Origin of the sequence: Phyllobacterium sp. CCNWLW109 (genome assembly GCF_037203905.1) — a bacterium.
GTDB lineage: Bacteria > Pseudomonadota > Alphaproteobacteria > Rhizobiales > Rhizobiaceae > Phyllobacterium > Phyllobacterium ifriqiyense.
Genome location: NZ_JBBCBK010000004.1, coordinates 1 through 115343, shown reverse-complemented (window position 1 = coordinate 115343; position 115343 = coordinate 1). Strand labels below are relative to the sequence as shown.

Below are 115343 nucleotides of genomic sequence, written 5' to 3'. Positions count from 1 at the left end.
AACAATAGACGGCCATCCAGTTCATAAGTCCACTGATGATAGGGGCAAACAAGCTTCGCCGAGGTGCCCCGTTCAGAAGCACAAACGCGCGACCCGCGATGGCGGCATGAATTATGAAACGCGCGTATTTTCTTCTCGCGGTCCCGGACGATAACGACCGGATAATCGCCAATCTGCACGGTAAAATAATTGCCCGGTCGCGCCACTTCGCAATCATGACCGATAAACAGCCAGTCGCGGTAGAAGATATTTTCCATATCCAACCGGAAATACTCCGGATCATTGTAGAAAGCCTGCTCAAGGCCATAGCCAGGTTTCCGGTGTTTCAGGTTCCGGAGTAGTTCACTATGTGCGTCCATGTCGTGTCCTCGCCATCTCATTTGCGAAAGAACTGACTGGTGGTGACGGAGAAGACCGTCCGTATGGCTGCCCATACAAAACAATGCTCCTTGATCGCCCACCGCGATCAGTCGGTGTTATCGCTTGCGGCTGGTTTCCGGGCTCTGGAGTTGCTCTTGCGAGCCTCACGGCGCCTTCCCGGAACCATGCTCCAGTGGCTATTTTGCCGCGTTTCACTCCACTACCGTTGCGGGGGCAGCGCCGGAATCAAACCGGCTTCCCAATTCTCCACCTTCCCTAGAAAGCGGCACCTCAAGTAGCCTGATAAAAGCATCCGGATGATAAAAAGAATAGGTGCGGAAACGACATCGCATTTACACAAGACGACACGACCGAAAAAACAGAAAATGCCGCCACTCCGGCACGTCAGAATGGCGGCACAATACCCTTTCCATGTCAGCAATGAATATCACCAGAGACGGCGATGGTTCATTTACCGGGCGGAAAGGCTTTAAAGACCGTGATGCAAATACTGCTTGATCGATTCCGGTTTCATCTCAATTGAAAAGCCCGGCAGCGAGGGTGGCATATAGGCCGCATCCTGAATGTTGCAGGGATCAACAAAATGCTCGTGCAGATGATCGACATACTCGATAACCCTGCCCTCTTTCGTCCCTGAAACGGCGATATAATCAATCATTGACAGATGCTGGACATATTCACACAGACCAACACCGCCCGCATGCGGCCAGACTGGTAGCTCATACTTTGCGGCGATAAGCAGCACCGCCAGCACTTCGTTCAGTCCACCCATGCGGCAACTATCGATCTGCACGACATCGATAGCGCCTTCGGCGATGAACTGTTTGAACATGATGCGGTTCTGACACATCTCACCAGTCGCGACTTTCACCGGATGGATAGCCTGCCGAATTTTGCGATGGCCCGCAACGTCGTCGGGGCTCGTTGGCTCTTCAATGAAGAACGGCTTGACGAAGGCAAGCTTGTTCACCCAATCAATGGCTTCATTCACTTCCCAGACCTGATTGGCATCGATCATGAGAATGCGGTCAGGGCCGATCACTTCGCGCGCGATGGTAAGACGTCGGATATCATCTTCGAGATCGCGGCCGACTTTCATCTTAATGTGGTTGAAGCCCGCATCCACGGCCTCCTGACAAAGGCGACGGAGCTTTTCATCGGAATAGCCCAGCCAGCCTGCCGATGTCGTATAGCAGGGATACCCATCTGCTTTTAGCGTTTCAATACGTTCTTTCTTACCGACCTCTGCTCTACGCAGAATTTCCAGCGCCTCTTCAGGCGTCAGCACGTCCGTAAGATAGCGGAAGTCCACGATTTTGACGATCTCTTCCGGCGTCATTTCACCGACCAGTTGCCAGACAGGCTTCTTCGCTTCCTTGGCCAGCAAATCCCAAACGGCGTTCACTACCGCGCCCGTGGCCAGATGCATTGCACCCTTATCAGGGCCGATCCAGCGTAACTGGCTGTCACCGGTGATAAAATGCCAGAATCTGCCCGGGTTTTCCTTTATCCAATCAAGTTCAAGGCCGATAACAAGGTGTTTCATGGCCTCAATGGCAAGGCAGCAGATCTCATTGCCGCGCCCGATGGTAAAGGTAAGGCCGTGGCCGGAAAGCCCTGCATCCGTATCCAGCACCACATAGGCAGCCGAATAGTCCGGGTCAGGATTCATGGCATCCGATCCGTCCAGACTTTGCGAGGTCGGGAAACGGATATCGAAAACGCGAAGATCAGTGATGATGGTCATGGTCTTTCCTAAACTGTCCAGCCGCCATCAATATTGTAGGCCTGTCCCGTGGTGTAGGTAGCACCAGCAAGATAGACGGCAAGGTCAGCGATTTCTTCCGGGAGGCCCAGACGCCCCATGGGCTGGCGCGCGATAAATGCCGCCCGCGTGGCATCATAGTCGCCACCAGCGCGCATGCGTTGCTCAAGCGAAGGACTTTCCACCGTGCCGGGGCAGATCGCATTGCAGCGAATACCCTGCGTAATATAATCCGCGGCTACCGATTTGGTTATTCCCAATACGGCAGCCTTGGTCACGCCATAGGCAAAACGGTTCGGGACACCTTTCACGCTGCTGGCGACTGAAGACATATTGACGATAGCACCGTCCTTACGTTCGATCATACCCGGTAGTACCGCCCTGATCGTGCGAATCATGGCGCGGACATTGAGATCAAGTGCAAAATCCAGATCGGCGTCCGGCATATCGAGAATTGAACCGCCATGGACAAAACCAGCGCAATTAAACAGCACATCGATAGCGCCGATTTCGCCAATGACCTGCGTCACTTCTTCTGCCTTGAGCACGTCGAGCTTGCGCGGCTTGATATTGGCTTCCTTCGGCAAAGCATCGAGCAGTTGCTGATTGATATCGGTTGCATGCACGATTGCACCTTCGCGTGCGAAAGCCAGCACCGAAGCCCGACCAATGCCTTGTCCAGCTGCCGTGATAAGAACGCGTTTGCCTTCAAGCTTGCCTGTCATCTCATATCTCCATTGGGCATATTATAATGCCAGTCATGCACTTCAGCCCTGAACAGGGCAATCATTTCTCGTTAAGTCAGCCATCAAACGCGAATTTCAGTGGTGAACTCTTCCACGCTGCGCGCTTTGACGGCATCCCAGTCCCAGTCAATTCCGATACCTGGTTCCATCGGTGCCAAAGCATAGCCATTCTCGATCCGCATTTGAGTCTTGGTCAGATCATCAAGCTGGGGAATATACTCAACATATTTGCCGTTCTGAACCGCGCATGTCAGACTGACATGGAGTTCCATCAGGAAGTGTGGACATACGGGAATATTGAAGGCTTCTGCTGCGTGAGCCACTTTCAGCCAGGGAGTGATCCCGCCAATACGGCCAACATCGACCTGAACGATGGAGCAGGCTCCCTTTTGCATATATTCGCGGAAATGCCGGATCGAATAGAGCGATTCTCCAACCGCCACGGGCGTTTGTGTAGAAGCTGACAGGCGCACATGCCCATCAATATCATCCGCTGGCAGCGGCTCTTCCAGCCACGCCAGATCAATATCCCGCAACACGTGCGAGCGCCGAATGGCTTCATCAAGTGAAAAACCCTGATTTGCATCCGTCATGATCTCAAATCCGGAACCGACGGCAGCGCGAACGGCCGACAGGCGATCAAGATCTTCCGATCCATGCGGACGGCCGATCTTGACCTTGGCACCTTTAAAACCCTTTGCCTTGGCTTGCAGCGCGTCATCGACCAGAGCCTGCTTTTCAATATGCAGCCAGCCACCTTCAGTTGTATAAAGCGGGCAGCGATCCTTTGCGCCGCCAGCGAGTTTCCATAAAGGCAGATTCTGCTTCTTGGCCCGTAAATCCCACAGAGCGATGTCAATGGCTGCAAGCGCAATCGCAGTAATTGCGCCGATGGTGGTTGCATGTGTAGCAAATTCAAGATCATGCCAAATGGCTTCGATCTGGTCTGCATCCTTGCCAAGCAGTCTGGGTGCCAGATGATCGGAAAGAAGTCGCATTACCGACGATCCGCCCGTTCCGATCGTATAACTATAACCCGTGCCCACAGCGCCATCGCTATCGGTAATTGTAACGATTGGCGTTTCCTGGCTGACAAAACTCTGAATTGCATCCGTCCGCAGCACCTTTGGCGGCAGGTCAACCATCCGCAGTTCCACGCGCTGGATCTTAGCCAAATTATCCTCCCGTCGGGCTTTGTATATTGCCCTTATATATTATATACCCATATATGGGAACTTCATTCATATACAAACATTTGCGCCACATATCGTCAAGCGATGAAACCGCTTCCATCTGCTCATGTTCTTCGTATAAGCCTAGATGAGAGGAATTCCAGGAAAATGGGAACCGGTTTTCTATTCGGAATTGCGCTAAAATAAACAGTCAGGGCGCAGGCGATTCAAAGATTGCAGAAGCGCTCCAGGGGGTATTCGCATATGACTGATGAAGACGACAGTGACCGCTATCGCGCGCCCGCACTCGACAAAGGTCTTGATATATTGGAGCTGCTTGCCGGCATTGATGGTGGCGTAACACAGGCGGAGATAGCCAAGCGCCTTGGCCGCAGCCCCAACGAGTTTTACCGGATGCTGGATCGCTTGGTGCGCCGAGGCTATGTAACCAGGCTCGAAGGCGATCGCTATTCATTGACGCTCAAGCTTTTCGGCCTTGCACAGCTCCACGCCCCTGTTCGGCGGTTGGCGGCTTACGCAACGCCCTTGATGCGCGATCTTGCGGTTCAATCGAAGCAGGCAAATCATTTATGCGTGTTTGATCGCGGGGCAGTCGTGGTCGTTGCCCAGCAGGAAGCGCCTGAATATTGGGGAATCTCAATTCGGGTCGGCTCGCATATGAGTTTGCTCAATACCGGCTCCGGTCATGTATTGATGGCATTCCGTTCGCCTGAAGAGCGTAGCCTGATGATCGCCGAATATGAACGCCACGTTGATGATAATTCACAACCGGACGACTATCGTGATCGGCTGAATATGATACGCGAACGCGGCTACGAGGTCATGCCCAGTGCCCAGACGGGAGGGGTTTTCAACGTTTCTGCTCCAGTGCTCGGGCCGGATGGCCGTGCGATTGCTGCAATCACCTGCCCCTATATTCAGGTCCTTAATGTTCCTGAAGCACCTAGCGTTGATCAGGTCTGTCAGATGATAGTTGCGACAGCGAAAAAACTGTCGGAACTTTCCGGCGCCGACGTAGGTAAGGCCTGATTGGAGAAATCAAATAATGGCCAGTGAATTGATTGATACGCACCTGCACCTCATTGACCAATCCGTCTTGTCCTATCCTTGGCTATCCAGTGTGGAAGCGCTGAACCGTGATTTCCTCTACGAAGAATATGCCCAGCAAGCACTTCGCGTCGGCATTACCCGCGCATTGCATATGGAAGTTGACGTCGCAGCCTCTGATATTGAGCGCGAAACGACCAACGTCGCCAAATTATCCGCACGCGAAGGAAACTTGATTGCGGGGGCGATCTCTTCCTGCCGTCCGGAAGATGAGGGTTTTGCTGCCTTTCTTGAGCGGCAACTCGCAAATCCACTGGTCAAGGGCTTTCGACGCGTTCTCCACGTCATGCCCGACGAGCTTTCTGCGCAGCCATTATTTCGCGAGAATTTAAAGAAGCTTGGAGGCACGGGGCTATCTTTTGACCTGTGCGTTCTGCCCAAACAGATCGAAAAAGCGATCACCCTTGCCGACCTTGCCCCCGACGTTCAGTTCATTCTTGATCATTGCGGCGTACCCGATATCAAGGGCGGGGCATTCAAGCCATGGCAGGCAGGCATCACCGAAATCGCAAAGCGCGCCAATGTTACGGCGAAGATATCCGGCGTGGTTGCCTATGCCGATGCGCAGACCTGGAATGTTGAGACTTTGGCCCCTTATGTGAACCACGTCATTGCCAGTTTTGGTTTTGATCGCCTGGTTTGGGGAAGCGACTGGCCGGTATGTACGTTGGGTGGAGGCCTCGCCACATGGGTTGCTGCCACGCATGCGCTTGTTGCCGGCTGTAGCGAGGATGAGAAGGCAAAACTTTTCTCGCAAAACGCCAAGCGGATCTGGAAGCTGTAATCTTCAAATTATTGTAGAGGACATCTCGTCCATTTTAGCTTGCCTGCTGGGCACCACCGCTTTACCTGTGAAAATCAGAGCAATTGCGCATCGCAGGAGAGACAATGGCAGCGGAAGCAAGTGGCCCCGATCTATTAAGTGTTGTCGTCCTGCTGGGTGCAGGCGTGGTCGCTGTCCCCCTGTTCAAGAGGCTCGGGCTAGGATCGGTGCTTGGCTATCTTGCCGCCGGACTGGTCATTGGTCCCTTTGGTCTTGGCTTCTTTTCTGACCCTGAAACCATTTTGCATGTGGCTGAACTTGGCGTTGTCATGTTCCTGTTCATTATCGGACTGGAAATGCAGCCGACGAAACTTTGGGGCATGCGCAATGAGATTTTCGGCCTCGGTGCATTACAGGTCATCGTCTGTGCTCTGCTGCTGACTGGCGTTGGCATCGCAACCGGCTTTCCCGTTGCTGTGTCTTTCGTGTCAGGCGCAGGCTTTGTTCTGACCTCGACGGCCATCGTCATGCAATTGCTGGAAGAGCGCGGCGAAATTGCCTCGGCCAAAGGCCAGCGCATGGTATCGATCCTGCTTTTCGAAGACCTGGCAATCGTACCGCTGCTGGCGCTGGTCGCTTTTCTTGCACCCATCAGCACCACCGAGGCGGGCGGATTGCGTTGGCTTGATATTGGCATCGGGATTGGCGCTGTCGCGGGCCTTATCATTGCGGGGCGCTACCTGCTCAATCCCCTGTTCAGCCTGCTCGCCATGACGAGAGCCCGGGAGGTTATGACTGCTGCCGCTTTGCTGGTTGTGCTAGGGGCCGCGCTTGTCATGCAGGTCAGCGGCCTTTCCATGGCCATGGGCGCTTTCCTTGCAGGCGTACTCCTGTCTGAATCCACCTTCCGCCATCAGTTGGAGGCAGATGTCGAACCATTCCGCGGCATATTGCTTGGGCTTTTCTTCCTCGCAGTCGGCATGTCCCTTAATCTGGCTGTCGTTGCCGCCAACTGGCAGATGGTCGTCTTCTACGTCGCCGCCTTCATGATCGTCAAAGCAATCGCGATCTACATTGTGGCTCGCATGCTGAAATCATCCCATCGCGAATCGCTGGAACGCGCCATTGTAATGGCTCAGGGCGGCGAATTTGCCTTCGTGCTTTATTCCACGGCGACGGCAGTGGGCATTCTGGATGGCGAATCCAATGCGATCCTGACGGCAATCATCATTATCTCCATGGTTCTTACGCCTCTCGCCATTATCGGCATGCGATATATCTTGCCAGCCGAGACGCAGGCGCTGAAGGATGTTGATATAGCGGACGGATTGACCGGCAGGGTATTGGTTATCGGTTTTGGCCGTTTCGGCCAGATTTCCAGCCAACCGCTGCTGCTTCGCGATGTCGACGTATCGATCATTGATAATGATATAGAAATGATCCAGGCAGCCGCGCAGTTCGGCTTCAAGGTCTATTATGGCGATGGTACGCGTCTGGATATTCTGCACGCAGCCGGTGCTGGTCGCGCCCAGGCAGTGTTGATCTGCGTCGATAAGGCAGAAACAATTCTTTCAATCGCCCATCTCATCAAGGCCGAATTTCCGCTGGTGCAGATTTATGCGCGGTCATTTGATCGTGGCAATACGATTGAACTGATCAAGATCGGCGTCGAGTACCAACTCCGCGAAACCTTTGAATCCGCGCTCATGTTCGGGCAAACAACCTTGATCGGACTTGGCGTTGATCCCGAAGAAGCAGCCGAGATCATCCGCGACATCCGCCAGCGCGATGACGAGCGTCTCGATCTTCAACTGGCTGGCGGCATACATGCAGGCAATGATCTCATGAAGGGCAATATGCCGGTTCCCGGACCTTTGATCAAACCACGCCAGCCCGGACGCCCCTTGAGCGAAGAAACTGCAAGTGTCTTGCCCATTGCCGCATCTGCGGACGCAAACTGAGTGGGCCGGTCAGACTAAAGAGGATAGAATATGTCAAAGGAACAATCGTCGGTAATCAAGGAAGTCACTGACTTCTGGCGTGAGGCCGGACCGGAAAAATGGTTCAAGAAGGACGAAGCCTTCGACACTGTTTTTCACAAGACATTTCTTGACGAACATTTCGCCGCCGCAAGACGGGAATATGAAACTTGGGTCGACACGGCTGAGGGTGCGCTGGCACTCATGATCCTGCTCGATCAGTTTCCCCGCAATTGTTTCCGCAATACCGGTCATATGTACGCGACCGATGAACTGGCGCGCTATTACGCAAATCGGGCGCTGGAACAAGGCCATGACATTTCTGTCGCGCCGGAACTGCGCGCATTCTTCTATCTGCCATTCATGCATTCGGAAGATGTGGACGACCAGCGCCGTTGTGTAGAGCTTTGCAGTCACGGTTCTCCAGCAAATGTCGAATATGCCAATGACCACTATGACATTATTCAACGTTTCGGACGTTTTCCCCATCGCAACATAATATTGGGCCGCGATACCACCGAGGAAGAACGCGCATTCCTTGATGCAGGCGGGTTTGCCGGCTGAAATATCTATCGCGGTATCGGCTTTGTTATTGTCCGCCACTTGAACCAAAGCGGCGGGACTGCCATTATATGCGCATCTGGCACCGATACATTTCACAATTTCAGCCAGTGACACAGGGACTGACCGCGCGCATCAATGCCGGACGATCAATCTGAAGAGCCGGACTTGCGAAGCATGCTGACTCTGCACTCGCAGCGTCAGCACCGAAAACCCGCCATTCTCCCTTATCCTGAATTTGCCCGCTATGCTGGTGGATTTGTGCTGTTTTTGACAGCCGGTCCGCCCGCAAAGTCATGCTCTCATTTTATCCGCTAACAGGACCCGACTTCCAATGGATCTGACATTTCAATGGATTGCCGACCCCAATGCCTGGATCGGTCTTGCGACGCTCGTCGTTCTGGAGATCGTGCTTGGTATCGACAATCTTGTTTTCATTGCCATTCTTGCCGACAAACTCCCGCCGCACCAGCGTAATCGGGCACGACTTGTCGGCCTGTCGCTGGCATTGGTCATGCGGCTTGCCTTGCTCGCCTCTATCTCCTGGGTCGTTACCCTCACGGAACCGCTTTTCAGTGTTGCAGGATTTGCTTTCTCCGGCCGCGATCTCATTTTGATCGTGGGCGGCGTTTTCCTTCTGTTCAAGGGGACGATGGAGTTACATGAGCGGCTGGAGGGAAGTCTTGCAGCCAAGGAAAGCAATGCTGTCCACGCCGTATTTTGGCAGGTCATCGCGCAGATTGTCGTTCTGGATGCCGTGTTCTCATTGGATAGCGTGATCACTGCAGTTGGCATGGTCAAGCATCTTGAAGTGATGATGATTGCGGTCATTGTCGCCGTCGGCGTGATGATGCTCGCCGCAAAGCCATTGATGAGCTTCGTTAATCGTCATCCGACAGTGGTTATCCTCTGCCTCGGATTTCTGATGATGATAGGTTTCAGTCTCATTATCGAAGGTTTCGGCTTTCATATCCCAAAGGGCTATCTCTACGCGGCCATTGGCTTTTCGGTTCTCGTGGAAGCTGCAAATCAGTTTGGTCGCCACAATCGCGAAAAACGCATCACCACAATGGACTTGCGCGATCGCACGGCTGGTGCCGTTCTGCGCCTTCTCGGCGGTGGTCGCGGCAGCGATGCGCCTCACTCGGACACGCTGGATGCCATAGCAGAACATTCTGCTGCATCAGATGTTTTCCATCCGGAAGAAAAGGAAATGATCCGCGGCGTCCTCGATCTGGTCGAGCGGCCGGTGCGCTCGATCATGTCGCCACGCAACGAAGTGGAGTGGCTTGATCTGGATGAAACCAATGAGGAATTGCTCGCGGAAATCCGCACGCTCGCCCATAGCCGCGTTGTGCTTGCCCGAGGGCGCGTGGATGATTTTGTTGGTGTCGCGCTCACCAAGGATTTGCTGTTCGCAATTTTGGATGGCGGCAAGATCGATTGGGAAAAGGTGACACGCCAACCACTCATCTTGCATGAGAACGCCAATGTTCTGCGCGTGATGGAACAGCTTCGCGGTTCAACTGTTCAGATGGGCGTTATCCTCGACGAGCATGGTTCGTTTGAGGGTGTGGTGACGCCAACCGATATTCTCGAAGCGATTGCCGGTGATTTTCCTGAAGAGGGTGAAGAAAGTCCGATCCTCGAGCGGTCCGAAGATGGCAGTATGGTGGTGGATGCCTATATCGACATCCGCCGTTTGGGCAGCCTCATCGATCGGGATTTGGTCGATGACGGCGACCGTTACACCACGCTCGCCGGTTATATTCTGTGGAATCTCGGACACATCCCGACCACAGGCGAAAAACTGACCGTCGATGACTACGAGTATGAAATCGTAGAAATGGATGGCCGAAATATTGGCAAGGTGCGCATCAGTTCAACCTTGGCTTCGGCGCTTTTCATTTAGAGCATTTCCAGCAAAAGTGTGAAGCGGTTTTGCGTTGGATAATGCGTAAAAACAAAGAGATAGAGCATTACGGTGACTCCGTTTTTATTGGAAATGCTCTAGAAGCTTTTTCGCAATCGCAACTCATGACCTCTTCCGGGCACTGATGTCCTTCCCCCAAAAGGGAAGGACTATCGCAATTGAAGCTTTTTGTTTGAACAGGCTTTGCCCGCTCGTCTGAGACATCTAAACTCAGGAGTTTCGATGCCAGATTCTGCATGGTTCCCAAGCGCAATCTCATTTGCCGGCTCTCAGGAAGCCTGTCTCATCCAGCTTGGAAAGGGGTCCAGCAACGCCTCCCATTTATGTGGCGTGAATTCATCCGTATCCAAGAGACAGGCGTCGAGTTGCGCGCGGATTTCAGCTTCATCCATGGGATCGACACCGATGAAGACCAGTTCCTGGCGCCGATCACCCCAAATCGGATGAAGATATGGCTTCATGGCATTCAACCACTCCGGACTATCCGGCCAACGGCTTTTCGAAACCGATGACCACCAAAGACCGCGCTTTTCTGATCTGACCAATGCACCCGCCTGGCTAAGCTCGCCGACATGGTCCGGCCGTGTCGCAAGCCAGAAAAAGCCTTTGGCACGGATGACACCGGTCCAGTTTGAGTTGATGAAATCCTGGAACTTTTGCGGATCGAACGGGCGCCGTTCACGATAGACAAATGAGCGAACACCATATTCTTCCGTTTCAGGTATGTGATCGGCAAAATTGTTCAGTTCCTTGTACCAAAGCGGGTTTTCTTGCGCCTTGTCGAAATCGAAAAGGCCCGTGTCCAGAACGTCGGCAAGATTGACCTTGGCAAAATCCGTTTCGATTACCTTGGCATCTGGATTCAGGGCACGAATGATTTTTCGTGCAATATCGCGGTCATACATGGAGGCCGACGATATCTTGTTCAGGATGATGACATCGGCAAATTCGATTTGATCGACGAGAAGATCGACCAATGTGCGGTTATCCCCATCACCCAGTGACTCGCCACGATCCTTGAGAAAGTCGCTGGAGGCATAATCCTTCAAAAGATTTGCCGCATCAACGACAGTCACCATTGTGTCGAGGCATGAGATATCCGACAGGCTCATGCCGTTTTCATCACGAAAATCAAAGGTGGATGCCACCGGCAGCGGCTCTGATATGCCTGTCGACTCTATTAACAGATGGTCAAACCGGCCCTGACTTGCCAATTGCCGCACTTCTGCAAGAAGATCGTCGCGCAAGGTGCAGCAGATGCAACCATTGGTCATCTCAACCAATTGCTCTTCCGTCCGCGACAAGTTCGCACCGCCGTCGCGGATAAGCGCGGCATCAATATTAACCTCGCTCATATCGTTGACGATAACCGCGACACGGCGGCCCTCACGATTGTTAAGAATATGATTGAGGAGTGTGGTCTTGCCCGCTCCGAGAAAACCCGAAAGCACTGTCACGGGCAAGCGCTTGGCTGTTGCTGTGTTTTGCATGGCTTTAGCCTTTCCAAAAAGAAGCCCACGCGCTGTTCAGGCGCGCGGGCATAAGATTACTCGTGAACTTCGCCCGACCCGCCTATGGCCACAACATTGTAAGGAGTGCCTTCAACTGGAATATCGCGGGACTTTTCGAAACGGGCTGCGTCAATGACCTGCAACCGGCTTTTCAGAGGGTCGGTAAGTATGATGTCATCGCCTGCGACGGCAATTCGAGGCCGCGGCAGGTTCCAATGGCCGTCCATGCTGTAAGGCTCTGTAAGCTGTAGCGATTTTTCAATCTTGCCGGTGATGACGTCCAGCTGGTGCAGTTGACCATCCTCGGTAAAGATATAGGCAAAGCGCGGGCGCACAGAATCGACAGCAAAATGAACGCGGCGTGCGGGAAGCTCGATCAGACGGAATGCATCTTCAGCGGTTGGATCAATCAGAATCACCGCCTGCGGCCCGTAATTGCCCAGAAAATACTGTAGCCCCTTGCCACCAACCAAAGTTGAGGACTTGCCCTCTGGAAGCGATTTTGAATAATCAAGATGATTGATCTCCAGCTCGTCATTCGCCGATTTCACCAGAAGCAGACCCGATTTACAGGCTATGGCGACGATACTGCCTGAGGCCGCTTCGCCGTGGAGATCCGGGCAATCATACAATTCTCCCGAAACTTTATTATTCGCTCCGGCAATACGCACGCCGATGGGCAGCTCCTTGACTGGCTCTGTCGGGTGCGGTTCGGACACGAGAACCTTCTCACCGAAAGCGACCGCAACGCCATGATGCGGCGAGGCAACTTTCACTTCCCTTGCATCGGCCTTCTCGCCCAGAACGTCAGACTCTTTAACAATTTTGACCGCCCCGTCCCCATCAAAGAACAAGGCAATTTGCCCATGGTGGTCGACAAAGTGCGACGGTTTCTTTCCCGCAAAATTCAAATTGAGCAGCGTAGGCTTTTCAACTTTCAGATCCCCGTGATCTCCATGATCATCAACGGAAATGCCACTTGAAATGACTGAGAATTGGCCAGCATCACGCTCGTTGGCGAATACCAGGCGACCACTTTCGCTCCTCGAAAGGCTGGCTGGTGCTTTCATCTTGAACGTGTCCAGCACCTCGCCGGTCTTGGCATCCAGAGCGCGTATTACGGGATCGGCCTGATCGGCGACGAATAGCCGCCATGCCGTTTTTCCCTCTGCCAAGGCGGGGGTCATCAGCAAACCAGCTGTGATGGCGAGAGACGAGAACACAAGTAGGTGCCGTGTCATGGTTTTCTCCTAATGTAATAACATAACATTTCTGGGTAAAAGAAAAGCGGAGTCCTGCTCCGCTTTTCCGGCGTGCCGTATTAACTGCCGAGAATGGCTTTCTTGAATGTAGCGATATTGTGCTGCATCATTTCGACATAGGTCCCGGCACCATCCTCAGGCTTGGATAGAGCATCCGAGAACAGCGTGCCGCCGACGTTCAGTTTCGTTTCGCTGGCAATCTGTTCGATCAAACGCGGGTTGGTGATATTCTCGACAAAGATTGCCGAGGCCTTGTCTTCCTTGATCTGCTTGATCAGGGCAACAATATCGGCAGCAGAGGCTTCCGAATCCGTCGAGATGCCTTCTGGCGCCAAGAATTTCAGGCCATATTCATGTTCAAAATAGCCAAATGCATCGTGCGACGTGATGACGAGGCGCTTGCTTTCCGGAATTGACGCAATTGCGGCCTTCACATCTGCTTCCGTCGCGTCGAGCTTCTTGGTGTAGTCGGCAGCGTTGGTCTTGTAGGTATCGCAATTTGCAGCATCAGCTGTGCAGAAGGCGTCGGCGATATTCTTCACATAGATCTTTGCGTTGCTGATGGACTGAAAAGCATGCGGATCATAGGCACCGTGATCGTGTCCTTCATGGGTATGCGCTTCACCCTCATGCTTGTGCTCTTCGCCTTCATGCTTGTGCTCTTCTCCACTCGCATGATCATGCTCTTCTTCGCCGCTTTTCAACGGCTCAACGCCCTTGGTCAATTCAACGATTGGTGCCTTTGTGGCGCTTGCTTCTACAAGCCGCGGCAGAAATCCCTCGAAGTTCAAACCATTGACCAACACAACATCAGCTTTGGCAACAGCTGCGGCATCAGATGGCTTTGGCTCATAAACATGCGCGTCGCCATCCGGGCCAACCAGCGTCGTCAGATCGATCTTGTCGCCACCGACATTCTTGGCGAAGTCAGAGATGATCGAAAAACTCGAAACAACTTTCAGGTTTTCGGCAGAAGCAGAACTATAGGCTGCACTAAGTAATAGTATAACATTTAAAGCACTGGCAAGTTTGAGGGTTTTGATCATGGTCTCTTTCCTTGATTTTATGCGGTTCTGTGACGATGAGGGCGAAGGCGGCTTTGTAGAATTCCGCTCGAGCCCATTATGATGGAGCAAAGATAAACTGCACCGGCAGAGAGAATAATAGCCGGTCCTGATGGCACCGAAAAATGATAGGAGATCAACAGTCCCCCGACACATGAGGCAAAGCCGATTGCTATTGCCACGGCGCACATCGGTCCGACACGAGCAGTCCAGAAACGCGCAGCAGCAGCCGGAAGCATCATCAGCCCGACAGCAAGCAATGTGCCAAGCGCCTGAAAACCGCCGACGAGATTTATCACCACCAGGCCGAGAAATATGAAATGGACCGGCGTACCGATGCGGCTGACAGAGCGCAGAAATAACGGATCAAGACACTCCGCCACCAATCCCCGCCAGAAGATTGCCAGTGTCATGACACTGATTGCCGAGATAAGACCAATCAGGCCAAGCGCATCATTATTGAGCGCGAGGACGGTACCGAACAGCACATGCATGAGATCAACATTCGATCCGCGCAGCGAAACAATCAAAACACCCAGCGCCAGCGATATGAGATAGAAAGCCGCCATTGAAGCGTCCTCCTTCTGGATCGTAAAGCGGGAAACCGCCCCCGCCCCCAAGGCAACGATGACACCGGCAACCAGCCCGCCAATTGTCATCGGCACGATCTGCAAACCATAGAGAAGGAAACCGACCGCAGCGCCGGGCAGGATCGCATGCGCCATCGCATCGCCGGTCAGGCTCATGCGACGCAGCATCAAAAATACACCGACCGGACATGAGCCAAGTGCCAGAGCCAGCGAACCCAGCAATGCACGCTGCATGAAGCTATAATCAACGAAGGGAGCAATCAGAAAATCATACATGCTATGCAGCCCCCTTTTTCATATGGTCATGGGGTCCGCTGTGATTGTGGGCGTGCGTGTGATCGTGACCATGCAACTGGTCATCCTCGCACCATGCAGCGCCTTCTTCCCATGCTTCGTGGAACTGGCGGGCGTGGAGAAGATTTTCCGGCCGCAACGTATCGCGGGATGAACCCCAGGCAATTGGCTTGCGGGCCAGAAGCAGGGTTTCCGGGAAATGTTCCTTCACCAGTTCTAGATCATGCACGACAACCATGACGGTCCGGCTTTCGCCATGCCAGCGCTTGATGAGGCCGACGAGATCAGCAACGGTCTTGGCATCGATCGCATTGAAGGGTTCGTCCAGCAGAATTATGTCAGCGTCCTGCACAAGAACGCGCGCAAACAATGCCCGCTGCAATTGTCCGCCGGACAGGGTATCAATGCCGCGCTTTTCAAAGCCGCCAAGTCCCACAGCCATCAATGCCTGTGAAACGCTTGCCCGGTCTTCTTTGCTGAAACGGCCCAGTAATCCCCGCCTTGGCCACAGACCAAGTGATACGAGATCGACCACGCGTGCCGGGAAAGACCGGTCAAGCTCTGATTGCTGCGGCAGATAGGCGATCCGCATGCCCTTCTCGACTGTGCATGAGCCGGACATGGGCTTCAACACACCGACAATACCCTTCATCAGCGTGGACTTGCCTGAACCGTTCGATCCGACAACGGCTGTCAAAGATCCCCGCGCGACAACGCCGCTAAGGTGATGCACAGCTGGATGGCTGTGGTAACCCAACGTAAGATCACGAAATGTCAGACTTGGTTCAGTCATAAAGGTAAAACTCGCGGAAAAGCCGGATTTACTGAAAGCCTTCTCGGCAAATTCTTGACGTCTTCGTATGTGATGTTATTACATTAGTCAACAATGGCAAATTTGAGATCAGTGGAAAAGAGATGACGCACTGGCGGTTCGTGAAAAAATTTCTTATCTAGTAAGCAGATAAAAGGAACAAGCGAATATGGCGGCCACTCAGGAACTCACCAAGAACCAGTCACTGGTTTTCGACGCTTTGACCCGCGCCGACGGGCCGTTGAGCGCCTACACTATTTTGGACCAATTGCGTGAAGATGGTTTCCGCGCGCCCTTACAGGTCTATCGTGCGCTGGATAAACTTCTCGATTATGGGATGATCCACCGGCTTGAAAGCATAAATGCCTTTGTTGCTTGCTCCCATCCTCATGATCATAGCCATAACCATGGCATGATCGCCTTCGCGATCTGCGAGAAATGCGGCCAGGTTACCGAGTTTTCAGATGACGTTATCACTGCCCGTGTCCGTGAATGGACAAAGGGTAATGGGTTTAAACCTTCCAAAACGACCATCGAAATTCGCGGCATCTGCGCCAGCTGTGGCACTGCCTGAATATTCAGCGCTTGCCATAGGCTCTCAGAAACACATCGACACCCGCAGTAACCGTCTTGTTGATTTGTTCTTCCGTCGGTGCCTCATCCATGCAGCCAAACAGCCGGCGCTTGAAGAGGCCCGTCATCACAAGATCTGACAGTTGATAGGTGGCAAGTTCGGTATCTTCAATTTCCAGATCGCCCGCGGCGACATGCTTGTCCAGAAATGCCTTCATCATCGCCTGCCCCTTTTTCGGGCCCTGCTCGTAAAAGCTCCGGCTCATTGAGGGCATGCGTTCGGCCACACCGATAACAACACGCTGCGCACGAATGACCACATCGGACGTCACCTTGATCGAAAGCGCCTTACCGAATGCGATAAGTGCATCACGCAAATCATAGTCGCCCTCAAAGGCGGAATAAATACCGCTGAAAAGCCTTTCGCGATAACTGATGCAAAGTTCGAGAAAAAGCTCCTCCTTGCTATCGAAATAGACATAGATCGTGCCTTTGGAGACACCAGCCTCGCGCGTAATGTCATTCATGCTGGCTGCATCAAAGCCCATCGTGGAAAATACCCGGTCCGCACCCTCCAATATTTGCTGACGCTTTGCCGGATCTTGCCCGGCAGCTAAACGGCCCTGCCGCTCATCGCCCGATAGCGCTGCTTCCAGCGCGTTAGCGGTGGACAATGATGTCGAATAGGCCTTTTTAGATGACATTCTCGTTCTGTTTCCTCGTTTGTTGTTCTTTTTTCGAACCAAGCGGTTCGATCCCCTTGATATGCGCTCTCAATTGCGCTATGTCAACGATCGAACCGAATGGTTCAATCAGTTTTATGGCTGAACATCCGTAGAAAGAAACCCCAAATGCCTGCGTCCAAAGCAAAGAATGAGGCTGACATCCGTCAGTTCCCGGCTCCAGTTTCAAAATCCGAGATGCCCGCAACTACGGAAGCGCCGCAACATGACGTTGCCGCTGACGTAAAGAAAGCCGAGCCTCCCAAGCGCTCTCGCAAACGGCTGATCCTGACGACTATTTTGGTGGCGGCGCTCGCCGGTGGTGCATATTTCGGTTACGGATATTGGACGACGGGCCGTTTTATGGTTTCCACCGATGACGCCTATATCCAGGGCGATATTACTGCCATCGCTCCCAAGGTGACCGGCTATATCGATACGATCAATGTTGTTGCCAACCAGCGCGTCAAGGCGGGTGATCCATTGATCACGCTTGATAATGGCGATTACACGCTCGCTGAGGAACAGGCCGAAGCACAGATTGCCACGCAGAAGCTTTCGCTTGACCGTATCAAGGCGCAGACCGAGGCCGCAAGGGCTTCGCTGACCGAGGCGCAGGCTGGAAAATTGAGCGCACAGGCAGTGCTGACCAATGCGCAAGCCGGTTCGGTACGGGCCAATCAGTTGCATGCAACGCGGTTTGCTTCGCAGTCAACGCTTGATGATGCAACCGCTGCATTGGATCAGGCAAAGGCCAATCTTGCATCCGCTGATGCAAAGATCGCCAGCGCAGCCGCCAATGTCGGCGTTCTTGAGGCACAGTACAAGGAAGCTGAAGGCACCATTGCCTCGCTCGAATTGTCGAAAGACAAGGCAGCGCGCGATCTGAGCTTTACCGTCATCCGTGCACCAGTGGATGGCGTCATTGGCAATCTTGCCGCCAAGAAGGGCGACCTTGTCAGTCCCGGCCAGCGTTTGGCTGCACTCGTTCCTGTTAATGCGCTCTATATCGATGCAAATTACAAGGAAACGCAGCTTCGTGACATAAATGTGGGCCAGAAAGTCCACATTCGGGTCGATGCGCTGGATGGCGATACGTTTGAAGGCACGGTTGCTTCGATTGCACCGGCCTCCGGCGCCGTCTTCTCCCTTCTTCCTCCGGAAAATGCCACGGGTAACTTCACCAAGGTTGTGCAACGTGTTCCTGTTCGCATTGCCTTGCCGGGTGACGCCTTGGCCAGCGGCAAGTTGCAGGCGGGCCTCAGCGTCGTTGTCGATGTCGACACGCGGACGACTCCAGCCAAGTAAATCCGGTTCCGGAATCGGAAAGGGCGACGATTATGGCAAATGCAACAACGGCAGCCGGCGGTCCGGGCGCTCCAGCCATTCCGGAAGATAAAATCGATCCCAAAAAAGCCATCGCCTTTCTGGCGATGGTCTTTGGAATGTTCATGGCGATTCTGGACATTCAGATCGTCTCGGCATCCCTGGCCGAAATTCAGGCAGGCCTCAGCGCCAGCGCTGATGAGATTTCATGGGTCCAGACCTCTTACCTGATCGCCGAAGTTATCATGATCCCGCTGTCAGGTTTTCTGGGACGGCTGGTTTCAACGCGGATTCTTTTCTCGGTATCTGCCGCAGGTTTCACCGCCGCCAGCGTGCTTTGCGCCACTGCGACGAATATTGACCAGATGATCGTCTACCGCGCCATCCAGGGCTTTATCGGCGGTGGTATGATCCCAAGTGTGTTTGCGGCTGCCTTTACAATTTTCCCGCCCTCCAAGCGCTCCATTGTTTCCCCCATGATCGGCCTCGTGGCGACATTGGCCCCAACGATCGGGCCGACGGTCGGTGGTTATCTGAGCCATGCTTTTTCGTGGCATTGGCTCTTTCTTGTCAACGTCATCCCCGGTATCGCCGTTGCGATCGCTGCGTGGAACCTGATCGACTTCGACAAGGGCGACCGGTCCCTGTTGAGCAAATTCGACTGGTGGGGTCTCGCCGGTATGGCAGCATTCCTCGGTTCGCTCGAATATGTGCTTGAGGAAGGTCCACGCAATGATTGGTTGCAGGATCACGCCGTCTACTATTGCAGCATCGTCATGGTCATTGGTGGCATCATCTTCTTCTATCGGGCCTTTACCGCCGAACAGCCCATCGTAGATCTTTTCGCCTTCAAAAATCTGAACTTTGCCTTTGGATCAGCCTTCTCGTTCGTCCTCGGTATTGGCCTCTATGGCCTTACCTATATCTACCCGGTCTATTTGGGGCAGATTCGCGGCTATGACGCGTTGATGATCGGGGAAGCGCTGTTTGTCAGCGGGCTTGCCATGTTCATGACCGCGCCAATAGCCGGTTTCCTGTCCGGCAGGATGGACCCCCGTATTATGATCATGATCGGCTTTATCGGTTTTGGCGCGGGCACCTGGACCATGACGCACCTTACTGCGGACTGGGATTTCTACGAATTGCTTGTGCCGCAGATCCTGCGCGGCTGTTCGCTCATGCTGTGCATGGTGCCGATCAATAATCTTGCGCTTGGCACTTTGCCGCTGGCTCGCCTGAAAAACGCTTCCGGCTTGTTTAATCTGATGCGTAATCTTGGCGGCGCGGTCGGGCTGGCAGTGATTAACCAGATACTCACTGATCGCGGTGCGCTGCACTACGCCCAGCTTTCCGAAAATGTTCGCTGGGGCAATCCGGAAGCAGAAGATTTGATGAATTCCATGTCGAAGAATTTTGCTTCACATGGACTGGATGGAACCACGACCGCTCTGAGTAGAATCTCCGGCATGGTTCATCAGCAGGCCTCGCTGCTGTCCTTCATGGATGTCTTCTATATCCTGACAATGCTCTTTGTATCGCTGGCGGTTTTCGCAATCCTGATGCGCAAGCCAGGGGCACCGGCATCCGGAGGCGGCGGACATTAGAGTCGCCCCTTTCATCCGCACGGCATCCCCCTGCTCCGGCAAATGGGAAAATTAACTTAGTCTCCTAAGTTGTTTCGCCGGCTCTGGCGTTCAGTCCTGACGCTGCAGCTGTCATATTGTGGCCAATTCGCCCCTTTTCCCTGCCCGAATTGGCGTCTCCAACAATGTTTTTGTCGTTATTGAAGTAATTTTGAAACGATTGGGAATACTCCATAAATTTAGGCTTTCGCCGAATTGCTAAGCCGCCGAAAAAGTGGTTCACTTATCCTTACTGCTCAGGGAAAGTCTGTTCACCGGCACGTCACGGGTCTGTCATCCAACTGACATGAGAGACCTGTATCGGGTGCCGGACGTCGGATAAAGAGCCAATGACGTATCGCTCAAACAGGGGTCTAAAAATGGTAGGTTATACAAAACGCGCGGTAGCGCTGTCGACTGCTGTGCTATTTGCCAGCACGGCAGTTTCCTTTGCCGACGCACCGGCAGATTTGGTTGCGGCTGCAAAAAAGGAAGGCACGCTGACCACAATCGCCTTGCCGCATGACTGGTGCGCCTATGGCGATGTGATCGCTGGTTTCAAGGCCAAATATGGCATTGAAGTCAACGAACTGAATCCGGATGCAGGCTCGGGCGACGAGATCGAAGCCATCAAGGCCAACAAGGACAATAAGGGCCCGCAGGCTCCTGACGTCATCGATGTCGGCTTTGCTTTTGGTCCATCGGCAAAGAAAGACGGCCTAACCCAGCCTTATAAAGTCTCCACCTGGGACTCCATTCCTGACAATGTAAAAGATGCTGAAGGTCACTGGTATGGCGACTATTACGGCGTTCTTTCCTTCCAGGTAAACACCGACATCGTCAAGGAAGTCCCGAAAGATTGGGCTGACCTTTTGAAGCCTGAATATGCAAATGCCGTTGCTCTTGCTGGCGATCCGCGCGCTTCCAACCAGGCTATCCTTGCTGTAGGCGCCGCTGGCGTTTCCACAGGCGGCACTTATGGCGCTGCGGCAGGTGAAGCAGGTCTTAAGTATTTTGCTGACCTCAACAAGGCTGGCAACTTCGTTCCAGTTATCGGCAAGTCCGGTACATTGGCTCAGGGCGCAACACCGATCATCATCAACTGGGATTATAACGCGCTTTCCGGCCGCGACACTCTCAAGGGCAATCCGCCTGTAGAAGTTGTTGTTCCGGCTTCCGGCGTTGTTGCTGGTGTGTATGTTCAGGCCATCAGCGCTTACGCACCTCATCCAAATGCTGCCAAGCTCTGGATGGAATATCTCTATTCCGACGAAGGTCAGCTGACATGGCTCAAGGGCTATTGCCATCCGATCCGTTTCAACGATCTTGCCAAGAACAACAAGATCCCCAAGGACCTGCTCGACAAGCTGCCTCCTGCTGCCGCCTATGAAAAGGCAATTTTCCCGACTCTCGATGAACAGGCTGCCGCCAAGGAAGTCATCACCAAGGGATGGGACAAGATCGTAGGCGCCAACGTCAAGTAATACAGGATAAAAATCCCCGCGGGTCCGCCGCGGGGATTTTTCCATCATGTGAGGGCCAGCGTCGGCCCTGAATATCCGATGGGTCGGTATCCTGGCTGCCTTGCCTTTGCATTACTCTGGCGCGGCTGAATATTACTTTATCAAGTGGTCCCAAACACTCATGAGTGCAGTTTCAGAACAAGACGTTTCATCACCTGCTCCACCGGCGGCGCCAATAGCGAATGAGCGCAAACGCCTGTCGCTCGACTGGCTTGGGGTCATGCCCTTCATCATCTTTGCCGTGCTGTTTTTGATATGGCCGACAATCTATCTGATTGCCGGAGCCTTTCAGGACAGTCAGGGTAATCTGACACTCACAAACATTGTGAATCTATTCCAGCCATCCATCATGGATGCCTACTGGATATCCATAAAAATTTCCCTTGCTTCGGCAATTCTCGGTGCAGCCATAGGGTTTTGCGTCGCTGCCGCTGTCACACTTGGCGGTTTGCCGGCCTGGATACGCTCGCCGCTAATGACCTTTTCGGGCGTCGCTTCCAACTTTGCCGGCGTGCCGCTCGCCTTTGCTTTTTTGGCGACGCTGGGGCGAACAGGGCTTGTCACGACGTTCCTTTATAATGTTTTCGGCTTCAATCTTTATGGCCACGGCTTCAATCTGCTCAGTTTCTGGGGCCTGACGATCACCTATCTCTACTTTCAAATTCCGCTGATGATCCTCATCATTACGCCAGCTTTGGACGGGCTGAAGAAGGAATGGAAGGAAGCAGCGCTCATTCTTGGCGCAACCGGCCCGCAATATTGGCGCATGGTCGCATTTCCCATTCTCTGGCCTGCACTGCTGGGCACGATTCTCCTATTGTTTGCTAACTCGTTCGGCGCAATTGCGACCGCTTATGCACTCACCGGTTCATCGCTCAGCATTGTTCCTATCGTGCTCTTCGCGCAGATTCGCGGCGACGTCTTGCAAGACCCTCACCTCGGTTATGCGCTGGCATTCGGTATGATTGTTATCACCGGCGTTTCCAACGGTATTTATATCTGGATGCGCGCCCGCAGCGAACGGTGGCTTAAATGAAAACCAATCGTTTCTGGTCTTGGATCGCACTTGCTTTTGGCATCATATATTTCGTGGTGCCGCTTATCGGCACTCTGGAATTTTCGCTACGCATGCGCCGCGGCGTATATTCCTTCGATGCCTATTGGGTCATCCTCAGCGATCCACGCTTTCAGGCAACATTCGGCTACTCCATCGTTATGGCGCTGGTGACAATTATTGTCGGTATCGTGCTGGTTGTTCCCACTGCCTATTGGGTGCGCTTGCGGCTTCCCGGTTGGCGTCCATTCCTTGAATTCATCACGCTGCTGCCACTGGTCATTCCGGCGATTGTTGTCGTGTTCGGCTATATCCGCCTCTACAATACATCGTCATTTCTGCCCTTGACCGGCTCCGCCATGGGTACCAACCTACTGCTGGTCTTTGGTTATACGATGCTGGCATTGCCCTATATGTATCGCGCTGTGGATACGGGCCTTGGCGCTATCGATATCCGCACCATGACCGAAGCTGCGGAAAGTCTTGGTGCAAGCCGGTTAAAGATCATGTGGAGCGTCATTCTCCCCAATGTTCTGGTTGCCGTGCTTTCCGGCGCCTTCCTGACCTTCGCCATCGTCATCGGCGAATTTACCATGGCGGCGCTGCTCAACCGGCCCGCATTTGGACCATTCCTGCAGCTTATCGGTGCAAACCGCGCCTATGAGCCTGCGGCTCTGGCAGTCATTTCCTTTGCAATCACCTGGGTTTGCATGGGTCTTATTCAGGTTGTCACCCGTCTCAATAAATCCCTCGCTGCCACCAAGCGCTAAGACCGGATAGAAACAATGTCATTTCTCACAATCAGCCATTTGAAAAAGAGTTTCGGAGCGACCACTGTCGTTCATGACTTCAATCTGAATATCGAGAAGGGTGAGTTCGTTTCTTTTCTCGGACCCAGCGGCTGCGGCAAGACCACAGTGCTGCGTATGGTAGCCGGCTTTGAAACGCCCACATCCGGCAAGATCAGCATTGGCGGTCAGGACGTGGTGAACCTGAAACCGAACCAGCGCAATATCGGCATGGTGTTTCAGGCCTATGCGCTATTCCCCAACATGACCGTCGCTCAGAATGTCGCTTTCGGATTGAAGGTCGCAAAGAAACCGCAAGCGGAAATTAACGCAACCGTTCATGAAATGCTCTCATTGATCAAACTGGATCACTTGGCGGATCGTTATCCTTATCAGCTTTCAGGCGGCCAACAGCAGCGCGTGGCTCTAGCCCGCGCGCTGGCTACCAAGCCACAGGTTCTCCTGCTGGACGAACCGCTTTCAGCGCTCGACGCCAAGATTCGCGTTTCGCTGCGTGAGGAAATCCGCGCCATTCAGCGCAAGCTTGGCATCACCACCATCTTCGTGACACATGACCAGGAAGAAGCGCTATCGATCTCGGATCGTATAGTCGTCATGTATGAAGGCAAGGCTGAACAGGTTGGCGCGCCATTCGAGATTTACAATCAACCATCATCGCGTTTCGTCGCGTCCTTCGTTGGCACGTTGAACACGCTCGATGCGACAGTTCGCGATGCCGCTGCCGGTATTATTGCAATTGATGGCAAGGATGTGATGATCGGCCAGAAGATCACCAATCACAAGGTTGGTGATAAGATTTCTCTCGCGGTACGGCCGGAGGCTGTCAGTCTCGGTGAAGCAACCGACAAGCGCGAGACAACGCTGGATGGCAAGATCAACAGCGTGCACTTCCTTGGCTCGGTCATCCGCATTCGCGCTTCGCTCGGCGAAAATACCGTTTCCTTCGACACATTCAACAATCCAAGCGCACCTCCGCCCTCACCGGGAGAAAACGTGAAGGTCAGCCTGGCGGCAAAGGACATGTTGCTCTTGGGGCAATAGACAATATCGCATTGATCGGGATTGCAGACGATCCGGATCGTTATTAGCTGTTGCGACACAGCCTATCGGAAATTGCCGCTACTGTGGCAATTTCATCGCCAATAGGGTTCAGACGCAGACTAATCCGATAATTTTGCGCAATTCTCTTGGTCAGCAGTCTTATAGCGCAAATAATTGAATAGAGTCATCATGTCAAAAAAGATCGTCAACTGGACACCGAACGTCCATAGCGATGCTTGAATAGGCTTATCAGGTTGCCACAAAATAATTGTGAGCCAAGCCGACATGACGAGGCTCTCGACAAACCAAAATGTCAAAATCTCAGAAAATGACGATCCGACAAATTTCGAAGTCGGCATATTTCCTCTGCCTAAGCCAATTACCCAAACAGCCTAAATTATGGAAGCAAGGGTCCTGAGCAGAACAAGACTACCGGAATCACCGCTCTTAGAAAACCAAACTGCCATGGCCGCAGGCAAGCCCAGACAAAATGCAAAAAGGGCGCTGTCTCCAGCGCCCTTTTAAATTTGACTTTCAAAGCTCGCCTTTCGGCTATCCTTTGATCGCCTCGTTCAGCAGCTTGAGTGCTGCTTGTTTGGTCAGTTCGACGGGGTTGCCTCCCGCCGTTGGGTCGACGATTGCCATCTCGGCAATCAACTCCTTGCGCGCATCATCCATGTCCAGATCCTTGATCAAACCTGGCAAGGCATGCGGTACTTTCAGCTCGGTTCGCAAATCAAGAATTGCCTTGGCAAATCCATCAAATCCGCCCTTGATGCCGATATAATTGGCAAGCCTTACGATGCGCTCTTCAATAGCGCCGCGATTAAAGGCAAGCACATAGGGCATGAATACGGCGTTGGTCATGCCGTGATGCGTGTCATAAAGCGCGCCAATTGGATGAGATAGTGAATGGATCGCGCCGAGCCCCTTCTGGAAGGCGGTCGCCCCCATGGCCGCCGCGCTCATCATATGCGCGCGCGCTGTCAGATCATTGCCATTGGCATAGGCTTTGGGCAGGTTCTCGAAGACGAGCCGGATGCCTTCAACAGCAATACCATCAGCCATTGGGTGATAGCCCGGAGCGCAATAGGCTTCGAGGCAATGGGCGAGCGCATCCATGCCCGTGCCCGCAGTAATAAATGCTGGCATGCCCACAGATAGCTCAGGATCAGCGATAACGATTGCCGGCAGGAGCTTCGGGTGAAAAATCACCTTTTTAGTGTGGGTTGCTTCATTGGTGATAACGCCCGCGCGGCCAACTTCCGAGCCGGTTCCAGCAGTGGTTGGCACGGCAATAATCGGCGCGATCACCTCGCTATTGGCACGGGTCCACCAGTCACCAATATCTTCGAAATCCCAGATTGGCCGGGTCTGCCCTGCCTGAAACGCAATAAGCTTGCCAAGGTCCAGCGCCGAGCCGCCACCAAATGCGATGACGCCATCATGCTTGCCTTGTTTGAACACTGCAATGCCTGCGGTCAGATTTGAATCCACCGGGTTGGGCTTCACATCTGAAAATACGCCGTAGGGAATCTTGGCATCGTCCAGAATTTTCAGTGTGCTCGCAACCACTGGCAGTTTCGCCAAGCCGGGATCAGTAACGAAAAGCGGATTTTTGATTCCGGTCGCTTCCAGAACTTCCGGCAATTCCTTGATGCGTCCTGCGCCAAAACGCACCGTGGTTGGATAGTTCCATTTGGAAATAAGCTGGCTCATATCATGTCTCTACGTTTGGCATATCTGTTGTGCGTGGTTCGACAAGCTCACCATGAGGATGATGGATTGCTTGCAAAGATAGGCAACTCTGCCTTGTTCTATTGTAGCCCACTCACAACCCTCATGGTGAGCTTGTCGAACCACGCACAATTCCAATGCTTGTTAAATCTCTTCGCGCAGGTGGTAAGATTTTGGTCTTGTCAAATTGCCATATCCGATGGCTGACATGGCCGCACCCTTGCCCGTGTCTTTGACACCCGTCCAGACCAGCGCGGGATCGATATAATCGCAGCGGTTCATGAACACAGTGCCGGTTTCAATTTGGTCCCCGATCAAAGCCGCGTGATCGGTATCAGTGGTCCATAGCGAGGCAGTCAGGCCGTATGGGCTGTCATTCATCAAGGCCACGGCCTCCTCGTCATTGCGCACTTTCATGATGCCGACGATTGGCCCAAAGCTTTCTTCGCGCATGACGCTCATTTGATGATCGACATTGGTCAGCACTTCGGGAGCAAGATAGGGAGAACCAGCCTTGTCATTGGCAACATTCATGTTCACGTGAGCTTTCGCGCCCTTGCGCAGTGCTTCGGCCTTTTGTTCACGGATCAGTTCGGCAAAGCGGGTCTGCGCCATCGGGCCCATCGTGGTCGCCTCTTCCAGCGGGTTACCGACAACATATTGCTTGGTCAGGTCAACGAAGCCGTCGACAAAACGGTCATAAACCTTCTCATGCACATAAATGCGCTCAATACCGCAGCAACATTGACCGGAATTGAAAAATGCCCCGTCAACAAGATTGGCAACCGCATGATCGAGATTAACATCCGGCAACACATAGGCCGGGTCCTTGCCGCCAAGTTCCAGCCCCAAGGTCATGAATGTGCCTGCCGCCGCCTTTTCAATGGCGCGTCCGCCACCCACTGACCCCGTGAAATTCACGTGATCAATGCGGCCGGAGCCAAGCAACTTTTCTGTCTGGGCATGACCAAGCACGATGTTCTGAAATACGCCCTTAGGCAGACCTGCCTTTTCGAAAGCCTGCGCAAATCGTTCTCCGACCAGCAAGGTCTGGGCCGCATGTTTCAGAATGACGCTGTTGCCCGCCATCAGGGCAGGAATGATGGTATTGACCGCCGTAAGATAGGGATAATTCCATGGCGCAATGACCATGACGACGCCGAGCGGCACATGCTTGATGTAACGACGGAAACCCGGCCTGTCATTCTCCAAAATGGGCGCAAGCGCCTGTTCGGCAATTTTGACCATATAGCGCGTGCGTTCTTCAACGCCGCCTTTTTCACCACCGTAACGTACTGGCCGGCCCATCTGCCATGCAATTTCCGGCACGATTTCATCGTTCATGGCCAGTAATGCGTCAAGCGCGGCAAGACATAGACGACCGCGCTCTGCAATGCTGGTCTGTGCCCAATCCGCTTGCGCCTGTTTCGCGGATTCGACCGCTGTATCAATCGCCTTCTCGCTGGCAATTGGGCGTTCGGCATAAATAGTGCCATCAATGGGCGTAATCAGTTTGACCGTTTCGGCCATGTCAAAACCTCGTGCTTTCGTTTTTATAGCCCTCCCCACAAAGGCAGACTGCATCGCAGCAGGGAGGGGTATTTCTCTATTTTCAGTTCTTCAATACCGTTCGAAGCCGCGATGCAACTCCCAATCGGTCACACGGCGATCATATTCAAACTGTTCCCATTTGGCCGTGTGAACATAATGCTCGATGACATCCTCACCCAATGCTTCCTTGAGCATTTTCGAGCGGGCAAGCGTGTCAGTCGCCTCACGCAGGGTCTTTGGAATCTCCCGCAATTTTGCGCCGCCATAAGCATCCCCTTGAAACGGCTTGGCGAGTTCCAGCTTCTCATCAATGCCGGCAAGACCGGAAGCAATCAACCCTGCAAAAGCGAGATATGGGTTGAGGTCGGCCCCGCCAATGCGGCACTCTATACGGATAGCCTTGGAACCTTCGCCGCAAAGGCGAAAACCTGCCGTGCGGTTGTCAAGGCTCCAGACATTTTTCGTCGGCGCGAATGTACCGGCCTGAAACCGCTTATAGGAATTGATATAGGGCGCGAGGAAATAGGTGAAATCATCAGCATATTTAAGCTGACCGGCCACCCACTGTCGCATCAAAGGCGACATCGTATATTCCGCGTTCTTATCATAGAAGAGCGGGGTCTTGCCGTCTGCGCTCCACAATGAATTATGGACGTGGCTTGAACTGCCGGCAAGCGAATAATCATACTTCGCCATGAAGGTGATCGCCTTGCCCATCTGGGTGGCGATTTCCTTGCAGCCATTTTTCATAACCACATGGCGGTCGGCCATTTCCAGCGCTTCGGCATAGCGCACATTGATTTCTTCCTGACCCGGACCCCATTCGCCCTTGGAATTTTCAACCGGAATACCCGCATCAAACAGGCCATTGCGGATGGCGCGCATCACCGCATCTTCTTTGGTGGTCATCTGGATCACATAGTCCTGAATATAGGGCGATGCGGTTGTCATGCCCTTCCAGTGCTTGGCTCTCGCGCTCTCATAAGTCTCATCGAAAAGATAAAACTCAAGTTCCGAGGCGAAATAGGCCAGATAGCCGCGATCCTTCAGCCGGGCGAGCTGCCGTTTGAGAATAGCGCGCGGCGAATGCGAAAGGTCTTCGTGATGATGGTGATCGAGAATATCGCACAATACCAGCGCGCATTTTTCCAGCCAGGGAATATGGCGAATGGTCGTAAGGTCAGGCTTGATGACGAAATCGCCATAACCCTGTTTCCAGCTCGCCGCCTTATAGCCCGGAACCGGCTCCATATCGATATCATTGGCGAGCAGATAGTTGCAGCCATGCGTCTCGTCATGTGCGGATTCAACAAAGAAGCTCGCGTGGAATCGCTTGCCTATTAATCGGCCCTGCATATCGACGAAACAGGCCAGAATTGTATCGATTTCACCGCTGCTTACGCGGCTTTTCAGTTCGTCGAAACTCCAATGTCCGGGCATAGTCCATCCTCAAAAACGTCAACTGGGTCAAAGAAGAGGCGACCGGCTTGGTGCCGGTCGCCTCTTTGTTGAAATCAGGCTTTTTCGCCGACTGCGCGTTCAGCAGCTGCAATTTCCGCCGAGCGGCGCGCTACTTCGTCGCCAATTGGAGGGCCTCGGAAGCGGCGGCGTTCAAAGCCAAACCACACGATTGCCGTAACCACCAAAAAGCCAACCGTGATGTAAAGCGCCCATTCATTTGGCGGTTGGATGCCGAGCACGAAGATCAATGCCATTGCCAATATCGACAGCACAGCAAAGAACTTGAACTTGCCTTCGCCCATATCCCAAGGCCCCATCTTGTTCCATTTTGGCGTGCCCCAGGCCAACAAACCCAGCGCAATTGGAATAGCGAATGAGAAGAAGAGGAAGATGACCGTGCAGGATACCACGATTGTATAAACCGGCGTTTCGCCAATCGACACCAGCGAGGATCCCCAGACGAAGAGAACGGCAAGGGTTGAACCCGTCCAGATCGCGGAAACCGGCGTACGATATTTGGGGCTGACTTTGGAAAGTGCCTTTGATGCCGGAAGCCCCCGATCACGGGCAAAAGCGAAGATCATGCGCGAAACCGAGGTCACTGTCGCAAGTCCGCAAAGGAATTGGCAGATGAAGATCAGGAAGTAGAGGATGTCCTTTACCAGCGGATTGACTTGCTCGTTCATCGCCCAGAAGAAAACATTCCAGCCCTGCGCCGCAGCTGCATCCATGTTTGGAATCATCAATACGAATGAGCAGAGCATGATATAGCCGAAAACTGCCGACCAGAGCACGGATGAGATCATGCCCCGCGGAACAGAATGCGCCGCACGAACGGTTTCCTCCGATGTATGTGCCGAGGCATCATAGCCTGTGATCGTGTAAATGGGCAGCAACAGGCCGAGCAGAAAGACCCAAGCGCTTGACGTCGTTGGCCACACATTTCCACCAGCTTCGCCGGAATAGTTGGAGAATGTAAACAGACGGGCAAAATCATAGCCATCAGCGACGGCCAGACAAACGACTGAAAGAGCAATGGCCGTCACAAAGATCAGATAACCGGAAAAGTCCGTCAGTTTGGCAGTAAGACCAATACCCATATGGTTGATCAGCGCCTGCGCGCCGGTCAAAATTACCAGAAATACCACGCGGACAGTCGTCGAATCGGCAATACCAAGATATTCGCCGAATGCCCCGATAAAGAAATAATAAGTGCCGACATTGATGGCGCCGAGCACCGTGATGAGACCCAGCAGATTGAACCAGGCGGTGAGCCAGCCCGTGCCGCGATTACCGAGGATTGAGCCCCAGTGATAAAGCCCGCCAGCCGTCGGATATGCGGAGCTGATCTGCGCCATGGCAATGGCAAACACTGCTGAGACAAGGCAGCCGAGGGGCCAGCCAATGCCGATTGCAGCGCCACCCGCACCGGAGGTTGCCTGCGCCAGCGAATTGATACCGCCGGATAGAATACAGATAATCGAGAAAGAAATTGCAAAGTTCGAGAAACGGCTCATTCGCCGTTCCAGCTCCTGGGCATAGCCCATGCCGTGAAGAACTTTTACGTCCTCCAGCTTGTCTGTGTCTGTGTAGTCCTGGTGTGTCATCACGTTCCCCTGTTATTATTGAAAGAGTTGCAACGTCGATAGCAGCGTCAGTTTCTAGAATTCCTTGTTTGTCGTCCCCGCAATGCCCATCAAAGGCCTTTTGTTATATTATTCAAAAGAGCTGAAAGCAGTTCCCCCCAGCCCTCCTCCTCTTGAGCTGTCGTCACAAGATCGTTGCGAATCTCGATCATTACAGCCGGCATTCCATGGGCAGAAGCGTGTCGCTCCAGCGTATAATAAACGCGATCTGCCGGTGAATAAGGTTCGTTGATCCCAACATTGTAACGCCCCAGCGCCTGCAAGCCTGCAATAAGCGGCGCAGCAACGCGCTCGTCCGCGTCATGAATAACGCCGATATGCCAAGGCCGCTCGACACCGCGATAGACCGGCGTATAGGAATGGATTGCGACAAATACCGGCTCAGGCTTGCCCGCCGCCTTTCGCTTCTCGACGAGCGCTTCAATGGCGGCATGATATGGCCTGTGCGAAAGTTTGATACGTTCCTGTCGCGCTGCCTCGCTCAGATTTTCATTGGCTGGGATTACCGTCACTTCGCTCAGCGAAGGCACAAGATCAGGCGCATTCAGCGGACGATTGCAATCAATGATCAGGCGCGACACGCAGGACTCGACCAGCGGCGCGTCAAGCAACCTGCTCATGACGGCGCTCACGCCTAATGCACCGGGGTCCCAGGCGATATGTTTTTGAAGATCGCTATCCTTCAGGCCGAGCGTGCCAAAACCGTCCGGTACAAAATTGGAGGCGTGATCACAAAGAATGATGCATGGTCCCGCGCCATCCGGATTTGTTATCCGAACGGGAGCCCATTCTTTTGTCACTACCTGCGGCGCACCGCTCGCTATGGTCCGGCCCATTTTTGCCCTTTTCGGCAAACTGTACTTTACGTTACATTTTATGTTTTTATTTCCACTCTCGTATGATTTGATACATAACAATCAAAATTGTCAAATCCGAAATTTACGTTTCAAAATTCGGACCGGGGGAGACAGCCAAATGAGCACAAGCATTTCCGAGCTGATCGCAGAAAAGATAGACGCGATGCCTGCCTCGGAACGCAGGGCGGCTCAAACGCTTATCGCAAATTACCCGCTGATCGGCCTGAGAACGGTTGCTGAATTTTCCGGTCAGGCAGGTGTATCCTCGCCGACCATCTTGCGCTTCGTCTCCCGTCTCGGCTTCCAAAGCTATCCGGAGTTCCAAAGCGCCCTGCAGGAGGAACTCGCCGCACAGGTACAGTCGCCATGGAATCGTGCTGCAACCATCCAGCGGCCAAAGGACGGGGCCACCTTCCCGCTCATGGAAGCCGCCATTGAGAATATCCGCGAAACATTCCAGCACCTTTCAGCGCAGCAGCTTGGAGACGTAACGGATGCGCTGAGCCGCAATCGTGCCCGTCTCTATCTCCTCGGCGGACGCTTCACCGATCCCATAGCAACCTATATGGCCGCGCATCTCAAGATTGTACGCTCCGGCGTCACCCATCTGGCAGGGCAGGAAAGCCATTGGCGTGACCAGCTGATCGATATGGGCAAAAAGGATGTGCTGCTGGTTTTCGATATACGCCGCTATCAGGATAGCCTGTTGCGGTTTGCAGAAAAGGCGCAGGCCCGCGGCGTTGAAATCGTGCTTGTCACCGACCAATGGCTCTCTCCCATCGCGCGTTTCGCCCGCCATGTCATCGCTGGCCGAACCGCCGTTCCCTCCCCTTGGGATTCGTCTGCCGCACTCTTTCTCATTGCGGAAACACTGATTGCCGAAGTCACGCGCAAGCTTGAACAAAGCAGTGCCGATCGCATCCGTGATCTAGAGCAATTGCGGGATAATTAGATTTTCTCCCGGCCATGCCATTGCCGCCAACGCTCATTAATATACTAATGCTGTCCCGGACTCGAAAAAGGCTCGGTGCCATTCATCCGGATGAAATTATCGCATTATGCCCCTATTGAATGTGTAAGGACCAAAATCATGCAGCAAGCTGACATCGGATTGATCGGCCTCGGCGTCATGGGTGCCAATCTGGCGCTGAACATCGCTGAGAACGGTTATCGCGTTGCGGTTTTCAACAGAACCGTTGCCAAGACAAATGAATTTTACGCCGAAGCAGGTGCGCTGCAGGACAAGATCATCGCGTGCGAGACGCTTGAGGATCTGGCCAAAAACATCCGCGCGCCGCGTCCTATCATTCTCATGGTGAAGGCCGGCGAGGCCGTCGACGAGCAGATTGCCGCGCTCAAACCATTCCTTGCCAAGGACGACATCATCATCGACGCTGGCAATGCGAATTTTCACGATACGGTGCGCCGCCTAGCGGAACTGGGGGCGAATGATCCGACATTTGTCGGCATGGGCGTTTCCGGTGGGGAAGAAGGCGCGCGCCATGGCCCTTCGATCATGGTTGGCGGCACGCCCGAATCCTATGCCCGTATCGAGCCTGTGCTGACAGCAATTTCCGCCAAGTACGAAGGCGAATCCTGTTCAGCCCTGCTTGGGCCTGACGGAGCAGGTCATTTCGTCAAGACGATCCATAATGGCATCGAATATGCCGATATGCAGATGATTGCCGAAGTTTACGGCGTGTTGCGTGATGGTCTTGGCCTCACCTCCGAAGCCATTGGCAGGATTTTCCAAAAATGGAATGAAGGCCCGCTGAATTCCTATCTCATAGAAATCACCGCCAAGGTTCTGCTTGCCAGTGACAAGAAGACTGGCAAGCCTGCCGTCGATGTCATTCTCGACAGCGCAGGCCAGAAAGGCACTGGCCGCTGGGCCGCTATCGAAGCGCAGATGCTCGGTATTCCTGCGACCGGCATCGAGGCTGCTGTTGCTGCCCGTTCGATCTCGTCCATGGTCAAGCAGCGCAGCGAAGCGGCAAAGGCCTATGGCGATCTTGGCACCGCCAAACTCTCCGATGGCAGCCAGGCATTTATCGACGCGCTCGAACAGGGTCTGCTTGCGGGTAAGATTGCGGCCTATGCGCAAGGCTTTGACGTCATGGCAGGCGCATCGAAGGAGCGCGGCTGGAACATCCCCCTTGCAACGACCGCCCGTATCTGGCGCGCCGGCTGCATCATTCGCTCGCAGTTCCTCGATCAGATTGCAGCGGCATTTGAAGGTAGCGAAGGCACAAATCTCCTTCTTGTACCGGCCTTTGTCGAGCGCATGCAGTCAGGCTCGAAATCCTTGCGCAGGATCGTTGCCGAAGCCTCGCTAGCAGGTCTGCCAGTTCCGGCACTCTCTGCCGCTCTCAACTATTTTGATGGATTCCGCCAGGCTCGCGGCACAGCAAATCTCATTCAGGCGCAGCGTGATTTCTTTGGCGCTCATGGATTTAAACGCCTTGGCGAAGAGGGTGATTTCCACGGGCCTTGGTCTGATGCTTAATCAAGCTCGATACAACGACGTGTGCTAACTTGATTGCATTGGCGTTGTACGTGGTTCGACAAGCTCACCATGGGGAAGATTTGTGTATTGCGGGGAGCTATTTCTGCAAGGCCAGAAGATAATCTTGCAAACCACTACCTTCCTCATGGTGAGCCTCGTCGAACCACGCACTAACCATGCTGCAAGCGTAAATAAGCGCCATCACGGCAATCTTGCACTGCTGGGCGGAGCGGCATGGATTCTCCCCCATGCCCGGCGCAATTGCCTTGCCGATGCAAACCCTGCGCGATCCGCCACCCCTTCCATATCCAACCGCGTATTGCTCAATATCTCCCGCGCCAATGCAATCCGCAGGCGGTTGAGATAGTCGGGAATGCTCATTCCCGTATGCTCGTTGAAAAGGCGTGAGAGGTGGCGTGGACTTGTGGCTGCAATGTCAGACAGCGACTGCAAGGTCCAATTCTGCGCCGGATCAGAGGCAAGCCTGTCCTGAACACGGTGAATTGCAGGATGGATGTGATTGCGCCCGTCAAGCCAGGGCGACCATTGCGGATCAGAGCCACTGCGCCGCAGATAAACCACCAGATATCGTGCAACAGCCACAGCACATGCCGGCCCTGCAATCTGGCTGACAAGATGGAGCATCAGATCAATGCCCGCCGTAATCCCAGCACTTGAGTAACGATTGCCATCTTCGACATAAAGCCGGTTGTCAAAAATCCGTGCCGTCGGCACATTTTCACGCAATTCTTCGATCGAACCGAAATGGGTGGTGCAGGCATATCCATCAAGCAGGCCCGCGCGTCCCGCCAGCAAGGAACCTGAGCAGATCGACACCAGTTTCTGTGTCTCGCCGACATGGGTCCGAAGCCAGTCGATAATCGCCGTGTCACCATGGCCCTGCGCTTCCGCATGGGCTGAAGCCGGTGTATCCAACAGCTCTGTCGCGTCTCCCGAAATTATAATCATGGCATCCGCCGGGACATTGCCGGGCAATGGCTCTATGCCGCTGATCGTCAATCCGATGGATGTAGTTACATTTGCCAGCGGGCCGACATAGCGCACATTAAAGCGCACCACGTCCTGCTCGAAATTTGCCTTGCGCAACACTTCCACCGGCCCGGCAATGTCCAGCAGCAGTGCCCTTGCGGGCACCACCACCAGAACATCGATATTTCTCGGTTCCATTACACTCATGCGGCCATCGCGCGTTCGACTCCGCTCAATGCTTCGTCAACCGTCACAATTCGCGCAAAGCGCCCGGCGAGCACGAGTTCGGTACGGGCCTTGATCTCATCGGCGCTGAATGTACGGCCATCAGCATGTGTCATGGCAAAGGTCAGCGTTGCTTCGGAGACAAACTCCACCTCATAACCCAAATCTGACGCATGGCGCGTTGTCGTTTCACAGCATTGCTCGGTACGGATTCCGGATACCAACACTTTGCGGATGCCGTTTTCGGTCAACCAGACGTCAAGCCCGCTACCGACTAGCGCGCTGTGCCGGGATTTGTTGAAAACGGCATCGGCGCTGAACGAGACTGGAGCGAGAGGCTTGATAAAGCCCGACTCCATGGCAAATGGACCATCCCCATCCACATGGAAAATCCGCACCACGGGCAGGCCTTTGGCTTTAGCACCATCAATCAATCGCTGGATGTTTGCGATAAAGGGTTGTGCTTCTGCTTCATTCCAATAGCCACGCTGGCGAAATGATTCTTGTACGTCAATAACGATGAGCGCTGTGTCTGCGGACATTTTTGAACTCTCCTATGTGTTAATATTAGGAGATTATCGCCAGATATGACAGCGCGATACGCATGTGCCGGACGAAAAGCGGACAATAAAAGCCAATACCTGACAAATGTGGCGCACTGTCTTCAAATAGTAGACAATCCATCCAATAGCCGGGCCTTCTTTTCCTTGGCCAAGCACCCATATTGGGGCAATAAAAGTCATCAAACGATCCGGACAGCAGAAGGGCCGGACGGAAAGGCCACAATGTCAGCCGACAACTATCAAAATCGCACGCATCTTGCCGCAATGCAGGGTCAGCCGCTGCTGTTCGTTTTTCATGGCACCGGCGGCGATGAAAATCAGTTTTTCGATTTCGGTCGGCAATTGCTGCCCGATGCCGGCATTATTTCACCACGCGGCAATGTATCGGAACATGGCGCATTGCGGTTTTTCCGCCGAACCGGCGAAGGCGTTTATGACATGGAAGATCTTGGCGTGCGCACGGATGCCATGGCGGACTTCATCCGTGCCCGCAAAATCGAAGCACGGCCGTCCAGGACCATTGGTCTTGGCTATTCCAACGGCGCGAATATTCTTGCCTCCGTCATGCTGAAACATCCGGGCCTGTTCAACGAAGCTGTGCTGATGCACCCGCTTATCCCTTGGCAACCAGACGCTCAACCCGGCCTTGCCGGCAAGCGTGTACTGATCACCGCAGGCCAGCGTGACCCTATCTGCCCACCCTCATTGACGCAGGATTTTGCCGATTATCTGATTGGGCAAGGTGTAGAAACTGATCTTGCCTGGCACACGGGCGGCCATGAAATCCAGCAGAGCGAGATCGCCGCGATTCAGCGGTTTTTTGGATCGTAAATCCCGCTGGCATTGTCATTTGTGCGTGGTTCGCCCTTCGACTAGCTCAGGAGGGCGAACCACGCAGGATTGTGCTGCAAATGTAAAAAACCCCGCTTATTCCACCAAGTGAAGATAAGCGGGATTGGTGTTTACCTTGAAAACCGCATAGCCACCGGCAATATCCTGATAGCCGATGAGCGCTTGCCCTTGGCCGTCAACAGGCCATGCGCACCGTCCAGATGTCCGGCCTTTAGCTCCAGCGCCAAAAAGCGATGGCGCTCAACGGGGCCCGGCATTGCAAGACCGGCTGTCTTCGTGCCGTCAAATCCGAAACGTGCATAATATTCCGGATCGCCGACCAGAAGAATCGCGCCATGACCAAGGCGTGCGGCTTCTGCTGTCGCGTGACGCATCAATGCAGCGCCGATACCGTGTCCCTTCAGCGTCGGCTCGACAGCCAATGGCCCCAGCAACAAGGCGCGCACAGACTTTCTTGATGCATCGTGTCCGGACTGAATGTCCCAAAGCCGCACCGTTCCCAGCAAGGCGCCATCATTGCCGCGTGCAACAAAGGCCAGCCCTTGCGCAGGCAAGCGCCCGCGCCGCAGTTTTTCAGAAGACTTGCGGCGGCGTCCCTCACCCATGGCACGGTCGAGCAGGGCCTCACGGGCTTGTTCATCCTGTGCGGTTTCATTGCGGATAGTGAAAGCCTGCAATCCATCCGGATGCAAATTTTGTTCGATATATTCTACTGCGTTCATTGTCTTGACCAATCGATCATAAGGGTGCGTCAGCGCCGTCCGGCCTTGAAGCCGGACAGCAGTCCATCACCGGGCAACAGCCCTTAAATTACGTATGATCGGAGTGGTTCAAAGCCATTGAAAGCAACTGCCGAGTAGGTCGTGGTATAAGCGCCAGTTCCCTCGATCAGCACTTCGTCGCCAATAGTCAGCGAGATCGGTAGCGGATAGGGGTTCTTTTCATACATCACATCGGCACTGTCGCAGGTTGGGCCAGCAAGAACGCATGGCTCGGAAACATCGCCATCGCGCGGCGTTGTAATCTGATAGCGGATTGCCTCGTCCATCGTCTCGGCCAGACCGCCGAACTTGCCGATATCGAGGTAAACCCAGCGTACATTGTCGTTGGCGGCCTTCTTGGACACGAGCACGACCTCGGCCTTGATGACGCCTGCATTGCCAACCATGCCACGACCGGGCTCAATGATTGTCTCTGGCAAACGATTGCCGAAATGCTTGCTCAGCGCCTGGAAAATAGCCTGACCATAGGCCTGTGCAGTTGGCACATCCTTGAGGTAACGGGTTGGGAAACCACCGCCCATATTGACCATTTTCAGCGTAATGCCTTCCTTGGCAAGCGCGTCGAATACCTGCTTTGCATCGCCGAGCGCACGATCCCATGCAGCAAGATCTGTCTGCTGGGAACCCACATGGAAAGACACGCCATAGCTGTCGAGGCCAAGCTGCTGGGCGGAGCGAAGCACGTCAACCGCCATGGCAGGAACACAGCCAAACTTGCGCGACAGGGGCCATTCGGCGCCAGCACCGTCAGTGAGGACACGGCAGAACACGCGTGCGCCAGGCGCAGCACGGGCGACTTTCTCAACTTCTTCGACGCAATCAACGGCAAAGAGGCGAATACCGAGTTCGAAGGCGCGGGCAATATCGCGCTCTTTCTTGATCGTGTTGCCAAAGGAAATACGATCCGCAGTTGCCCCCGCATCAAGCGCCATCTCGACTTCGGCAACGGATGCCGTATCGAAGCTGGAACCAAGCGAAGCGAGCAGGCGCAGAATTTCCGGCGCAGGATTTGCCTTCACCGCATAGAAAATCTTCGACTCTGGCAAGGCCATTTCGAAATTGTGGAAGTTTTCACGCACGACATCAAGATCGAGCACCATGCAAGGGCCGTTCGGGCGTCGGGTATTGATGAAGTCGATAATGCGCTGCGTAGCCATGTTATGCTCCAATTCCATAGCGGCTGGTATGGCCGCTCAAGCAGTGCAATTTCTCGGGCCGCGCCCATCGAAACTGCTGAGGACAAAGTGCATGAATCCATCCCCCGCGAAGCCAGCCTTTGGAGATGCTGAAAACACGGACAAGTTCATGCGGCGGTGGACCTGCGCCAACTGGCGTCGATCCGCTTTGTCTGCCTTGGTTTGGATGTTCCCATCCGCACTACCGGCAATGAAGGTGTGCCTCTTCAGTAATTCTCGGCTTTTGGACAGCCGAAAGAGACCGACTAGGCCCGCACCGTCGTTGCTTCAGATGTCCTCAACTTTGGCAGTTGGCTGCTAAGCTGACTGGAGGGGTTAGTTCCAGGTACCATACCGTTTCCTCACCATAATGAAGATCGGCGGACACCCATGGGCACGTGCGACTTTGGGCAAGGGCGATATAAGGCGGAATATGTGTCCAATCAATGACAAATATCGATTGTGACAAAGTTTTTTATTCATTGAACAAACAGAGCAAAATCACGTAGAATCTTTGAACGATGACCATATCAAAGCCCCTTAACGCTCTTTTGGATTTACCGTCTGTTAACCTTGTCTCGGGCGATGGTCCCTTGAGTGGTGAAACTTTGGCGGTCAAGGACATATTTGACGTGGCCGGCCTGCCCACTGGTTGCGGAAATAGGCAAAAACAGGCCGAATCACCCAATGCCATAACCACCGCGCCAGCTGTGCAGAAATTGCTCGATGCAGGAGCGACATTTATCGGCAAGACCCAGACCGATGAACTGGCCTTTTCGCTCATGGGCCAGAATGCCCATTATCCTCACCCGATAAACCCGAATGCGCCCGATCGCGTCACAGGCGGCTCATCATCAGGATCAGCGTCAGCTGTTGCAGGCGGATTGGCCAGCATCGCAACCGGAACGGATACGGGCGGCTCCATCCGTGCCCCTGCCAGTTTTTGCGGTCTGGTAGGCTTGCGCATCAGCCATGGGCGCATCTCTCTGGAGGGCACGATGCCATTGGCGCCCTCCCTCGATACGTTTGGCTGGTTTGCCCGTGATATCGAGCTTTACGAGAAAGTCGGCAATGTCCTGCTTGGTCAGGACATAAGCGACTTCAAGCTGAAGCGCCCGCTGTTCATTCCGCTGCTGGAACATCTTCTGGTCGGCGAAGCGGAGGATGCCGCCTACCGGCAAATGTATAAATTGGTCGCAGGCCATCTCGGTCATGCCCGTTCCGCCCGCCAATCAACAGCATCCATGGATGATCTTTATCTCTGCTTCCGCCAGATTCAGGGCTTTGAGGCTTGGGCGGCGCACGGAGCATGGCTTTCCGAGAAGAATCGCGGACTCGGCCCCGGCGTTAAAGAGCGGTTCGAATATGCCGCCGCCATTGATCTGGACACCTATCAGGCTCAGGTAAAGCGCAGGGCGCTTTTCACCCGCGAGCTTGCAGATTTACTTCAGGATGATGGTGTTTTGGTTATGCCGACCGTACCCGGTGCAGCCCCACTGGCTGCAACGCCTTTTGGGGATATTCAGGCATATCGCGAACAGGCGCTCCGCCTGTTGATGATATCTGGCCTTTCGGGCTTTCCGCAGATCACCTTGCCGCTTGGTCAGGTTCACGGCGCGCCATTTGGCTTTTCGCTGCTTGGACCGAAAGGCAGTGACATGGCGCTCATCCGCCTTGGCCGCACCATTTTACAATCAAAGGCACACTGATGGACACACTCACCCGCATGCGCGCCTATATTGATGTCGTGGAAGCGGAGGGGTTCTCGGCGGCGGCCCGCAAGATCGGGCGTTCCAAGGCACTCTTGTCCAAATATGTACGCGAACTTGAAGACGAGCTTGGTGCTTTGCTTCTCAATCGCACCACGCGGCAATTTTCCCTGACGGAAGCCGGCCACACCTATTACCAGCGCGCTAGCGAAATTCTGCGCGATGTCGAAAACCTGAAGGAAACGGTTCGCGACACCAGCAGCGATATCAAGGGGCGGATCAAGATTTCGGCACCGCGCACCTTTGCCGACGCCGATATTGGCCAATGTCTCATCGATTTTTGCGCCGATCAGCCTGAAATCACTCTCGATGTTCGGCTTGACGATCGCTTTGTTGATCTGGTTGAGGAAGGATTCGACCTGGCCATCCGTATTACCCGCATGCAGGACTCATCGCTGATCGCCAAGCGCATTGCTCCTTTCCGTGTCGTCGCCTGTGCCTCGCCTGCATTGATCGAACAGACGGGCGTTCCGCAGCGCCCCGAACAGCTGAGTGCCCTGCCCTGCATCGTCGATACCAATAATCGCTCGCGCAATAGCTGGCAGTTTCATAATCAAAGCGGACCGATCATTTCCGTTCAGGTGTCCGGCCCCCTGGAGATCAATAGCCCGCTTGCCGCGCGCCGCGCCGCTCTTTCAGGGCTGGGCTTTGCCATGCTTCCGGATTTTATCGCAGCGCCGGATGTTGCAAGCGGCAGGCTGGTGCCTGTACTTGACGAGTTCGTCATGCGGGATGCCGGTATTTATGCAGTCTATCCGCATCGGCGCTATCTGCCCGCCAAGGTGCGCGTGCTTGTCGATTACCTGACTAAATGGTTCAAGGACCAAAAGGACAATCGCAAAGCCTAAAATGATGGGCTGTTAATGTTATATCGTCCCAATTTTGCCAAGTTCGGGATGTCCTGTACCACAACTATAAAGGGCAATTCATGCAGCAGAAACTCGCGGTCTTCATGGCAACTCTGGCTTTGGGCATGACCCTCGCCACCCCCGCCTATGTCCATCCGCACGTCTTTGCCGAAGCGCGCCTCGATATCACGATCAATCCTGATGGAACTGTTCAAAAGCTTGGCCATGTCTGGCGTTTTGACGATATCTTTTCCAGCACCGTTCTGGTGGAGTTCGACAAGAATGGTGATCTGAAGCTGGATGAAGCGGAATTGGCTGCTCTGGCTGAAACGATCAATGCCTCGATTTCCGAGTTCGACTATTTTCAATCTGTCCAGCTCAATGACAAGAAGATCGTCATGGCAGCGCCAAAGCATTTGATTGCCGATTTCCAGAACAATCAGTTGATGATCATCTTTGAGAGCACCCCTAAACATCCGCTGAAGCTTGGCACAAAGACCAGTTTCGGCGTCTATGATCCAACCTTCTACACGGCCATCGATTACGTCAACGACGCGGATGTGCATGTGACGGGACTGCCGCCAGCCTGTAAGCAGAAGGTGGTGCGCCCCAACCCCGATGAGGCCATTGCGCAAAATCAGGGAACGCTGACCGATGCTTTTTTCAATGATCCCACTGGCACTGACATGACTAAAATCTTTGCCACCAGGCTCGAAATAGAATGCCCCTCCCAAGGGTAGAAGGATAAATGATGCGGAAATCGATCTGGCTTTGCGCACTGCTCGCGCTCGCGCTCCTTGGCGGACATGCTCTAGCGCAAACCTCTTCGCTTGGCATCGGCATGAATGAAGTTGCGATGAAGCCATCCGGTCCGTTTGCCGAATTCATCTTATGGATCAATATGCAACAGCGCGCCTTTTATCTGGCCATGACGAAAGCCCTCAAGGCCATGCGCGAGGATCCGTGGCAAGCTTCGATCCTCGTTGGCCTGTCCTTTCTCTACGGCATATTGCACGCTGTTGGTCCCGGCCATGGCAAGGCTGTCATTTCATCCTATATGGTTGCCAATGAAACGACCCTGAAGCGCGGCGTCTTCCTGTCCTTCGCCTCGTCCATGTTGCAGGCTCTCACAGCCGTTTTCATCATTGGCCTGACTTTTCTTGTGCTTCGCGGCACCACTGTGTCCATGGACGATGCGACGCATATCATGGAAGTGGCAAGTTTCGCGCTGATCGTGGCCTTCGGCCTGTCATTGCTCTGGCGCAAGGTGCCACGGCTTTTCACGGCAAATGCCGCTCATGCCCATGCGGGCCACATACATCATGATCATGATCATGACCATGCTCACCACAGTCACGAGCATCACGACCACACGCACCATGATCACCATGCGCATAGTCATGGTCATTCCCATGCTGCAGGTCATGTCTGCGAGACATGCGGCCATAGCCATGCCCCGGATCCGGCCATGATTTCCGGCGATTTCAACTGGAAAACCGCTTGGGCGGCCATCATTGCTGTTGGTTTGCGCCCCTGTTCCGGCGCACTGATCGTTCTGACGTTCTCGCTATTGAACGGCTTGGTGCTTGGGGGAATTTTGTCCGTTTTCGCCATGGCCTTGGGCACATTCATAACGGTCGCAATACTCGCAACCTTGGCCGTCACCGCCAAGAATGTGGCCTTGCGCATATCCGGCGAAACGGCGCTTTCGGGCCGGGTTCAGAATTTTATCGAGATCGGCGGGGCGCTGTTCATCGTTTTGACCGGCGGCCTGCTTCTGACGGCTTCACTGTCCTATTGATTATTATTGCGGCGCTGGCTTCTGGCCCGAAGCCAGAACACGACGAAAAAGCCCAGAACAAAGATAACACCGAAAATACCAGCGGCTAGCGGCGACTTGTCGCCAATTGCCAGCATCAGGCTTGGCATCAGATAGGCGACAATGCCAAAGCCGAGCATGATACAACCGGCCGCTATGGCCGCATTCCGGGTTTTGGGGTCCATCAACTTCACCACTCAGTTCGATATAAGTGGCGTTGTAGCCCTATCCGGTCGCAAAGCAAGTATTCCGGCAAATCTTTATATGCGTGGTTCGACGGGGCTCACTATCTTGCAGCAAGCCGAAGCTCTTCCAGCCGCTTGATCTGCTGCCCCTCAGCATCAAAATTATCCGGTGAAAGCCAAGCCTGATAGGCTGCTTTGAGCGCTGGCCATTCCTGATCGGTCACTGAATACCAGGCCGTATCCCGGTTCTGGCCCTTCTGCACCATATGCTGGCGAAAAATTCCTTCGAATGTGAAACCAAACCGTTCTGCGGCACGCTTTGACGGCTCATTGCTATTGTTGCATTTCCATTCGTAGCGCCGGTAGCCCAGCACATCGAAAGCATATGCCATGAAAAGATATTGCGCTTCCGTGGCTGCTGGCTTGCGCGCGATCAGCGGCCCCCAGTAAATATTGCCGATTTCGATGGAGCCATGGGCAGCGTCTATGCGCATCAACGCCTGACGTCCCGCAACCTTGCCGCTGGCTTTGTCGATGACCGCGTAAAACAGCGGGTCTTTGCTCGCTTCGACTTTTTCCAGCCATGGCGTCATGGCGTTGCGACTCTCAGGCACGTCCTCGAAAAGATAGCGGAACCGGCCATCTGCATCAGCAACCGTCGAGGCCTCATAGAGTCCATCGCCATGCTTTGCCGCATTGATCGGCTCAAGACGGACATAGCGTCCTTCAAGCGGCTCAGGGGCAGGAAATGGTCGTGGTGTCCAGTCTTTCAAATCGGTCATGTAATTCGGCCCATTTTTATCAAAGCACGTTTGACTTGTTACGCTAGTCCCCGCACAAAGCAGAAGTTGAAAATTGTATGTGAGACAAGAAAATGCTGCGTACCATTTCGGGCTTCGACCGTATCGGCGAAGAAAATGCCTTTGCTGTTCTGGCTCGCGCGACAGCCCTCAGCGCCCAAGGCAAGGACATCATCAATCTTGGCATCGGCCAACCGGACTTTAAAACACCGGCGCATATTGTTGAAGCGGCCATCAAGGCGCTTAAAGACGGTCATCATGGCTACACGCCAGCCAATGGGTTGCTGGCGACACGCGAGGCCGTTGCACGACGCACGCTGACCATGACGGGCGTCGAAGTCTCGCCGGAGAACATTATCATCGTGCCGGGCGGCAAGGTCACAATGTTTGCCGCGATCATGATTTTCGGCGAACCCGGCGCGGAAATCCTCTATCCCGATCCCGGTTTTCCCATTTATCGCTCAATGATCGAGTTTACGGGTGCCAAACCCGTTCCGGTGCCAATTCGTGAGGAGAATGGCTTCGCTTTTTCTGCGGAGGAAACGCTATCGCTGATTACGCCGAATACGCGGCTTCTTATTCTCAACTCACCTGCCAACCCGACTGGTGGCGTCACGCCAAAGTCAGAAATCGAAAAACTGGTAAAAGGTCTGGAAGACCATCCCCATGTCGCCATCATGTCAGATGAGATTTACGATGTGATGACCTATGATGGCGAAGAACATTGCTCGCTTCTTACCTTCCCGCAAATCCGTGACCGCCTGATCGTGCTGAATGGCTGGTCGAAGACCTGGGCAATGACAGGTTGGCGCATGGGCTGGTCCATCTGGCCCGATCAACTCTATGACAAGGTGCGCAAACTCGCGGTCAATTGCTGGTCCTGCGTCAACGCGCCAAGCCAATATGCCGGTATAGCTGCCATTGACGGTCCGCAGGATGATGTGGAGAAAATGTGCAAGGCATTCGACAATCGCCGTAAAATTGTTGTCGATGGACTGAACAGCCTGCCGGGCATTAGCTGCGCCACGCCCAAGGGAGCCTTCTATGCCTTCCCAAACGTCAAGGAAACCGGCTGGCCCGCCAAAAAACTTGCTTCTGCCCTGCTCGATGATGCTGGCGTGGCTTTGATCGGCGGTCCGGATTTCGGCATTCTCGGCGAAGGTTATATCCGCCTCTCCTATGCCAATTCCGAAGAAAATATCATCCGCGCCATCGAACGCATCGAGAAATTTCTGGCAAAATAAGCGGGCGTTGCCGCCCGCCTCCATGTAGCGCGTAGTTTGCGAAAGGCAAACCACGCACTAGATATGCCATCAGCTTAGGCGGGCGAAGCGACCTTCGCCTGACTTACCGTTGCCTCAATATGATCGATGAGGCTATCCGGCAGCTTGAGACGACCGGCGAGCAGATCGAGATAACCGCGTTCGCCGCGTGTCTTTGGATCAATGGCGAGACGGGAAGCTGTATAAAGCTCAACCTTCTGCTCGTCGGTAACGGCGGCTGCAACGAGCGCATCCACATCAACGGGAGCGCTGAGTTCTGCATTCAAGAATTCCTGTGTGTCGCTATTCATGCCGGAGAGCGATAGCTTTTCCAAAATACGCGCGCGCTCTGCATCATCGACCATGCCGTCGGAGCGGGCAGCAGCAATCATCGCACGCACCAGCACAAGGGCAAATTCGTGCTCACCTTGCGGCGCCGTCTGCGGATCGAAACCTGAATCGCTCGGCGGTGGCAGCAATTCGCCATTTGCCGGAGCCTGCGCGGTTTCTGCGGGAGCCTTGCCCGATTGATAATTTTGATAGGCCTTGTAGGCCAATCCTGCCACTGCGGCGAGACCGCCAAGCTTCAAAGCGCCGCCGGCAACTTCACGGCCTGTACCCGTACCAAGCAAAATCGCTGCCAGCGCACCTGCCGCCAGAGGGTTGTCCTTGGCCATTTGCGTCGCCTTTCCGGCTGTGTCGCGTACCGAGGTTCCCACGCCGGGGATATTGCTTCCCAGGAAATCGTTCAAAATCTTCTTCGGATCGAGCATGCATTTCTCCCTCTTGGTCGCATGAATTCGCTGGTCTTAGTTAGGAACAGCTTCATGGCATTGCAATGACAGGGAAGGATTTGTGGGCTCGCAATCACGACATACGTGGTTCATCCCTCGGCAAGCTCAAGACCCGATATGCTCTTTCAACCCACGTTCACGCGCCAGCCGCACCTGTTTTTGCCGTTCCGCGAAGCGGGCGCGGTCTTCATCAGTGCGCTCATGATAACAATTGGGACAGGAAATTCCCTCTGCAAACAAAGGCGACAGCTTGTCTTCGGGCGCGATAGGATTACGGCAGGCGTGGCAAAGTTCTGCCTCGCCTTCAATCAACCCATGGCCGACGGAAACGCGCTCATCAAATACAAAGCACTCGCCTTCCCAGCGGCTTTCCTCAGCGGGCACATCTTCCAGATATTTAAGAATTCCACCCTTGAGATGAAATACATCATCAAAGCCGAGACCTTTGACAAAGGCCGTAGCCTTTTCGCAACGAATACCGCCAGTGCAGAACATGGCAATCTTCTTGCCTTCAAGTTCCTCGCGATGGTTTTCCACCCATTGCGGAAACTCACGAAATGTTTTCGTCTGCGGGTCAAGCGCGCCCGTAAATGTGCCGATGGCGGTCTCATAATCATTGCGCGTATCAATGATTACCGTATCGGGGTCCGAAATCAGCGCGTTCCAGTCTTGCGCAGCGACATAGGTCCCGACACTTTGCAGCGGGTCGATATCCTCAACGCCCATGGTGACGATTTCCTTTTTCAAGCGCACTTTCATACGCTTGAACGGCATTTCGCTGGCATGGGAATATTTCAGTTCCATTCCTGCAATTGCAGGTTCTGCTTCAAGAAAATCGACAAGGGTTTTGATCGCGGCAGCGGAGCCCGCAACCGTGCCGTTAATGCCTTCGGCCGCCAGCAGCAGCGTGCCCTTTATGCCTTGCGCGCAACACAGTTTCGCCAGCGGCTCCTGCAATGACTGGTAGTGATCCAGCCGGGCAAACCGATATAGTGCAGCCACTGTAAAGGGCAGATTGGAAGAATGATCTGTCATGATGGCATTCAACTACTGTGCCACAACGTCAATTTCAAGATATTTGCGACAAGCGGTGCTTTGGCCGCATTTCTTGCATGATGCTGGACTTGAATCATTGGACAAAAAGGTTCAGCAACACTAAATCGATTAGAGTTCAAAAAGACGGAGATTGTCATGACCCAGAAGACCGATTTATTGCTACCTGTCCTCAAGGGCCAGCCGGTCATTCCGGTCCTCCTCATTCAAAATGTTGCCGATGCGGTGCCCTTGGCGCGCGCGCTTGCTGCTGGTGGCCTGCCCGCCATCGAAATTACATTGCGCACCGCCGCCGCGCTCGACGCCATCCGCGCGGTTGCCAATGAGGTTCCTGAAGCAATCGTAGGCGCCGGCACCATTCTCAACGCGCGCCAGTATGAAGAGGCGGCCAATGCCGGCTCGCGCTTCATCGTCAGCCCCGGTGTAACACCGCAATTGCTTGAGGCTGCCCGCTCCAGCAAGGTGCCATTGCTTCCCGGTGCGATCACCCCCGGCGAGATCATGGCGCTGCGGGAAGAAGGCTATACAATGCTGAAATTCTTCCCGGCCGAACAGGCTGGCGGCGCAGCTTTCCTCAAATCGCTTTCCTCGCCGCTGGCCGGAACGATGTTCTGCCCAACCGGCGGTATCGGCATTGCCAATGCAAAAACCTATCTTTCCCTGCCAAATGTTGTCTGCGTCGGCGGCTCGTGGGTCGCGCCGGAAAATCTGGTCAAGGAAGGCAAGTGGGACGAAATCACCAAGCTGGCAGCCGAAGCCGTCAAGTTGGCCGCTTGACACGATTTGATAAATTATGAGGTGGATGTTGCGATAATCTCGATTGCAGCGCCGCCTCAATTTCCTGATATACGGCCTCTTCCGAAGAAATCACGTCATTATTGTCAAATCGTAGTATCTGAAAACCTTGCCCGCGCAAGAATATATCGCGGGCTTCGTCATGTTTGACGCCAGAGTCCGTCTCATGCGTGTCCCCATCTACTTCAATGAGAATTTTTGCTGATAGCCAAGCAAAATCAGCGATGTATGGACCAATGGGGGTTTCGCGGCGGAACCGTGCACCTCGATTACGAAAGCTTCGCAACATATCCCACATTCGCCATTCCGCCTTGGTCAGTTCCCGGCGAAGAGTTTGAGCACGTTGCCTTGCTTTTGGCGGGATATTGCTGTGTGGCATTAAACGCTCGCCCCTCCCTGACGCTACGCGTCCTCCCTCCCCACAAGGGGGAGGGTAACGGCGCCAATTTCTGAAATTTCTACAACGGTAGCCTATTACGCCGCAGCCTTACCCTCCCCCTTGTGGGGAGGGAAGCTGCGAAGCAGCAGGGAGGGGTCTTGTTTTACGAGCCGTGGCTGGGATTGAACTTTGCGATCTGCATGAAGGTCACAGCCTTGCCGGTAAACTTGTTGGCGTCGGCAACCGGCAACTTCTGCTGGAATCCGGCGACATAGACTGTCGTCGGGGCCATGCGCATTGTTTCATTGCGCAGTACTGCAGGGGTAACTGCCGGTGCTGTGTCGGCGACCTGCTCATTCGAAAGTGCCCGCTCCGGCACATCGGACGCGACCTGCATCGCCTTCGGCGCCTCCTGCACTGCCTGACGGCGTGGCTTGGATGCCTTGGCCGTAGTCACCACACCGCTGTCGAGCATGGCAACCGGATCACCGCCCTTGGCTTCAAGCATGGTCTTGCGCAATGAAGGCTGGGGAGCGGCAGATGCAACTTGAGCAGCATCATTGCCGGTAACCTTCTTCACCCGTCCACCTGTCTTGCCGACAGTGGTTGGCAGTTCCGGCGAAGGATCGGACGCCGCCACAACAGTGCTGTGTTCGGGATCAGACTGCTTGATGATCGCTTCAAGATCATCGTCTGGAACCGGAATGACGTCGTTATCCGCTGTCTGAACGGAAGCTGGTATATTCGCCGGACGTTGCGTTGGAACAATGGAGGCGACCATCATGTCGTTTTGCTTTGGCGCTGTGCGCGGCTTTTCGAACGGTACAGGCACAAGCGCATTCACCATTTGCGGCTGCGCCACATTTGCTGGCGCGGGTTCCGGCGCCGGATTGGCTGCGATCATCTGAGCAATCGCTGCAGCACTATCCTGCGTTGAATTATCCGCTGCAAGCGCATTAAGCGTTGAGGGCTCCGGCGTTGCTACAGCTGGCGCATAATCCGGACGGCGCAGCGGCACAGGCACAGCAAAAGCAAGAGCCTGATTGTCTTCCGGCGTCAGCTCAACCGGCGTTTCAGGACGCGGTGCAGCCACTGGCGCAGGCGCATTACGGTTTGGCAATGCAGGTTCCATCACGCCCGGAAGATTACCGGCTGTGGTTGCTGGCGCGGCTCCTGAATCCTCGTCGGATTCAGCGGCAGCGGCGGGTGCTTGCCGTGTGGTGCCCCGGGCCGGTGTCGGCGCCGAAGCAACCGCTACTGAGCTTTCGCCTGAATCCTCTTCTTCATCCGCGCCACCGCCAAACAATACGCCAAACAGAGTCTTGCCACCGCGACGCGAAGAGCTTGAACTTGCAACCTGGATCGAACCTCCACTGCGCTTACGGGATTCGTAAGCTGCGACCGCCTGTTCATAACCGGGTAATGGCTTACCATCGGTCGGAATGTGCATGGTCTTGCCGTCCGGGAACACCGCCAGCAATTCCTTGCGGCTCATGCGCGGCCAATGGCGGACATTACCAACGTCAGTATGAATGAAGGGCGATCCGGAACGCGGATAATAGCCAACGCCACCAGCTTCAAATTTCAGCGCTGCATTGCGCAAGGTTGCAAGTTTTACACCTGGCAAATACCAGTCCATTGCTTTGCCAAGCATATGCTGGCTTGTCTTTGCCACACCGCGCGAACGGGAGCGAAGCATCGAATTGGTAGTAGGGGAACGATAGGCCGAAACCACATTGATATAGTCTCGCCCGCCAACCTTCTGATAGGTCGACCAGACCAGATCGAAAAGGCGTGGGTCCATCTTGGTCGGTTCATTGCGGCGCCAATCGCGCAAAAACTTGTTCAGCTTGTTCAGGCCATCCTGCTGATAGCGTCCATTCTTCTTGAACGTGATTTCAGCGCGTTCTTTCGTGTGAATGAAATAAAGCTTGAGAGTTCTCGTCTCGGCTTGAGCCTGAGCGGATACAAAAAGCATCGACGCGAAGACCATGAGGAACGCAAACCAACCGGCACGCATGTTAAAACCTGCCGTCAATTTACCGCTCTGTGCATGCACCATGTTTGACAATGTCGTCCCAACCTTGATCGTTTTCTCAAGTCCCCGAATAGCTGGATTATCCAATTTAATGGTTAATGGTCACTTATTGAACATCAAATACGTTGAGAGCATGGCAAAAACCTGAATGAAATCCACTGTTATGTGACATGGTCAACAGTTGGTTAACGACAGGAATAAGGCGTTTTGACGAAAGAATCCACCCCGTCCGCGCCTAAATATCGCCTCTAAGCGGTCAAAATCTCATTTGCCTATGCAACTTGGCTTTGTCAGCATGTTTGCGCCATTGGCGTCAAATCGTTGCACAGCCGTCTCTTTGCACTAAGTTTAGTGTTCCGATTTCCACTGGTCTGATTCGACCGGACCTCCTACGCCCAGCCATTTTATGGCGCAATAATGAGTTTTGAGATGAACAGACACAACATATTGCAGGCCACTGTTTTTTCCCCAAAATCCGGCGCCGCCGCCGTAAAGGAGGAACAGGCTGCACTTGGCATATTGCCGGAATGGAACCTGGCTGATCTGTATCCTTCCCCCGAAAGCAGTGAACTTACGGCTGATCTGCAAAAGGCCGGTGAACTTTCCATCGCCTTTGAAGAACGATGGAAAGGCACCCTCGCCGCCGAAATAGCAAAACCGCAGGGCGGCGATTTTGCTCAGTCCATTGCAGAGTATGAAGCGCTCGATGATCTGATGGGCAAAATCGGCTCCTACGCCGGACTGGTCTATGCCAGCGATACTTCCAATCCGAAAAATGCCAAGCTCTATGGCGATATCCAGCAAAAGCTCACCGATGCCAGCACCCATCTGATCTTTTACGGCCTCGAACTGAACCGTATTGAAGATGCACTGATCGAAAAGGCCATGGATGACAATTCAGCCATCGGCCATTACCGCCCATGGCTGGTCGATCTGCGCAAGGACAAGCCATACCAGCTCGATGACAAGCTGGAACAACTCTTTCACGAGAAGTCTATTACAGGCCGTGGCGCCTGGAACCGGCTTTTTGATGAAACAATGACGTCGCTGCGTTTCGAGGTGAATGGCGAGGAATTGCCGATTGAACCAACCCTCAACCTTCTGCAGGATTCGAGTGCGGAAGTGCGCAAGACCGCTTCCGATGCGCTAGCCAAGACTTTCAAGGAAAACCTGCGCATCTTCACGCTCATCACCAATACTTTGGCGAAAGACAAGGAAATTTCCGACCGCTGGCGCGGCTTCGAGGATATCGCCGATAGCCGTCATCTGGCCAATCGTGTTGAGCGTGAAGTTGTCGACGCGTTGGCGGAAGCGGTGCAGGCCGCCTATCCGCGTCTCTCTCATCGTTATTACAAGTTGAAAGCCAAGTGGCTCGGCCTCGATTATCTTAATAGCTGGGACCGCAACGCGCCTCTTCCGGAAACACCGCAAGCGGTCATTCCATGGGCCGAAGCGCGCGAAACCGTGCTTTCAGCCTATAATGGCTTTGCCCCCGAAATGGCCGAGATTGCCAAGCGCTTTTTTGACCGGAATTGGATTGATGCGCCGACGCGTCCGGGCAAGTCGCCCGGCGCTTTTGCCCATCCGACTGTTCCTTCTGCCCATCCTTATGTTCTGCTCAATTACATGGGCAAGCCACGCGACGTGATGACCCTGGCGCATGAGCTTGGTCATGGCGTGCATCAGGTACTGGCCGGGGATCAGGGCGCGCTCATGGCGTCAACACCCCTGACCCTTGCCGAAACCGCCTCGGTTTTCGGTGAAATGCTGACATTCCGTTCATTGCTGGAAAAGACCAGGGATAAGCGCGAACGCAAGGCGATGCTGGCGCAAAAGGCGGAGGACATGATCAATACGGTCGTGCGGCAGATTGCGTTCTATCAGTTCGAACGTCGCGTTCACACCGAGCGGTCCAATGGTGAGCTGACGTCAGATCGGATCGGCGAGATTTGGCTGGACATTCAGAAGGAAAGCCTGGGCGATGCGGTGCATTTCGGCCCGGGCTACGAGAATTTCTGGACCTATATTCCGCATTTTATCCACTCGCCTTTCTATGTTTACGCCTATGCTTTCGGCGATTGTCTGGTGAATTCGCTTTACGCCGTTTATCAGAATGCGGAATCGGGCTTTCAGCAGAAATACTTTGACATGTTAAAGGCTGGTGGCACCAAGCATCATTCCGAACTGCTTGCTCCTTTCGGCCTTGATGCAACAGATCCAGCCTTCTGGCAAAAAGGCCTGTCGGTTATTGAAGGCATTATCGACGAGCTGGAGGCCATGGATCAGGACTAGGGTCAGGACACCATCGCCATGAATAAAGCGCCTGTCCATACGCCCTATGATGGATCGAGCCAGCCTTTCACGATCGGGCTGCAACAGCTGGATTTAAAAGACTGGATAGAGGTAGACGAGAATCTTCTCGCCTATCTTGCAGAAAAGAGGCGGCTCTTTGGTCTGCATGCTGAGCGGATTTTCGTCGAGGAACCGGGGACGCAAGCCGCGCAAGCAGAAGTTCTTGAGCTGCTCGCTGCTCATCTGATTGACAGATATCCGCAACTTTACGCCCGCAATGGTGACGAGATTACCGTTTCCGGTTGGCCCGATAAAATTGAGCTGGGCTCGGCACAAACGCCTTTGCTGCTCCGTGCTGCAAATCTTGTTCAGGAAGATCTGGTTCTCATGCGCAAAGACGAGAAACGCGGCTGGCATCTTGCCGCTGCGTCATCGTCTTTTCCCTCATCATGGACATTGCTGGAAAAATTCGGGCGGTCCATGGACGATATTCATGCGCCCGTTCCTGACTTTAATGCAGGCACCCGCAATGCCGATTTGATAACCCGCATGTTTGACAATCTGCGCCCTGATCGATCCGTCTATCGCATGAATTGGTCTTTGCAGCCAGGTGATGAGATGTATCACCCGCTCGCCAGCCATCAGAAAGGGGCACTTTACACCGATGATGATCTGGCAACCCATTGCCATATTCGAGTCGAGCGGCAGACCTTGCGTAAATTACCCATGTCCGGGGATATTCTTTTCACGATCCGTATTTATCTCGACCCCGTAAATGCATTGAAGAAACATCCGCAATGCCGCGCTGTCGCAGAAGCTTTTTGCCGCCAATTGGAGGCGCTTAATCCTGCCCAATCCAATTATAAAGGTATTATGACAATCCGCGAGCGGCTGATTGACACTCTAAATCGTCTGTAATCCTGTTTTAATTAACATTAGGGCAAAAATTCACCTCAAAGCAGCCAGCGGTTGTTTGCTCTTGAGCATGACTATGCTCTATGGTTGCTTTTGAAGCGGTATATCAACCCGCTGCCCTCAATGATGGAGATCAAAATTAGGAGCAACGAAAAAATGGCGAAGGCTAAATGGCCTATACATGGAGAAATTACTGGTCCGATCGTGATGATCGGTTTCGGGTCCATCGGACGGGGTACCCTGCCCCTCATCGAACGCCACTTCAAATTTGACAAGTCCCGCTTGGTCGTTATTGACCCGAGCGATGCAAACAAGAAATTGCTGGATGAGCGCGGCATTCGCTATATTCAGGAAGCAGTCACCCAGGAAAATTACAAGACACTGCTCAAGCCACTTCTTACCGAAGGCGGCGGACAGGGGTTTTGCGTCAATCTTTCGGTAGATACCTCATCCGTCGATATCATGCATCTTTGCCGCAAGCTCGGCGCGCTTTATATCGATACGGTCATCGAGCCATGGGCTGGCTTCTACTATGCAAGCGGCATCGACAATGCCGAGCGCACCAATTATGCGCTGCGCCAGACGCTGCTTGCCGAGAAGAAGAAAAACCCGGGCGGTCCGACCGCGGTTTCATGCTGCGGGGCAAATCCCGGCATGGTTTCATGGTTCGTCAAACGTGCTTTGCTTGATCTGGCCAAAGACCTCAATATTGAACATACCGAGCCTGAACGCTCTGATCGCCATGGCTGGGCCAAGTTGATGAAACAGGTTGGCGTCAAAGGCATCCACATTGCCGAGCGCGATACGCAGCGTGCCGTTGATCCAAAGCCTTTCGGCGTCTTCTGGAACACTTGGTCCGTTGAAGGTTTCATCTCAGAAGGCTTGCAGCCTGCTGAGCTTGGTTGGGGCACCCATGAAAAATGGATGCCAAAAAATGCCCGTAAGCAGAAGAAGGGCAACAAGGCCGCCATTTTTCTCGAGCAGCCTGGCGCTGACACCCGCATTCGCACCTGGTGCCCGACAGAGGGCGCGCAGTTCGGCCTTTTGGTCACACATAATGAGTCGATCTCGATTGCCGATTTCTTCACTGTTTTCGACAAGAAGGGCAAGGCAACCTACCGGCCGACATGCCACTACGCCTATCATCCATCCAATGTGGCAACCCTGTCGCTTGATGAAATGTTTGGTGCTGCTGGCCAGCCGCAAACCAAGCTGCATGTGCTGGACGAGTCCGAGATTGTGGACGGCGCCGACGAGTTGGGCGTTTTGCTCTATGGCCACGACAAGAACGCCTATTGGTATGGTTCGCAGCTGACAATTGAGGAAGCCCGCAAGCTTGCTCCCTATCAGAACGCGACCGGCCTTCAGGTGTCTTCCGCTGTTCTAGCTGGCATGGTTTGGGCTCTCGAAAACCCGCAAGCGGGTATCGTGGAAACGGACGAGATTGATTTCCGTCGTTGCCTCGAAGTTCAGACGCCATATCTCGGCCCGCTAAAAGGTCACTATACCGATTGGACACCGCTGGAAAACCGGCCGGGCCTGTTCAAGGAAGACATTGATAAAAGCGATCCTTGGCAGTTCCGCAATATTCTCGTCCATTGATATTGCTCTGGACCATACTGAAATGGCAAACGGCACCCTCACAGGTGCCGTTTCTTTTGCGGGCTTCTTTCGTAATAGACGTCCCATTCATCTTCACCGGTCGTGGTAAATCCGTTCCGGCTGTAAAACCGACCGGCATCGCTCTTCTGTAATACGCTCAAGCGCACAGCCAAGCCGCGTTCATCCGATTCCATCAAAAGCGTCTGAAGGACAGCCGTTCCCAAGCCGGTATTCTGCAATGCCGGGGAAATGTAGAAGTGCTCTAGCAGCAATCCATCATCAGACGGGCCAAGCGCCACGCAACCGCCGAGCGAACCATCCGAAAGCACAATCAGTCGCGTATATTCAGCTCGAAATGACTTGCGGAACCGCTCAAATGCCCGCCTCTCATCGAAACGCCCGATCCGCTCAAGGCTTTCACGCATGGTGAGAAGCCGCAACTCGAACAATCTTTGAAAATCCTGTTCAGATGCCTGCTCCAGCCGGAAAGAATGATCCTTCATTTTTCCTGATCGTCAATCTTCGCATCATAGCAAACGAAGGCGAGCTTATTGCCATCCGGATCGCGGACATAGGCCGCATAAAATCCCGGCCCATATTGCGGGCGCAAACCTGGCTCGCCCTCGCTGCTACCGCCATTCTTAAGAGCCAATGCGTAGAGCCTGTCGACAAGACCAGCTTGTTCGCTCCGAAACGCGGTCATGTTGCCATTGCCGACACTTGCCACCTCTCCGTCAAAAGGCAGGCCCACCATGAAGCGGGGAACATCGTCATCGGTTTTTCTGCCCCACGAAAACATAACCTCATCGCTAAAGCAGCGCTCCAGGCCAAGCTCGACCATGAGCGGGTCATAGAATGCTTCCGCCTTGCGCAGATCATTCGTGCCGACCATCGTATATCCTATCATACCCACCCTCTTTGCTGTACGAATCTGAGCTTGCCGCAGATTATCAATAAACTTAAGTCTTGTTATTGCTTAATTTTAGCGTCATTTATGGGCCACACCCATGGGAGATTGTTTGGATGAAACGTTTATCACTTGGCCTCGGTTCAGCCGCATTGACCATTGTCCTCGCCGGTTGCATGAGTGGGCCGCAATCAGATGGCGGGCCTGTACAGACCGCACGCCCCACTGACGCCGTTCAGGGCCAATGGTTTGATACATCCGGTGTTGCATTCTCGAACTTCAATGGCGGTGTTTTCGAAACCCGTGCCAATGATACCAAGGAAAAACTTGCCGAGGGCAATTACCGCTTCGTATCTGCAAATCTTGTCGAGATCGATCTTCGCTCGCTTGCTCGCGGTACGCAGTCCAAGGTCAATTGTGCGCTCGTGAGTGGCGGCCAGTTGAACTGCACGTCCTCCTCGGGCCAGCAGTTTTCTTTGACGCGCCGCTCCGCTTAAGATCGCGGTTCGACTTCGTCCGCCATTTTGCAGATGTCCACGGAGGGTCCCGTGGACATCTTTCGGCAAAGCGATCCTCTAGTTCTTCGCCAGTTCCGTTGCTGCTTCATCAATCAACGATGCAACTTCCACCTGCTGTGACGCCAGCGAGGCATGGCTGGCGTCAAGAGATATGATTTTCCGCGCACCAAGACGTGACGACATGCGTTTCTGGTTTTCCGGCGCGATCATCCGGTCGTCAGTGGAAATCTGATACCAGGACGGTTTTGTCTTCCAGGCGGGCGCAGTGATTGTATCGCCAAAAGTGCTCGCCAAAGGTGCCTTCTGGGTAATCCCCATGACAAGCCCTTCCTCCTCGGTCAAATCCTGACAGAAGCTTTCATGGAAGAGTTCCGGCTTGACCCAAAGATAGCCGTCGCTGTCCAGTGCGAGATTTGCCGCTGCAAGTGGCACGTGCTCCTGCGTGATAGCACCAGGGCTTTCCCCTGCATCCGGAGCAAAAGCTGCAATATAGACCAGACCGGCCACATTGGGCGCATTGCCCGCCTCTGTAATGACGGCACCACCATAGGAGTGTCCCACCAAAAGAACCGGGCCGCTTTGTTGCGCCACCATTTTGCGCGTGCGTTCGGCGTCATCGCCGAGTGAGGTCAAGGGCAGTTCGACGGCGTGGATATTGGTATGCCCCATGCGCGTGAGTTCAATAATTACTTTGTTCCAATGGGCCGCACCGCCCCAGAATCCGTGCACCAAAATAACCGTGGGCTTGTCACTCATGTTTTAAACTCCTTGTTGTAATGAACAGGTAATTTTCCGAACTAAATATTGCCTTGGCGTGTTTACACAGGCTTGTTTTCCTCTCTTGCATCGTGTGCAAAGTGATGAAACCATGGCTTTGTCACAAGCACATCAAGGTGCTGATGTATTACCACATCGAATTGAACGGAGCAGGTCATGTCCAGAATTCTCGGCAAGCTTTTTCTAGCTGCCTCCGCCCTCGGCATCAGCGCGGGAAGCGCCATGGCCGACTATACGCTCAATATTCTGCACATTAACGACCTGCATTCCCGCATCGAAGCCATCAACAAATATGATTCCACCTGTTCGCCCGAAGAGACGACCAAGAATGAGTGTTTCGGCGGCATTGCGCGCGTAAAAGCCAAGATCGATGAACGCCGCGCGGCACTTTCCAAGGACGGCGGCAATGTCATTGTGCTCAACGCTGGCGATGAATTCCAGGGCTCCTTGTTTTACACAACCTATAAGGGCGATGACACCGCCGAGTTTCTGAATGCAATTGGCTATGATGCCATGGCGCTGGGCAATCATGAATTTGACGGTGGCCCGTCAGTGTTGGGTAAATTCCTCGATAAGGTCAAAATCCCCATCATTTCCAGCAATACCCAGGCTGATTCAGAACCGCTGATCGCGGGTAAGTTCAAACCCTATCTGATCAAGGAAATCGGCGGCCAGAAAATCGGAATCATATCCGCCCTGACGACCGATACGGCTGAAATCTCTACACCCGGACCCACTGTCAAATTCGCGGATGAGATCGAGACCCTGACAAAGCTCGTTGGCACATTAAAAGCTGAGGGCGTCAACAAGATCATCGCGCTCAACCATACCGGCTATTTTGAGGATGAAGAGATTGCGGCCAAGGTCGACGGTATTGATGTGATCGTCGGCGGTCATAGCCATACTCTGCTTTCCAGTACTGATCCTGACTCTGGCGGCCCCTACCCCACCCTCGTCAAAAATCCCGCAGGACGTGAGGTTCCAATCGTTCAGGCCAAGGCCTATTCCAAATATCTGGGCGAGCTCAAAGTCACCTTTGATGATGACGGCAATGTCACGGCAAGCTCCGGCGCGCCGATCCTGCTCGACTCTTCAGTCACGCCGGATGCAGCCCTTGTTGCCCGCGTGGCCGAACTTGCCAAGCCGATAGAAGAACTGAAGGCCCGCAAAGTCGCCGATACTGCAGGCGAGATCGACGGCTCTCGTGAAGTCTGCCGCATCGGCGAATGCAGCATGGGCAATCTTGTCGCCGACGCAATGCTTGATCGCGTCAAGGCGCAAGGTGTGACTATTGCCATCATCAATGGCGGCGGCTTGCGCGCCTCAATTGATGCCGGTGAAGTGACCATGGGCGAGGTTCTGACTGTTCTACCCTTCCAGAACACCCTTGCGACATTCCAGTTGCGCGGCTCGGATGTCGTTGCGGCGCTGGAGAATGGAGCGAGCCAGATTGAAAAAATCGCGGGCCGCTTTTCGCAGGTCGCTGGTTTGAAATATACATTCGACATTTCCAAGCCTGTCGGCAGCCGTATTTCCGATGTTCAGGTTATGCAGGGCGAAAGCTGGAAGCCAATCGATCCTGCTGCAACCTATGGCGTGGTGTCCAACAATTACATGCGCGCCGGCGGCGATGGCTACAAGGTCTTTGCCACCAATGGGATCAATGCCTACGATTATGGTCCCGGCCTTGAAGAAGTCCTTGCCGACTATCTCGTTAAAAACAACCCATACAAGCCTGTGATGGACGGCCGCATTACATCCGCAAGTCCGATTGCAGTGCCCGTTCCCTCCGAAACAACGACGCCCGCAGCACCGGCAGCAGACGCTGCCAAACCTGCCGATGCCGCCAAACCTGCTGATTCCGTAGCTCTTGCGACAACCCCGACTTCCTACGTGATCAAGGCTGGCGATAATTTCTGGGATATTGCCGAACAGCTCTACGGCGATGGTTTTTCCTGGAAGAAGCTATCTGAAGCAAATCCCGATATGAAAGTTATGAAACTGCCTGTTGGTGCCGAGATGAAAGTGCCTGCCAAGTAATACACAAGCTGCAATGGCGTGGTTGGCCCTTCGACAGGCTCAGGAGGGCGAACCACGCACAGCCTAGATGCAGCAGCCTATCCCCTTACGGTGAGCCATATACACACCTCACCGTCCCATTACCCCCCCTTGGAGGGGGAGATAATGGGCATGCACCGCTTCAACTTCACGCTTTCGCTCCCAGAGCCGCAGCAGCAACCCGCTCATTGCGCATCAGCAGATAGTGCACACCACCACCTATGACTGCTCCGAGCAGCCAGCCCCAATCGCCACCATTACGGATATATTGCGTGGCCCCAAGCACCGACAATCCGATAGACATAACACTGGCTATCGCCAATGCCAGCAGCGCACGGCTATTCCATCCCCGCTCGAAATAGAGCGATCCTTCCGGGGACATCGTATAGAGGTCTTCGAGTACAACATTCTGCTTCTTCACCAGATAGTAGTCGGCGATCATGATGCCAAAAATCGGACCAAGAACGGCGCCGAATATGCTGACGAAAATGGTGATCGCCTGAGGACTTGAGACAAAAAGCCAAGGGCAGACGAGGACCGAAAGAATGGAGGTGATCAATCCGCCCATACGGAAATTGATCTTCTCAGGAAAGAGATTGGCAATATCATAGGCCGGAGAGACAAAGTTTGCGACGATGTTGATACCCATGGTTGCGACGATGAAGGTAATCGAACCAAGAACGACGATCCAAGAATTATTGATACGCTCGACAATGGCAACCGGGTCAAGAATGGCCTCGCCAAAGACCTGAACCGTACCGGCAGTCACGATCACAACGATGATGGAAAAGACGATGAAATTGACCGGCAGCCCCAGAAAGTTGCCGATCTTCATGGCTTTCTCGTCTCGCGAGAAACGCGAGAAATCACCAAAATTAAGCAGCAGCGCTGCAAAATAGGCAACGATCAGCATGGAGGCATTCGCCATATGCGACAGGGAAGAACCCTCCGCCGGTGGCGCAAGCTGCAGCGATAGGCTGGAAAAGCCGGTTTGCGATAATATCCAGATGGCAAGCGCGAACATCACCACATAGACCACAGGCCCGCAAAAATCGATGAACTTGCGGATGGATTCCATGCCGCGCAAGAAAATCAGCAATTGGAAAACCCACATGAAAAGAAAGCTGAGCCAGCCGAGCGTCGACAGCCCGAATATGTCGTTTCGAGTCAGTTCAACAGTGCTCGGCACAAGGGTAATTGCCAGCGCCTGAACTGCCTTGGAGGCGAAATAGGTTTGCACGCCGTACCAGACAATACCGACAATGCCGCGCAGAACGGCAGCAAGATTGGCACCCATGACACCAAAAGACATGCGGGCCACAACGGGAAACGGCACACCATATTTCAGCGATGGCTTGCCGATCAGGTTCATCAGGAAATAGACAGCCGTTATGCCAACGATCATGGCGATCAAAACTTCCCATCCTGTCAGGCCCAGAAAGAACAGGCTCGCGGCAAATGTATAGCCGCCAACAGAATGGACATCGGACATCCACATGGCAAAAAGGCTGAATGCGCCCCAGGTTCGTCCCTCAGGAGCGGTGGGGGCTAGATCGGCGCTGTAGAGCTGAGGATGTGCGCCGGTAACAAGAAGAACGGGAGGCGTTGCATGCTGGTGGCTGGACATGACAGTCATTTCCTTTGAGTGACGAACGCAGACAACCGATTAAACGCAAGTTCCATGCCAAATGGAAGCCTGCGACGAAAAACTTAGGGGGCTAATGTCCAAGCATACTGCGTGGTTCGGCCACAAATCCCGAAACTTCTTGAATCGGCTTAATCCTGATCTGTGCACTCAACATGCGGCCTTTGGTGCCCTTGCAATAATACCGGCGGACACTAGTTTCTGGCGGCAGAAGCGGAGTACGACAATGAAAATTTCTGACGAGCCGATGGCGACGGTTAAAAAACCCCAGGACCATCCGCATATTGAGACGTCGAAAATCGGCGTTCTGCTCGTCAATCTGGGCACTCCGGATGGCACTGATAAAACCTCGATGCGCCGTTATCTCAAGGAGTTTCTTTCTGACAAGCGCGTCATTGAATGGCCCCGCGCTATCTGGCTTCCCGTGCTTTACGGCATTGTGCTGAACACACGTCCGAAAAAATCCGGCGCGCTCTATGACAAGATCTGGAACCGCGAGCGCAACGAATCGCCGTTGCGCACCTATACCCGCGCTCAAGGCGAAAAACTTGGGGTAGCTCTGGCCGAGCACCCGGAAATCGTTGTCGATTGGGGTATGCGTTATGGCCAGCCCTCAATCGAGCAGGCGCTGGAGCGATTGGATAAAGCAGGCTGCAAGCGCATTCTCATGTTCCCGCTCTATCCGCAATATTCGGCAACGACGACCGCAACTGTCAACGACAAATTTTTCGAAGCGCTGATCAAGATGCGCTTCATGCCGGCGACGCGCATCGTCCCCTCCTACCAGGACGAGGCCGTCTATATTGATGCATTGGCGACATCGATCGAGAAGCATTATGCCACGCTTGATTTTGAACCTGAGCTTTTGATCGCTTCCTATCACGGCATACCGCAGAGCTATTTCAAGCGCGGCGATCCCTATCCCTGCCATTGCTGGAAAACCACCCGGCTCCTGCGTGAAAGACTGGGCTGGGCCGAAGACAAACTGATAACATGCTTCCAGTCACGTTTTGGCCCCGAAGAATGGATGCAACCCTACACGGACAAGACCCTGGAAAAACTTGCCAAAGAGGGTGTGAAATCCGTTGCTGTCTTCAACCCCGGCTTTGTATCCGATTGCCTTGAAACGCTTGAGGAAATCGCCGGTGAAGGCGAGGAAATCTTCCACGAGCACGGCGGCGTAAACTTCACTCACGTGCCTTGCCTCAATGATAGCGATGAAGGCATGCGGGTCATCGAACAGCTCGTCCGCCGCGAACTACAGGGTTGGGTGTAGAATCGCTGCTTTTTGATGTTGCCACTATGGTCTATCGTGTGCTGACCCGCTAAACGGGATAGTGTGAGTTTCGGGCCTCAGGGCCGACCAAGGGGGCGATACAATGAGCGGTTTTGATTTCACGATACCAGTGCTTGCCATTCTCGTACTGGCAATTCTGTTTGCGGGCGTAAAAACCGTGCCTCAAGGTTATAATTACACCATTGAACGTTTCGGCAAATATACCCGCACGCTATCGCCGGGCTTGAGCCTCATTGTCCCATTCTTCGATCGCATCGGCGCCAAGCTCAACATGATGGAACAGGTGCTTGCCGTTCCTACGCAAGAAGTCATCACCAAGGACAATGCCAATATTGCCGTGGATGGCATCGCCTTCTACCAGATCCTCAATGCACCACAGGCGGCGTATCAGGTCAGCGGATTGGAAAACGCCATTTTGAACCTGACCATGACCAATATCCGTACCGTCATGGGCTCCATGGTTCTCGACGAGCTGCTTTCCAACCGTGACACGATCAATGATCGGCTGCTGCGCGTTGTCGACGAGGCCGCGCATTCATGGGGTATTAAAATGACCCGCGTGGAGATCAAAGACATTAATCCACCGAAGGATTTGCTCGATTCCATGGGCCGTCAGATGAAGGCCGAACGTGACAAGCGCGCCATTATTCTGGAAGCTGAAGGCACCCGTCAGGCGCAGATTTTGCGCGCTGAGGGTTTGAAGCAATCGCAAATTCTCGAAGCAGAAGGCAAGCGCGAAGCCTCTTATCGCGAAGCTGAAGGCCGCGAGCGTCTTGCGGAAGCTGAAGCAAAGGCAACCGAAATGGTGTCAGCCGCCATCACCAGCGGCAATGTTCAGGCGCTTAATTATTTCGTCGCGCAAAAATACACCGAAGCCTTCGGCAAGTTTGCTTCCAGCCCCAACCAGAAAATCATCATGATGCCAATGGAAGCCTCCGCCCTTGTCGGTTCGCTTGGCGGCATTGGCGCAATTGCTCGCGAAGTTTTCGGCGATAATGCGCCTGCATCGCCGCCTGCTGCACCAGCCCGCGGACGCACCGTTCCAGGTACCAGCGGAACGAATTCATAATTCGGGTGAGGCTTTGAAATGCTGGAACGTCTCTTTGCGGAACTTGGCCCCTGGAACTGGATCGTACTTGGCCTTTTGCTGATGATCCTGGAAGTGACCGCGCCGGGAATATTCTTCCTCTGGTTCGGCATCGCCGCGCTCATTGTCGGCGGCTTTGTCATCCTGCTTGGCGAAGCTTTCCCATTCGGCTGGCAGGTGCAGGTCATCCTGTTTCTGGTGCTTTCGCTGATCGCCGTTTTCATCGGGCGCAAACTCGTCGGCGCAACCGATGCGGAGTCAGACGAACCCTTGCTCAACCGGCGCGGTGAACAGCTCATTGGCCAGATTGTTACTCTTGAAGAAGCGACCGTAAATGGCCGGGGCCGCGCGCGTGTCGGTGATAGTCTCTGGCGTGTCACAGGTCCGGACCTTGCCGCCGGAACGCCAGTGAAAATCGTCGGGATCGATCAGGGAACATTGCGGGTCGAAGCGCTCTAGCAAAAAACGCTTCAGCTCATTGCACAACAAAATGCGTGGTTCGACAAGCTCACCATGAGGAAGGGCAGTGGGCTGCGGGTTAATTCGCCAGCGCTGCAGGAGTGTTTCCCTGCAATCAACCCACCTTTCCTCATGGTGAGCCCCCGTCGAACCACGCACAATCGAATTACAACGCTCTTATGCAGCGCCGATGCGCAACAGATCATGGAAATGCACGATCCCGACCGGGTAATTGTCTTCAGTCACGATCAGCGCACCAATATTGTGATCATTGAGTAAAGCCAGTGCGGCGCTTGCCAGCATAGTCGGCGGTACAGTCTTCGGGTTCCGCGTCATGACCTCTTCGACGGTCATTGTCACCAGACTGCGGTGCAGATTACGCGAAAGATCGCCGTCGGTGATAATGCCAGCCAGCGTGCCATCGGCATTCTCGACCGCAATACAACCGAAACGTTTTTCGGACAGAACCTTCATCGCGTCGGGAATCAGCGTCCCAAGCGGCACAAGGGGGATCTGGTCGTCGCGATGCATGATCTCGCGCACATGAGTGAGGCTGGCACCGAGCGAACCGCCCGGATGGAATGTCTTGAAGTCACCGGGGGTAAAGCCGCGTGCCTCAAGCAGCGCCACGGCAATCGCATCGCCCATCGCCAGTTGCATCAGCGTAGATGTCGTCGGCGCAAGGCCATGCGGACAGGCTTCCGCCACGCGCGGCATCAGGATCACCACATCGGCAGCCATTGCCAGTGCTGATTTTTCACCCGCCGTCACCGCAATCAACGGAATGCGGAACCGCCGCGAATAGCTGACTATTCCTTTCAGTTCCGCCGTATCGCCAGACCATGACAGCGCAAGAATGGCGTCATCGGCGGCGATCATGCCAAGGTCGCCATGATTGGCTTCCGAAGGATGTACGAAAAAGGCCGGTGTGCCTGTCGAGGCAAATGTCGCAGCGATCTTGGCGCCGACATGGCCGCTCTTGCCAACGCCGGTAACAATGATGCGCCCTTTGATTGCAGCGATTTTCTCAATCGCGCGGCAGAACGCATCGGCCATCGAACCTTCCAGCGCTGCGCCTAGCGCAACTAGCCCGTCTTGTTCGGTTGCAATTGTCCGTTTTGCGGAGTCAACCGCTGCGGACCTGTCCAGTTTGGTGTCATTTATAGCCTGCATGGGCAAACCGTTAGCGCTTCCGCTGGCTCATGTCCAATTTTTGTTCATTGCCGCTTCGCAAATCCGCATGAGCACCGCGCAAAACCGGCGGTCTTATCAAGTCATTAACCATGCTTCTTTACCATCGTTGAAGGTTCGAACCCTTTGGCAAATCTATTGACTCATTCGTCCAAACCACGCGCAAAAGCGAGTTATCGCTTCAAAGCTTCAAGCAATCTTTGCGTCATCGCAATCTTGCTTGGCAGCACTGTGTCTATGGTTTGCGGCCCTGCTCTGGCTCAGCAAACTGTTCTGCCAGACAACTCTCAGTTGCGCGGGTCTATTCAGGGAAACACCCTGCAGACGCAAACTACACGTCCCGCTGATTCGCGCGCAGCTACAACCGATTCCGGCATTCCCTCCCGCGCCTATGAGCCTGTCAGCCCCGGCGCCCTGCCCGCCGAGGATGATAGTTCCAATCTGGGATTGTTGGGTGTACCTCAAAACGACGGCAGCCCTCCGAGCGGTCCAGCCGATGATAGCGGTGGACTGAACCCGCCGCCCTCGCCGGAGGATCAGATGACGCCAGTTCCGACGGCATCAGTGCCAACACCGGAACCACGGCCAGGAGCGCCACGCCCCACAGCCGCGGCCGGAGACGAGAATAACACTGACCGAGATCCGGAAAATCCTTATGACACCGGCGCAATCGAACAGAGTCAGGAAGCCAATCCGGCGGAAAATCGCGCTGAAAAGGACAATATGCCTGTTTCGGCGATTGAGCGCCGTATACCGCGTCCCGATCCTGAACCCTTCGCGCCGCTCGGCATACGGGCCGGAACAGTAACTTTGCGCCCCTCCCTCAGTCAGGGCCTGCGGGCAACAACCAATGCCGATAATAGTTCGGATGGCAAATCCGCCATCCTGTCGGAAACCCGGCTGCGTGCCCGTGCCACGACAGATTGGTCACGCCATTCCGCATGGCTGGATTTTGATGGGACCTATGACAAGACCCTTTCCGGTGAGGAATATTCAGCGCCCAATATTGGGCTGCGTGCTGGCTTTCAACTGGATCTCGGCGCACGCACAACTGTAAAAGGTGAAGCGGGCTATCGCTATCGGCAGGAAGATCCAAGCGCGCCAACAACGCTTCAAGGCACATCAAACCGTCCTGGCGTGCAAGAGCTTGATGGAACGCTTGGCCTGCGCCACGAGTTCGGCAAATTTTTCGGCGATGTCAAAGGCAAGGTCAACCGAACCACCTACGGCAATGCCGAATTCGGCAATATCGCTGTCAGCCAGAAAGATCGCGACAACACCTTCGCCAGCATCGCCTTGCGTGGCGGCTTTGAAATGTCGCCTGCCATCAAGCCCTTTGTCGAGGTCGAGTTTGGTAAACTCATTTATGATGAGAAAGTCGATTTTAGCGGCTATCGCCGTTCCGGTGTGCGTTCAGGGCTTCGCGGCGGCGTCGAGATTGATTTCGGGGAGAAAATGTCAGGCGAGTTCGCACTTGGCTATTTACGCCAAGGTATTGACGATGATCGTTTGCAAGCTGTCGAAGGCCTCAGTGCGGATGCGGCGATCAAATGGTCTCCGCAGCGCGGAACCGATGTCGATATCGGTCTTTTGACCCGCGTCGAAGGCGCAACCGCCCCCGGAGAAAGCGGTTCGGTCTATTATGAAGGAACGGTTGGCATCAAACGTCAGGTCCGGGCCAACCTGGACTTTAACGCCAAACTGATCGCTTCTTTGCGCGACAATAAAGATGATACGGGACTGGATAAGGGTTTCGGTGCCGAGATCGGTGCAACCTACTGGTTTAATCGTTTTGTCGGGCTGGATGTCAGCGCCCGCCACCAGCTTGTCCGTAGCGACGTTGAATCACGCAATACCGATGAGACGAGTGTGTATGTCGGCGTGACATTGCAGCGGTAATACTAAGTTATTGTATTGAACTAATGCGTGGTTCGACGGGCTCACCATGAGGAAGGTCGGTTGATTGCATGGTCCTGCCTCACAACTCCGAGGGCTGCATGATGATTTTCAACTTTGCAGGATTTCGATTCCCTGCAATCAACTCACTTTCCTCGTGGTGAGCCTCGTCGAACCACGCACAATGGAGATGCGATTACCCATTTTCTGAGCTTATCGAAGGGCGAATCACGCAAAACATTGGGAGCAGCCAAGGCCGCTCCCAACTAAAATAGATCACTGCCCCTTTGGCTTGATCGTCTTCAGCATATTGCCAATATTGTCGAACACACCATTGCGGATGTCCTCGCGCCACAGTGCGAAGGCCACATTGGCCTCAACGAAGCCCTCTTTGGAGCCGGTATCATAGGTACGGCCCTTGAAATGATAACCGAAGAAATCCTGTTCTTTGGTCAGTTTGAGCATGGCATCCGTCAGCTGGATTTCATTGCCCGCACCGCGTTCCTGATTTTCCAAAATGTTGAAAATCTCCGGCTGGAGAATATAGCGGCCATTAATGTAAAGATTTGAAGGCGCAGTGCCTTTGGCGGGCTTTTCTACCATTTCCGTCAGCTCAAACCCATTGCCGACCGGCTTGCCTTGCCCGACAATACCATATTTGTGTGTTTCAGCCGGGTCGCATTCCTGCACCGCAACGATATTGCCACCCGATTGATTGTATAGCTCCACCATATCGGCCAGACAGCCATTCTTTTCCGGCTGCATGATCATGTCAGGCAAAAGCAGCGCAAATGGCTCATTGCCGACGATATCGCGTGCGCACCAGACGGCGTGGCCAAGCCCCATCGGCACCTGCTGACGGGTAAAGCTGGTTGTGCCCGGCCTTGGCTGAATGCTCTGCAATTCTTCCAGCAAGGCTGTTTTACCGCGCTCCGTCAGCGATGAATATAACTCGTACTGCGCGTCGAAATAATCTTCGATAACAGCCTTGTTGCGGCCCGTAACGAAAATAAAATGTTCAATACCAGCTTCGCGCGCTTCATCGACCACATACTGAATGACTGGCTTGTCGACGACTGTCAGCATTTCCTTCGGAATGGATTTTGTTGCTGGAAGAACGCGGGTTCCAAAACCCGCAACGGGAAAGACGGCCTTGCGAATTTTCTTCAGTGTCGTCATCGGTACCTCGTTGGTGTTGCATGCGATTTCTTCGTTAAAGCATCTATTGTCGTCGTGAACTCACAAAAGCCGCAGTAACAATTCAAATTTTGATATAATTCCCAAATACCGATTCTGGTTTTTGGTTAGATCCTGGACAATCTGGCCTCAAAGAACGAAAATGCACAGGCCTGTAAAATAAATATTCTTTGCCGATGTTAATGTGGGCACTGAGGAAGGCATGGTAAACTAATTCCTAACTTTGACATGCTAATATTATCGTCTGAACCTGTGGGAACACATTTCGAGGGCATAACATGATTGAAGCTTCGTCGGCATTGTCTAAACGTTTTTGCATGATTGCAGCTGCGGCGGGTCTTATCCTGTCACTCAACGTCAATAATGCCTCCGCCGATGCAAAGTTCCAGGCTTGGATCGCCGATTTCAGGGCAACGGCGATGGCCAGCGGCATTTCTGCGGCAACCTATAAGCGCGCCTTTGCCGGCGTCACGGAGATCGATCCGGAAGTCTTGGAGAAGGCGAAATTCCAGCCGGAATTCACTGCGCCTGTCTGGGATTATATTGATAACCGCGTCAATGAAAACTCGGTGGCAACAGGCCGCGAAATGGCCAAGAAGTACAGCCGTTGGCTGGGTGCCATTGAGAAATCATTCGGCGTTGATCGCAATATTCTTCTCGCAATCTGGTCGATGGAAACCAACTACGGCGAGATCATGAAACGCGATGATGTGATGCGCGATGCTGTGCGCTCGCTCGCCACTCTTGCCTATGCTGATCCGCGCCGGGGCAAATTCGGCCGCACGCAATTGATTGCCGCCATGAAAATTCTTCAGTCCGGCGATATTGACCGCAGTCACCTTACCGGTTCATGGGCAGGCGCGCTCGGCCATACGCAGTTCATTCCGACAAGTTATATCGCCTATGCCGTGGATATGGATGGCAATGGCAAACGCGACATCTGGAACTCCGTGCCTGATGCCTTGGCGACAGCCGCCAATCTTCTTCGCAAGAATGGATGGCAGAGCGGCCAGACATGGGGTTATGAGGTTGTGCTGCCTGCCGGGCGCAAATTCCCCGCCGGTTCAAAGTCCATCGCAGAGTGGCAACAACTCGGGGTCGTCCGTGCCAATGGCAAGGCTTTCCCCAATGGCAGCGTAAAAGCGACGTTGAAAGTGCCGGATGGACGCCAAGGCCCGTCATTCCTCATGACCAAGAATTTTTTCGTGCTGAAAAACTACAATAATGCCGATAAGTATGCATTGGGCGTTGGCCTTTTGGCCGATCAGATTGCCGGTTCAACGGGCCTGCGTCAGGACTGGAATCGGCCGTTTACGCCCATCACAATGAAAGAACGCGAAGAACTTCAACATCATTTGACCGAACTCGGCTATTATGACGGCAAGGTAGATGGCAAGATCGGCAGTGGTTCGCGCAATGCCATTCAGGCATTCCAGACCCGCATGGGCCTGGACCCTGATGGTCACCCCAGCAAGGAAGTGCTGACGATCCTGCGCAAGAAGTAGGGGAGAGTCTGTCGCACCGCGCGAACGTGTAGCGTGGTTCGACAAGCTCACCGTGAGGAATGTGGTTTGACGGCAGAAACTAAAGAAACTCAGAGGTTGCCACTTTCTTTGCAACCCACGAAGCTTCCTCGTGGTGAGCTTCCTGAGCGCTTGTCGAAAGTCGAACCACGCACTGCGCCCGAGCAAAGAATTATACGGCTGGCAGGTTTTGCTATGGCGCTCGGACTTTCTGGGATACTCGTTTTCACCGAAACCGCAGCTGCCCGAACCCTGCTCGATATGCTGATGGGACGTCGTGAAATTTATCGCGAAGATACCGACCGCCTGATCGATGATGGCCGGAGGGTCCGCCCTCGGCCTAAAAATCGCGCAACCAAACCCGCGCGCCCGAAAGCAGTTCCGGCAGGACCGCAATCGGGACCCGCGCCATCGGTAGCGGTTGAACCAGCCATTCCTGACAAATTGCCTGATGCCAAGACAGTTCTTGTCGTTGGCGACTTCATGGCCAGCGGTCTGGCGGAGGGTCTTGAGGCAGCTTTTATCGATAGCCCCGGCGTGCGCGTCATTGATAAGGCCGATGGCTCATCCGGGTTCGTGCGCGACGACCATCGCAATTGGCCTATGACCATAGGTGGATTGATTGAAACGGAAAAACCTTCAGTCGTCGTGGTGATGGCGGGAGCCAATGACCGGCAGCAATTTACCGGTGTTCAGTCTGAGGCCAAGGGAAAACCATTCCTGAGTGAAGAATGGTCGAAGGAGTATCAGGCTCGGCTCGGTGCATTTCTAGATGCGGTCGAGAAAACCGGCAAACCGGTCGTCTGGGTCGGGCAACCGGCTTTCAAAACCAAGAGCATGACCAATGACGTGCTGGCCTTTAACGAACTCTATCGCAATGCCGCTGAAAAAGCCGAAGGCACGTTCGTCGATGTGTGGGATGGCTTCGTTGATCAAAGTGGCTCGTTTACGCTTACCGGCTTCGATATGTCGGGGCAAACGGCGCGCCTGCGTAACAATGACGGAATCGGCCTGACCCCTGCCGGCAAGCGTAAACTCGCTTTCTATGTCGAAAAGCCATTGCGCCAAATGCTGGGTACAGCCACCGCGCCCGATATTGCCGCCATCAAACCGGGTGCTCCTGTGCAGGCATTGCCGGAAACGCCATCCGGTCCTGTCAGAGTTGACAGGCTTGCGCCAATCAGCCTGAATGATCCCGAACTGGACGGCGGCACCGATCTACTTGGCGCCTCCACGCGCTCCGTCCCCGCTGCCGAAAAATCGGACCGCGATCTGCTCATCAAACAGGGTGTGACACCAGCAAGCCAGCCCGGACGCACAAATGATTTTTCTTGGCCAAAACCGGCCAAATAGGACCGACATTGGTACTCGCGCGCCACGTGCATGAGATTGTCATCGGGATTTCCGCAAAAATAATCCGACAAGTTGCGAACTCAAATCAAAATTTCCGGAACTGATACAAAAACAACGAAAACTCTCTGGGAATTGCCGAAGAATCGTCGATTTTTGCCGAATAATTGTAACTACCGCGTGCAATTTGGTTGCGCGCGGTAGAAATACCTATCGAGGGAGCACCGAACTTCCCATTAAAGCCTCATCTATTGAAGCTGCTGCCTGACGACCTTCCCGGATCGCCCAGACCACCAGAGACTGTCCCCGCCTGACATCGCCAGCGGTGAAAAGCTTGTCGACACTGGTACGATAATCGACATCATCCGCTACAACCGAGCGGTTGCCACGACGGTCGGCTTTCATTTCCAGCGAACCGGAAAGCTCTTTGACAATCCCGTCTTCGAACGGACCGGAAAAGCCGATTGCGATGAAGGCAAGATCGGCCTTGATGAAGAATTCCGTTCCGGCAATAGGCTTGCGTGCCTCATCCACTTCACAGCATTTTACATGGGTCAGCTCGCCGTTTTCTCCAATGAATTCAAGCGTTGCCACCTGAAATTCACGGGCAGCACCCTCGGCTTGCGATGAAGAAGTACGCATTTTCGTTGCCCAGTAAGGCCATACGCTCAGCTTGTCTTCTTTTTCTGGAGGCTGCGGGCGGATGTCGAGCTGGGTCACTTTTACCGCGCCTTGACGGAATGCCGTGCCCACGCAGTCAGACGCCGTATCACCACCGCCAACAACCACAACGTGCTTTCCGGACGCGACAATCGAGTCGCTTTTCCAGGCAACGGATTCAATGTTTTCACGGCCTACACGACGATTTTGCTGAACCAGATAGTGCATCGCATCGTGGACACCTTCAAATTCAGCGCCGGGAATGCCTGCAGGGCGCGGCGTTTCGGCGCCGCCGCAATATAAAACGGCATCGTAGCTATCGATAAGCTCCTGAATTGGCTTATCAATTCCCACATTGACGCCGCAGAAGAAAGTGACGCCCTCACCTTCCATCTGACTCACCCGCCGGTCGATGAAATGCTTTTCCATCTTGAAATCCGGAATGCCATATCGCAGCAATCCACCTGGCTTGCTCTCGCGTTCGTAAACATGAACTTCATGTCCTGCGCGGCCAAGTTGTTGCGCCGCCGCCATCCCTGCCGGACCCGAACCGATGATCGCAACATTCTTGCCGGTCTTGGAAGCGGCTGGTTGAGGAATGATAAAACCGGTTTCATAGGCCTTGTCAGCGATGGCCTGCTCGACCGTCTTGATCGATACCGGCACATCTTCAAGGTTCAGCGTACAGGCTTCTTCGCAAGGCGCAGGGCAAATTCTGCCTGTAAATTCAGGGAAATTATTGGTGGAATGCAGGTTCCGGATCGCCTCATCCCAATTGTCATTGTAGACAAGGTCATTCCAGTCAGGGATCTGGTTGTGAACCGGGCAACCCGTAGGGCCATGACAAAACGGAATGCCGCAATCCATGCAGCGTGCCGCCTGCTTTTTGACCTCGCCATCGGTCATGGGAATGGTGAATTCCCTAAAATGGCGGATGCGGTCCGATGCCGGTTGATACTTGCCAACCTGCCTGTCTATCTCAAGAAAACCTGTAACCTTACCCATAAAACTGCTCCCCTCGCCTCTCGGAGGACCACCCATATCGATTTAAATCAACGGGCAGCATTGGACCTTTGCCGAGCATCGCAACAGCGACGCTCGAAGCTAAGGCATTGAAACTATTCGGCTGCGACACCCATCCGCATACGCTCCATATCCTCGAGCGCGCGTCGGTATTCCACCGGCATAACTTTCACGAATTTCGGCCTGAAATTCTCCCAATTATCGAGAATTTCTTTGGCACGGCCAGAACCCGTATAGTGCATATGGTTCGAAATCAGTTGAACCAGACGTTCTTCATCATGCCTTGTCATATTGGCCGAAACATCAACACGCCCCTTATGTGCCAGATCACCGCCATGATGATGAAGCTTCTCAAGGATGTCATCTTCTTCCGGAACCGGCTCCAGCTCAACCATGGCCATGTTGCAACGCTGGGCAAAATCGCCAGCTTCATCAAGGACATAGGCGACGCCGCCGGACATGCCGGCTGCGAAGTTCCGGCCCGTTTGGCCAATGACGACGACAACGCCGCCGGTCATATATTCGCAACCATGATCGCCGGTGCCTTCGACAACGGCAATTGCTCCGGAATTACGAACAGCAAACCGTTCGCCCGCGACCCCACGGAAATAAGCCTCGCCTTCAATTGCTCCGTACAGCACGGTATTGCCAACGATGATTGAATCTTCCGGCACGATTTTCGTATTTTCAGGCGGGCGAATGACAATGCGGCCACCGCAAAGTCCCTTGCCTACATAATCATTGCCGTCGCCAATCAACTCGAAGGAGATGCCTCTGGCCAAAAATGCAGCAAAAGATTGCCCGGCCGTACCTGTGAATCTCACCGAGATTGTATCTTCTTTTAGTCCCTTGTGCCGATAACGCTTGGCAACTTCACCAGAAAGCATTGCACCTACAGAGCGATCCACATTCTTGATGCCCATTTCGATCTTGACCGGTTGCTTGCTTTCGAGGGCGGGCAGCGCCTGCTCAATAAGCTTGCGGTCGAGAATATCGAAGATTGGATGGTTTTGTCGTTCTGTCCAACGTGTCTTTTCCTCGGGCGCTTCCGGCTTGTGGAATATGCGAGAGAAATCGAGCCCTTTGGCTTTCCAATGATCAATCGCCTCGCGCTTTTCGAGAAGTTCGGCTTTGCCGACGATCTCTTCGAACCGCGTGTAACCCATCTCAGCCAGGAACTGACGAACTTCTTCCGCCATATAGAAGAAGAAGTTGATCACATGCTCAGGCGTGCCCTTGAAGCGCTTGCGCAAGACCGGATCCTGCGTTGCAACGCCAACGGGACAGGTGTTCAAGTGGCACTTGCGCATCATGATGCACCCTGCCGCTATCAATGGAGCGGTAGAGAAGCCAAACTCGTCCGCTCCCAAAAGTGCGCCGACAATGACGTCACGACCGGTTCGCAGGCCACCATCGACCTGCAAGGCTATGCGCGAGCGAAGCCCGTTAAGCACCAGCGTTTGCTGGGTTTCAGCGAGGCCCATTTCCCATGGGCTACCGGCATGCTTGAGCGACGTCAGCGGCGATGCACCTGTGCCGCCATCATAACCGGAAATGGTAATATGATCAGCGCGCGCCTTGGCCACACCGGCAGCAACTGTGCCCACCCCAACTTCCGAAACAAGCTTAACCGACACATCCGCTTCGGGATTGACGTTCTTCAAATCGTAGATCAGCTGGGCCAGATCTTCGATGGAATAGATGTCATGATGCGGCGGCGGCGAAATCAGGCCAACACCGGGCGTCGAGTGACGGGTCTTGGCAACTGTCGCATCGACCTTATGTCCGGGAAGCTGACCACCCTCACCGGGCTTTGCGCCCTGAGCAACCTTGATCTGCATCATGTCAGAATTGACGAGATACTCTGTTGTTACACCGAAGCGTCCAGATGCCACCTGCTTGATCGCGGAACGTTCCGGATTTGGCTTGCCATCGGGCAGTGGGTAGAAGCGATCGGGCTCCTCGCCGCCTTCACCGGTATTCGATTTACCACCAATACGGTTCATCGCTACAGCCAATGTTGTATGGGCTTCGCGGCTGATCGAGCCGAACGACATGGCACCCGTGGAAAACCGCTTTACGATTTCCTTGGCAGGCTCGACATCATCAATCGAAACTGGCTTGCGGCCGGTATCGGCAGCCATTTTGATATTGAACAGGCCACGAATGGTCTTGGCCCTCGCCGATTGGCTGTTCACCATATCGGAATATTCTTTAAACGTGCTGGCCGAGTCCGTACGCACGGCATGCTGCAGCTTTGCTACCGCGTCCGGCGACCACAAATGTGCTTCACCGCGCATGCGATAGGCATACTCGCCGCCAACATCGAGTGTAGTGGACAAAACAGGATCATTGCCAAAGGCGTCACGATGGCGGCGCACTGTTTCTTCCGCTATTTCCTCAAGTCCTACGCCTTCGATCATCGTCGCCGTACCAAAGAAGAAGCGATCAACAAATTCCGACTTCAACCCGACAGCGTCAAAAATCTGAGCACCGCAATAGGACTGATAGGTCGAAATGCCCATCTTCGACATGACCTTGAGGATGCCCTTGCCGATGGACTTGATGTAGCGCGATACAACCTCCCTCGAATCCACTTCCGGCGGAAATTCACCCCGCTTGTGCATATCGAGCAATGTATCAAAAGCCAGATACGGATTAATTGCTTCCGCACCATAACCTGCAAGGCAGCAGAAGTGATGCACTTCACGCGGCTCGCCCGACTCAACCACGAGACCAACCGACGTACGCAGCCCTTTGCGGATCAGATGATGGTGAACGGCCGCGGTTGCGAGAAGCGCCGGGATTGGAATCCGGTCCGGACCAACTTGGCGATCGGAAAGAATGATGATGTTGTAGCCGCCGTGAACCGCCGCTTCAGCGCGATCACAAAGCCGCTCCACGGCACCGGCCATTCCAGCAGCGCCTTCTTCAACATTATAGGCCGTATCGAGCGTCTTGGTGTCAAAACGATCTTCCGTATGGCCGATGGAGCGAATTTTCTCCAGATCTCCATTGGTCAGGATGGGCTGGCGTACTTCCAGCCGCTTGCGGCGCGATGTTCCAACCAGATCGAAAAGATTTGGGCGTGGACCGATGAATGAAACAAGACTCATCACCAGCTCTTCGCGGATCGGATCAATCGGCGGATTGGTGACCTGCGCGAAGTTCTGCTTGAAATAGGTATAAAGCATCTTCGACTTGTCAGACATTGCCGAGATCGGCGTGTCAGTACCCATCGAACCAATGGCTTCCTGACCTGTCGTCGCCATGGGCGACATCAGGATTCTTGTGTCTTCCTGCGTGTAGCCGAATGCCTGCTGGCGATCGAGAAGGCTGACATCCTTGCGCAAGGCGCGCGGCTCAACCGGGCTCAATTCTTCCAGGATCAACTGGGTGTTCTTGAGCCACTGCTTGTATGGATGGCGATTAGCTATTTCGGATTTGATCGTGTCATCAGAAACAATCTCACCCTTTTCCATATCGATCAGCAGCATGCGACCGGGCTGCAACCGCCACTTCTTGACGATCTTTTCTTCCGGCACAGGAAGCACACCCGCCTCCGAGGCCATGACCACGAAATCATCATCAGTCACGAGATAGCGCGCTGGACGTAGACCATTGCGGTCCAAGGTCGCGCCAATTTGACGGCCATCCGTGAACGCGACAGCAGCTGGTCCATCCCACGGCTCCATCAGCGCAGCATGATATTCGTAAAATGCTTTTCGATCATCCGCGATCAGCTTGTTACCGGACCATGCCTCGGGGATCAGCATCATCATTGCATGGGCAAGCGAATACCCGCCCTGAAACAGGAACTCCAAAGCATTATCAAAGCACGCCGTATCCGACTGGCCTTCATAAGAAATTGGCCAGAGCTTTGAGATGTCGTTGCCAAAAAACTCGGAATCAACCGAAGCCTGTCTCGCAGCCATCCAGTTGACGTTGCCGCGCAACGTGTTGATTTCGCCGTTATGCGCAACCATACGGTAGGGATGCGCCAGCTTCCAGGAAGGGAACGTGTTTGTCGAAAACCGCTGATGCACAAGCGCGACAGCGCTGACAAAGCGTGGGTCCTTCAGATCCTTATAATAGGCACCCACCTGATAGGCGAGAAACATGCCCTTATAGACAATCGTACGGGCAGACATTGAGACAACGTAAAAGTCGCTCTCCTTGCCACCGTTCTCTTGATAGATACGGTTTGAAATCACCTTGCGCAGGACAAACAGGCGACCTTCGAAGTCTTCATTGGATTCAATATTCGGGTTGCGTCCAATGAAGACCTGACGATGAAACGGCTCGGTGGCAGCAATATGCGGAGCCTTTGACAAAGACGAATTATCAACGGGCACGTCACGGAAACCGATAAGTGTTTGGCCTTCCGAAGCAATAACTTCCGCTACGACTTGCTCGATATGTGCACGCTCTTCCGGGTCCTGCGGCATGAAGAAATAGCCAACGGCATATTGATTGACCGGAGGAAGCTCGACACCCTTTTCTGCCCATTCCGCGCGAAAAAACGCGTCCGGAATCTGGACAAGCATGCCAGCACCGTCGCCCATCAATGGATCGGCACCAACAGCGCCGCGATGGGTCAGGTTTTCGAGCATGAAAAGCCCGTCTTCGATGATCTTACGGGACTTCACACCCTTCATATGGGCAACGAAGCCCACACCACATGCGTCATGTTCATTACGGGGATCGTAAAGGCCTTGGGCTTTGGGGAAACCTGACAATTTATTGGTTTTGACCGCACGATTCTGTACGGCCTGAGCGAGTTCAGTCGTTACAGATGGCGTCAAATCCGACATCGTCAATTCCTCCATTGAAGCCCTCACAGGGCGGTCTTAGTCATATGGGACGGAATAGCATAATTCCTGCCCCGCTTCATGCGGCATATCTTCCGATTGTAGATTGCGGGCACCTTAAGAAGGACGAAAGCACTTGACTGCCGTCCTCAATTATCAGTCTCCGCAAATAGGACAGCAATGCTGTCGTATCAGCGTATGCCAGAATTATTCCAAACAAACAAGATGGAAAAGCAAAAAATAACATCATTCCACGAAAGAAGATTGCGTCAAATTGTCAATTTGCTCGCATTAGTTACGAGAGCAGGTGTTTCCGCTAAAAATAGAATGCTGAATAGTTACTTCCTCCATTATTAACAGTTACGGCTGCTTTCCACTATGCTTCTAAAGGCGTAAGCCTCTGCTCATCCATCCTGAAGAGAGGTTTGCTTCATGCACTTTGCGTCCGATAACTGGGCTGGCGCCCACCCCAAAATTGCCGCGAATTTAAACCGGCATTCCGATGGCTTTGCCTCGGCTTACGGCACCAGCACGCTCGACCGCGCAATAGATGAAACATTCAACACAATCTTTGAACGGGAGGTCGCCGTTTTCTTCGTCGGAACTGGCACTGCCGCCAACTCGCTTGCCCAAGCTGCCATCGGCAGGCCAGGCGGCGTAACCTTCGCTCATCGTGAGGCCCATCTGATTGAGGACGAGGGCGGAGCACCAGGCTTTCTCTCAGCTGGAGGCCGTTTTCAGCCGGTAGACGGTCCAACCGGGCGTATTGATACTAATAATCTTAAAACAGCTATTCGGGGATTCGCCCCCGGGAATGTGCACGCCGGACAGCCCATGGGTGTCTCAATTACCCAATCCACAGAAATCGGCACCATCTATGAGCTCGGCGAAATTTCAGCGATTTCAGCACTGTGCAAGGATAATAGCCTGCCACTCCATATGGATGGCGCTCGCTTTGCCAATGCGCTCATTACCCTTGGCTGCAGCCCTGCGGATATGACGTGGAAACAGGGTGTCGACATTTTGTCGTTCGGAGGAACCAAGAACGGCTGCTGGTGTGCAGAAGCATTGATATTCATGAACCCCGATCAGGCAAAGGACGTGCCCTTTATCCGAAAGAGATCCGCGCAGCTCTTTTCAAAGTCGCGTTTCGTTGCAGCGCAATTCGAAGCCTATTTTGCTGGCGGATTATGGCTGGAGCTCGCGACCCACGCCAATACGATGGCGCGCTTTCTTGCAGAACAAATTGCTGGTTCGAAGAAGATGAGACTTGCCTGGCAACCCCAGGCAAACGAAGTCTTTGCGATTGCCCCCAAGGGTGTTGTGGCGAGCCTACAGGCAAGCGGAGCCATTTTTTATGAGTGGAAGCCGCCCCACAACGAAGAAAACCTGCTTGCAAATGACGAAACAATGATCCGCCTCGTAACCAGCTTTGCTACGACGCAAGAAGAAGTCCGCCAATTTGGCGATCTGATCGCATAAAAAGCGGCGCATCGCTGCGCCGCTCTCCACTCATCGCAGTAGCCGCTTAGTTAGTGGCTTTTGCTTCTATCTGCTTGGCTTCGTTATCGGACAAAGCCGTAACCGCAATCTTGCGCGGCTTCATCTCTTCCGGAATTTCGCGCTTGAGATCAATGTGCAGCAAGCCGTTTTTCAGGCTGGCCCCATTTACCTCGACGAAATCGGCAAGATGGAAACGGCGCTCAAATGCGCGAGACGCAATACCGCGATACAAAGTTTCGGAATCTTCCGACTTTTCAGCAGTCTTTTCGCCCGTCACCTTGAGCTGGTTGCGGTGGGCTTCAATCTGGATTTCATCCTCAGAGAACCCGGCAACGGCCATTGTGATGCGATAGGTGTTCTCGCCTGTCCGCTCAATATTATAGGGCGGATAAGTTTGGGCACCTTCCGGCTGAGCCAAACTGTCGAGAATCGTGAAAAGCCGGTCGAAACCGACGGTTGAACGGTAGAGTGGTGAAAAATCAACGTGACGCATGGGTAAGCCCTCCTTTAGAGCGACAATGTTTGCGTTTTTTGATTCACGTCAGAATCCCCGATGTGGCAAATTCTGTTGAACCAGCAACCCCGATATGGCGGCTGCAAACCATATTTGGTAAGCGCAATTCCTGGTTTCAAGTCTATTTGTATGAAACTGCGACGTTCAATGAACGCAAAATGAACATCATCTTCGGAATACGTTCAGCTCGATGATTTTATAACTACACCCAAGGTCGGATACGGTCCGGCATATAAAGGATAGGACAATGAAAAGACCCCTTATCGCTCTTACTGCAGCCGCCGTTTTGATCACAGGCTTCGCCTCCTCGGCATTTGCTCAGGAACGTTATTATCGCGATAACTCACCTGCCATCTATCTGGAGCAGGACGAATCGGATGGCTATCTCATTCAGGATCGTGGCCGTTACGATCGCGACCGTTCGGACTGGCGCGATGACCGCCGTGAACGCTTTGGGCCACGCGATGTTGCCCGCATGCTGGAGCGTCGCGGTTACCGGGTTCGCGATATCGATTTCGAACGTGGCCGTTATTTTGTAAGAGCTTCTCGCCGCGGCAATCCGGTGATTGTCGTCGTATCCCGCAGAGGCGAAATTCTTGAAACCCGCCGCGTCGGACGTGACCGTGATCGCCGCTCCGGCTTCAGCATCGAGATCAATCCGGCCTACTGATAAAAAAGCCGAAATCATTGCAGATGTAACGTCCCTTCCATCTGCAATGTACTGACCGGAAGCTCTCAGGCAGAGTTTCCGGTCGATCTTTATTTTTAGCTTTGCCGTTTCAGGCATTGTTTGACGTTCTGTCGGAGCGGCTTTATCACGGAGGCAACTTGCTCTTTGAGGCACCCGACCGCACATGATCCGATCACTCGTCGAAATTGCGTCCAACCCTATTCCCGCGGGTACCCGTGTCGATAGCTTTGATCTGCCGGATCACAAGCAACTGCGTTATGCAATCATCCCCGCCAGCACATCCCAGATCCGCGGAACTGTCATTATTTTGCACGGTCGTAGCGAATGTATCGAAAAATATTTCGAAACCGCCAGGGATATTGCGGCGCGCGGTTTTACAGTGGCCACATTTGACTGGCGTGGCCAAGGCGCCTCAAGCCGTCTTTTACGCGATGCGGCGCGAGGCCATATAAAAAGCTTTGAACATTATGTTGCCGACTTCGAAAGGTTTTTTGAAACCGTGCTTCTGCCCGATTGCAAGGGCCCGTTCTATGTTCTGGCTCACTCCACCGGTGCCCTCATAGCACTGCTTGCAGCGCCCTCCATGTCCAACCGAATCCATCGCATGGTCCTGACATCACCCCTGCTTGATATTCCCATGACGCGCTTACAAAGAATGACGGCAAGGATCGTCGCAAACTCGCTGCGCTCCATTGGGCTTGGCAGAACCTACATGCTCAGCGGCCCATACAAGGCCAGGCCTTTTGAAAACAACCCGGTGACATCGGATGCCAGCCGTTACAAGCGCCAATGCGATGTACTCGAACAAGCGCCGGAACTCGCTCTTGGTGGCCCGACAGCAAGCTGGATTGTCGCTGCCGCAAAAGCGATTAACAGGGTCAATCGCCCTGAATTTATCGAGAAAATACGCATTCCATTACTGATTATCGCAGCTGGCGCGGACACCATTGTCTCAACCCCGGCGATAGAGCGTTATGCTGTGCAACTGCGCAACACCACTCTTCTCACAATTGATGGTGCAAAGCATGAGATTCTGCAGGAGGCTGATTTCTATCGCGAACAGTTTTTTGCAGCATTTGATGCCTTCATTCCGGGAACAGGCAACGAACCAACGCAATTATCGGACGAGACAGAGCTTACTGATTGAGCAAGGCCAGCGCTTTGGCGTGCAGTTCCGGTGTAGCCGCCGCAACAATGTCGCCTGCTTTTTCCGCCGCGCCACCATCCCAGGTTGTGATAACACCACCGGCCTTTTCGATGATAGGAATCAACGCCACGATATCATATGGGTGAAGTCCGGTTTCGATCACCAAGTCGACAAATCCTGATGCTAACATTGCGTAAGCGTAGCAATCTGTCCCGTAACGCGCGAGGCGCGCCGTCGACTCGATCCTGTCATAGGCTTCCCGCTGCGCACCCTTGAAGAGCGCTGGCGTAGTCGTAAACAATGTTGCCTCGGCCAGTTCGGTGGTCTTGCGCGTTTGCAAACGCCGAACCCCGTCAGGTCCTTCGTACCAAGAGGCATCGCCATCGCACATGAAAAGCTCGCGCGTGAATGGCTGAGACATTACCCCCGCCACCGCATCGCCATTGATTGTTAGTCCAGCCAGCGTTCCCCATACCGGCAGGCCGGAGATGAAGGCCCGCGTCCCATCAATAGGATCAATGACCCAAATGTTTGGCTGCGCTAAATTCTCTCCACCAAATTCCTCGCCTAAAATTCCATGTTCGGGGAAAGTTGCATTTATCAAGCTACGTATGGCTCGCTCGGCTTCCCTGTCAGCTTCGGTAACCGGATCAAACCCTGTCTGATATTTATTATCGACCAGCGCTACTGTGCGAAAACGCGGCAGTGTCTGCTGGGCTGCAACCTCGGCGATTTGCTTCAAAAAGGTAAGATCGATGACCAAAATAGCTCCTGATGACTTTATTATTCTCTTTTGTGATCAAACCGCGCAATTTATGCGCGTTTTTTAGGCATGATATAAGAATGCTAAAAAATCACTCAAATACCTTGACATTTGTGCGACGCAGCATAAACTAGAAAATGGACGGGGTGACCTGTCTATGCCCTCCTTGGGCGTTTCCTCCCTAGACTTAGGCCGCGCTCACGCGCGGTCTTTTTTATTGAGATATGGTGTGGATCCCTATTCTGCCGCCAAGGGCGTATCGAGAAAATAAAAATCCGGCAGGGAAACCAGGTCCGCAAGGAACAGTCCGATATCCCGTTGGAGCTGCTCAAATCCGGGTTTTTTTTCGTAGGTATTCTCATTCAGATAAAGGCCGCGATTAACCTCGATCTGCAATGCGTGCATATGCTTCAGGGGACGGCCATAATGTTCAGTAATGTAGCCGCCGGCATAAGGCTTGTTGTGTGCAACCACATAACCCATTTCGCGCAACAATTGTATGGCGGCGCTGGCTAATTCGGGCGCGCAACTCGTGCCAAATCGGTCGCCTATGATGAAATCCGGGCGCATTCCGCTTTCTGGAAAGCGGATACTGGCAGGCATTGAATGGCAATCGACCAGTACGCCATAGCCAAAACGGGCACATGTCGTCGCAAGCACATTTCCGAGCATTAAATGATAGGGCTTGTAGATACTATCGATGCGTCCGAGCGCTTCCGAAATATGAAATTTTTGCGCGTAGATTTCCTGCCCTTCCCCAACAAGCCGCGGAATCGTGCCGAGGCCCCCTGCCACCCTGGCAGAATGTCCATTCGCAAACGAAGGCAGTGGCTCCAAAAACATTTTGGGGTCAAGTTCATAGGGCTCGCGATTGACGTCAAGATAAGCACGCGGGAAATGCGCCAGCATTAACGGTGCGCCCAGCATTACGGCTGATGCGAAGAGCTGATCCACAAAGCAATCTTCCGAGCGGCGGATGGTATGCGCATCAAGCTGTGATTGCAGGATGAATGTCGGTGGATAGAAACGGCCGCTATGGGGTGAGTTAAAAACAAATGGAATGCGCTGATCGGATGGCTGCCGCAATTCAAATGGAGAGCTATCGGGGAAATCGCGGTTGACGGTCATCATTCACTTCAAATGTTATTGCTGAACCTGCGGGCAATGCCTGAATACTCTAGATCAAGTTTGCCTGTAATGGAATTGATCGTGCAAGCAACATTCGCTGATCTTTCTTAAGATGATCTATCCGCGCCGGACCACCTCGACATTTCGCGCGTTCAGCCTTATTTCTAGCAAATCATTCACGTGATCTTTACCAAAAAAGCGCTTTGTAGATTTTACAGAACGCTGGTCTGGGGATGATCGGCGCTAGATAATTCGGACGGACCGATGAAAAGAATACTTCTTGCAGAAGACGACAATGATATGCGGCGCTTCCTGGTGAAGGCGCTGGAGAAAGCTGGCTATCACGTCACGCATTTCGACAATGGAGCCAGCGCCTATGATCGTCTCCGTGAAGAGCCATTTTCCTTGTTGCTGACGGATATTGTCATGCCGGAAATGGACGGGATCGAATTGGCTCGCCGGGCATCTGAAATCGATCCGGACCTGAAGATTATGTTTATCACTGGTTTTGCTGCCGTGGCTTTAAATGCCGATTCGCAGGCACCAAAAGATGCCAAGGTTCTATCCAAGCCATTTCACTTGCGCGATCTCGTCAATGAAATCGAAAAAATGCTCGTCGCAGCCTGATTGCGCCGAGCTAATCCGATATTCCTGCAAGAAAGCCCGATAAGTTCCTTTAACAGCTATTGACGGACACAATTCAATATGGTGTATGCGCCCGGCAGATGGGCGTGTAGCTCAGCGGGAGAGCACTACGTTGACATCGTAGGGGTCACAGGTTCAATCCCTGTCACGCCCACCATCTGACCTTCCTCTCTATTATTGATACTTAAGGCGAATGCCGTAATGCGCGTGTTTGCCCTGCACTGCGCCTTTCCTTGTAACATCAGCAAGGAAGACTCTGAATAGTCAGCGTTTGGTCAGCTACGCTCCCTCGCATGTCCCTCGAACTACTCTTATCTATCAGTAGGAATGAAAGAATTTCCGCGATTACTTTGAGTTCTGAAATATACAAACGCCCTTGCGTTTGATTATCACAGCGTTGAATATTGCCCCCGCGCACTCCTCTCAAGAGATTAGGCGCTTTATAATCGGGTGCCAGAACAATGATGATCACGACTACCGCTGACATAGATTATGCGTTCCGTTTGATTTTGGGTCGAACAATGAACGAAGTTGAAAAATCTCACTACACTTATGTAGGTCAGCCGCTTGAAAGCATTGTTCGCATGTATCTCAACTCACTTGAGTTTCAGAGCCGCCGCTTACTTGACCCAGCATCTGATCGGCAGATCGAAAAGGTCTTTCTCAATGACGCATGGATTTATGCGGATCGAAATGATCCGGATGTCGGGATCAATGTCATCGGTGGTGCCTATGAACCAAATGTGACGAGGGTATTCGAACAATACGTCAAGCCGGGAATGCACGTCATAGATATCGGGGCGAATATTGGTTACTTCACCATGCTCTGTGCGAAACTGGTCGGAAGCCAGGGACGCGTTCTAGCGGTAGAGCCGAATGTCGAAAACGGTCGTTTGCTTGTGGCAAGTCGCGACGCGAATTCCTTCAGCCACGTTAATGTTCTTTTGAGCGCGGTCGGTGATAAAACCGATGTACTCGCCCTGAATGGATCCGGTTCCAACGGCGTCAGCGCTACGCTTCAATCGGGACAGTCACTCGAAATCAAACGCTTAATCCCTTGCGTACGGCTCGATGATGTCTTGCATGACTGGAATCGGGTTGATTTCGTCAAGATCGACATTGAGGGTGCAGAATACCGCGCCTTTACCGGCATGATAAATACATTGAGAAAATTTCGCCCCATTATTGTCAGCGAATTCAGCCCAAATCTAATCGGCTGGATATCCAGCGTCACGCCCGAGACCTATTTGAAATTCCTTATAGACCTTGGCTATCAAATTTCCATTATCACTGCAGAGGGCACATTACTTGACCGGGGACAGGATGTTCCGGCGATAATGAACGATGTGCACACAGCGGACAGCGATCACATCGATATTGTTGCGCTGCCGATCTGATAAAAGCGGACGAATCCAAGCCACCGGCTTTTACTCGTTTTTCTCAATCCGGCGCCCCAAATATGCCGTTCCTTTCGCCATGATGGCGAGCAGATAATGCTGGCCGGGGAACTGATGACCAATCCATTTTTGAATCGCCGTGATCTTCTGACTGTGGCTTTAAGCAGCGTATTTTTACCTAAGATAGCTGAGGCAAAAGAACAGCCACGGGAAGATCATCCTATTTGGTCTGTATTTGGCAACCCGAAAGGCAGCGTGACAATCGTCGAATTCTTCGAATATCAATGCCCCAATTGCAAAAAGCTTCATCCTCAACTGGAAGAACTGCTGAAAGACAATAAGTCGATACGGCTGATTATGAGAGATTGGCCCATATTCGGAGATACTTCAGTTTACGCTTCAAGAATGGCTTTGGCCGCTGGGTATAGCGGTCAACACGAACAAGCATTCGGCGCTCTCATGAAGGTGCCGGGCAGGCTCACGCTGAAACGGGTAGATGAAACCTTACGAGCAGCTGGCATCCACACTGACCGGGTCAGGGATGCCTTGGAACAAAATTTCGATACCATACAAGAGCGGTTGGGTCATAACGCTGCGCAGGCAAAATCACTAGGGCTAGCCGGCACACCCGCCTTCATCGTGGGCCGGGAGCTCTATCCGCGAGTGACTGACATTGACACGCTTCGCGCCGCCGTTGATAAATCAGGAAGCAGATAGCCTGCCGTCCGGTAACATAGCGACCTGGCCCGTAATGCCATCCTTCAAGGATATTTTTCAACCTTCCCCCGGAGATTTAGAAATGCAACTCGGTATGATTGGATTGGGCCGTATGGGTAACAATATGACCCAACGGCTGATGCAGCACGGACACGAATGCGTTGTTTATGACGCGCGCGCTGAAAGCATGGCTGCATTGGAAGCGCTGGGGGCTACGGCAAGTGCGTCTCTGCAGGATTTCGTTTCCAAACTGTCCAAACCACGGGTTGTTTGGCTTATGCTTCCCGCTGCTGTTGTCGACAAAGTTCTGGATCAACTCGTACCATTGCTGGATAAGGACGATATCCTGATCGACGGTGGCAATTCCTATTATCATGATGACATCAGGCGCAGCGGAGCCTTGCGGTCAAAAGGTCTCCACTATGTTGATGTGGGAACCAGCGGCGGCATATTCGGCCTGGAGCGCGGCTATTGTCTCATGATCGGCGGCGAAAAACCCACCGTTGAGCATCTCTCTCCCATTTTTGCCGCTCTCGCACCTGGCAAAGGTGACTTGCCGATCACTGAAAGCCGCCCGAAAGACATTGCCAGTACAGCAGATCAGGGGTTTCTGCATTGTGGACCACACGGTGCCGGACACTTCGTCAAAATGGTCCATAATGGCATCGAGTATGGATTGATGGCCGCTTACGCCGAAGGTCTGAATATTCTGCGAAATGCGGACATCGGCATGCGTGAGCATGTAGTTGACGCGGAAACCACGCCATTGCAAAATCCAGAACATTATCAATACAAGCTTGATTTGCCAGAGATCGCCGAAGTGTGGCGTCGTGGCAGTGTTATCAGTTCATGGTTGCTCGATTTGACTGCTGATGCCCTTTATGGTGATCCCGGCCTGGAGAGCTATGAAGGCCATGTTTCCGATTCCGGTGAAGGACGCTGGACCGTCATCGCTGCCATAGATGAAGCTGTGCCAACGCCCGTCCTCAGCGCTGCTTTGCAGGAACGGTTCTCATCGCGCGGCAATGCTGACTTTGCCAACAAGATTCTCTCCGCCATGCGCAGCGAGTTCGGCGGGCATAAAGAAAAGCCCGCGAACAAAACCGCAGGCTAATCTGTGTCTATTTAGATAGGGCTGACAGACCGGCCCTATCTATCTAACCATGTGCGCTGACTTCACTATCGAGATGCGCCATCTGTGCAGCGGCATAACGGGCGCCCGCTGCCGAGCCTTTTGGCACAGCTTTTTCGATCGCTTCCAAGTCCTCACCGGTGAGTGCAACGTCAAGGGAACCCAAGGATTCAGTCAATCTGTCACGACGCCTAGCGCCCACAATCGGAATGATATCCTTACCCTGCGCAGCAACCCATGCGATGGCGATCTGTGCGACAGAAGCGCCCTTCTTGTCAGCAATCGCTTTGAGCGCCTCGACAAGCGCCAAATTCTTGTCGACATTTTCGCCCTGGAACCGGGGACTATACGCACGGAAATCGGTAGGTGCCGCTGCATCCTTCTGCCAATGCCCACTGATCAGTCCGCGCGAAAGCACGCCATAGGCAGTGATACTGATGCCAAGCTCGCGGCAAGTTTGCAAAATGCCGTCCTCAATGCCGCGTGAGATCAACGAGTACTCAATCTGGAGATCAACAATCGGGTGAACGGCAGCCGCACGCCGTATCGTTGCCGAACCAACCTCGGACAGGCCAATATGTTTGACATAACCTGCCTTTACCATATCGGCGATTGCACCGATTGTGTCTTCAATTGGCACATCAGGATCAAGCCGGGCTGGCCGGTAAACATCGATATAATCAACATTCAGCCGTTGAAGCGTATAGGCGAGCGAAGACTTGACCGCCGCGGGTCTTCCATCAAATCCGATCCATCCGGCACTCGGATCGCGAAGCGCTCCGAATTTAACGCTTATCAGCGCATCTTCACGCTTTCTGCCCTTCAATGCCTCAGCTATCAGCATTTCATTGTGGCCCATACCGTAAAAATCGCCCGTATCCAGCAAGTTGATACCGGCATCCAAAGCGGCATGAACTGTAGCAATGCTCTCGGCACGATCGGAGGGTCCGTACATGCCTGACATGCCCATGCAACCGAGTCCAATTTCAGAAACCTTCGGGCCAGTTGCACCAAGTTGATGATATTGCATTCTAAAACTCCGTATTTTCCTGTTTACGAGCTGTCGAATGCAACTATAAAAGATTTCAATTTGTGCGATAATCCGCTTTATCATGCACGGGTTGTTCGGAAAAGCGTACAATGAATGAACCAGACCTTTCTGATTTGAGCGCGTTGGTCGCGATCACGGAAACCCGCAGCTTTCGGGCTGCAGCAAAAGTTCGCGGCGTTTCCGCATCATCACTCAGCGATGCAATACGCCGCCTTGAAGAGCGGCTTAATGTCCGCCTTTTGAACAGGACCACACGAAGCGTCACACCAACGGACGCCTGTACGCAATTGCTGGAGCGTTTAAAGCCCGCAATGGGCGAGATCGCTGGCGCGCTGGATGCCTTAAACAGCTTCCGCGACAGCCCCACTGGAACACTCAAGTTAAATGTGCCGATTATCGTCGCCCGTAGTATCCTGCCACCTATCGTCAACAGGTTCCTTCTTAGTCATCCAGGGATCAGTCTCGACATCCTCGCAAGCGATACATTCATTGATATCCTCGCCGCGGGCTTTGATGCCGGTATTCGCTATGATGAGAGTATTGAACGCGACATGATCGCAATTCCAATCGGGCCGCGCACGCAGCGGTTTGTTCTGGCCGCAGCACCTGATTACCTTGACACTCACGGCACGCCAGAGCACCCGCGCGATCTCATCAACCATGCCTGCATTCGCCATCGCTTTGCGAGCGGCGTCTCCTTTGCATGGGAGTTTGAAAAGAATGGGAAAACTGTGAAAGTTACTCCCAAGGGTCCTTTGCTCGCATCTTCTATCGAAGTTGAGCTCGGAGCGGCGATTGCTGGCCTTGGCTTGATATACACTTTCGAAGAAACGATTACGCCTGCATTCCAAAGCGGTGAACTTGTGCCTGTAATGCAATCCTGGTGGCTCAGTTTTACCGGCCCTCGGCTCTATTATCCCAGCCGCAATCATATGCCTGCGCCGTTACGCGCTCTCGTTGATTTCATAAAGAGCGATCACAAGCTGTCCCTTGCATAGCGCGCAATGGTGTGCGATGACGCGCCTCCCAAATCGAAAGCGCATTGAGCGCGCAAAAAATAGCAAAATATAACAGCACAAGGAGCGCGGCCATGGCTCAGGCGCTGGGTTTTGACTTTGGCACAACCAATTCCGTCATGGCATTGGCAGATGGAGCCACCACACGGTCAATGACATTCACTAGTCGGGCTGGCGAAGCCGATAGCATGCGGACGGCACTGTCTTTCATGAAGGATCCCCTGGCGGGTGCTGCCTCTTTGAAGGTTGAGGCCGGGCACGCGGCGATACGGCAATTCATTGATCATCCCGGCGAATGCCGTTTTCTCCAATCCATAAAGACATTTGCGGCAAGTGCCCTCTTTCAAGGCACATTGATCTTTGCGAAACGGCAAACTTTTGAAGACCTCATGGAGGTTTTCATAAAGCGGTTGCGGGTATATGCGGACGATAATTGGCCGTCCGAGGTCAGCCGGATCGTAACCGGTCGCCCCGTCCATTTCGCGGGAGCCAATCCCAAACCGGAACTGGCAATGCAGCGCTATAGCGAGGCGCTCACGCGTTTTGGTTTTCCTGAAATGCACTTCGTTTATGAGCCCGTCGCTGCTGCCTTTTATTTCGCTCAACATTTAAAATCAGATGCGACAGTCTTGGTAGCTGACTTCGGTGGCGGCACGACTGACTATTCGATCATTCGGTTTGAAAGCTTCGCAGGCAAATTGAAGGCGACACCAGTCGGTCATTCTGGCGTCGGCGTTGCGGGCGACCATTTCGACTATCGCATGATAGACCAGATCGTTGCGCCACAGATTGGCAAGGGAACATATTTCAAGAGTTTTGACAAAAGGCTGGAAGTTCCTTCGTCTTGGTATGCAAATTTTGGACGCTGGAACCAGCTTTCTATCTTCAAAACCTCACGTGAATTCGTCGAGTTAAAGAAGCTTGTCCGCAGTAGTTTTGATCCGGAAAAACTTGAGACTTTTGTTGATCTCGTCGAACATGACGAAGGATACCCGCTCTATCAGGCAGTGTCCGCAACGAAGATGGCACTATCATCGGCGGAAGAAGCCGAGTTCAATTTTGCCCCTCTCGGGTCCGGCGGCAAAAAGACGATCAAACGTTCAGATTTTGAAAGCTGGATAACAGAAGATCTGGATAGGATTGAAGGCGCGCTGGATGAAGTCCTGACAAAAACAAACACGTCGCCGGCCTCAATCGATAAAGTGTTCTTGACGGGAGGAACATCCTTTGTCCCTGCTGTTCGAAGCATTTTCACCAAACGCTTTGACGAGGGCCGGATCGAGAGCGGGGGTGAACTCCTCTCTATTGCGCACGGACTGGCACTGATCGGTGAACGCGACGATATTGCTCAATGGACAGTTCAGGGATGACAATCGGGGCGGAACCGACTATCGAAACAAACCACATTCTGCATATGTTTGGAAAGTCGATATTATGAAAGAAGCGATAACGCTCAAACAATTGAAAGCAGCGGTCGGGACTGAAATCGGTTGCTCCGAATGGCGTACCGTCACGCAGGAAATGATCAATCTTTTTGCCGACGCTACCGACGATCATCAATTCATTCACGTCGACCCGGAGCGTGCTGCAAAAGAAACTCCGTTTGGCGGCACAATCGCCCATGGCTTCCTGACGATTTCATTGCTTTCCACCCTGGCCTATGAAGCACTACCGATGATTGAAGGTGCCACAATGGGTATCAATTACGGTTTTGACAAAGTGCGCTTCATGTCTCCAGTCAATACTGGCAGGCGTGTGCGTGCACGCTTCAAGCTTGTGGATGCTGATATCCGCCCCTCAGGCCGTGTCCTCAACAATTACGAAGTCACTTTGGACGTCGAAAACCTTATCAAGCCTGCATTAGTGGCAAATTGGCTGACAATTGCAGTGCTCGAGCATCCACCAGAAATGGATTGAGGTTTTCAGCCTATCCTACCCTTCTCATCAAGTGGCGCCGCTTCTCCGTCATACTTGGTCATCAATTCGGCAAACATAAAGGGCCCCTGCACAAACATGCCCATGTCGTAGGTGTTGCGTATCTGTGCTCCTTTGAGAAACAACAGGTGCATCTTGAAGAAATTCTTCTTTGCCCGCGCATACCGCGCTGGCTTGTGAACATTCTTGAATCTTATTCGACGAATAATGGGCGCTACCTTCGGTTCAATCCCCAGCGCCCCTGCCGGATCTGACTTATAAAAATGTATGATGTCGGAAATGGCCTGGAACTCCACCCAAAGTACTGGCGTTTCCTGCATGACAATCCGGATATCTTCCTTCAAGCTTATTGCTCGGGGGTGCAATGCGATCATCAGGAGACACGAGCCCGCTGCAACCAGCGATACCGGTCTGTTTTTCAATAGCTCCGGTTGCGCGCGCCAGACATCAGCGATTGCTTCTACGGCTGGCACAGTTCCCAGGCTATGGGAAATTATAATGACCTCATCCGCGTCACTTGCCTCCAGCTTCCTGATCAGGTGATCGGCGAAACCGCGACGACGCAGGAGCAACTCACTGTTGCGACCATGAATTCGATCAGACGCCGCAGCCCAATCATCAAGCAGATAGGAAAAGAATATTTTATCTCCCGGCCAACGAATAAGGATACGGCAAGCTACAAGCGCGAGGGGAACACTCCATACCAAATGCCAAGGATTGAAGTCTGCCCAGATGGGCGACAAACCGACGCCAAGCAGTACCATCGTTATTATGCAGGCAAGAGCAAAGGGCCACATGAAGAAGAGGCAAAATCGCCAGCTGGTGCGCAGGTATCGATAGAAGGTGCCCGATAAAAGAATATCAAGAAAGGCCATCAGGCCTGTCGCAAAACGGGTGATGACGCCTCGTGCAGAATAGATATCGAAAATATCGGCAGTGCCATACTGGCAGAATTCGGTTTCGGTGCTCCAATTCGCTCCCGTAGTCTCAATGGGCATGGCAGCAACACCAGACCCCTCGCCCACCATTGGCCCGGCAATCGTTTTTGTGTTCCATAACCTATTGAAGTCACCTGAACTATTCAGATAACGCCCACGAACTGCATCAGGATGCAAACCTTCATAACCAGTGAAATTGATAACCAGACGTTTCTTGACCGCCATATGCTTCTCTATGCAAGCTGACCACCGAATCGGTGGTCATCCGCATCCCATCATAAAAAACGACGGCGTAATTGTGTTTGTCGACGCAGCCAGCGCCTGTTTACATCATATCCGGAAAATTGCACATCATTGCAAATGTCGCGAGCGCAGTCCTTGTTTTGTATGCGCTCAGATTGCCGGCACCCTGCTTAGTGCACGGGCTCTACCATTATCCATCTGAAAACCGAATTTTACTGTCGGCCCGAAAGGAACCTATCTCTTAGTTACACGGCAACGTCTCGAGCAGATTCCTGAAGAAACGCATAGGCATAGTTTGAGAATGACCGCCAGCATTCCACGCGGAACTCATTTTCAGCCAAGCGCCAAAGGACAATCTCGATCTTGCCGAGGACTGTCCTCGAAGCAGCTCCTACCGGAAATACTGCCAGTGAAAGATCTTGCGGACACCCACCGTTGACCACAGCATCGGCCCCCTTGCCGGAAACCAAAATTCCTATATTGCGATGCGAAATATCTACCGCAGAATGTAGAACTTTAGCTTTGGCAATATCTGCGACGACACTGCTATCTGCGGTATCAATGATGAGCCATTCATCAGGACCCAACCATAGTGCTGATCTCGTGCCCTCGGATGTGGACGTCTTGGGCTTCGTTGGCAATGACAGGCCAAGAGCCTTCGAAATCGCAGGAATTGCATCTTCCCGGGCACGTAGCGATAAGCGAGTGGCATTTTCAGCCAGCGTTACCGAAACGGATAAAGCGCTGGAATGACCGGCCTGCAACGGATGCAGTCGTGTTGCGCCGATAACCTCAACCATTGAGCCGTTCTCCTTTTTCATCGAAGAAGACCATTCCGGTTACTTCAACCTCGATCACACCATTTGGCATTGGCACGTAAAGTCTCTCGCCTAATCGCTTTGTTCCGTCGATCACCAGCGCCAGTGCAATGGAACGACCGCAATTTTCTGACCAGTAGGAAGATGTAACATGGCCGATCATTGTCATCGGAACAGGCTGGTTAGGATTGGCCACGATTTGCGCACCCTCCTCCAACACAATCTTCGGATCGACTGTCTTCAATCCGACAAGCTGTTTGCGCCCATCAGAAACAAGATCACGGCGCAGAAGACCACGAATACCAACATAGTCCGTTTTATTCTTGCCGATGGCCCAAGTCAGACCGGCATCCTGCGGGGTAACAGTTCCGTCAGTATCCTGGCCGACAATGATGTAACCCTTTTCCGCACGCAGGACGTGCATTGTTTCAGTACCGTAAGGCGTAAGGCCAAACGGCTTACCCTGTTCATAGACCGCTTCCCAAACGGCTTTGCCGTAGTCTGCTGGTACGTTGATTTCGTAACCAGCTTCACCGGTAAACGACATGCGGAACAAGCGGGTGGGAACACCACAAATTTTACCCTCCCGCACACTCATATGCGGCATGGCTTCGTTCGAGAGATCAATTCCTTCCACGAGCGGCGAAATGATTTCACGGGCCTTCGGACCTTGCACGGCGATTACAGCCCATTGCTCTGTTGTCGAGGTCAACCATACGTTCAGATGTGGGAATTCAGTCTGAAGGTAATCCTCCATATGGTGCATCACGCGTGGAGCACCACCCGTTGTCGTTGTCACATGGAACCGGTCTTCTGCGAGACGACCGACAACACCGTCATCGTAGATAAAACCATCTTCCCGCAGCATGATGCCATAACGGCAGCGGCCCACTCCGAGCTTTTCCCAAGGATTTGTATATAGGAGTTCGAGAAATTTGGCCGAGTCAGGCCCAACAACTTCGATCTTGCCCAATGTTGAAGCATCAAAAATGCCCGCTTGATTGCGTACAGCAACACATTCCCGATTGACTGCCGCGTGCATGTCCTCGCCAGCTTGAGGATAATACCATGCACGTTTCCACTGTCCCACATCCTCAAACGGAGCGCCTTGAGCCTCGTGCCAGGCATGCATGGGTGTGCGGCGCGTGGGATCAAACAAATCATGGCGGGCATGATTGACGATCGCGCCAAAAGTGACAGGCGTGAATGGCGCCCGGAACGTTGTGAGACCCACCGATGGAATCGGCTTGTCCAAAGCTTCCGCAGCAATAGCCAGACCATGCAGATTGGATGTCTTGCCTTGGTCCGTCGCCATACCATTGGTAGTAAAACGCTTGATATGCTCTATGGAGTGCATGCCTTCGCGAACCGCCAGCCTGACGTCTTTGGCGGTCACGTCATTCTGGAAATCCACAAAAGCTTTAACGGTCGTATCGGCCCCTGCTCCCGGAGCAGATCCGATCATCCCGGCGATCCAATTGGTGCCACCAGTTGCAACTATTGTACCAGCTTGCCCGCCGCCAGCCGCAATGGCCTCATCGAGGGCAAACTGCAAATTGTCGATACCGTTGCATGCACCGACGGACACGCAATTTTGCGCGTAAGTTCCCGGCAGGAAGCGCTCATTGTCGGCGTCCCAAGCCACCTTGCCACGCGACTGCGAAAAGAGGTGAACCGAAGGCGTCCAGCCCGCCGACATGATCAACGCGTCAACTGTGATCTTTCGCTCGATTCCACCCTCGTTTGGCTTGATGGATATGGAGGAAATGCGACGCTTGCCGCCAGCGCTGTAGACAGCATGGCCGGTCAGCACCTCTATGCCGAGTGAGCGCGCCTCATCAATAATGGCGGATGATGGGTTATTGCGTGTATCCACAATGACCGGCACGTCAATGCCGGCACGTTTTAAGTCGATCGCTGCTGCGTAGGCCGAGTCGTTGGCGGTATAGACTCCCACCTTTCGGCCAACTGCAACGCCATACTGGTTGAGAAACAGGCGGGCGGCAGATGCGAGCATAATGCCCGGGCGGTCATTATTGGCAAAAACCATATGTCGTTCAATGGCACCTGTTGCCAGAACCACCTTGCTTGCTCGAACCTGCCAGAGACGCTCACGGGGCATTTCAGCAGCAGGGCGGCTTAAATGGTCGCTAAGTCGTTCAACCAGCCCAACAAAGTTTTGCGCATAGTAACCGAACGCCGTTGTGCGGGTAAGGACCCGAACATTTTTCATTTCGCGCAGTTTGGCATAGGCTGCAACAGCCCATTCGTAACCACTGATGCCATCAATCTGAACGTCATTTTCATAGCGCAATGCGCCACCAACCTCGGGCTGCTCGTCGCAAAGAATAACTTGCAAGCCAGTGGACGCCGCACTTAAAGCTGCCGCAAGGCCTGCGGCTCCAGCGCCAATTACCAGTACGTCACAATGCGCAAAGCGATTGGAGTAACGATCCGTATCGGGCTCGCCCGGTACGACACCGAGTCCAGCGGCTGCGCGGATTTTCGGTTCATATATCGTTTTCCACGCGAATTTCGGCCACATGAAAGTTTTGTAGTAAAAACCAGCTGGCAGCATTGGCGAAAAAACATCATTGATCGCGCCAATGTCGAATGTCAGCGACGGCCAGCGGTTTTGCGATTTTGCCTTCAGGCCATCGTAGATTTCTTGGACTGTCGCACGAACGTTTGGCTGTTTGCGTGACTTGTCCCGCTCGATATCAACAAGAGCATTCGGCTCTTCGCTGCCTGCGGAAAGAATGCCACGTGGCCGGTGATATTTGAACGAACGACCAACCAGGTGGATGCCGTTAGCAAGCAGAGCCGAGGCGAGTGTGTCACCTTCCAGTCCTGTCAAATTTTGACCGTCAAAGGTAAATCGCACTGTTTTTGCAGGAACGAGGCGGCCAATGCCTGCAATGCGATTGCTGCCGGAATGAGTGGATTGAGCCATAAATCAAAGCTCCGCTTTCTTTGTGCGGGGCGCACGTTTTTTTACCGATGCCACTTCTTGTGAAGCATTTGCGGACAGAAGTGCGTCCAATTCAGGCTTTGGCTCACCAGCCTTGTAAACGGTCAGGAATTTGTCCGACACTGAATCGCGAACAGCATTGAAGAATCGTCCGCAGCCATGAATGTGGCGCCAGCGTTCAAATTGCAAACCTTTGGGGTTCTGCCTGAAATAGAGATAAGACGCGAAATCCTCGTCGGACTGTTCAATGATCGAAGAATTGCGCACAAGATGCGCTTCGCCTGCATTGCGGAACTCCAGTTCCGGACGCTCTTCTTCGCAATAGGGGCATTTGATGAGAAGCATAATATCTATCTCTCTTGAAAATCAGTGTGCAACAGCCGCAGCAGCGGCTTCATCGATCAAACGCCCGGTCGTGAATCGCTCAAGCGTGAACGGCGCATTGATCCTGTGCGGCTCGTCGCGCGCAATCGTATGGGCGAAAACATTGCCCGAACCGGGAGTGGCTTTAAAACCGCCTGTTCCCCAACCACAATTAACGTAAAGCCCTGGCACAGGTGTCTTTGCCAGAATTGGAGAACGATCGGGTGTCACATCAACAATACCACCCCAGGACCGCAGCATTTTCAGGCGCGTGAGAACCGGGAACATTTCGCAGATCGCATCGAGCGTATGGTTGATAATGTGCAGTCCGCCTGTCTGCGAATAGGATGTGTACTGATCTGTACCAGCGCCAATGACCATCTCGCCCTTATCCGACTGCGAGATATAGGCATGGACCGTATTCGACATGATCACGCAGGGAATAAGCGGCTTGACCGGCTCTGAAACCAGGGCCTGCAGCGGATAGCTCTCGAGCGGCATACGAACACCCGCCATGTTCATCAAAACAGAGGTGTGACCGGCGGCGACAACACCAACTTTCTTGGCATTGATTGGGCCACGATTGGTGTCTACGCCAAGCACAGCGCCATTTGGAGCGCGACGAATACCCGTAACCTCGCAATTTTGGATGATGTGAACACCTCGGTCAGCGGCAGCGCGGGCATAGCCCCACGCAACCGCATCATGCCGCGCCGTACCACCACGCCGCTGCAAGGCAGCGCCGATGATGGGATAACGCGCATCCGATGAAAGGTTGATCGGTGGGCAAAACTCCTTGACCTGCTCCGGTGTCAGCCACTCATTATCGATGCCGTTCAGCCGGTTTGCATGAATGTGCCGTTTGAAGACCTGAACATCATGAATATTGTGCGCAAGCATCATTACGCCCCGCGCCGAATACATCACATTGTAATTCAAATCCTGACTCAGCCCCTCCCAGAGCTTCACCGCATGTTCGTAAATACCTGCCGATTCGTCATATAGATAATTCGAGCGGATAATCGTCGTATTGCGGCCGGTATTGCCACCGCCCAGCCAACCCTTTTCCAAAACGGCCACGTTGGTGATGCCATGTTCTTTTGCCAGGTAGTACGCAGTTGCCAGTCCGTGACCGCCTGCTCCGACGATAATAACGTCATATTCTGACTTGGGTTCAGGCGAAGACCATTGCTGATCCCAGCCCTTATGGGCACGCAACGCCTCCCTCGCCAAAGCAAATACCGAATATTTCCGCATCATCCATTCCTAGCAATTGGGCCTTGGCAAAATAGCCACTGCAAAGCGATTATTAATGAGTGGCGCCGCTTGATCCTGTTCAAATATCGACATCGACTTTAAAAGCCGGAACCATGCTTTTATGCATCAGTATCGCATCCAGCCAAAGCTCTTTTGCCATTTTGCGACGGAGATTGGCGCTTCGCGTTAGATAATCCCAAATTACATAATTGCTGGCGCTTTGAGACAAATACTCACCGGTGTTTACAACTCTGTCATGGACATCGATAAAAGTTTCTGCTAATGGCCACCCCAGTTTGCGATAGATGACTGTCGCGAAGTTTGGTTTTTGTTCCCTGCTCAATGGACAGGCGTCAAAAATCAGGCTCAACGAAATTCTAAGAGATACAGGAAAAACCGTGCAGGTACTCGTACGCGAAAATAATGTTGATCAGGCCCTCCGCGTCCTCAAGAAGAAGATGCAGCGCGAAGGCATGTTCCGCGAAATGAAGATGCATGATCATTACGAAAAGCCGTCGATCAAGCGTGCTCGCCAGAAGGCAGAAGCAATCAGCCGTGCTCGCAAGCTGGCTCGTAAGCAGGCTCAGCGTGAAGGCCTCTTGCCGATGCCTGTTAAGAAAGTTCCGGCCCGCGCTTCCGCGGCTCGTTAATAGACAACTATCGACGCCTTGACGCGACAAGGGGTGGAGTGGCTTGTGTCACACCGCCCTTTTTTCGTTTGTCGGAATAGGAACATTTTCGCTTGCAAAGGCTTTGGTTGAACAGGACAATTGGAATATGACACATTCAATGGAAATGGCTTCATACCGCAAACCTGAATCGATCAAGGGATCGACAAGAATCGCTGGCCTCTTATTGGCATCCGTAATGGCTTTAGCGCTTGCAGGCTGCAACACCACTGCGACAGATATGACCGGGATCGACAAAGCTCAAGGTTCTGCCGAAAACATCAGTTCGCTTAATGATGTCATCCGCAATAATCCAAAAGATCCCGAAGCCTATAATGTGCGCGGATCGGCCTTTGGGCGCGCAGGCCGTAGCAATGATGCCATCAAAGATTTCAACACAGCCCTTCAGTTGAACCCAAACTTCTATCAAGCCTATGCAAACCGGGCGCTGGTCTATCGCAATATGGGCAACACAGCCCAAGCTGCAGCGGATTACAGCAGAGCCATCCAGATCAACCCGCAATATGATACGGCATATATTGGCCGCGGTAATCTATACCGGCAGGCGGGCAAACTCGATCAGGCTCTGAATGATTTCCAGCAAGCTATTCAGCTCAACACAACTGACGCTCGCGCCTATCACAATCGCGGACTGATTTATCAGGCTCGCAACCAGCACAAACAGGCTATCGAAGACTTTTCGACAGCGATCTCGCTACAGCCTGATGCCGCAGAACCTTATAATGGTCGTGGCATCTCCTATGTCGCACTCGGCGATGACGACAATGCCTTTGACGATTTCAATACGGCCATCAAGCTCGATGGTGACATCGCAGAAGGTTGGGCAAATCAGGCTCTCATCTATGAGCATCGCGGCGAGAAGGCTCGTGCAGCCAAATCCTATGCAAAGGCCGTACAACTTGATCCGAATTACAAGCCGGCCAAAGACGGGCTTGCCCGTACACGCGGCGCTTGATGCGGTAGAAAAGATCACAAAACCAATAAAAAACCCGCCGAGATAGCGGGTTTTTTATTATTTAATTGCGCTTCAGATTAGTGGTCGAGCGCTTTCACAATGTTTTCGACCATCTTCTTCGCATCGGCAAACAGCATCATCGTATTGTCGCGGAAGAAAAGTTCATTCTCCACCCCGGCGTAACCGGAACCCATGCCCCGCTTGATAAAGAGAACTGTTCCAGCCTTGTCCACGTCAAGGATTGGCATACCAAAGATTGGTGACTTTGGATCAGTCTTTGCTGCAGGATTGGTCACGTCATTCGCACCGATAACAAAGGCGACATCAGCTTGAGCGAACTCGGAATTGATATCCTCAAGTTCGAACACCTCATCGTAAGGCACATTTGCTTCGGCCAATAGAACGTTCATGTGACCTGGCATACGGCCTGCAACTGGGTGAATGGCGTATTTGACCTCGACGCCCTCGGCCTTGAGCTTGTCCGCCATTTCACGCAAAGCATGCTGCGCCTGCGCCACGGCCATGCCATAGCCCGGCACGATAATGACCTTGGAAGCATTTTTCATGATAAAGGCGGCATCGTCGGCAGAGCCTTGCTTGACAGGACGCTGCTCAACTTCGCCAGTAGCAGCACCGCCAGTCTCACCGCCAAAGCCACCAAGAATGACCGAGATGAATGACCGGTTCATGCCCTTACACATGATGTAAGACAGGATCGCACCGGATGAGCCAACCAGCGCACCGGTGATGATCAATGCCAGATTGCCCAGCGTAAAGCCGATACCTGCTGCTGCCCATCCTGAATAGGAGTTCAACATTGATACCACAACCGGCATATCAGCGCCGCCGATTGGCACAATGATCAATCCACCCAAAATGAGCGACAAAATCACGATAAGCCAGAAGACCACATGGCTTTCCGTCAAGACCAAGGCGATGACAAGAACAACAATTGCGATCAACAGGCTGGCATTGATGAAATGGCGGCCCGGCAACATGATCGGCTTACCCGACATGCGGCCATCCAATTTAAGAAACGCTATGATCGAACCCGTGAAGGTGATCGCGCCAATAGCAACACCAATGGACATTTCGACAAGCGCCTGCGCGTGTATCGATCCGATTTCACCAATCCCGAATGATTCAGGAGAGTAGACTGCCGCTGCTGCCACCATCACGGCGGCAAAACCAACGAGAGAGTGGAACGCTGCAACAAGCTGCGGCATGGCCGTCATGGCAATACGCTTGGCGATATAGGCGCCAACACCGCCGCCAATGGCAAGACCAAGAACGATCAAGCCAAGACCGCCAAAACTAGGCTCGGCCAGTGTCAGCGTCGTGATGATCGATATGCCCATACCGATCATGCCGTAGAAATTACCCTGTCGGCTTGTGGTTGGATGTGACAGGCCGCGCAGCGCCAAAATGAACAGGACGCCGGAGACGAGATAAAGAAAAGCTGCGAAATTAACGCTCATTGCTCAAATCTCACTTTTCTTTTTTCTTGTACATGGCAAGCATGCGATGAGTGACGAGGAAGCCGCCAAATATATTGACGCTTGCAAGAACGAGCGCGATGAACCCAAATCCGGTGGCCACCCCACTTGCCGACAGGCCCACAGCAAGCAACGCACCGACAACGATGACCGACGAAATAGCGTTAGTCACGGCCATGAGCGGCGTATGCAGCGCGGGCGTTACCGACCAGACCACATAATAACCAACGAAAATTGACAGAACAAAAATCGCGAGGCGGAAAACGAATGGGTCAACTGCACCACCGGTAATCGCATGTGCAGCAGCACCAGCCGCGTCGGGCATGGTTTCGGCAGCCTGCCGCACCATTTCCGTGGCCTGATTAAGCGTTTCGAGCGCTTTGTCTAGCGTTGCGTCAGCCATCATGCCTCTCCTTCAGATGTTTTGGGGGCAACAGTTTTCGTCACAGCTTTCTTCGGTGTAGCCGCTTTTGCTGATGCTGCTTTCTTGACCGGAGCTTTCGCCGGTGCCTCCTTGGCAGTAGTGGCTTTGACGGTCGTGACCTTTTTCGCGGCAGCAGTTTGCACCGAGGATGTGGCAGCGCCACCTGCGAAGGCCGGATGCACAACCTTGCCGTCATGCGTCAATACAGTCGCCTTAACCAACTCATCGTCGAAATTGACTTTGATTACCTTGGCTTCTTTATCGACCAGGGTTTCAACGAAGGCGACCAGATTTTTGGCATAAAGCTGTGACGCTGTGGCGGCGATCCGTCCGGCGACATTCAGATGCCCGACGATCTTCACGCCGTCGACCTCAACGATCTTTCCGGCAACAGCACCCTCTACGTTTCCGCCACGTTCCACCGCCAGATCAATGATGACGGAACCCGGTCGCATACGCGAATACATCTCGCGCGTTACGAGCCGTGGTGCTGGTCTGCCGGGAATGAGGGCCGTTGTGATAATAATATCTTGTTTGGCAATATGCTCTGCAACCAGCGCAGCCTGCTTTGCCTGATATTCTTTCGACATTTCCTTGGCATAGCCACCGGCTGTTTCGGCGGCCTTGAACTCTTCATCTTCAACAGCAAGGAACTTCGCACCAAGCGAAGCAACCTGTTCCTTGACCGCTGGTCGAACGTCCGTTGCCGTAACAACGGCTCCAAGACGGCGCGCTGTCGCGATCGCCTGAAGGCCGGCAACACCGACACCCATGATGAAAACCTTTGCAGCAGGAACGGTACCCGCAGCCGTCATCATCATTGGCAAAGCGCGATCATACTCTTCTGCTGCGTCAACCACTGCTTGATAACCGGCAAGGTTTGCCTGGCTGGAAAGAACGTCCATGACCTGAGCACGCGTGATACGCGGCATGAATTCCATGGTAAATGCAGTAACGCCCGCATCGGCAAGTTCTTTGATTGCGGTTTCATTGCCATAGGGATCGAGCATAGCAATGACGACCGCGCCCTTTTTGTAGGATTTGAGCTCGGTCGAGCTTGGTCGGCGCACCTTTAAAACAATGTCGGCGCTTTTCGCATCTGCTGCCTTGCCAATTGAGGCTCCGGCTGACTCAAACTCGCGATCGGGAATACGAGACAAAACGCCCGCGCCGCTTTCAACGATAACTGAAAAACCAAGACTTATAAGTTTTTTGACCGTTTCCGCCGAGCCGGCAACCCGCGGCTCACTGGCATCAGCCTCTTTCGGTATGAATAGTGTCTGAGCCAAGCTCTCACCCCCTAAGCAAGTTAACTCTCTACAAGCTCAGCAAGATCGCCTACGCCTGTCCGACTTTACCGGGCAATACCCTTAAGGTGAAAACAGTCAGCTAACTGGTTTGCAAAGGGCATCCACCCGAATGATGCAACGAAAAGACAAGCAGGCTAAACCAAAAACCAGGCAGCCACACATATAACAATGAATAAAATGGTAGCGGAGAAGAACCCGCCAGCGAAAAAACCGAAAGCCATTGCAGCTAACAGCGCAACACAGAAAATCACACCCCATTTTGAAAGCGTAAGAAACAGATTGTAGGTGTTCTCATGTTCTTTGTAGTCCATGGGAGCGCCCAGTTCCGCAGGGGCGGTATCGTGATGTTCAGCCATCTTCAAACCTCTTCGTATCGACGTCTTAATGGCAATAGCGAAAACGACGCATCAGCGCAATGCGCAGATAGTCGCTCGCTGCTGTTCAATTGAGATAATATTATCGGCGATTGAAGATTATCTAATTGAGAAGGTTAGGAAACAGGCCGAGAACACCAATGATAATCAGATAAAGCGCGACAACGTAGTTCAAGAGGCGTGGGGCGATCAATATGAGGATGCCCGCTATAAGTGCAACCAACGGGGCGATGGCGATCTGTGTAATCATGCTTGCAACGTCCTTTGAATGATGTGCCTGATGCCCAGAGCAAACCAAATCACGTAAGAATGCAATCCATTTCGATCTTTTTCTCGCAGATTCAGTGGATATAGCGGCTTCATCAGGTGCCGGGGCACACCACCGCGGCAGGACTTTTATCGGGATTGGCATCATAAAACGGACCAACAACAAGCGGTTTGTCAGGCATGACAGATTGATCAACGTCAGAGATCATCTTCCGCTCTATAGTCTGCAATAGCTGACCACTCGCATCTATGACGCGCATGCTGACCCTATACTCGCGATTGGCCTTCACACATTTCACCGGAGGGCTTTCCACGGTCACTTTTGTCATGGTCGGCCAGATTTTTTGCCGTACTATGAAAGGATCTCCGCCTGCCGGATTTTCAAAAGTTGCCTCCAGCACGGAATCATTTGGAAGGGGCCTGACTTTTGAGAGCGTTAAAACGTAAGTCGCCTGCGCGATACGATAATTAAACACGAAGATTTTTCCCGACACGTTAAGATAATCACCCTGTCCGGGATCGCGGCATGCCCCAAGAGCCAAGACAATAATCATGCTGAGCAGCAAACCGGCACTTCGGACTCTATAAGCCATGACCTCTTCCCTTCCGATCATAGTGCCGTTTTGCTTTTGCGCGATTGCCGCACACGGTCATGTCACACCAGCGCCGGCTGCGATTACGGCTCTCATCCAGATAAAGCCAATGGCAATTCGGACATATTTTGATTCGTGATAGCCGCGCGGGGTCGAGTAGATTGAGACCAGACAGCGCGGCTCCAGCGGATAATAAAAGCTCTCTGTGCTGGGCAAATGGCGGCAAGGTAAAATCCTGCTCACTCTGGTCATCGCCGATGACAGCCGAGGCCAGTCGCAAAAAATTCGACAAATATTGGGCTTTAAAGCCTCCCTCCAGTACCGCTGTTCGGAACAGGTTATTTATCGCCTCGCGCAATTCTATCAAATTTAAGTGCCCAGACGGCGACTGCGGTGGGATAAAATTAACACTGCCCCATTCCCCGGCGCGGAAAATGCCAGCAGCGCATGCAAACCTTGCAACCTCCAGACTGTTTGAAAAACGGTCTTGGGCGCGGTCAGGGGCTTGGCGAAAGATAATCGTATTCGCCAAATCAAGCGCCAACACACCTCCGCTAAACCTATGAGCATTCCAATCAATCCACATATCGAAATTCTAACTGGTAAAATCAATTTTGCAAGTTAGACTAGTTGGTGATGGGATGGTGCTGAATGTCGTACTTTCTGCAACTATTGTTGAACGGAATTCACAATGCGGCGCTCTATGCACTGCTCGCCTATGGCTATGTCCTCATTCATGGATTGACGCACCGAACAGATCTCTCGCTCGGCGCAATTTTCGCGTTTTCGGGACAGACATTCATTCTTGCAGCAGCTTTTGGCTTTTCCGTCCTTTGGATGACAATGCCAGCCGCTTTGGGATTTGGCTTCATAATTGCGGCCCTTTATGTAACCGCGGCCGGCTATTTGGTCGCTAGGCTTATTTATACTCCGTTGGATGCTGGTACTCGCAATACGGTGCTCGTCGCCACATTGGGGCTAACCATCTTTCTGATGGAGTTGTCGCGCATTGCTGCCGATACAAGAGATTATTGGCTACCGCCCATGCTGGCCTCGCCTGTCTTTATTCTGGGGCAGGCAGCCGACATAAGCCTTACCCAATTACAGCTTGTGAACATTGGTATCGCACTGGCTGTTGTTCTTCTTGCAGAACTGACCATGAACCGCACGCTGGCCGGTCGCATCTGGCGCGCGGTCAGCGACGAGCCCACCGCCTCGGCGCTATGCGGAATTGATCCCGTCTCTGTACGAACAAACGCAATCCTAGTCGCTTATGGAATCTGTGCGCTCGCCGGATTTCTCGCAGCACTCTACTACGGCAATGTGAGCTTCAATACGGGCATAATCTTTGGGCTCAAGATCCTGTTTATAACTGCCGCCGGGAGCTTTTCGCGGCCGCTCCATGCTGCGTTCGGAGCGGCCATCATCGGCATGGTGGAATCCATCTGGGGCGGATATTTTTCAGTGCTCTGGCGCGATGCTGCAATATTTTCATTGCTTGTACTGGTATTGGCGATACGCACCAATGTCGATGAACAAGAGCGCGTCTAGAGGACTCTAACCTTGAAGGCTATGGCCGCCATCAATCGTGATAACAGTGCCCGTGATGTAGCTGCTTGCATCGGAAGCAAGCAAGAGCACTGCACCATCAATATCTTCAGGCTCTCCCAAGCGGCGCATTGGGTTTTTGCCTTTGAGAAAACCTTTTGCCGGACCATCCATGATGGTTTCGTTGAGTTTGGTTGGAAACCAGCCAGGTGCAATGGCATTGACGCGGATGCCATGCGGCGCCCATTCAAGCGCGAGCGATCGCGTCATTTGTGCTACCGCCGCTTTCGACATCGCATAGCCGGCAGATCCCTTAATCGGAGCGTCGGCAAGAATACTCGACAGATTGATTATTGAACCCCCGATTTTGTTGGCAATCATGCGCTTGGCGGCTTCCTGAGCAATAAAGAATGCCCCTTCCACGTTGACCTCGAAGATATGGCGCAATTGCTCGCGGGTGGTCGTCAATGCCCGTTCGATGGCAGCGACGCCAGCATTGTTGAACACAACTGAAACTGGGCCGAACAGCCGTTCCGTTTCGTCGAATGCCCGCTCTATGTCGGCCGCAATCGTTATATCAGCGATAATGTTGACGACGTTTGAGTGAACCATGCTCTCGGATGTTGGCGTCCGTGAGATCGAAACCACATTGGCTCCGTTGGCTGCGAGAACCTGGATCATCCGTAAACCAAGCCCGGACGACCCACCTGTCACCGCAATGGTTTTTCCTGCAACCGAAATAGATCTATCAATATTCATTGATTAAGTACCGCTGGGCATCCCAATTGTGGTCTCACTGATAGACGGCCCAGCATGGCATGACAACCAAAAGAAGCTGAATGAAACGAGACCCCGGCTCCGAGAACCGGGGTCTGGCGTCGAGATCGTGGTTTTATAGTTTTCCGTTGCGCTGTTGCACCATCATGAAAGTATCAAATGTGTACTCGGCAACTTGGGAATAGAGGAAATGCTCATTGCGGAACGCTTTGATCGAATCCCATATCTTCTTGAACGAAGCGTTGCTGGCTTCCAGTTCTGCGTAAACAGTGTTGGCCGCCGTGAAACATGCGTTCAAAATTTCTGGGCTGAATGGCCTTAACTGCGCACCACCTGCAACAAGCCGCTTGATCGCACCCGGGTTAAGATAGTCATACTTCTGCAACATGTTTGCATCCGTGGCCTGCGCAGCGGTACGGAACAATGACTGGTACGCGGGCGGAAGCGCATCCCATTTTGACTTGTTGACCATGAAGCTGACCGTTGGGCCACCTTCCCACCAACCTGGATAATAATAATAAGGAGCAACTTTCTGGAAGCCGAGCTTCTCATCGTCGAAAGGTCCAACCCATTCCGCCGCATCAATTGTGCCCTTTTCCAGAGCCGGATAAATGTCGCCGCCGGGCAATTGCTGGGGTACAACGCCAAGGGTTTCTAGGACCTTGCCGGCAAAGCCGCCAACGCGCATTTTCAGACCTTTGAGATCTTCGATGGTCTTGATTTCCTTCCGGAACCAGCCACCCATCTGCACGCCCGTGTTGCCGCCGGGATAGACCTGCAGTCCTTGGGTGTTGAAGAATTCGTTCATCAAATCAATGCCGCCGCCATGATACTGCCAAGCATTCATGCCGCGGGCATTGAGCGCGAAAGGTACAGCTGCTCCAAGCGCCCAAGTGGGATTTTTGCCCCAATAATAATAAGCGACCGTATGGCAGAGTTCGACTGTACCCGCAGCTGTCGCGTCAGCCGCCTGAAGGCCCGGAACAATTTCGCCCGCCGCAAATGGCTGGATAGTGAAATTGCCATCCGTTGCCTCTCGCAGATATTTTGACAAGTCGACTGCTCCACCGTAAATCGTCTCCAACGATTTCGGGAATGATGATGCACAGCGCCATGTAATTTTGGGCAATGTTTGCGCAATTGCCGGTGCTGCCAATGTGGTTGCCGCTGTCGCTGCGCCAACACCTGCAAAACCCGCCTTCGTCATGAATGAACGACGATCCATTAATTCTCCTCCAAAACTTTGAACCCCAGAACTATTCCCGGTCCAGATCAACAGACATTCAGTCTTGTTCTCCCGATCCTGCGCTAAACATACACACTCGTTTGTTCTAGTCCAGCCGACGGTTACGGCGGTTCTACCTAATTTTGCCTATCTTCGCGGTAGCTTGCTCCGCATATGGTTGGTCATGACCATTGGAAATGGCTTCGAACTCAACTACATTCTATTTAGAACCCCTTGGAGTGAAATCATGCGGCAACCTCTCGTCGCCATATCGTCAGACGTGCGAAATTTCGAAAATTACACCTGGCATGCGGCGCCCGATCAATATTTGATGGCTGCCTATCAAGCGGCCGATGTTATTCCGCTTATTGTACCCTCAATTGGCGAGGGCCTGGATATTGACGCGATTCTCGACGGCGTAGATGGCGTGCTCATTACGGGATCGCAGTCCAACGTGCATCCAGCGCTCTATGGCGCCCAACCCACTGAAGCGCATGAGCCATATGACCCCGCTCGCGATGCCACCTCGCTTCCGCTGATCCGCCGCGCTATCGACCGGGGCATCCCGCTTCTGGCAATCTGTCGCGGCATTCAAGAACTGAACGTGGCATTGGGCGGCACTCTTGCCACAGAAATCCAGCAGTTGGATGGGCGCATGGACCACAGGGCTCCTGCTTCCGAAATTCAGGCGGAACGGTTTGCAATTCGCCATCCGGTGCACATCAAGGCGGGTTCATGTCTGGCGGCAGTCATGAACAGTGATGCCATCCAAGTAAATTCCGTACACCGGCAGGCAATAGATAGGCCGGCACCTCAACTGGAAATTGAGGCTGTGGCCGATGATGGGACGATCGAGGCTGTCTCTGTCAAAAACGCTCGCGCTTTTGCAGTCGGTGTACAATGGCACCCCGAATACTGGGTAAAAACCGATAATTCTTCCCGGAGAATTTTTGCTGCATTTGGCGATGCAGTGCGTGCGCACAAAGCAAGCCGCGAGCGATTGCAAGCTGCCGAATAGCAGTAATCGCTGCTCTTGGCCGTTCTAGCTTAAGCAGATCAGCGTTCCTTTGGTTTTGACGTTGACTGCCGTATCCGCAACTCAGGCTTGATAAGTTCCTGACGGGCATGGGTGTCTGCACCGTTTAACTGGTCAAGCAGAGCGCGCGCCGCACGTTGCCCCACCTCCCGCTGGCCATTCCAAACCGTAGTCAAGGCAGGAGTCGCAATCGCGGCTTCTTCCAGATCGTCATAACCTGTAACTGAAATATCCACGCCAGCGACGAGTCCGGCGCGAGCAATGCCGTTCATCATGCCAATTGCGCAAAGATCGTTCCAGCAGACCGCTGCCGTGGGATGGTCCTTTAGCGCGAGAAATTGCGGCGCGGCATCGAAACCGGCCTGTTTAGTCCGAGGCCCGGGAATCCGCCATTCTGGTTTCGCATCGAGCCCTGCTTTTTGCATTGCATGCAGATAACCTTCATACCTGTCACGGCCAGTTGAGGTTTGATCAGTACCGCCGACCATTGCAATGCGCGTATGCCCGAGCGATATAAGATGATTGGTCGCTAGCCCGATACCATATGCATCGTCTCCACGGAAAACCGGAACATTCGCGTCCTGCACCGTACGTGCGATCAGTACGACTGGAAGACCGTTGTCTTCAGCCATGCGAATGTCTGCTGCAGGCGTGCCTATGGCGGGAGACATGATTACACCATCACCGCCCAGCTGCAGGACAGTTTCGATGAATGTCCGTTGCTTCTCCACTTGATCGTAATGATTCGACAAAATGAACGTTTGGCCAGAACGATCCAGCTCGCCCTCGATAGCCCGCAAAATTTCGGCAAAAAACGGGTTCATGATGTCATGAACAACTACGCCAACAATTCCCGACCGCGAAGTGCGCAAGCTGGCGGCCCGCCGGTTATAGATGTAGCCGATTGCTCTCGCATGCTCTTTGATCTTGTCCCGGGTCTGGTCGGCAACAAGCGGGCTGTCTCTCAAGGCAAGCGACACCGTCGCGGTAGACACTTTCAACGCGTCGGCAATTGTCGATAGCTTAATTTTCTGCGCCAAAAGTACTTTCTCCCCGCGATTCCATTCATTGAACAGAATATCATTCTTGGGGTTATGCCATCGCGGATCAATAAATCAAAGTTCTTTCCGCTCCAAAACTGACGCGGAAAATTGCGTGCCCATCGCTCAAGGCTAAAACTATCTTGCAAAGATCGGAGCACGCAGCCCAACCTTGCGGTCTTCAGCCTGGGAACAGGCGGCAAGAACCGCAGGCAAGCTATATGTCTGACAAAATAGAGCCCGTTAATTATTCATCGTCATTGTCGTCATCATCGTGCTCATCTGAACCCGTCTGACGCAAGAGATCCGCAGCCGATAGATTCATTTCAAGTCTTGTGAGCATTTTGACAAAAGCTTTACGCTCCTTTTTGTCAAAACCTTTCATTGCGTCTTTTTCGGTCTTGCGAATGGATTTTTCAATCGACTTGATGGCTTCATTTCCTGTGTCTGTCAGGAAAATATGGGCTTGGCGCTGATCCGTCGATGATCCCTCTTTTTTCACAAATCCCTGGGTCTGCAGGCGGGAGATCGTCTTTGTGATCGTCGGAGGACGCACACCAAGTCTCTTGGCAAGAACGCTGGGCGATAGCCCATCTTCGTGCGCCAGTTGGAGCATCACAGCGTCTTGTCCAGCATAAAAACCGTGGCCCAGCAGCCTTATCGCCAAAGCGGTACGCGTTAATCTTGCAGTTGACTGCAAGCGATGAAGAATAAGAGGCTTACGATCCTTGACCATTCCAATTCCTCTTTTGCTTATAAACCGTTCGCGATAGTGAGACGGCTAGCACAATTGCGTCAAAACTCATTAACAGACAAATCGACGTCAGGAAAATGTCTGGCCCCTGTGGGGTTTTCGACCCGTTTCCGGACAATGGTTACATTTAAACTACTGCCTGAGTGCCGCGTTACAATTCTTATGTGACAAACTGATGAAATTTGCCGACGAATTGCTCGCGACGCAGAAATTAAGGCTGTGAATGCTCGGCGCATAAGCATAGTTTCAGTGGCTACAGGATTGCTTTTTATAACGATGATGCAAAGTGACCAGGACATGTCCAACTCTTCAAACAATACAATCGCATTATTGCCGCTGGGAGCGCATGAGCAGCATGGACCCCACCTTCCATTCGAGACGGACACGTTGATTGTTAAGGGATTGGTCGATCGCCTCAAACCCTTGCTACCGCCCGAATTGGATATAACGTTCCTCACCGCCGAACCAGTTGGCTATTCAATCGAACACATGGATGTGAAAGGCACAACATCGCTACGTTTTGACGAGGCTGTACATCGTTGGATTGCGATCGGTGAAAATTTAGCTGAACGCGGAATATCCAAGCTTGTCATGCTTAACGCACACGGGGGCAATTCCCCGCTTACGACAATCGTCGCTACAGAACTGCGCGTTCGCTTTGATATGCTTGCCGTCGCGACCAGTTGGACGCGCTTTGGTCTACCGGACGGTTTGATATCGCCTGAAGAAAAAGCCATCGATATCCATGGTGGTTTTATCGAAACCTCGGTGATGCTGGCCCTGCATCCTGAACTTGTTCAGATGAACGAGGCGCAAAACTTCACCTCAAACCAGAGCCAGTTTGCCGCAGATTACAAGCACCTGCGAGCCTATGGGCCACACGCATTTGGCTGGAAAATGTCTGATCTGAACATGCAAGGCGTTGCGGGTAACGCTTTATTGGCCACTGCGCAGGCCGGCGAGGCAATAATCAGCCATAGCTTGAAGGGCATCATTGAGTTGATTGAAGATGTCGCGAAGTTTGATGTTTCTGTATTCAAGACCTGATACGGCGCTCAATCGCATTGCCTCATCCTTTTGCTCGCTACAGATATAGCAAACGGTGACCCAATCACCTATATCGAGGGTCTATACTCAACAAGAGGCACGCTATGAGTGAATCTCAGACCATTTCCGCGCCAGCCGACGCTGCCAAGACCGCCCAAATACCGGTCACAGTTTTGACCGGATATCTTGGCGCAGGCAAGACAACGTTGCTCAACCGCATTTTGAGCGAAAACCATGGCAAGCGCTATGCAGTCATCGTCAATGAGTTTGGTGAAATCGGAATTGATAACGATCTGATCGTTGAGTCCGATGAAGAAATTTACGAGATGAACAATGGCTGTATCTGCTGTACCGTTCGTGGAGATCTGATCCGCGTTGTTGAAGGCCTTATGCGCCGTCCGGGCAGATTTGATGCGATCATTGTTGAAACGACGGGTTTGGCCGATCCGGTCCCTGTCGCACAAACCTTTTTCATGGATGAGGATGTGCGGAAAAAGACCACACTTGACGCGGTGGTAGCACTGGTTGACGCCAAGCATCTGCCGCTACGCCTGAAAGACAGCCGGGAAGCAGAAGACCAGATCGCATTTGCCGATGTCGTTCTGCTGAACAAGACGGATCTGGTAACACCGGAGGAGTTGGCGGTTGTTGAAGCCACGATACGCGCGATCAATCCCCACGCAGTGGTTCACCGCACTGAACGCGCCAATATCAATCTTGTGAAAGTTTTGGATCGCGGGGCATTTGACTTGACGCGTGCACTGGAGAACGATCCGCATTTTCTCGACCATGATCACCCCGATCATGCCTGCGGCCCGGATTGTGACCATGATCACGGTCATGCGCATCATCATCACCATCATCACGATCACGACCATACGCATGATCACGATCACAGTCATGCATCGCCAATCCACGATGTCACTGTGCAGTCAGTTTCTCTGCGCACAGGGGAATTGGTTGCCGACAAATTCTTCCCCTGGATCCAAAAGATAACGCAGGACCAAGGTCCAAATATTTTACGCCTTAAAGGTATCCTTGCATTCAAGGACGATCATGAACGCTACGTTATCCAAGGCGTGCACATGATTATCGAGGGAGACCATCAGCGAGCCTGGAAAGATGGCGAAAAGCATGACAGCCGTCTTGTTTTCATTGGACGCGAACTTGACCATGCCGCGCTGAAAGCTGGCCTTGAAAGCTGTCTTGCCTGATGCCAACCATAGCTCCACTGGATTTGGTCGGCCACTGTATCGACGCGCGTTTCATTCAAGATATCCCCTTCTTCGCTTTGGCAGATGGAACTATCCATCGTCTCGATAATGGCCACAAAGCAGTGGAGGCCCATGATGGGCTTCTTTGTGCGATTCCATCGAGCGATGGTAAGGCTTTGCTTACGGGTGGCGAAGATGGCAGAGTCTGCTTAACCGGCTCAAACGGGCTATCAACAGAAGTAAGCAATCTGCCGCGCAAGTGGATAACAGCTCTTGCTGCGGCACCGGGTGGTGCAATAGCATTCGCGTCGGGCCGCTCCGCATGGTTTCGATCTGTTGATGGTAGCCTCAAGGAGCTGGCCCATGAGCGCAGTGTTGAGGGTCTGGCCTTTGCCCCAAAGGGTCTCCGCTTGGCAATCGCACGCTATAATGGTGTGACCTTGCATTGGCCAGCTACCAATAGCACGCCGACGGATCTCGAGTGGAAGGGCGCGCATGTCATGGCGATGTTCTCGCCAGATAACCGCTTTCTTGTTACCTCGATGCAAGAGAACGCACTGCATGGATGGCGGCTTGATGATAATCGTCACATGCGCATGACAGGCTATCCCAACAAAGTGAAAAGCTGGTCATGGAGCCCGAAGGGCAAATGGTTGGCAACGTCCGGTGCTCCAGCAGCAATCGTCTGGCCTTTTGCAGGCAAGGACGGTCCGATGGGCAAGGGGCCATTAGAACTCGGTACGCGCGGCGACAGTCTTGTGACTTCCGTTGCCTGCCATCCCGTCGAGGATATTGTCACGATCGGTTATTCCGATGGCATGATCCTTGTGGGCCGTTTTGGCGACCAGAAAGAAGTGCTATTGCGACGGCAGGGCAGTGGCGCCATTTCCACCATGAATTGGGATACTACCGGGCATCGGCTGGTCTTTGGAAGCGAGGCTGGCGACTGTGGCGTGATCGACATCACAGCATAGTTTGATGCTTTGACCAAGAACACAAACAAGAATTGACATGTTCTTTCTTTGTTCTAATATTGACCTATGCAATATGTTCTTGATTTTGGAACTCCGAGTCCGCTCGTGAGTGTCCATGATCGCTTGAAGGCGCATTATGGCATTCCCGCTCCGGGACTTCGGTTCACGCCTGTCAGTATGCTGGTTATGGCAATGCTGGGCTGCCGCACCCGTGACGAAGTATCATTGGAAGCATTTCAGAATCTTCGACAGAAATTCAAAAACTGGGAAGCTGTCGCCTCTGCTTCGTCAGACGAAGTCAATGATTGCATTCATAGGATCACTTTTCCCAAGACATACTGCATATACATCCCCGAAGCGTTGCGTGGAATTATTCGGCAACAGGGTAAACTCAGTCTCGATACACTTACCCATATGACAGTCGGACAGGCTCTACACTCATTGCAGCAGCATCGCGGCGTCGGTCCCAAAATCAGTGCCTGCGTTCTCAATTTCAGCACTTTGCGGATGCGCGCCTTGGTAGTTGATACACACTACCTTCGTTTTGCCGCGCGATTTCAACTCATCAAAGACGATTGGAACTACAATCTCAAAATGAAAGTCATACAGCGGCTTATTCCGAACTGCTGGTTGGCTAAAGACACAGAAGAACATCACGTGTTTGTAAAAAAATTGGCGCAGGAATTCTGCGTAACTGGAACACCGCGCTGCTGTGGATGCCCTCTGCAAATGATGTGTCCACATGGTCAATGTTCGACATAGAAAATTCTGTGCGCCATGGGCATGGCGACACGAGCTATTATTGTGGATTGGCTTTGCCTTGTTCGTGTGATTTTTGCATTACCCGACTTGGCTGCCAGCAGGCATTTGTGTGATCGCCAAGCCACCAGCAATTAATGATCGTATAGGGTCTGGGAAATTTTTCGGGAAGCCGACGCATTATGAAATGCTGCGCCGGAATGTTCACTGGCATTATGCCGCTTGATTTGAATAGATATGATTCATGGGTAAGCGCACGGGTCATTTTATGCCGGTTTCGATGTTGGACAGTCAGCTTTCAACGTTGGAATCGCCTGTTGGGGAAGATCTGGTTTTTCGCCAGGATGTGTCACGGAGCATTGACGCAATTGTTGGTGCGAGCGTTGGCTGGCTACGGCGGCTTAGGGTTTAGATAAGTGACTGGGGTCAAGCTGTTCCGGCAGGGACGCAATGTAGCTCGTGACGGTCCGGACTGTTTGTGTCCGGTCTGCTTGACCGTCGGCCGTCGCTTTTTGATTGGCCGGTTTTGGGGTTGCGCCCACATTTGGCCTGTGGTTTGCGGGTTGCAGCCACATTGGTGCATTGCTGCGGCTTGGTGCTATGTTTGTGTGTTGGATTGTAGCGGTGTATTTTGGGGGATGTTGAGTTATTGGTTGCGGGGACAGGATTTGAACCTGTGACCTTCAGGTTATGAGCCTGACGAGCTA

General features: G+C 53.2%; 104 protein-coding genes, 1 tRNA gene, 1 pseudogene and 1 riboswitch (1 of these 107 running past the window's edge). Of the genes and pseudogenes, 52 read left to right on the top strand and 54 right to left on the bottom strand.

Annotation, left to right across the window (positions count from 1 at the left end; genetic code table 11):
* From V9K92_RS15995 to V9K92_RS15980, 4 genes are all read right to left on the bottom strand, one after another.
* Nucleotides 1-359, bottom strand: the start of a protein-coding gene (locus tag V9K92_RS15995; protein WP_115052310.1) for an aromatic ring-hydroxylating oxygenase subunit alpha. Its footprint begins 883 nt before the window's first position; the window shows 359 of its 1242 coding nt (coding positions 1-359); it begins with the start codon at nt 357-359; its stop codon lies beyond the left edge, outside the window.
* Between the two features lie 111 nt (nt 360-470).
* A riboswitch (cobalamin riboswitch) is annotated at nt 471-669 on the bottom strand.
* 181 nt (nt 670-850) lie between these two features.
* A complete protein-coding gene (locus V9K92_RS15990) occupies nt 851-2128 on the bottom strand; it encodes an L-fuconate dehydratase (RefSeq protein WP_336439648.1) in 1278 nt (425 codons plus the stop codon).
* Nucleotides 2129-2136: 8 nt separating this feature from the next.
* Nucleotides 2137-2871 carry an SDR family oxidoreductase gene (locus V9K92_RS15985; RefSeq protein ID WP_307279802.1) on the bottom strand — a complete coding sequence of 245 codons (735 nt, stop codon included), beginning with the start codon at nt 2869-2871 and terminating at the stop codon, nt 2137-2139.
* A gap of 83 nt (nt 2872-2954) precedes the next feature.
* Complete coding sequence (locus tag V9K92_RS15980) at nt 2955-4067, bottom strand: mandelate racemase/muconate lactonizing enzyme family protein (RefSeq protein WP_115052307.1); 1113 nt, start codon at nt 4065-4067, stop codon at nt 2955-2957.
* A 261-nt stretch (nt 4068-4328) separates the two neighbouring features.
* Here V9K92_RS15980 and V9K92_RS15975 point away from each other — a divergent pair, with 261 nt between their 5' ends.
* From V9K92_RS15975 to V9K92_RS15955, 5 genes are all read left to right on the top strand, one after another.
* On the top strand, nt 4329-5114 hold the full coding sequence (locus V9K92_RS15975) for an IclR family transcriptional regulator (RefSeq protein ID WP_307279806.1): 786 nt from the start codon (nt 4329-4331) through the stop codon (nt 5112-5114).
* 16 nt (nt 5115-5130) lie between these two features.
* The gene (locus V9K92_RS15970) at nt 5131-5976 is read left to right on the top strand and encodes an amidohydrolase family protein (protein WP_337354423.1); all 846 of its coding nucleotides are present in this window, start codon (nt 5131-5133) and stop codon (nt 5974-5976) included.
* Nucleotides 5977-6080: 104 nt separating this feature from the next.
* On the top strand, nt 6081-7916 hold the full coding sequence (locus V9K92_RS15965) for a monovalent cation:proton antiporter-2 (CPA2) family protein (protein WP_337354422.1): 1836 nt from the start codon (nt 6081-6083) through the stop codon (nt 7914-7916).
* A 30-nt stretch (nt 7917-7946) separates the two neighbouring features.
* Nucleotides 7947-8498: a DUF924 family protein gene (locus V9K92_RS15960; RefSeq protein WP_307279812.1), complete on the top strand. Its 552-nt coding sequence runs from the start codon at nt 7947-7949 to the stop codon at nt 8496-8498.
* Nucleotides 8499-8829: 331 nt separating this feature from the next.
* Nucleotides 8830-10407 (top strand): TerC family protein, encoded by a 1578-nt coding sequence (locus tag V9K92_RS15955; protein WP_115052301.1) that lies wholly within the window; start codon nt 8830-8832, stop codon nt 10405-10407.
* A gap of 290 nt (nt 10408-10697) precedes the next feature.
* Here the strand turns inward: V9K92_RS15955 and zigA are convergent, their stop codons facing one another.
* From zigA to aztA, 5 genes are all read right to left on the bottom strand, one after another.
* Nucleotides 10698-11918 carry a zinc metallochaperone GTPase ZigA gene (gene zigA, locus V9K92_RS15950; RefSeq protein WP_115052300.1) on the bottom strand — a complete coding sequence of 407 codons (1221 nt, stop codon included), beginning with the start codon at nt 11916-11918 and terminating at the stop codon, nt 10698-10700.
* A 56-nt stretch (nt 11919-11974) separates the two neighbouring features.
* Nucleotides 11975-13180: a zinc metallochaperone AztD gene (gene aztD / locus V9K92_RS15945; protein ID WP_337354421.1), complete on the bottom strand. Its 1206-nt coding sequence runs from the start codon at nt 13178-13180 to the stop codon at nt 11975-11977.
* 80 nt (nt 13181-13260) lie between these two features.
* Nucleotides 13261-14247, bottom strand: coding sequence for a zinc ABC transporter substrate-binding protein AztC (gene aztC, locus V9K92_RS15940; RefSeq protein WP_337354420.1), 987 nt, complete (start codon nt 14245-14247; stop codon nt 13261-13263).
* A 17-nt stretch (nt 14248-14264) separates the two neighbouring features.
* Nucleotides 14265-15131 (bottom strand): zinc ABC transporter permease AztB, encoded by an 867-nt coding sequence (gene aztB, locus V9K92_RS15935; RefSeq protein ID WP_337354419.1) that lies wholly within the window; start codon nt 15129-15131, stop codon nt 14265-14267.
* Between the two features lies 1 nt (nt 15132).
* Nucleotides 15133-15942: a zinc ABC transporter ATP-binding protein AztA gene (gene aztA / locus V9K92_RS15930; RefSeq protein WP_307279828.1), complete on the bottom strand. Its 810-nt coding sequence runs from the start codon at nt 15940-15942 to the stop codon at nt 15133-15135.
* Between the two features lie 187 nt (nt 15943-16129).
* Here aztA and V9K92_RS15925 point away from each other — a divergent pair, with 187 nt between their 5' ends.
* A complete protein-coding gene (locus V9K92_RS15925) occupies nt 16130-16534 on the top strand; it encodes a transcriptional repressor (RefSeq protein ID WP_115052295.1) in 405 nt (134 codons plus the stop codon).
* A gap of 4 nt (nt 16535-16538) precedes the next feature.
* Here V9K92_RS15925 and V9K92_RS15920 read toward each other — a convergent pair whose 3' ends face one another.
* On the bottom strand, nt 16539-17237 hold the full coding sequence (locus V9K92_RS15920) for a TetR/AcrR family transcriptional regulator (RefSeq protein ID WP_307279834.1): 699 nt from the start codon (nt 17235-17237) through the stop codon (nt 16539-16541).
* A 147-nt stretch (nt 17238-17384) separates the two neighbouring features.
* Here V9K92_RS15920 and V9K92_RS15915 point away from each other — a divergent pair, with 147 nt between their 5' ends.
* From V9K92_RS15915 to V9K92_RS15890, 6 genes are all read left to right on the top strand, one after another.
* The gene (locus V9K92_RS15915) at nt 17385-18563 is read left to right on the top strand and encodes an HlyD family secretion protein (RefSeq protein WP_115052293.1); all 1179 of its coding nucleotides are present in this window, start codon (nt 17385-17387) and stop codon (nt 18561-18563) included.
* 32 nt (nt 18564-18595) lie between these two features.
* The gene (locus V9K92_RS15910; protein WP_115052292.1) at nt 18596-20185 is read left to right on the top strand and encodes a DHA2 family efflux MFS transporter permease subunit; all 1590 of its coding nucleotides are present in this window, start codon (nt 18596-18598) and stop codon (nt 20183-20185) included.
* 398 nt (nt 20186-20583) lie between these two features.
* On the top strand, nt 20584-21687 hold the full coding sequence (locus V9K92_RS15905; protein ID WP_115052291.1) for an ABC transporter substrate-binding protein: 1104 nt from the start codon (nt 20584-20586) through the stop codon (nt 21685-21687).
* Nucleotides 21688-21847: 160 nt separating this feature from the next.
* Nucleotides 21848-22762: an ABC transporter permease gene (locus V9K92_RS15900; RefSeq protein WP_115052290.1), complete on the top strand. Its 915-nt coding sequence runs from the start codon at nt 21848-21850 to the stop codon at nt 22760-22762.
* On the top strand, nt 22759-23550 hold the full coding sequence (locus tag V9K92_RS15895) for an ABC transporter permease (protein ID WP_115052289.1): 792 nt from the start codon (nt 22759-22761) through the stop codon (nt 23548-23550). Before V9K92_RS15900 ends, V9K92_RS15895 begins: the two co-directional genes overlap by 4 nt.
* A 15-nt stretch (nt 23551-23565) precedes the next feature.
* Nucleotides 23566-24630 (top strand): polyamine ABC transporter ATP-binding protein, encoded by a 1065-nt coding sequence (locus tag V9K92_RS15890; protein WP_115052288.1) that lies wholly within the window; start codon nt 23566-23568, stop codon nt 24628-24630.
* A 552-nt stretch (nt 24631-25182) separates the two neighbouring features.
* On the opposite strand, the gene V9K92_RS15885 is transcribed toward V9K92_RS15890, so the two are convergent.
* The 5 genes from V9K92_RS15885 to V9K92_RS15865 all read right to left on the bottom strand — a co-directional run bounded on the left by V9K92_RS15885 (nt 25183) and on the right by V9K92_RS15865 (nt 31861).
* On the bottom strand, nt 25183-26349 hold the full coding sequence (locus V9K92_RS15885; RefSeq protein ID WP_336439642.1) for an iron-containing alcohol dehydrogenase: 1167 nt from the start codon (nt 26347-26349) through the stop codon (nt 25183-25185).
* A 162-nt stretch (nt 26350-26511) separates the two neighbouring features.
* The gene (locus V9K92_RS15880; protein ID WP_337354418.1) at nt 26512-27897 is read right to left on the bottom strand and encodes an aldehyde dehydrogenase family protein; all 1386 of its coding nucleotides are present in this window, start codon (nt 27895-27897) and stop codon (nt 26512-26514) included.
* 90 nt (nt 27898-27987) lie between these two features.
* Complete coding sequence (locus V9K92_RS15875; protein WP_337354417.1) at nt 27988-29358, bottom strand: glutamine synthetase family protein; 1371 nt, start codon at nt 29356-29358, stop codon at nt 27988-27990.
* Nucleotides 29359-29432: 74 nt separating this feature from the next.
* Nucleotides 29433-30986, bottom strand: a complete 1554-nt coding sequence (locus V9K92_RS15870) for an amino acid permease (protein WP_115052283.1) — start codon at nt 30984-30986, stop codon at nt 29433-29435.
* Between the two features lie 89 nt (nt 30987-31075).
* Complete coding sequence (locus tag V9K92_RS15865; protein ID WP_337354416.1) at nt 31076-31861, bottom strand: N-formylglutamate amidohydrolase; 786 nt, start codon at nt 31859-31861, stop codon at nt 31076-31078.
* 139 nt (nt 31862-32000) lie between these two features.
* On the opposite strand from V9K92_RS15865, the gene V9K92_RS15860 reads away from it, so the two are divergent.
* Together V9K92_RS15860 and gndA are read left to right on the top strand one after the other, a co-directional pair.
* Nucleotides 32001-32834 (top strand): MurR/RpiR family transcriptional regulator, encoded by an 834-nt coding sequence (locus tag V9K92_RS15860; RefSeq protein ID WP_115052282.1) that lies wholly within the window; start codon nt 32001-32003, stop codon nt 32832-32834.
* A 138-nt stretch (nt 32835-32972) separates the two neighbouring features.
* A complete protein-coding gene (gndA, locus tag V9K92_RS15855; RefSeq protein ID WP_336439639.1) occupies nt 32973-34388 on the top strand; it encodes an NADP-dependent phosphogluconate dehydrogenase in 1416 nt (471 codons plus the stop codon).
* 201 nt (nt 34389-34589) lie between these two features.
* Here the strand turns inward: gndA and V9K92_RS15850 are convergent, their stop codons facing one another.
* Complete coding sequence (locus V9K92_RS15850; RefSeq protein ID WP_336439638.1) at nt 34590-35585, bottom strand: GlxA family transcriptional regulator; 996 nt, start codon at nt 35583-35585, stop codon at nt 34590-34592.
* Entirely contained in the window at nt 35582-36145 is a 564-nt protein-coding gene (locus tag V9K92_RS15845) for an isochorismatase family protein (protein ID WP_115052279.1), read from the bottom strand. Before V9K92_RS15845 ends, V9K92_RS15850 begins: the two co-directional genes overlap by 4 nt.
* 243 nt (nt 36146-36388) lie before the next feature.
* Between V9K92_RS15845 and V9K92_RS15840 the strand changes: the two genes are divergently transcribed.
* Entirely contained in the window at nt 36389-36997 is a 609-nt protein-coding gene (locus tag V9K92_RS15840; protein WP_337354415.1) for an alpha/beta hydrolase, read from the top strand.
* Between the two features lie 131 nt (nt 36998-37128).
* On the opposite strand, the gene V9K92_RS15835 is transcribed toward V9K92_RS15840, so the two are convergent.
* The gene (locus V9K92_RS15835; protein WP_337354414.1) at nt 37129-37740 is read right to left on the bottom strand and encodes a GNAT family N-acetyltransferase; all 612 of its coding nucleotides are present in this window, start codon (nt 37738-37740) and stop codon (nt 37129-37131) included.
* Nucleotides 37741-37823: 83 nt separating this feature from the next.
* Nucleotides 37824-38957 carry an ornithine/lysine decarboxylase gene (gene odc2 / locus V9K92_RS15830; protein ID WP_115052276.1) on the bottom strand — a complete coding sequence of 378 codons (1134 nt, stop codon included), beginning with the start codon at nt 38955-38957 and terminating at the stop codon, nt 37824-37826.
* Nucleotides 38958-39496: 539 nt separating this feature from the next.
* Between odc2 and V9K92_RS15825 the strand changes: the two genes are divergently transcribed.
* The 4 genes from V9K92_RS15825 to V9K92_RS15810 all read left to right on the top strand — a co-directional run bounded on the left by V9K92_RS15825 (nt 39497) and on the right by V9K92_RS15810 (nt 43393).
* Nucleotides 39497-40684 (top strand): amidase, encoded by a 1188-nt coding sequence (locus V9K92_RS15825; protein ID WP_115052275.1) that lies wholly within the window; start codon nt 39497-39499, stop codon nt 40682-40684.
* The gene (locus V9K92_RS15820) at nt 40684-41592 is read left to right on the top strand and encodes a LysR substrate-binding domain-containing protein (protein WP_115052274.1); all 909 of its coding nucleotides are present in this window, start codon (nt 40684-40686) and stop codon (nt 41590-41592) included. The genes V9K92_RS15825 and V9K92_RS15820 overlap by 1 nt, the downstream gene beginning before the upstream one ends.
* An 80-nt stretch (nt 41593-41672) precedes the next feature.
* On the top strand, nt 41673-42332 hold the full coding sequence (locus V9K92_RS15815) for a DUF1007 family protein (RefSeq protein ID WP_115052273.1): 660 nt from the start codon (nt 41673-41675) through the stop codon (nt 42330-42332).
* Between the two features lie 11 nt (nt 42333-42343).
* A complete protein-coding gene (locus tag V9K92_RS15810; protein WP_337354773.1) occupies nt 42344-43393 on the top strand; it encodes a nickel/cobalt transporter in 1050 nt (349 codons plus the stop codon).
* Here V9K92_RS15810 and V9K92_RS15805 read toward each other — a convergent pair.
* Nucleotides 43387-43596 (bottom strand): hypothetical protein, encoded by a 210-nt coding sequence (locus V9K92_RS15805; RefSeq protein ID WP_115052271.1) that lies wholly within the window; start codon nt 43594-43596, stop codon nt 43387-43389. The two genes, V9K92_RS15810 and V9K92_RS15805, sit on opposite strands and share 7 nt — an antisense overlap.
* A gap of 101 nt (nt 43597-43697) precedes the next feature.
* On the bottom strand, nt 43698-44378 hold the full coding sequence (locus V9K92_RS15800) for a GNAT family N-acetyltransferase (RefSeq protein WP_115052270.1): 681 nt from the start codon (nt 44376-44378) through the stop codon (nt 43698-43700).
* A 92-nt stretch (nt 44379-44470) separates the two neighbouring features.
* Between V9K92_RS15800 and V9K92_RS15795 the strand changes: the two genes are divergently transcribed.
* A complete protein-coding gene (locus V9K92_RS15795) occupies nt 44471-45640 on the top strand; it encodes a pyridoxal phosphate-dependent aminotransferase (protein ID WP_337354413.1) in 1170 nt (389 codons plus the stop codon).
* 74 nt (nt 45641-45714) lie between these two features.
* Here the strand turns inward: V9K92_RS15795 and V9K92_RS15790 are convergent, their stop codons facing one another.
* Together V9K92_RS15790 and trhO are read right to left on the bottom strand one after the other, a co-directional pair.
* Nucleotides 45715-46431, bottom strand: coding sequence for a tellurite resistance TerB family protein (locus V9K92_RS15790; RefSeq protein ID WP_115052268.1), 717 nt, complete (start codon nt 46429-46431; stop codon nt 45715-45717).
* A 126-nt stretch (nt 46432-46557) separates the two neighbouring features.
* A complete protein-coding gene (gene trhO / locus V9K92_RS15785; protein ID WP_337354412.1) occupies nt 46558-47487 on the bottom strand; it encodes an oxygen-dependent tRNA uridine(34) hydroxylase TrhO in 930 nt (309 codons plus the stop codon).
* Nucleotides 47488-47643: 156 nt separating this feature from the next.
* On the opposite strand from trhO, the gene V9K92_RS15780 reads away from it, so the two are divergent.
* Nucleotides 47644-48282, top strand: a complete 639-nt coding sequence (locus tag V9K92_RS15780) for a 2-dehydro-3-deoxy-phosphogluconate aldolase (RefSeq protein WP_336439634.1) — start codon at nt 47644-47646, stop codon at nt 48280-48282.
* Here the strand turns inward: V9K92_RS15780 and V9K92_RS15775 are convergent.
* Nucleotides 48266-48598 (bottom strand): endonuclease domain-containing protein, encoded by a 333-nt coding sequence (locus V9K92_RS15775; RefSeq protein ID WP_435530156.1) that lies wholly within the window; start codon nt 48596-48598, stop codon nt 48266-48268. The two genes, V9K92_RS15780 and V9K92_RS15775, sit on opposite strands and share 17 nt — an antisense overlap.
* 244 nt (nt 48599-48842) lie before the next feature.
* Nucleotides 48843-50699, bottom strand: coding sequence for a DUF882 domain-containing protein (locus V9K92_RS15770; protein WP_307279898.1), 1857 nt, complete (start codon nt 50697-50699; stop codon nt 48843-48845).
* 447 nt (nt 50700-51146) lie between these two features.
* Between V9K92_RS15770 and V9K92_RS15765 the strand changes: the two genes are divergently transcribed.
* From V9K92_RS15765 to V9K92_RS15755, 3 genes are all read left to right on the top strand, one after another.
* On the top strand, nt 51147-53009 hold the full coding sequence (locus V9K92_RS15765) for a M3 family oligoendopeptidase (protein WP_337354411.1): 1863 nt from the start codon (nt 51147-51149) through the stop codon (nt 53007-53009).
* An 18-nt stretch (nt 53010-53027) separates the two neighbouring features.
* Nucleotides 53028-53927, top strand: a complete 900-nt coding sequence (locus V9K92_RS15760) for a heme-dependent oxidative N-demethylase family protein (protein WP_337354410.1) — start codon at nt 53028-53030, stop codon at nt 53925-53927.
* A 153-nt stretch (nt 53928-54080) separates the two neighbouring features.
* Complete coding sequence (locus V9K92_RS15755) at nt 54081-55526, top strand: homospermidine synthase (RefSeq protein ID WP_115053209.1); 1446 nt, start codon at nt 54081-54083, stop codon at nt 55524-55526.
* 38 nt (nt 55527-55564) lie between these two features.
* Here V9K92_RS15755 and V9K92_RS15750 read toward each other — a convergent pair whose 3' ends face one another.
* Together V9K92_RS15750 and V9K92_RS15745 are read right to left on the bottom strand one after the other, a co-directional pair.
* On the bottom strand, nt 55565-56029 hold the full coding sequence (locus V9K92_RS15750; protein ID WP_337354409.1) for a GNAT family N-acetyltransferase: 465 nt from the start codon (nt 56027-56029) through the stop codon (nt 55565-55567).
* On the bottom strand, nt 56026-56433 hold the full coding sequence (locus V9K92_RS15745; RefSeq protein ID WP_115052263.1) for a VOC family protein: 408 nt from the start codon (nt 56431-56433) through the stop codon (nt 56026-56028). The genes V9K92_RS15750 and V9K92_RS15745 overlap by 4 nt, the downstream gene beginning before the upstream one ends.
* A 116-nt stretch (nt 56434-56549) precedes the next feature.
* Between V9K92_RS15745 and V9K92_RS15740 the strand changes: the two genes are divergently transcribed.
* Nucleotides 56550-56930 carry a hypothetical protein gene (locus tag V9K92_RS15740; RefSeq protein WP_115052262.1) on the top strand — a complete coding sequence of 127 codons (381 nt, stop codon included), beginning with the start codon at nt 56550-56552 and terminating at the stop codon, nt 56928-56930.
* Nucleotides 56931-57008: 78 nt separating this feature from the next.
* Here V9K92_RS15740 and V9K92_RS15735 read toward each other — a convergent pair whose 3' ends face one another.
* A complete protein-coding gene (locus V9K92_RS15735) occupies nt 57009-57707 on the bottom strand; it encodes an alpha/beta fold hydrolase (protein WP_115052261.1) in 699 nt (232 codons plus the stop codon).
* Between the two features lie 177 nt (nt 57708-57884).
* Between V9K92_RS15735 and V9K92_RS15730 the strand changes: the two genes are divergently transcribed.
* Nucleotides 57885-59768, top strand: a complete 1884-nt coding sequence (locus V9K92_RS15730; RefSeq protein WP_337354408.1) for a 5'-nucleotidase C-terminal domain-containing protein — start codon at nt 57885-57887, stop codon at nt 59766-59768.
* Between the two features lie 166 nt (nt 59769-59934).
* Here the strand turns inward: V9K92_RS15730 and V9K92_RS15725 are convergent, their stop codons facing one another.
* Entirely contained in the window at nt 59935-61413 is a 1479-nt protein-coding gene (locus V9K92_RS15725) for an NCS1 family nucleobase:cation symporter-1 (RefSeq protein ID WP_337354407.1), read from the bottom strand.
* A gap of 265 nt (nt 61414-61678) precedes the next feature.
* Between V9K92_RS15725 and hemH the strand changes: the two genes are divergently transcribed.
* The 3 genes from hemH (at nt 61679) to V9K92_RS15710 (ending at nt 64274) form a co-directional block, all read left to right on the top strand.
* Nucleotides 61679-62707, top strand: a complete 1029-nt coding sequence (gene hemH, locus V9K92_RS15720; RefSeq protein WP_307286215.1) for a ferrochelatase — start codon at nt 61679-61681, stop codon at nt 62705-62707.
* 103 nt (nt 62708-62810) lie between these two features.
* Nucleotides 62811-63797 (top strand): SPFH domain-containing protein, encoded by a 987-nt coding sequence (locus V9K92_RS15715; RefSeq protein ID WP_307279917.1) that lies wholly within the window; start codon nt 62811-62813, stop codon nt 63795-63797.
* Between the two features lie 18 nt (nt 63798-63815).
* Entirely contained in the window at nt 63816-64274 is a 459-nt protein-coding gene (locus tag V9K92_RS15710) for an NfeD family protein (protein ID WP_115052256.1), read from the top strand.
* Nucleotides 64275-64451: 177 nt separating this feature from the next.
* Here the strand turns inward: V9K92_RS15710 and V9K92_RS15705 are convergent, their stop codons facing one another.
* A complete protein-coding gene (locus V9K92_RS15705; protein WP_307279922.1) occupies nt 64452-65447 on the bottom strand; it encodes a KpsF/GutQ family sugar-phosphate isomerase in 996 nt (331 codons plus the stop codon).
* Between the two features lie 156 nt (nt 65448-65603).
* Here V9K92_RS15705 and V9K92_RS15700 point away from each other — a divergent pair, with 156 nt between their 5' ends.
* The gene (locus tag V9K92_RS15700; RefSeq protein ID WP_337354406.1) at nt 65604-67364 is read left to right on the top strand and encodes an outer membrane beta-barrel protein; all 1761 of its coding nucleotides are present in this window, start codon (nt 65604-65606) and stop codon (nt 67362-67364) included.
* Nucleotides 67365-67637: 273 nt separating this feature from the next.
* Here V9K92_RS15700 and galU read toward each other — a convergent pair whose 3' ends face one another.
* Nucleotides 67638-68540, bottom strand: a complete 903-nt coding sequence (gene galU / locus V9K92_RS15695) for a UTP--glucose-1-phosphate uridylyltransferase GalU (RefSeq protein ID WP_162802453.1) — start codon at nt 68538-68540, stop codon at nt 67638-67640.
* Between the two features lie 296 nt (nt 68541-68836).
* Between galU and V9K92_RS15690 the strand changes: the two genes are divergently transcribed.
* Entirely contained in the window at nt 68837-70063 is a 1227-nt protein-coding gene (locus tag V9K92_RS15690) for a lytic murein transglycosylase (RefSeq protein ID WP_115052253.1), read from the top strand.
* Nucleotides 70064-70129: 66 nt separating this feature from the next.
* Complete coding sequence (locus tag V9K92_RS15685; protein ID WP_337354405.1) at nt 70130-71434, top strand: SGNH/GDSL hydrolase family protein; 1305 nt, start codon at nt 70130-70132, stop codon at nt 71432-71434.
* Between the two features lie 207 nt (nt 71435-71641).
* Here V9K92_RS15685 and V9K92_RS15680 read toward each other — a convergent pair whose 3' ends face one another.
* Both V9K92_RS15680 and gltB read right to left on the bottom strand, forming a co-directional pair.
* A complete protein-coding gene (locus tag V9K92_RS15680) occupies nt 71642-73096 on the bottom strand; it encodes a glutamate synthase subunit beta (RefSeq protein ID WP_115052251.1) in 1455 nt (484 codons plus the stop codon).
* A 113-nt stretch (nt 73097-73209) separates the two neighbouring features.
* The gene (gene gltB, locus V9K92_RS15675) at nt 73210-77928 is read right to left on the bottom strand and encodes a glutamate synthase large subunit (RefSeq protein WP_337354404.1); all 4719 of its coding nucleotides are present in this window, start codon (nt 77926-77928) and stop codon (nt 73210-73212) included.
* Between the two features lie 429 nt (nt 77929-78357).
* Here gltB and V9K92_RS15670 point away from each other — a divergent pair, with 429 nt between their 5' ends.
* Entirely contained in the window at nt 78358-79407 is a 1050-nt protein-coding gene (locus V9K92_RS15670) for a beta-eliminating lyase-related protein (protein WP_115052250.1), read from the top strand.
* 46 nt (nt 79408-79453) lie between these two features.
* Here V9K92_RS15670 and V9K92_RS15665 read toward each other — a convergent pair whose 3' ends face one another.
* On the bottom strand, nt 79454-79921 hold the full coding sequence (locus tag V9K92_RS15665) for an Hsp20 family protein (protein ID WP_115052249.1): 468 nt from the start codon (nt 79919-79921) through the stop codon (nt 79454-79456).
* Between the two features lie 268 nt (nt 79922-80189).
* On the opposite strand from V9K92_RS15665, the gene V9K92_RS15660 reads away from it, so the two are divergent.
* Both V9K92_RS15660 and V9K92_RS15655 read left to right on the top strand, forming a co-directional pair.
* On the top strand, nt 80190-80612 hold the full coding sequence (locus tag V9K92_RS15660; RefSeq protein WP_115052248.1) for a hypothetical protein: 423 nt from the start codon (nt 80190-80192) through the stop codon (nt 80610-80612).
* 184 nt (nt 80613-80796) lie between these two features.
* Complete coding sequence (locus V9K92_RS15655; protein WP_337354403.1) at nt 80797-81780, top strand: alpha/beta hydrolase; 984 nt, start codon at nt 80797-80799, stop codon at nt 81778-81780.
* On the opposite strand, the gene hisN is transcribed toward V9K92_RS15655, so the two are convergent.
* Entirely contained in the window at nt 81770-82543 is a 774-nt protein-coding gene (gene hisN, locus V9K92_RS15650) for a histidinol-phosphatase (RefSeq protein ID WP_115052246.1), read from the bottom strand. The two genes, V9K92_RS15655 and hisN, sit on opposite strands and share 11 nt — an antisense overlap.
* 237 nt (nt 82544-82780) lie before the next feature.
* Nucleotides 82781-83671, bottom strand: a complete 891-nt coding sequence (locus V9K92_RS15645) for an N-formylglutamate amidohydrolase (protein ID WP_115052245.1) — start codon at nt 83669-83671, stop codon at nt 82781-82783.
* A gap of 264 nt (nt 83672-83935) precedes the next feature.
* Between V9K92_RS15645 and cpdR the strand changes: the two genes are divergently transcribed.
* The 5 genes from cpdR (at nt 83936) to gnd (ending at nt 87544) form a co-directional block, all read left to right on the top strand.
* Nucleotides 83936-84298: a cell cycle two-component system response regulator CpdR gene (cpdR, locus tag V9K92_RS15640; RefSeq protein ID WP_115052244.1), complete on the top strand. Its 363-nt coding sequence runs from the start codon at nt 83936-83938 to the stop codon at nt 84296-84298.
* A gap of 100 nt (nt 84299-84398) precedes the next feature.
* Nucleotides 84399-84473: transfer RNA gene (locus V9K92_RS15635), tRNA-Val, on the top strand.
* Nucleotides 84474-84837: 364 nt separating this feature from the next.
* Nucleotides 84838-85713, top strand: a complete 876-nt coding sequence (locus tag V9K92_RS15630) for an FkbM family methyltransferase (protein WP_337354402.1) — start codon at nt 84838-84840, stop codon at nt 85711-85713.
* A gap of 96 nt (nt 85714-85809) precedes the next feature.
* On the top strand, nt 85810-86430 hold the full coding sequence (locus V9K92_RS15625) for a DsbA family protein (protein ID WP_337354401.1): 621 nt from the start codon (nt 85810-85812) through the stop codon (nt 86428-86430).
* Nucleotides 86431-86512: 82 nt separating this feature from the next.
* Nucleotides 86513-87544 carry a phosphogluconate dehydrogenase (NAD(+)-dependent, decarboxylating) gene (gene gnd, locus V9K92_RS15620; RefSeq protein WP_337354400.1) on the top strand — a complete coding sequence of 344 codons (1032 nt, stop codon included), beginning with the start codon at nt 86513-86515 and terminating at the stop codon, nt 87542-87544.
* A 43-nt stretch (nt 87545-87587) separates the two neighbouring features.
* Here gnd and V9K92_RS15615 read toward each other — a convergent pair whose 3' ends face one another.
* Nucleotides 87588-88592, bottom strand: a complete 1005-nt coding sequence (locus tag V9K92_RS15615) for an aldo/keto reductase (protein ID WP_337354399.1) — start codon at nt 88590-88592, stop codon at nt 87588-87590.
* 110 nt (nt 88593-88702) lie between these two features.
* Here V9K92_RS15615 and V9K92_RS15610 point away from each other — a divergent pair, with 110 nt between their 5' ends.
* The 3 genes from V9K92_RS15610 to V9K92_RS15600 all read left to right on the top strand — a co-directional run bounded on the left by V9K92_RS15610 (nt 88703) and on the right by V9K92_RS15600 (nt 91546).
* On the top strand, nt 88703-89611 hold the full coding sequence (locus V9K92_RS15610) for a LysR family transcriptional regulator (protein ID WP_337354398.1): 909 nt from the start codon (nt 88703-88705) through the stop codon (nt 89609-89611).
* A 92-nt stretch (nt 89612-89703) separates the two neighbouring features.
* Nucleotides 89704-90999, top strand: coding sequence for an Hsp70 family protein (locus V9K92_RS15605; protein WP_336439618.1), 1296 nt, complete (start codon nt 89704-89706; stop codon nt 90997-90999).
* A gap of 64 nt (nt 91000-91063) precedes the next feature.
* Nucleotides 91064-91546 (top strand): MaoC family dehydratase, encoded by a 483-nt coding sequence (locus tag V9K92_RS15600; protein WP_115052237.1) that lies wholly within the window; start codon nt 91064-91066, stop codon nt 91544-91546.
* A 5-nt stretch (nt 91547-91551) separates the two neighbouring features.
* On the opposite strand, the gene V9K92_RS15595 is transcribed toward V9K92_RS15600, so the two are convergent.
* The 6 genes from V9K92_RS15595 to V9K92_RS15570 form a co-directional block, all read right to left on the bottom strand.
* The gene (locus tag V9K92_RS15595; RefSeq protein ID WP_115052236.1) at nt 91552-92727 is read right to left on the bottom strand and encodes an alpha/beta hydrolase; all 1176 of its coding nucleotides are present in this window, start codon (nt 92725-92727) and stop codon (nt 91552-91554) included.
* Between the two features lie 263 nt (nt 92728-92990).
* Nucleotides 92991-93545 (bottom strand): sarcosine oxidase subunit gamma, encoded by a 555-nt coding sequence (locus V9K92_RS15590; protein WP_307279966.1) that lies wholly within the window; start codon nt 93543-93545, stop codon nt 92991-92993.
* Nucleotides 93538-96516: a sarcosine oxidase subunit alpha gene (locus tag V9K92_RS15585; protein WP_337354397.1), complete on the bottom strand. Its 2979-nt coding sequence runs from the start codon at nt 96514-96516 to the stop codon at nt 93538-93540. The genes V9K92_RS15590 and V9K92_RS15585 overlap by 8 nt, the downstream gene beginning before the upstream one ends.
* Nucleotides 96517-96519: 3 nt before the next feature.
* The gene (locus tag V9K92_RS15580) at nt 96520-96879 is read right to left on the bottom strand and encodes a sarcosine oxidase subunit delta (RefSeq protein WP_115052233.1); all 360 of its coding nucleotides are present in this window, start codon (nt 96877-96879) and stop codon (nt 96520-96522) included.
* A 21-nt stretch (nt 96880-96900) separates the two neighbouring features.
* On the bottom strand, nt 96901-98154 hold the full coding sequence (locus V9K92_RS15575) for a sarcosine oxidase subunit beta family protein (protein WP_115052232.1): 1254 nt from the start codon (nt 98152-98154) through the stop codon (nt 96901-96903).
* A gap of 79 nt (nt 98155-98233) precedes the next feature.
* Nucleotides 98234-98524 carry a hypothetical protein gene (locus tag V9K92_RS15570; protein WP_337354396.1) on the bottom strand — a complete coding sequence of 97 codons (291 nt, stop codon included), beginning with the start codon at nt 98522-98524 and terminating at the stop codon, nt 98234-98236.
* A 28-nt stretch (nt 98525-98552) separates the two neighbouring features.
* Between V9K92_RS15570 and rpsU the strand changes: the two genes are divergently transcribed.
* Nucleotides 98553-98804: a 30S ribosomal protein S21 gene (gene rpsU, locus V9K92_RS15565; RefSeq protein ID WP_008124734.1), complete on the top strand. Its 252-nt coding sequence runs from the start codon at nt 98553-98555 to the stop codon at nt 98802-98804.
* A 127-nt stretch (nt 98805-98931) separates the two neighbouring features.
* Entirely contained in the window at nt 98932-99798 is an 867-nt protein-coding gene (locus V9K92_RS15560; protein WP_115053206.1) for a tetratricopeptide repeat protein, read from the top strand.
* Nucleotides 99799-99875: 77 nt separating this feature from the next.
* Here V9K92_RS15560 and V9K92_RS15555 read toward each other — a convergent pair whose 3' ends face one another.
* The 7 genes from V9K92_RS15555 to V9K92_RS15525 form a co-directional block, all read right to left on the bottom strand.
* A complete protein-coding gene (locus V9K92_RS15555) occupies nt 99876-101276 on the bottom strand; it encodes an NAD(P)(+) transhydrogenase (Re/Si-specific) subunit beta (RefSeq protein WP_115052231.1) in 1401 nt (466 codons plus the stop codon).
* Nucleotides 101277-101286: 10 nt separating this feature from the next.
* Complete coding sequence (locus tag V9K92_RS15550) at nt 101287-101697, bottom strand: NAD(P) transhydrogenase subunit alpha (RefSeq protein WP_115052230.1); 411 nt, start codon at nt 101695-101697, stop codon at nt 101287-101289.
* Nucleotides 101697-103007, bottom strand: coding sequence for a Re/Si-specific NAD(P)(+) transhydrogenase subunit alpha (locus V9K92_RS15545; RefSeq protein ID WP_337354395.1), 1311 nt, complete (start codon nt 103005-103007; stop codon nt 101697-101699). The genes V9K92_RS15550 and V9K92_RS15545 overlap by 1 nt, the downstream gene beginning before the upstream one ends.
* A gap of 155 nt (nt 103008-103162) precedes the next feature.
* The gene (locus tag V9K92_RS15540) at nt 103163-103384 is read right to left on the bottom strand and encodes an aa3-type cytochrome c oxidase subunit IV (RefSeq protein ID WP_115052228.1); all 222 of its coding nucleotides are present in this window, start codon (nt 103382-103384) and stop codon (nt 103163-103165) included.
* A 121-nt stretch (nt 103385-103505) separates the two neighbouring features.
* Nucleotides 103506-103652 carry a DUF3096 domain-containing protein gene (locus V9K92_RS15535; protein WP_008124743.1) on the bottom strand — a complete coding sequence of 49 codons (147 nt, stop codon included), beginning with the start codon at nt 103650-103652 and terminating at the stop codon, nt 103506-103508.
* Nucleotides 103653-103764: 112 nt separating this feature from the next.
* Nucleotides 103765-104262 carry a hypothetical protein gene (locus tag V9K92_RS15530; RefSeq protein WP_337354394.1) on the bottom strand — a complete coding sequence of 166 codons (498 nt, stop codon included), beginning with the start codon at nt 104260-104262 and terminating at the stop codon, nt 103765-103767.
* On the bottom strand, nt 104252-104806 hold the full coding sequence (locus tag V9K92_RS15525) for a CGNR zinc finger domain-containing protein (protein ID WP_162802450.1): 555 nt from the start codon (nt 104804-104806) through the stop codon (nt 104252-104254). The genes V9K92_RS15530 and V9K92_RS15525 overlap by 11 nt, the downstream gene beginning before the upstream one ends.
* Before the next feature lie 107 nt (nt 104807-104913).
* Here V9K92_RS15525 and V9K92_RS15520 point away from each other — a divergent pair, with 107 nt between their 5' ends.
* Nucleotides 104914-105813 carry a branched-chain amino acid ABC transporter permease gene (locus V9K92_RS15520; protein WP_337354393.1) on the top strand — a complete coding sequence of 300 codons (900 nt, stop codon included), beginning with the start codon at nt 104914-104916 and terminating at the stop codon, nt 105811-105813.
* Between the two features lie 6 nt (nt 105814-105819).
* Here V9K92_RS15520 and V9K92_RS15515 read toward each other — a convergent pair whose 3' ends face one another.
* Both V9K92_RS15515 and V9K92_RS15510 read right to left on the bottom strand, forming a co-directional pair.
* Nucleotides 105820-106569, bottom strand: a complete 750-nt coding sequence (locus V9K92_RS15515) for an SDR family NAD(P)-dependent oxidoreductase (protein WP_115052224.1) — start codon at nt 106567-106569, stop codon at nt 105820-105822.
* 133 nt (nt 106570-106702) lie between these two features.
* A complete protein-coding gene (locus tag V9K92_RS15510; RefSeq protein WP_115052223.1) occupies nt 106703-107812 on the bottom strand; it encodes a TRAP transporter substrate-binding protein in 1110 nt (369 codons plus the stop codon).
* A gap of 247 nt (nt 107813-108059) precedes the next feature.
* Between V9K92_RS15510 and V9K92_RS15505 the strand changes: the two genes are divergently transcribed.
* Nucleotides 108060-108830 carry a gamma-glutamyl-gamma-aminobutyrate hydrolase family protein gene (locus V9K92_RS15505; protein ID WP_337354392.1) on the top strand — a complete coding sequence of 257 codons (771 nt, stop codon included), beginning with the start codon at nt 108060-108062 and terminating at the stop codon, nt 108828-108830.
* 38 nt (nt 108831-108868) lie between these two features.
* Here V9K92_RS15505 and V9K92_RS15500 read toward each other — a convergent pair whose 3' ends face one another.
* Both V9K92_RS15500 and V9K92_RS15495 read right to left on the bottom strand, forming a co-directional pair.
* The gene (locus tag V9K92_RS15500) at nt 108869-109888 is read right to left on the bottom strand and encodes a substrate-binding domain-containing protein (protein ID WP_115052222.1); all 1020 of its coding nucleotides are present in this window, start codon (nt 109886-109888) and stop codon (nt 108869-108871) included.
* Between the two features lie 247 nt (nt 109889-110135).
* Nucleotides 110136-110624 carry a MarR family winged helix-turn-helix transcriptional regulator gene (locus V9K92_RS15495; RefSeq protein ID WP_115052221.1) on the bottom strand — a complete coding sequence of 163 codons (489 nt, stop codon included), beginning with the start codon at nt 110622-110624 and terminating at the stop codon, nt 110136-110138.
* A 297-nt stretch (nt 110625-110921) separates the two neighbouring features.
* On the opposite strand from V9K92_RS15495, the gene V9K92_RS15490 reads away from it, so the two are divergent.
* The 5 genes and pseudogenes from V9K92_RS15490 to V9K92_RS22870 all read left to right on the top strand — a co-directional run.
* Nucleotides 110922-111689: a creatininase family protein gene (locus V9K92_RS15490; RefSeq protein ID WP_435530172.1), complete on the top strand. Its 768-nt coding sequence runs from the start codon at nt 110922-110924 to the stop codon at nt 111687-111689.
* A gap of 104 nt (nt 111690-111793) precedes the next feature.
* Nucleotides 111794-112903, top strand: coding sequence for a CobW family GTP-binding protein (locus V9K92_RS15485; RefSeq protein WP_337354391.1), 1110 nt, complete (start codon nt 111794-111796; stop codon nt 112901-112903).
* Nucleotides 112903-113877, top strand: coding sequence for a WD40 repeat domain-containing protein (locus V9K92_RS15480; RefSeq protein WP_337354390.1), 975 nt, complete (start codon nt 112903-112905; stop codon nt 113875-113877). The genes V9K92_RS15485 and V9K92_RS15480 overlap by 1 nt, the downstream gene beginning before the upstream one ends.
* A gap of 123 nt (nt 113878-114000) precedes the next feature.
* Nucleotides 114001-114639 carry an endonuclease III domain-containing protein gene (locus tag V9K92_RS15475; RefSeq protein ID WP_337354389.1) on the top strand — a complete coding sequence of 213 codons (639 nt, stop codon included), beginning with the start codon at nt 114001-114003 and terminating at the stop codon, nt 114637-114639.
* 241 nt (nt 114640-114880) lie between these two features.
* A pseudogene (locus V9K92_RS22870) lies at nt 114881-115048 on the top strand (gluconokinase); the annotation flags it as partial.
* Between the last annotated feature and the right edge of the window lie 295 nt (nt 115049-115343).

Coding starts and splice junctions, on each gene's coding strand:
- V9K92_RS15925 (WP_115052295.1), top strand. CDS start 16,130: ATGGCGGCCACTCAGGAACTCACCAAGAACCAGTCACTGGTTTTCGAC.
- V9K92_RS15690 (WP_115052253.1), top strand. CDS start 68,837: ATGATTGAAGCTTCGTCGGCATTGTCTAAACGTTTTTGCATGATTGCA.
- V9K92_RS15480 (WP_337354390.1), top strand. CDS start 112,903: ATGCCAACCATAGCTCCACTGGATTTGGTCGGCCACTGTATCGACGCG.
- V9K92_RS15780 (WP_336439634.1), top strand. CDS start 47,644: ATGACCCAGAAGACCGATTTATTGCTACCTGTCCTCAAGGGCCAGCCG.
- V9K92_RS15630 (WP_337354402.1), top strand. CDS start 84,838: ATGAACGAAGTTGAAAAATCTCACTACACTTATGTAGGTCAGCCGCTT.
- V9K92_RS15990 (WP_336439648.1), bottom strand. CDS start 2,128: ATGACCATCATCACTGATCTTCGCGTTTTCGATATCCGTTTCCCGACC.
- V9K92_RS15520 (WP_337354393.1), top strand. CDS start 104,914: ATGTCGTACTTTCTGCAACTATTGTTGAACGGAATTCACAATGCGGCG.
- V9K92_RS15550 (WP_115052230.1), bottom strand. CDS start 101,697: ATGGCTGACGCAACGCTAGACAAAGCGCTCGAAACGCTTAATCAGGCC.
- V9K92_RS15530 (WP_337354394.1), bottom strand. CDS start 104,262: ATGGCTTATAGAGTCCGAAGTGCCGGTTTGCTGCTCAGCATGATTATT.
- V9K92_RS15860 (WP_115052282.1), top strand. CDS start 32,001: ATGAGCACAAGCATTTCCGAGCTGATCGCAGAAAAGATAGACGCGATG.
- V9K92_RS15960 (WP_307279812.1), top strand. CDS start 7,947: ATGTCAAAGGAACAATCGTCGGTAATCAAGGAAGTCACTGACTTCTGG.
- V9K92_RS15595 (WP_115052236.1), bottom strand. CDS start 92,727: ATGGCGGTCAAGAAACGTCTGGTTATCAATTTCACTGGTTATGAAGGT.
- V9K92_RS15850 (WP_336439638.1), bottom strand. CDS start 35,585: ATGAGTGTAATGGAACCGAGAAATATCGATGTTCTGGTGGTGGTGCCC.
- V9K92_RS15660 (WP_115052248.1), top strand. CDS start 80,190: ATGAAAAGACCCCTTATCGCTCTTACTGCAGCCGCCGTTTTGATCACA.
- V9K92_RS15975 (WP_307279806.1), top strand. CDS start 4,329: ATGACTGATGAAGACGACAGTGACCGCTATCGCGCGCCCGCACTCGAC.
- aztB (WP_337354419.1), bottom strand. CDS start 15,131: ATGTATGATTTTCTGATTGCTCCCTTCGTTGATTATAGCTTCATGCAG.
- V9K92_RS15900 (WP_115052290.1), top strand. CDS start 21,848: ATGAGTGCAGTTTCAGAACAAGACGTTTCATCACCTGCTCCACCGGCG.
- V9K92_RS15585 (WP_337354397.1), bottom strand. CDS start 96,516: ATGGCTCAATCCACTCATTCCGGCAGCAATCGCATTGCAGGCATTGGC.
- V9K92_RS15770 (WP_307279898.1), bottom strand. CDS start 50,699: ATGCGTGCCGGTTGGTTTGCGTTCCTCATGGTCTTCGCGTCGATGCTT.
- V9K92_RS15745 (WP_115052263.1), bottom strand. CDS start 56,433: ATGATAGGATATACGATGGTCGGCACGAATGATCTGCGCAAGGCGGAA.
- V9K92_RS15815 (WP_115052273.1), top strand. CDS start 41,673: ATGCAGCAGAAACTCGCGGTCTTCATGGCAACTCTGGCTTTGGGCATG.
- V9K92_RS15820 (WP_115052274.1), top strand. CDS start 40,684: ATGGACACACTCACCCGCATGCGCGCCTATATTGATGTCGTGGAAGCG.
- V9K92_RS15555 (WP_115052231.1), bottom strand. CDS start 101,276: ATGAGCGTTAATTTCGCAGCTTTTCTTTATCTCGTCTCCGGCGTCCTG.
- V9K92_RS15610 (WP_337354398.1), top strand. CDS start 88,703: ATGAATGAACCAGACCTTTCTGATTTGAGCGCGTTGGTCGCGATCACG.
- V9K92_RS15835 (WP_337354414.1), bottom strand. CDS start 37,740: ATGAACGCAGTAGAATATATCGAACAAAATTTGCATCCGGATGGATTG.
- zigA (WP_115052300.1), bottom strand. CDS start 11,918: ATGCAAAACACAGCAACAGCCAAGCGCTTGCCCGTGACAGTGCTTTCG.
- gltB (WP_337354404.1), bottom strand. CDS start 77,928: ATGTCGGATTTGACGCCATCTGTAACGACTGAACTCGCTCAGGCCGTA.
- V9K92_RS15580 (WP_115052233.1), bottom strand. CDS start 96,879: ATGCTTCTCATCAAATGCCCCTATTGCGAAGAAGAGCGTCCGGAACTG.
- V9K92_RS15615 (WP_337354399.1), bottom strand. CDS start 88,592: ATGCAATATCATCAACTTGGTGCAACTGGCCCGAAGGTTTCTGAAATT.
- V9K92_RS15750 (WP_337354409.1), bottom strand. CDS start 56,029: ATGAAGGATCATTCTTTCCGGCTGGAGCAGGCATCTGAACAGGATTTT.
- V9K92_RS15870 (WP_115052283.1), bottom strand. CDS start 30,986: ATGACACACCAGGACTACACAGACACAGACAAGCTGGAGGACGTAAAA.
- V9K92_RS15885 (WP_336439642.1), bottom strand. CDS start 26,349: ATGAGCCAGCTTATTTCCAAATGGAACTATCCAACCACGGTGCGTTTT.
- V9K92_RS15725 (WP_337354407.1), bottom strand. CDS start 61,413: ATGTCCAGCCACCAGCATGCAACGCCTCCCGTTCTTCTTGTTACCGGC.
- V9K92_RS15955 (WP_115052301.1), top strand. CDS start 8,830: ATGGATCTGACATTTCAATGGATTGCCGACCCCAATGCCTGGATCGGT.
- V9K92_RS15625 (WP_337354401.1), top strand. CDS start 85,810: ATGCTGGCCGGGGAACTGATGACCAATCCATTTTTGAATCGCCGTGAT.
- V9K92_RS15915 (WP_115052293.1), top strand. CDS start 17,385: ATGCCTGCGTCCAAAGCAAAGAATGAGGCTGACATCCGTCAGTTCCCG.
- V9K92_RS15755 (WP_115053209.1), top strand. CDS start 54,081: ATGGCGAAGGCTAAATGGCCTATACATGGAGAAATTACTGGTCCGATC.
- V9K92_RS15705 (WP_307279922.1), bottom strand. CDS start 65,447: ATGCAGGCTATAAATGACACCAAACTGGACAGGTCCGCAGCGGTTGAC.
- V9K92_RS15985 (WP_307279802.1), bottom strand. CDS start 2,871: ATGACAGGCAAGCTTGAAGGCAAACGCGTTCTTATCACGGCAGCTGGA.
- V9K92_RS15760 (WP_337354410.1), top strand. CDS start 53,028: ATGAATAAAGCGCCTGTCCATACGCCCTATGATGGATCGAGCCAGCCT.
- V9K92_RS15535 (WP_008124743.1), bottom strand. CDS start 103,652: ATGATTACACAGATCGCCATCGCCCCGTTGGTTGCACTTATAGCGGGC.
- V9K92_RS15740 (WP_115052262.1), top strand. CDS start 56,550: ATGAAACGTTTATCACTTGGCCTCGGTTCAGCCGCATTGACCATTGTC.
- V9K92_RS15665 (WP_115052249.1), bottom strand. CDS start 79,921: ATGCGTCACGTTGATTTTTCACCACTCTACCGTTCAACCGTCGGTTTC.
- V9K92_RS15880 (WP_337354418.1), bottom strand. CDS start 27,897: ATGGCCGAAACGGTCAAACTGATTACGCCCATTGATGGCACTATTTAT.
- V9K92_RS15845 (WP_115052279.1), bottom strand. CDS start 36,145: ATGTCCGCAGACACAGCGCTCATCGTTATTGACGTACAAGAATCATTT.
- V9K92_RS15895 (WP_115052289.1), top strand. CDS start 22,759: ATGAAAACCAATCGTTTCTGGTCTTGGATCGCACTTGCTTTTGGCATC.
- V9K92_RS15670 (WP_115052250.1), top strand. CDS start 78,358: ATGCACTTTGCGTCCGATAACTGGGCTGGCGCCCACCCCAAAATTGCC.
- aztC (WP_337354420.1), bottom strand. CDS start 14,247: ATGATCAAAACCCTCAAACTTGCCAGTGCTTTAAATGTTATACTATTA.
- V9K92_RS15730 (WP_337354408.1), top strand. CDS start 57,885: ATGTCCAGAATTCTCGGCAAGCTTTTTCTAGCTGCCTCCGCCCTCGGC.
- hemH (WP_307286215.1), top strand. CDS start 61,679: ATGGCGACGGTTAAAAAACCCCAGGACCATCCGCATATTGAGACGTCG.
- V9K92_RS15765 (WP_337354411.1), top strand. CDS start 51,147: ATGAACAGACACAACATATTGCAGGCCACTGTTTTTTCCCCAAAATCC.
- odc2 (WP_115052276.1), bottom strand. CDS start 38,957: ATGGCTACGCAGCGCATTATCGACTTCATCAATACCCGACGCCCGAAC.
- V9K92_RS15600 (WP_115052237.1), top strand. CDS start 91,064: ATGAAAGAAGCGATAACGCTCAAACAATTGAAAGCAGCGGTCGGGACT.
- V9K92_RS15560 (WP_115053206.1), top strand. CDS start 98,932: ATGACACATTCAATGGAAATGGCTTCATACCGCAAACCTGAATCGATC.
- V9K92_RS15790 (WP_115052268.1), bottom strand. CDS start 46,431: ATGCTCGATCCGAAGAAGATTTTGAACGATTTCCTGGGAAGCAATATC.
- V9K92_RS15495 (WP_115052221.1), bottom strand. CDS start 110,624: ATGGTCAAGGATCGTAAGCCTCTTATTCTTCATCGCTTGCAGTCAACT.
- V9K92_RS15920 (WP_307279834.1), bottom strand. CDS start 17,237: ATGTCATCTAAAAAGGCCTATTCGACATCATTGTCCACCGCTAACGCG.
- V9K92_RS15965 (WP_337354422.1), top strand. CDS start 6,081: ATGGCAGCGGAAGCAAGTGGCCCCGATCTATTAAGTGTTGTCGTCCTG.
- V9K92_RS15590 (WP_307279966.1), bottom strand. CDS start 93,545: ATGGTTGAGGTTATCGGCGCAACACGACTGCATCCGTTGCAGGCCGGT.
- V9K92_RS15875 (WP_337354417.1), bottom strand. CDS start 29,358: ATGCCCGGACATTGGAGTTTCGACGAACTGAAAAGCCGCGTAAGCAGC.
- gnd (WP_337354400.1), top strand. CDS start 86,513: ATGCAACTCGGTATGATTGGATTGGGCCGTATGGGTAACAATATGACC.
- V9K92_RS15540 (WP_115052228.1), bottom strand. CDS start 103,384: ATGGCTGAACATCACGATACCGCCCCTGCGGAACTGGGCGCTCCCATG.
- V9K92_RS15910 (WP_115052292.1), top strand. CDS start 18,596: ATGGCAAATGCAACAACGGCAGCCGGCGGTCCGGGCGCTCCAGCCATT.
- V9K92_RS15505 (WP_337354392.1), top strand. CDS start 108,060: ATGCGGCAACCTCTCGTCGCCATATCGTCAGACGTGCGAAATTTCGAA.
- V9K92_RS15715 (WP_307279917.1), top strand. CDS start 62,811: ATGAGCGGTTTTGATTTCACGATACCAGTGCTTGCCATTCTCGTACTG.
- V9K92_RS15515 (WP_115052224.1), bottom strand. CDS start 106,569: ATGAATATTGATAGATCTATTTCGGTTGCAGGAAAAACCATTGCGGTG.
- V9K92_RS15775 (WP_435530156.1), bottom strand. CDS start 48,598: ATGTGGGATATGTTGCGAAGCTTTCGTAATCGAGGTGCACGGTTCCGC.
- V9K92_RS15710 (WP_115052256.1), top strand. CDS start 63,816: ATGCTGGAACGTCTCTTTGCGGAACTTGGCCCCTGGAACTGGATCGTA.
- V9K92_RS15645 (WP_115052245.1), bottom strand. CDS start 83,671: ATGACCGTCAACCGCGATTTCCCCGATAGCTCTCCATTTGAATTGCGG.
- V9K92_RS15805 (WP_115052271.1), bottom strand. CDS start 43,596: ATGGACCCCAAAACCCGGAATGCGGCCATAGCGGCCGGTTGTATCATG.
- V9K92_RS15970 (WP_337354423.1), top strand. CDS start 5,131: ATGGCCAGTGAATTGATTGATACGCACCTGCACCTCATTGACCAATCC.
- V9K92_RS15800 (WP_115052270.1), bottom strand. CDS start 44,378: ATGACCGATTTGAAAGACTGGACACCACGACCATTTCCTGCCCCTGAG.
- galU (WP_162802453.1), bottom strand. CDS start 68,540: ATGACGACACTGAAGAAAATTCGCAAGGCCGTCTTTCCCGTTGCGGGT.
- V9K92_RS15605 (WP_336439618.1), top strand. CDS start 89,704: ATGGCTCAGGCGCTGGGTTTTGACTTTGGCACAACCAATTCCGTCATG.
- V9K92_RS15890 (WP_115052288.1), top strand. CDS start 23,566: ATGTCATTTCTCACAATCAGCCATTTGAAAAAGAGTTTCGGAGCGACC.
- V9K92_RS15575 (WP_115052232.1), bottom strand. CDS start 98,154: ATGCGGAAATATTCGGTATTTGCTTTGGCGAGGGAGGCGTTGCGTGCC.
- V9K92_RS15655 (WP_337354403.1), top strand. CDS start 80,797: ATGATCCGATCACTCGTCGAAATTGCGTCCAACCCTATTCCCGCGGGT.
- V9K92_RS15865 (WP_337354416.1), bottom strand. CDS start 31,861: ATGGGCCGGACCATAGCGAGCGGTGCGCCGCAGGTAGTGACAAAAGAA.
- V9K92_RS15825 (WP_115052275.1), top strand. CDS start 39,497: ATGACCATATCAAAGCCCCTTAACGCTCTTTTGGATTTACCGTCTGTT.
- gndA (WP_336439639.1), top strand. CDS start 32,973: ATGCAGCAAGCTGACATCGGATTGATCGGCCTCGGCGTCATGGGTGCC.
- V9K92_RS15510 (WP_115052223.1), bottom strand. CDS start 107,812: ATGGATCGTCGTTCATTCATGACGAAGGCGGGTTTTGCAGGTGTTGGC.
- V9K92_RS15905 (WP_115052291.1), top strand. CDS start 20,584: ATGGTAGGTTATACAAAACGCGCGGTAGCGCTGTCGACTGCTGTGCTA.
- trhO (WP_337354412.1), bottom strand. CDS start 47,487: ATGACAGATCATTCTTCCAATCTGCCCTTTACAGTGGCTGCACTATAT.
- V9K92_RS15490 (WP_435530172.1), top strand. CDS start 110,922: ATGCAAAGTGACCAGGACATGTCCAACTCTTCAAACAATACAATCGCA.
- V9K92_RS15810 (WP_337354773.1), top strand. CDS start 42,344: ATGCGGAAATCGATCTGGCTTTGCGCACTGCTCGCGCTCGCGCTCCTT.
- V9K92_RS15795 (WP_337354413.1), top strand. CDS start 44,471: ATGCTGCGTACCATTTCGGGCTTCGACCGTATCGGCGAAGAAAATGCC.
- V9K92_RS15735 (WP_115052261.1), bottom strand. CDS start 57,707: ATGAGTGACAAGCCCACGGTTATTTTGGTGCACGGATTCTGGGGCGGT.
- V9K92_RS15840 (WP_337354415.1), top strand. CDS start 36,389: ATGTCAGCCGACAACTATCAAAATCGCACGCATCTTGCCGCAATGCAG.
- V9K92_RS15485 (WP_337354391.1), top strand. CDS start 111,794: ATGAGTGAATCTCAGACCATTTCCGCGCCAGCCGACGCTGCCAAGACC.
- cpdR (WP_115052244.1), top strand. CDS start 83,936: ATGAAAAGAATACTTCTTGCAGAAGACGACAATGATATGCGGCGCTTC.
- aztA (WP_307279828.1), bottom strand. CDS start 15,942: ATGACTGAACCAAGTCTGACATTTCGTGATCTTACGTTGGGTTACCAC.
- V9K92_RS15680 (WP_115052251.1), bottom strand. CDS start 73,096: ATGGGTAAGGTTACAGGTTTTCTTGAGATAGACAGGCAGGTTGGCAAG.
- aztD (WP_337354421.1), bottom strand. CDS start 13,180: ATGACACGGCACCTACTTGTGTTCTCGTCTCTCGCCATCACAGCTGGT.